Annotated in this window: 106 protein-coding genes, 9 tRNA genes, 3 rRNA genes and 1 other RNA gene (2 of these 119 running past the window's edge); 65 read left to right on the top strand and 54 right to left on the bottom strand. The window is 19.9% G+C overall.

Going from position 1 to position 115,343, the window contains the following annotated elements:
• The 4 genes from GJT89_RS00010 to murB form a co-directional block, all read left to right on the top strand.
• Positions 1–1,465 (top strand): 16S ribosomal RNA (locus GJT89_RS00010); it begins 177 nt to the left of the window's first position.
• Positions 1,466–1,627: 162 nt separating this feature from the next.
• Positions 1,628–4,562, top strand: a 23S ribosomal RNA gene (locus GJT89_RS00015).
• Positions 4,563–4,628: 66 nt separating this feature from the next.
• A 5S ribosomal RNA gene (gene rrf, locus GJT89_RS00020) occupies positions 4,629–4,744 on the top strand.
• Together the 16S, 23S and 5S rRNA genes form the textbook arrangement of a ribosomal RNA operon.
• Positions 4,745–4,775: 31 nt before the next feature.
• Positions 4,776–5,825, top strand: a complete 1,050-nt coding sequence (gene murB / locus GJT89_RS00025; RefSeq protein WP_168894524.1) for a UDP-N-acetylmuramate dehydrogenase — start codon at positions 4,776–4,778, stop codon at positions 5,823–5,825.
• 22 nt (positions 5,826–5,847) lie between these two features.
• On the opposite strand, the gene aroQ is transcribed toward murB, so the two are convergent.
• Complete coding sequence (gene aroQ / locus GJT89_RS00030) at positions 5,848–6,297, bottom strand: type II 3-dehydroquinate dehydratase (protein WP_168894525.1); 450 nt, start codon at positions 6,295–6,297, stop codon at positions 5,848–5,850.
• A gap of 204 nt (positions 6,298–6,501) precedes the next feature.
• Here aroQ and GJT89_RS00035 point away from each other — a divergent pair, with 204 nt between their 5' ends.
• The 3 genes from GJT89_RS00035 to mreD are packed head-to-tail and all read left to right on the top strand — an operon-like array spanning position 6,502 to position 8,890.
• Positions 6,502–7,545 carry a rod shape-determining protein gene (locus GJT89_RS00035; protein ID WP_168894526.1) on the top strand — a complete coding sequence of 348 codons (1,044 nt, stop codon included), beginning with the start codon at positions 6,502–6,504 and terminating at the stop codon, positions 7,543–7,545.
• A 25-nt stretch (positions 7,546–7,570) separates the two neighbouring features.
• Positions 7,571–8,386 carry a rod shape-determining protein MreC gene (gene mreC, locus GJT89_RS00040; RefSeq protein ID WP_168894527.1) on the top strand — a complete coding sequence of 272 codons (816 nt, stop codon included), beginning with the start codon at positions 7,571–7,573 and terminating at the stop codon, positions 8,384–8,386.
• Positions 8,387–8,392: 6 nt separating this feature from the next.
• Positions 8,393–8,890 carry a rod shape-determining protein MreD gene (gene mreD / locus GJT89_RS00045; protein ID WP_168894528.1) on the top strand — a complete coding sequence of 166 codons (498 nt, stop codon included), beginning with the start codon at positions 8,393–8,395 and terminating at the stop codon, positions 8,888–8,890.
• Between the two features lie 71 nt (positions 8,891–8,961).
• On the opposite strand, the gene GJT89_RS00050 is transcribed toward mreD, so the two are convergent.
• Positions 8,962–9,264, bottom strand: coding sequence for a TusE/DsrC/DsvC family sulfur relay protein (locus GJT89_RS00050; protein WP_168894529.1), 303 nt, complete (start codon positions 9,262–9,264; stop codon positions 8,962–8,964).
• A gap of 63 nt (positions 9,265–9,327) precedes the next feature.
• Positions 9,328–9,416 (bottom strand) — tRNA-Ser (locus GJT89_RS00055).
• A 92-nt stretch (positions 9,417–9,508) separates the two neighbouring features.
• Between GJT89_RS00055 and rsmI the strand changes: the two genes are divergently transcribed.
• Together rsmI and rnpB are read left to right on the top strand one after the other, a co-directional pair.
• On the top strand, positions 9,509–10,369 hold the full coding sequence (rsmI, locus tag GJT89_RS00060) for a 16S rRNA (cytidine(1402)-2'-O)-methyltransferase (RefSeq protein WP_168894530.1): 861 nt from the start codon (positions 9,509–9,511) through the stop codon (positions 10,367–10,369).
• A gap of 31 nt (positions 10,370–10,400) precedes the next feature.
• Positions 10,401–10,754, top strand: an RNA gene (gene rnpB / locus GJT89_RS00065) — RNase P RNA component class A.
• Between the two features lie 47 nt (positions 10,755–10,801).
• Here rnpB and folD read toward each other — a convergent pair.
• A complete protein-coding gene (gene folD / locus GJT89_RS00070; protein ID WP_168894531.1) occupies positions 10,802–11,650 on the bottom strand; it encodes a bifunctional methylenetetrahydrofolate dehydrogenase/methenyltetrahydrofolate cyclohydrolase FolD in 849 nt (282 codons plus the stop codon).
• A 98-nt stretch (positions 11,651–11,748) separates the two neighbouring features.
• Here folD and GJT89_RS00075 point away from each other — a divergent pair.
• Positions 11,749–11,822: transfer RNA gene (locus GJT89_RS00075), tRNA-Arg, on the top strand.
• A gap of 1,294 nt (positions 11,823–13,116) precedes the next feature.
• Here GJT89_RS00075 and GJT89_RS00080 read toward each other — a convergent pair.
• Positions 13,117–13,189: transfer RNA gene (locus GJT89_RS00080), tRNA-Lys, on the bottom strand.
• A 25-nt stretch (positions 13,190–13,214) separates the two neighbouring features.
• Positions 13,215–13,287: transfer RNA gene (locus GJT89_RS00085), tRNA-Val, on the bottom strand.
• A 136-nt stretch (positions 13,288–13,423) separates the two neighbouring features.
• Between GJT89_RS00085 and gltX the strand changes: the two genes are divergently transcribed.
• Complete coding sequence (gene gltX / locus GJT89_RS00090) at positions 13,424–14,833, top strand: glutamate--tRNA ligase (protein ID WP_168894532.1); 1,410 nt, start codon at positions 13,424–13,426, stop codon at positions 14,831–14,833.
• 66 nt (positions 14,834–14,899) lie between these two features.
• On the opposite strand, the gene hspQ is transcribed toward gltX, so the two are convergent.
• Positions 14,900–15,220 (bottom strand): heat shock protein HspQ, encoded by a 321-nt coding sequence (hspQ, locus tag GJT89_RS00095; RefSeq protein WP_168894533.1) that lies wholly within the window; start codon positions 15,218–15,220, stop codon positions 14,900–14,902.
• A 203-nt stretch (positions 15,221–15,423) separates the two neighbouring features.
• On the opposite strand from hspQ, the gene alr reads away from it, so the two are divergent.
• Positions 15,424–16,503 (top strand): alanine racemase, encoded by a 1,080-nt coding sequence (gene alr / locus GJT89_RS00100; protein WP_168894534.1) that lies wholly within the window; start codon positions 15,424–15,426, stop codon positions 16,501–16,503.
• A gap of 38 nt (positions 16,504–16,541) precedes the next feature.
• Here alr and metG read toward each other — a convergent pair whose 3' ends face one another.
• From metG to ftsY, 6 genes are all read right to left on the bottom strand, one after another.
• Positions 16,542–18,170: a methionine--tRNA ligase gene (gene metG / locus GJT89_RS00105; protein WP_168894535.1), complete on the bottom strand. Its 1,629-nt coding sequence runs from the start codon at positions 18,168–18,170 to the stop codon at positions 16,542–16,544.
• 87 nt (positions 18,171–18,257) lie between these two features.
• Positions 18,258–18,782, bottom strand: coding sequence for a metal-dependent hydrolase (locus GJT89_RS00110; RefSeq protein WP_168894536.1), 525 nt, complete (start codon positions 18,780–18,782; stop codon positions 18,258–18,260).
• A gap of 22 nt (positions 18,783–18,804) precedes the next feature.
• Positions 18,805–20,745, bottom strand: coding sequence for an exoribonuclease II (locus GJT89_RS00115; RefSeq protein ID WP_168894537.1), 1,941 nt, complete (start codon positions 20,743–20,745; stop codon positions 18,805–18,807).
• Positions 20,746–20,790: 45 nt separating this feature from the next.
• The gene (ssb, locus tag GJT89_RS00120) at positions 20,791–21,318 is read right to left on the bottom strand and encodes a single-stranded DNA-binding protein (protein ID WP_168894538.1); all 528 of its coding nucleotides are present in this window, start codon (positions 21,316–21,318) and stop codon (positions 20,791–20,793) included.
• Between the two features lie 112 nt (positions 21,319–21,430).
• On the bottom strand, positions 21,431–22,309 hold the full coding sequence (rpoH, locus tag GJT89_RS00125; RefSeq protein WP_168894539.1) for an RNA polymerase sigma factor RpoH: 879 nt from the start codon (positions 22,307–22,309) through the stop codon (positions 21,431–21,433).
• Between the two features lie 69 nt (positions 22,310–22,378).
• On the bottom strand, positions 22,379–23,341 hold the full coding sequence (ftsY, locus tag GJT89_RS00130) for a signal recognition particle-docking protein FtsY (RefSeq protein WP_168894905.1): 963 nt from the start codon (positions 23,339–23,341) through the stop codon (positions 22,379–22,381).
• Between the two features lie 127 nt (positions 23,342–23,468).
• Here ftsY and rsmD point away from each other — a divergent pair, with 127 nt between their 5' ends.
• The gene (rsmD, locus tag GJT89_RS00135) at positions 23,469–24,044 is read left to right on the top strand and encodes a 16S rRNA (guanine(966)-N(2))-methyltransferase RsmD (protein WP_168894540.1); all 576 of its coding nucleotides are present in this window, start codon (positions 23,469–23,471) and stop codon (positions 24,042–24,044) included.
• A 13-nt stretch (positions 24,045–24,057) separates the two neighbouring features.
• On the opposite strand, the gene GJT89_RS00140 is transcribed toward rsmD, so the two are convergent.
• Complete coding sequence (locus GJT89_RS00140) at positions 24,058–24,309, bottom strand: sulfurtransferase TusA family protein (RefSeq protein WP_168894541.1); 252 nt, start codon at positions 24,307–24,309, stop codon at positions 24,058–24,060.
• 110 nt (positions 24,310–24,419) lie between these two features.
• Here GJT89_RS00140 and recA point away from each other — a divergent pair, with 110 nt between their 5' ends.
• The 5 genes from recA (at position 24,420) to GJT89_RS00165 (ending at position 28,639) form a co-directional block, all read left to right on the top strand.
• Complete coding sequence (gene recA / locus GJT89_RS00145) at positions 24,420–25,424, top strand: recombinase RecA (RefSeq protein ID WP_168894542.1); 1,005 nt, start codon at positions 24,420–24,422, stop codon at positions 25,422–25,424.
• 63 nt (positions 25,425–25,487) lie between these two features.
• A complete protein-coding gene (gene alaS, locus GJT89_RS00150) occupies positions 25,488–28,085 on the top strand; it encodes an alanine--tRNA ligase (protein WP_168894543.1) in 2,598 nt (865 codons plus the stop codon).
• A gap of 95 nt (positions 28,086–28,180) precedes the next feature.
• The gene (csrA, locus tag GJT89_RS00155) at positions 28,181–28,381 is read left to right on the top strand and encodes a carbon storage regulator CsrA (RefSeq protein ID WP_168894544.1); all 201 of its coding nucleotides are present in this window, start codon (positions 28,181–28,183) and stop codon (positions 28,379–28,381) included.
• A gap of 83 nt (positions 28,382–28,464) precedes the next feature.
• A tRNA-Ser gene (locus GJT89_RS00160) sits at positions 28,465–28,552 on the top strand.
• 14 nt (positions 28,553–28,566) lie between these two features.
• Positions 28,567–28,639: transfer RNA gene (locus GJT89_RS00165), tRNA-Arg, on the top strand.
• A 61-nt stretch (positions 28,640–28,700) separates the two neighbouring features.
• Here the strand turns inward: GJT89_RS00165 and dapD are convergent.
• The 8 genes from dapD to hisS form a co-directional block, all read right to left on the bottom strand.
• A complete protein-coding gene (gene dapD / locus GJT89_RS00170) occupies positions 28,701–29,528 on the bottom strand; it encodes a 2,3,4,5-tetrahydropyridine-2,6-dicarboxylate N-succinyltransferase (RefSeq protein WP_168894545.1) in 828 nt (275 codons plus the stop codon).
• Positions 29,529–29,627: 99 nt separating this feature from the next.
• Positions 29,628–31,715 (bottom strand): NAD-dependent DNA ligase LigA, encoded by a 2,088-nt coding sequence (gene ligA / locus GJT89_RS00175; RefSeq protein WP_168894546.1) that lies wholly within the window; start codon positions 31,713–31,715, stop codon positions 29,628–29,630.
• The gene (gene cysS, locus GJT89_RS00180; RefSeq protein ID WP_168894547.1) at positions 31,684–33,093 is read right to left on the bottom strand and encodes a cysteine--tRNA ligase; all 1,410 of its coding nucleotides are present in this window, start codon (positions 33,091–33,093) and stop codon (positions 31,684–31,686) included. Before cysS ends, ligA begins: the two co-directional genes overlap by 32 nt.
• A 47-nt stretch (positions 33,094–33,140) precedes the next feature.
• Entirely contained in the window at positions 33,141–34,532 is a 1,392-nt protein-coding gene (gene dnaB / locus GJT89_RS00185) for a replicative DNA helicase (protein WP_168894548.1), read from the bottom strand.
• 67 nt (positions 34,533–34,599) lie between these two features.
• The gene (gene dusA, locus GJT89_RS00190; protein WP_168894549.1) at positions 34,600–35,586 is read right to left on the bottom strand and encodes a tRNA dihydrouridine(20/20a) synthase DusA; all 987 of its coding nucleotides are present in this window, start codon (positions 35,584–35,586) and stop codon (positions 34,600–34,602) included.
• 86 nt (positions 35,587–35,672) lie between these two features.
• Positions 35,673–37,025, bottom strand: coding sequence for a ribosome biogenesis GTPase Der (gene der, locus GJT89_RS00195; protein WP_168894550.1), 1,353 nt, complete (start codon positions 37,023–37,025; stop codon positions 35,673–35,675).
• A gap of 20 nt (positions 37,026–37,045) precedes the next feature.
• Positions 37,046–38,233 (bottom strand): outer membrane protein assembly factor BamB family protein, encoded by a 1,188-nt coding sequence (locus GJT89_RS00200; protein ID WP_168894551.1) that lies wholly within the window; start codon positions 38,231–38,233, stop codon positions 37,046–37,048.
• 97 nt (positions 38,234–38,330) lie between these two features.
• Complete coding sequence (hisS, locus tag GJT89_RS00205) at positions 38,331–39,617, bottom strand: histidine--tRNA ligase (RefSeq protein ID WP_168894552.1); 1,287 nt, start codon at positions 39,615–39,617, stop codon at positions 38,331–38,333.
• A gap of 221 nt (positions 39,618–39,838) precedes the next feature.
• Between hisS and tadA the strand changes: the two genes are divergently transcribed.
• The 3 genes from tadA (at position 39,839) to GJT89_RS00220 (ending at position 42,195) form a co-directional block, all read left to right on the top strand.
• Complete coding sequence (gene tadA, locus GJT89_RS00210) at positions 39,839–40,354, top strand: tRNA adenosine(34) deaminase TadA (RefSeq protein WP_168894553.1); 516 nt, start codon at positions 39,839–39,841, stop codon at positions 40,352–40,354.
• Positions 40,329–41,570 (top strand): serine hydroxymethyltransferase, encoded by a 1,242-nt coding sequence (locus GJT89_RS00215; protein WP_168894906.1) that lies wholly within the window; start codon positions 40,329–40,331, stop codon positions 41,568–41,570. The genes tadA and GJT89_RS00215 overlap by 26 nt, the downstream gene beginning before the upstream one ends.
• A gap of 64 nt (positions 41,571–41,634) precedes the next feature.
• On the top strand, positions 41,635–42,195 hold the full coding sequence (locus GJT89_RS00220) for a DJ-1/PfpI family protein (RefSeq protein WP_168894554.1): 561 nt from the start codon (positions 41,635–41,637) through the stop codon (positions 42,193–42,195).
• Between the two features lie 58 nt (positions 42,196–42,253).
• Here the strand turns inward: GJT89_RS00220 and nusB are convergent, their stop codons facing one another.
• The 3 genes from nusB to ribD are packed head-to-tail and all read right to left on the bottom strand — an operon-like array spanning position 42,254 to position 44,292.
• Positions 42,254–42,673 carry a transcription antitermination factor NusB gene (gene nusB, locus GJT89_RS00225; RefSeq protein ID WP_168894555.1) on the bottom strand — a complete coding sequence of 140 codons (420 nt, stop codon included), beginning with the start codon at positions 42,671–42,673 and terminating at the stop codon, positions 42,254–42,256.
• Positions 42,670–43,167 carry a 6,7-dimethyl-8-ribityllumazine synthase gene (gene ribH, locus GJT89_RS00230; RefSeq protein WP_168894556.1) on the bottom strand — a complete coding sequence of 166 codons (498 nt, stop codon included), beginning with the start codon at positions 43,165–43,167 and terminating at the stop codon, positions 42,670–42,672. Before ribH ends, nusB begins: the two co-directional genes overlap by 4 nt.
• A 36-nt stretch (positions 43,168–43,203) precedes the next feature.
• A complete protein-coding gene (ribD, locus tag GJT89_RS00235) occupies positions 43,204–44,292 on the bottom strand; it encodes a bifunctional diaminohydroxyphosphoribosylaminopyrimidine deaminase/5-amino-6-(5-phosphoribosylamino)uracil reductase RibD (protein ID WP_246223069.1) in 1,089 nt (362 codons plus the stop codon).
• 260 nt (positions 44,293–44,552) lie between these two features.
• On the opposite strand from ribD, the gene leuA reads away from it, so the two are divergent.
• The 6 genes from leuA to dapA all read left to right on the top strand — a co-directional run bounded on the left by leuA (position 44,553) and on the right by dapA (position 50,923).
• Positions 44,553–46,091: a 2-isopropylmalate synthase gene (leuA, locus tag GJT89_RS00240; RefSeq protein WP_168894558.1), complete on the top strand. Its 1,539-nt coding sequence runs from the start codon at positions 44,553–44,555 to the stop codon at positions 46,089–46,091.
• Between the two features lie 25 nt (positions 46,092–46,116).
• A complete protein-coding gene (gene leuB / locus GJT89_RS00245; RefSeq protein WP_168894559.1) occupies positions 46,117–47,208 on the top strand; it encodes a 3-isopropylmalate dehydrogenase in 1,092 nt (363 codons plus the stop codon).
• Positions 47,209–47,217: 9 nt separating this feature from the next.
• Positions 47,218–48,618: a 3-isopropylmalate dehydratase large subunit gene (gene leuC / locus GJT89_RS00250; RefSeq protein ID WP_168894560.1), complete on the top strand. Its 1,401-nt coding sequence runs from the start codon at positions 47,218–47,220 to the stop codon at positions 48,616–48,618.
• A 14-nt stretch (positions 48,619–48,632) separates the two neighbouring features.
• A complete protein-coding gene (leuD, locus tag GJT89_RS00255) occupies positions 48,633–49,232 on the top strand; it encodes a 3-isopropylmalate dehydratase small subunit (protein WP_168894561.1) in 600 nt (199 codons plus the stop codon).
• Between the two features lie 20 nt (positions 49,233–49,252).
• Positions 49,253–49,921 (top strand): adenylate kinase family protein, encoded by a 669-nt coding sequence (locus tag GJT89_RS00260; protein ID WP_168894562.1) that lies wholly within the window; start codon positions 49,253–49,255, stop codon positions 49,919–49,921.
• A 123-nt stretch (positions 49,922–50,044) separates the two neighbouring features.
• Positions 50,045–50,923, top strand: a complete 879-nt coding sequence (gene dapA / locus GJT89_RS00265; RefSeq protein ID WP_168894563.1) for a 4-hydroxy-tetrahydrodipicolinate synthase — start codon at positions 50,045–50,047, stop codon at positions 50,921–50,923.
• On the opposite strand, the gene glyS is transcribed toward dapA, so the two are convergent.
• Together glyS and glyQ are read right to left on the bottom strand one after the other, a co-directional pair.
• Positions 50,915–52,984 (bottom strand): glycine--tRNA ligase subunit beta, encoded by a 2,070-nt coding sequence (gene glyS / locus GJT89_RS00270; RefSeq protein ID WP_168894564.1) that lies wholly within the window; start codon positions 52,982–52,984, stop codon positions 50,915–50,917. The two genes, dapA and glyS, sit on opposite strands and share 9 nt — an antisense overlap.
• Positions 52,985–53,013: 29 nt before the next feature.
• Positions 53,014–53,892, bottom strand: a complete 879-nt coding sequence (gene glyQ / locus GJT89_RS00275; protein WP_168894565.1) for a glycine--tRNA ligase subunit alpha — start codon at positions 53,890–53,892, stop codon at positions 53,014–53,016.
• A gap of 206 nt (positions 53,893–54,098) precedes the next feature.
• On the opposite strand from glyQ, the gene GJT89_RS00280 reads away from it, so the two are divergent.
• From GJT89_RS00280 to rplY, 3 genes are read left to right on the top strand one after another with little or no spacing between them, the layout of a single operon-like run.
• Positions 54,099–55,037: a cation diffusion facilitator family transporter gene (locus tag GJT89_RS00280; RefSeq protein WP_168894566.1), complete on the top strand. Its 939-nt coding sequence runs from the start codon at positions 54,099–54,101 to the stop codon at positions 55,035–55,037.
• A 43-nt stretch (positions 55,038–55,080) separates the two neighbouring features.
• Positions 55,081–56,043: a 6-phosphofructokinase gene (gene pfkA / locus GJT89_RS00285; RefSeq protein ID WP_168894567.1), complete on the top strand. Its 963-nt coding sequence runs from the start codon at positions 55,081–55,083 to the stop codon at positions 56,041–56,043.
• A 33-nt stretch (positions 56,044–56,076) separates the two neighbouring features.
• Positions 56,077–56,364, top strand: a complete 288-nt coding sequence (gene rplY, locus GJT89_RS00290; protein WP_168894568.1) for a 50S ribosomal protein L25 — start codon at positions 56,077–56,079, stop codon at positions 56,362–56,364.
• A 43-nt stretch (positions 56,365–56,407) separates the two neighbouring features.
• Here the strand turns inward: rplY and dapB are convergent, their stop codons facing one another.
• Genes dapB through ileS form a run of 3 tightly spaced genes read right to left on the bottom strand, consistent with a single transcriptional unit; the run spans position 56,408 to position 60,445 of the window.
• On the bottom strand, positions 56,408–57,181 hold the full coding sequence (gene dapB / locus GJT89_RS00295) for a 4-hydroxy-tetrahydrodipicolinate reductase (protein WP_168894569.1): 774 nt from the start codon (positions 57,179–57,181) through the stop codon (positions 56,408–56,410).
• Between the two features lie 23 nt (positions 57,182–57,204).
• Positions 57,205–57,684, bottom strand: a complete 480-nt coding sequence (gene lspA, locus GJT89_RS00300; RefSeq protein WP_168894570.1) for a signal peptidase II — start codon at positions 57,682–57,684, stop codon at positions 57,205–57,207.
• Positions 57,659–60,445: an isoleucine--tRNA ligase gene (gene ileS, locus GJT89_RS00305; RefSeq protein ID WP_168894571.1), complete on the bottom strand. Its 2,787-nt coding sequence runs from the start codon at positions 60,443–60,445 to the stop codon at positions 57,659–57,661. Before ileS ends, lspA begins: the two co-directional genes overlap by 26 nt.
• 215 nt (positions 60,446–60,660) lie before the next feature.
• On the opposite strand from ileS, the gene rpsT reads away from it, so the two are divergent.
• The 3 genes from rpsT to gpmA are packed head-to-tail and all read left to right on the top strand — an operon-like array spanning position 60,661 to position 62,033.
• Positions 60,661–60,924: a 30S ribosomal protein S20 gene (rpsT, locus tag GJT89_RS00310; protein WP_168894572.1), complete on the top strand. Its 264-nt coding sequence runs from the start codon at positions 60,661–60,663 to the stop codon at positions 60,922–60,924.
• 28 nt (positions 60,925–60,952) lie between these two features.
• A complete protein-coding gene (erpA, locus tag GJT89_RS00315) occupies positions 60,953–61,294 on the top strand; it encodes an iron-sulfur cluster insertion protein ErpA (protein WP_168894573.1) in 342 nt (113 codons plus the stop codon).
• Between the two features lie 37 nt (positions 61,295–61,331).
• Positions 61,332–62,033, top strand: coding sequence for a 2,3-diphosphoglycerate-dependent phosphoglycerate mutase (gene gpmA, locus GJT89_RS00320; protein WP_168894574.1), 702 nt, complete (start codon positions 61,332–61,334; stop codon positions 62,031–62,033).
• Positions 62,034–62,040: 7 nt separating this feature from the next.
• On the opposite strand, the gene pta is transcribed toward gpmA, so the two are convergent.
• Positions 62,041–64,173, bottom strand: coding sequence for a phosphate acetyltransferase (gene pta / locus GJT89_RS00325; protein ID WP_168894575.1), 2,133 nt, complete (start codon positions 64,171–64,173; stop codon positions 62,041–62,043).
• Positions 64,174–64,220: 47 nt separating this feature from the next.
• On the bottom strand, positions 64,221–65,426 hold the full coding sequence (locus GJT89_RS00330; RefSeq protein ID WP_168894576.1) for an acetate kinase: 1,206 nt from the start codon (positions 65,424–65,426) through the stop codon (positions 64,221–64,223).
• Positions 65,427–65,595: 169 nt separating this feature from the next.
• Here GJT89_RS00330 and GJT89_RS00335 point away from each other — a divergent pair.
• Together GJT89_RS00335 and GJT89_RS00340 are read left to right on the top strand one after the other, a co-directional pair.
• Positions 65,596–65,667 (top strand) — tRNA-Cys (locus GJT89_RS00335).
• 21 nt (positions 65,668–65,688) lie between these two features.
• A tRNA-Leu gene (locus GJT89_RS00340) sits at positions 65,689–65,774 on the top strand.
• 12 nt (positions 65,775–65,786) lie between these two features.
• On the opposite strand, the gene GJT89_RS00345 is transcribed toward GJT89_RS00340, so the two are convergent.
• Together GJT89_RS00345 and truA are read right to left on the bottom strand one after the other, a co-directional pair.
• Positions 65,787–66,245 (bottom strand): CvpA family protein, encoded by a 459-nt coding sequence (locus tag GJT89_RS00345; protein WP_168894577.1) that lies wholly within the window; start codon positions 66,243–66,245, stop codon positions 65,787–65,789.
• 205 nt (positions 66,246–66,450) lie between these two features.
• The gene (gene truA / locus GJT89_RS00350; RefSeq protein ID WP_168894907.1) at positions 66,451–67,278 is read right to left on the bottom strand and encodes a tRNA pseudouridine(38-40) synthase TruA; all 828 of its coding nucleotides are present in this window, start codon (positions 67,276–67,278) and stop codon (positions 66,451–66,453) included.
• Between the two features lie 168 nt (positions 67,279–67,446).
• On the opposite strand from truA, the gene GJT89_RS00355 reads away from it, so the two are divergent.
• From GJT89_RS00355 to lipA, 3 genes are read left to right on the top strand one after another with little or no spacing between them, the layout of a single operon-like run.
• Positions 67,447–68,661: a serine hydrolase gene (locus GJT89_RS00355; protein WP_168894578.1), complete on the top strand. Its 1,215-nt coding sequence runs from the start codon at positions 67,447–67,449 to the stop codon at positions 68,659–68,661.
• Positions 68,662–68,685: 24 nt separating this feature from the next.
• Positions 68,686–69,315, top strand: a complete 630-nt coding sequence (gene lipB, locus GJT89_RS00360) for a lipoyl(octanoyl) transferase LipB (protein WP_168894579.1) — start codon at positions 68,686–68,688, stop codon at positions 69,313–69,315.
• A gap of 47 nt (positions 69,316–69,362) precedes the next feature.
• A complete protein-coding gene (gene lipA / locus GJT89_RS00365; protein ID WP_343034351.1) occupies positions 69,363–70,265 on the top strand; it encodes a lipoyl synthase in 903 nt (300 codons plus the stop codon).
• A 159-nt stretch (positions 70,266–70,424) separates the two neighbouring features.
• Here the strand turns inward: lipA and cspE are convergent, their stop codons facing one another.
• Positions 70,425–70,634, bottom strand: a complete 210-nt coding sequence (gene cspE, locus GJT89_RS00370) for a transcription antiterminator/RNA stability regulator CspE (RefSeq protein ID WP_168820769.1) — start codon at positions 70,632–70,634, stop codon at positions 70,425–70,427.
• Positions 70,635–70,844: 210 nt separating this feature from the next.
• On the opposite strand from cspE, the gene GJT89_RS00375 reads away from it, so the two are divergent.
• The 3 genes from GJT89_RS00375 (at position 70,845) to GJT89_RS00385 (ending at position 74,702) form a co-directional block, all read left to right on the top strand.
• Complete coding sequence (locus GJT89_RS00375) at positions 70,845–71,624, top strand: enoyl-ACP reductase FabI (RefSeq protein WP_168894581.1); 780 nt, start codon at positions 70,845–70,847, stop codon at positions 71,622–71,624.
• 116 nt (positions 71,625–71,740) lie between these two features.
• Complete coding sequence (locus tag GJT89_RS00380) at positions 71,741–73,282, top strand: Re/Si-specific NAD(P)(+) transhydrogenase subunit alpha (RefSeq protein ID WP_168894582.1); 1,542 nt, start codon at positions 71,741–71,743, stop codon at positions 73,280–73,282.
• Positions 73,283–73,295: 13 nt separating this feature from the next.
• On the top strand, positions 73,296–74,702 hold the full coding sequence (locus GJT89_RS00385; RefSeq protein WP_168894583.1) for an NAD(P)(+) transhydrogenase (Re/Si-specific) subunit beta: 1,407 nt from the start codon (positions 73,296–73,298) through the stop codon (positions 74,700–74,702).
• A gap of 78 nt (positions 74,703–74,780) precedes the next feature.
• Here the strand turns inward: GJT89_RS00385 and fnr are convergent, their stop codons facing one another.
• A complete protein-coding gene (gene fnr, locus GJT89_RS00390; protein WP_168894584.1) occupies positions 74,781–75,518 on the bottom strand; it encodes a fumarate/nitrate reduction transcriptional regulator Fnr in 738 nt (245 codons plus the stop codon).
• A gap of 131 nt (positions 75,519–75,649) precedes the next feature.
• Positions 75,650–78,100, bottom strand: a complete 2,451-nt coding sequence (locus GJT89_RS00395) for an Rne/Rng family ribonuclease (protein ID WP_168894585.1) — start codon at positions 78,098–78,100, stop codon at positions 75,650–75,652.
• Between the two features lie 382 nt (positions 78,101–78,482).
• Between GJT89_RS00395 and GJT89_RS00400 the strand changes: the two genes are divergently transcribed.
• From GJT89_RS00400 to GJT89_RS00450, 11 genes are all read left to right on the top strand, one after another.
• Positions 78,483–79,415 (top strand): RluA family pseudouridine synthase, encoded by a 933-nt coding sequence (locus GJT89_RS00400; protein ID WP_168894586.1) that lies wholly within the window; start codon positions 78,483–78,485, stop codon positions 79,413–79,415.
• A 108-nt stretch (positions 79,416–79,523) separates the two neighbouring features.
• A complete protein-coding gene (rpmF, locus tag GJT89_RS00405; protein WP_168894587.1) occupies positions 79,524–79,706 on the top strand; it encodes a 50S ribosomal protein L32 in 183 nt (60 codons plus the stop codon).
• 24 nt (positions 79,707–79,730) lie between these two features.
• Positions 79,731–80,213 (top strand): ACP S-malonyltransferase, encoded by a 483-nt coding sequence (locus tag GJT89_RS00410; protein WP_168894588.1) that lies wholly within the window; start codon positions 79,731–79,733, stop codon positions 80,211–80,213.
• Complete coding sequence (locus tag GJT89_RS00415) at positions 80,213–80,725, top strand: ACP S-malonyltransferase (RefSeq protein ID WP_168894589.1); 513 nt, start codon at positions 80,213–80,215, stop codon at positions 80,723–80,725. Before GJT89_RS00410 ends, GJT89_RS00415 begins: the two co-directional genes overlap by 1 nt.
• A gap of 16 nt (positions 80,726–80,741) precedes the next feature.
• Positions 80,742–81,482: a 3-oxoacyl-ACP reductase FabG gene (gene fabG / locus GJT89_RS00420; RefSeq protein ID WP_168894908.1), complete on the top strand. Its 741-nt coding sequence runs from the start codon at positions 80,742–80,744 to the stop codon at positions 81,480–81,482.
• Between the two features lie 24 nt (positions 81,483–81,506).
• Entirely contained in the window at positions 81,507–81,755 is a 249-nt protein-coding gene (gene acpP / locus GJT89_RS00425; RefSeq protein ID WP_168894590.1) for an acyl carrier protein, read from the top strand.
• Positions 81,756–81,827: 72 nt separating this feature from the next.
• The gene (fabF, locus tag GJT89_RS00430; protein WP_168894591.1) at positions 81,828–83,069 is read left to right on the top strand and encodes a beta-ketoacyl-ACP synthase II; all 1,242 of its coding nucleotides are present in this window, start codon (positions 81,828–81,830) and stop codon (positions 83,067–83,069) included.
• 158 nt (positions 83,070–83,227) lie between these two features.
• Positions 83,228–83,857, top strand: coding sequence for a dTMP kinase (gene tmk / locus GJT89_RS00435; RefSeq protein ID WP_168894592.1), 630 nt, complete (start codon positions 83,228–83,230; stop codon positions 83,855–83,857).
• A 2-nt stretch (positions 83,858–83,859) separates the two neighbouring features.
• Positions 83,860–84,861 carry a DNA polymerase III subunit delta' C-terminal domain-containing protein gene (locus tag GJT89_RS00440; protein ID WP_168894593.1) on the top strand — a complete coding sequence of 334 codons (1,002 nt, stop codon included), beginning with the start codon at positions 83,860–83,862 and terminating at the stop codon, positions 84,859–84,861.
• A 34-nt stretch (positions 84,862–84,895) separates the two neighbouring features.
• Positions 84,896–86,362, top strand: coding sequence for a PTS glucose transporter subunit IIBC (gene ptsG, locus GJT89_RS00445; RefSeq protein ID WP_168894594.1), 1,467 nt, complete (start codon positions 84,896–84,898; stop codon positions 86,360–86,362).
• A 25-nt stretch (positions 86,363–86,387) separates the two neighbouring features.
• A complete protein-coding gene (locus GJT89_RS00450; RefSeq protein ID WP_168894595.1) occupies positions 86,388–86,738 on the top strand; it encodes an HIT domain-containing protein in 351 nt (116 codons plus the stop codon).
• 109 nt (positions 86,739–86,847) lie between these two features.
• Here GJT89_RS00450 and gap read toward each other — a convergent pair whose 3' ends face one another.
• The 7 genes from gap to GJT89_RS00485 all read right to left on the bottom strand — a co-directional run bounded on the left by gap (position 86,848) and on the right by GJT89_RS00485 (position 94,743).
• Positions 86,848–87,849 (bottom strand): type I glyceraldehyde-3-phosphate dehydrogenase, encoded by a 1,002-nt coding sequence (gene gap, locus GJT89_RS00455; RefSeq protein WP_168894596.1) that lies wholly within the window; start codon positions 87,847–87,849, stop codon positions 86,848–86,850.
• Between the two features lie 45 nt (positions 87,850–87,894).
• Positions 87,895–89,706, bottom strand: coding sequence for a signal peptide peptidase SppA (sppA, locus tag GJT89_RS00460; protein ID WP_168894597.1), 1,812 nt, complete (start codon positions 89,704–89,706; stop codon positions 87,895–87,897).
• A gap of 29 nt (positions 89,707–89,735) precedes the next feature.
• Positions 89,736–90,545, bottom strand: coding sequence for an exodeoxyribonuclease III (gene xthA, locus GJT89_RS00465; protein WP_168894598.1), 810 nt, complete (start codon positions 90,543–90,545; stop codon positions 89,736–89,738).
• Between the two features lie 69 nt (positions 90,546–90,614).
• On the bottom strand, positions 90,615–92,087 hold the full coding sequence (cls, locus tag GJT89_RS00470) for a cardiolipin synthase (protein ID WP_168894599.1): 1,473 nt from the start codon (positions 92,085–92,087) through the stop codon (positions 90,615–90,617).
• Between the two features lie 53 nt (positions 92,088–92,140).
• Positions 92,141–93,172 carry a redox-regulated ATPase YchF gene (gene ychF, locus GJT89_RS00475; protein WP_168894600.1) on the bottom strand — a complete coding sequence of 344 codons (1,032 nt, stop codon included), beginning with the start codon at positions 93,170–93,172 and terminating at the stop codon, positions 92,141–92,143.
• Positions 93,172–93,771 (bottom strand): aminoacyl-tRNA hydrolase, encoded by a 600-nt coding sequence (pth, locus tag GJT89_RS00480; protein WP_168894601.1) that lies wholly within the window; start codon positions 93,769–93,771, stop codon positions 93,172–93,174. The genes ychF and pth overlap by 1 nt, the downstream gene beginning before the upstream one ends.
• A gap of 21 nt (positions 93,772–93,792) precedes the next feature.
• On the bottom strand, positions 93,793–94,743 hold the full coding sequence (locus GJT89_RS00485; RefSeq protein WP_168894602.1) for a ribose-phosphate pyrophosphokinase: 951 nt from the start codon (positions 94,741–94,743) through the stop codon (positions 93,793–93,795).
• Between the two features lie 186 nt (positions 94,744–94,929).
• Between GJT89_RS00485 and prfA the strand changes: the two genes are divergently transcribed.
• The 10 genes from prfA to tyrS all read left to right on the top strand — a co-directional run bounded on the left by prfA (position 94,930) and on the right by tyrS (position 104,724).
• On the top strand, positions 94,930–96,012 hold the full coding sequence (prfA, locus tag GJT89_RS00490; protein WP_168894603.1) for a peptide chain release factor 1: 1,083 nt from the start codon (positions 94,930–94,932) through the stop codon (positions 96,010–96,012).
• Positions 96,009–96,851, top strand: coding sequence for a peptide chain release factor N(5)-glutamine methyltransferase (gene prmC / locus GJT89_RS00495; RefSeq protein ID WP_168894604.1), 843 nt, complete (start codon positions 96,009–96,011; stop codon positions 96,849–96,851). Before prfA ends, prmC begins: the two co-directional genes overlap by 4 nt.
• Positions 96,852–97,005: 154 nt before the next feature.
• Entirely contained in the window at positions 97,006–98,274 is a 1,269-nt protein-coding gene (gene thrS / locus GJT89_RS00500; protein WP_168894605.1) for a threonine--tRNA ligase, read from the top strand.
• A gap of 11 nt (positions 98,275–98,285) precedes the next feature.
• The gene (gene infC, locus GJT89_RS00505) at positions 98,286–98,825 is read left to right on the top strand and encodes a translation initiation factor IF-3 (RefSeq protein WP_168894909.1); all 540 of its coding nucleotides are present in this window, start codon (positions 98,286–98,288) and stop codon (positions 98,823–98,825) included.
• A gap of 49 nt (positions 98,826–98,874) precedes the next feature.
• Positions 98,875–99,072 carry a 50S ribosomal protein L35 gene (gene rpmI / locus GJT89_RS00510; protein WP_168894606.1) on the top strand — a complete coding sequence of 66 codons (198 nt, stop codon included), beginning with the start codon at positions 98,875–98,877 and terminating at the stop codon, positions 99,070–99,072.
• A gap of 48 nt (positions 99,073–99,120) precedes the next feature.
• Positions 99,121–99,468, top strand: a complete 348-nt coding sequence (rplT, locus tag GJT89_RS00515) for a 50S ribosomal protein L20 (RefSeq protein ID WP_168894607.1) — start codon at positions 99,121–99,123, stop codon at positions 99,466–99,468.
• Positions 99,469–99,528: 60 nt separating this feature from the next.
• Positions 99,529–100,527, top strand: a complete 999-nt coding sequence (gene pheS, locus GJT89_RS00520) for a phenylalanine--tRNA ligase subunit alpha (RefSeq protein WP_168894608.1) — start codon at positions 99,529–99,531, stop codon at positions 100,525–100,527.
• Positions 100,524–102,653 (top strand): phenylalanine--tRNA ligase subunit beta, encoded by a 2,130-nt coding sequence (gene pheT / locus GJT89_RS00525; protein ID WP_168894609.1) that lies wholly within the window; start codon positions 100,524–100,526, stop codon positions 102,651–102,653. Before pheS ends, pheT begins: the two co-directional genes overlap by 4 nt.
• A 141-nt stretch (positions 102,654–102,794) precedes the next feature.
• The gene (locus GJT89_RS00530) at positions 102,795–103,415 is read left to right on the top strand and encodes a riboflavin synthase (RefSeq protein WP_168894610.1); all 621 of its coding nucleotides are present in this window, start codon (positions 102,795–102,797) and stop codon (positions 103,413–103,415) included.
• Between the two features lie 19 nt (positions 103,416–103,434).
• Positions 103,435–104,724 carry a tyrosine--tRNA ligase gene (tyrS, locus tag GJT89_RS00535; protein WP_168894611.1) on the top strand — a complete coding sequence of 430 codons (1,290 nt, stop codon included), beginning with the start codon at positions 103,435–103,437 and terminating at the stop codon, positions 104,722–104,724.
• A 24-nt stretch (positions 104,725–104,748) separates the two neighbouring features.
• Here tyrS and GJT89_RS00540 read toward each other — a convergent pair.
• Together GJT89_RS00540 and GJT89_RS00545 are read right to left on the bottom strand one after the other, a co-directional pair.
• Positions 104,749–104,821, bottom strand: a tRNA-Val gene (locus GJT89_RS00540).
• A gap of 50 nt (positions 104,822–104,871) precedes the next feature.
• Positions 104,872–106,221 (bottom strand): MATE family efflux transporter, encoded by a 1,350-nt coding sequence (locus GJT89_RS00545; RefSeq protein ID WP_168894612.1) that lies wholly within the window; start codon positions 106,219–106,221, stop codon positions 104,872–104,874.
• Positions 106,222–106,358: 137 nt separating this feature from the next.
• Here GJT89_RS00545 and grxD point away from each other — a divergent pair, with 137 nt between their 5' ends.
• On the top strand, positions 106,359–106,673 hold the full coding sequence (grxD, locus tag GJT89_RS00550; RefSeq protein WP_168894613.1) for a Grx4 family monothiol glutaredoxin: 315 nt from the start codon (positions 106,359–106,361) through the stop codon (positions 106,671–106,673).
• 15 nt (positions 106,674–106,688) lie between these two features.
• Here grxD and rnt read toward each other — a convergent pair whose 3' ends face one another.
• A complete protein-coding gene (rnt, locus tag GJT89_RS00555) occupies positions 106,689–107,330 on the bottom strand; it encodes a ribonuclease T (protein WP_168894614.1) in 642 nt (213 codons plus the stop codon).
• A 169-nt stretch (positions 107,331–107,499) separates the two neighbouring features.
• The gene (gene tsaB / locus GJT89_RS00560) at positions 107,500–108,180 is read right to left on the bottom strand and encodes a tRNA (adenosine(37)-N6)-threonylcarbamoyltransferase complex dimerization subunit type 1 TsaB (RefSeq protein WP_168894615.1); all 681 of its coding nucleotides are present in this window, start codon (positions 108,178–108,180) and stop codon (positions 107,500–107,502) included.
• A 233-nt stretch (positions 108,181–108,413) separates the two neighbouring features.
• On the opposite strand from tsaB, the gene hslV reads away from it, so the two are divergent.
• Together hslV and hslU are read left to right on the top strand one after the other, a co-directional pair.
• Entirely contained in the window at positions 108,414–108,941 is a 528-nt protein-coding gene (gene hslV / locus GJT89_RS00565; protein WP_168894616.1) for an ATP-dependent protease subunit HslV, read from the top strand.
• 27 nt (positions 108,942–108,968) lie between these two features.
• Positions 108,969–110,288, top strand: a complete 1,320-nt coding sequence (gene hslU / locus GJT89_RS00570; protein ID WP_168894617.1) for an ATP-dependent protease ATPase subunit HslU — start codon at positions 108,969–108,971, stop codon at positions 110,286–110,288.
• 95 nt (positions 110,289–110,383) lie between these two features.
• On the opposite strand, the gene hisIE is transcribed toward hslU, so the two are convergent.
• The 6 genes in view from hisIE to hisD are tightly spaced (at most 35 nt apart) and all read right to left on the bottom strand, a layout consistent with a single transcriptional unit that may run on beyond the window.
• Positions 110,384–111,001, bottom strand: coding sequence for a bifunctional phosphoribosyl-AMP cyclohydrolase/phosphoribosyl-ATP diphosphatase HisIE (gene hisIE / locus GJT89_RS00575; RefSeq protein ID WP_168894618.1), 618 nt, complete (start codon positions 110,999–111,001; stop codon positions 110,384–110,386).
• The gene (hisF, locus tag GJT89_RS00580) at positions 110,995–111,774 is read right to left on the bottom strand and encodes an imidazole glycerol phosphate synthase subunit HisF (protein WP_168894619.1); all 780 of its coding nucleotides are present in this window, start codon (positions 111,772–111,774) and stop codon (positions 110,995–110,997) included. Before hisF ends, hisIE begins: the two co-directional genes overlap by 7 nt.
• Positions 111,756–112,496 carry a 1-(5-phosphoribosyl)-5-[(5-phosphoribosylamino)methylideneamino]imidazole-4-carboxamide isomerase gene (locus tag GJT89_RS00585; RefSeq protein ID WP_168894620.1) on the bottom strand — a complete coding sequence of 247 codons (741 nt, stop codon included), beginning with the start codon at positions 112,494–112,496 and terminating at the stop codon, positions 111,756–111,758. The genes hisF and GJT89_RS00585 overlap by 19 nt, the downstream gene beginning before the upstream one ends.
• Before the next feature lie 9 nt (positions 112,497–112,505).
• A complete protein-coding gene (hisH, locus tag GJT89_RS00590; RefSeq protein WP_168894621.1) occupies positions 112,506–113,096 on the bottom strand; it encodes an imidazole glycerol phosphate synthase subunit HisH in 591 nt (196 codons plus the stop codon).
• Positions 113,093–114,160, bottom strand: coding sequence for a bifunctional histidinol-phosphatase/imidazoleglycerol-phosphate dehydratase HisB (gene hisB / locus GJT89_RS00595; RefSeq protein ID WP_168894622.1), 1,068 nt, complete (start codon positions 114,158–114,160; stop codon positions 113,093–113,095). The genes hisH and hisB overlap by 4 nt, the downstream gene beginning before the upstream one ends.
• A gap of 35 nt (positions 114,161–114,195) precedes the next feature.
• Positions 114,196–115,343, bottom strand: partial view of a histidinol dehydrogenase gene (gene hisD / locus GJT89_RS02270; RefSeq protein WP_211080459.1) — the 3' end only. It continues 1,258 nt past the right edge of the window; only the last 1,148 of its 2,406 coding nucleotides appear in the window; its start codon lies off the right edge, out of view; its stop codon occupies positions 114,196–114,198.

Raw genomic sequence — 115,343 nt, forward strand, 5'->3', positions numbered from 1 at the left:
TTGTCGGCGAGCGGCGGACGGGTGAGTAATATCTGGGGATCTGCCTTTTGGAAAGGGATAACTATTGGAAACGATAGCTAATACCGTATAATGTCGTTGAGACCAAAGTGGGGGATTTTATATTTTTTATAAAACCTCATGCCATTAGATGAACCCAGACGGGATTAGCTAGTAGGTAGGGTAAAGGCCTACCTAGGCTACAATCTCTAGCTGGTCTGAGAGGATGATCAGCCACACTGGAACTGAGACACGGTCCAGACTCCTACGGGAGGCAGCAGTGGGGAATATTGCACAATGGGCGAAAGCCTGATGCAGCTATGCCGCGTGTATGAAGAAGGCCTTCGGGTTGTAAAGTACTTTCAACAAGAAAGAAAAAATAAAATCTAATATATTTTATTCTTGACGTTACTTGGAAAAGAAGCACCGGCTAACTCCGTGCCAGCAGCCGCGGTAATACGGAGGGTGCTAGCGTTAATCGGAATTACTGGGCGTAAAGAGCACGTAGGCGGTTAATTAAGTCAGATGTGAAATCCCTAAGCTTAACTTAGGAACTGCATTTGAAACTAATTAACTTGAGTTTCGTAGAGGGGGGTAGAATTCCAGGTGTAGCGGTGAAATGCGTAGATATCTGGAGGAATACCAGTGGCGAAGGCGACCCCCTGGACGAATACTGACGCTCAGGTGCGAAAGCATGGGGAGCAAACAGGATTAGATACCCTGGTAGTCCATGCTGTAAACGATGTCGACTTGAAGGTTGTAAGCTTGACTTGTAACTTTCGTAGCTAACGCGTTAAGTCGACCGCCTGGGGAGTACGACCGCAAGGTTAAAACTCAAATGAATTGACGGGGGCCCGCACAAGCGGTGGAGCATGTGGTTTAATTCGATGCAACGCGAAAAACCTTACCTGGTCTTGACATCCATGGAATTTAATAGAGATATTTAAGTGCCTTCGGGAACCATGAGACAGGTGCTGCATGGCTGTCGTCAGCTCGTGTTGTGAAATGTTGGGTTAAGTCCCGCAACGAGCGCAACCCTTGTCCTTTGTTGCCATCAGTTTAGCTGGGAACTCAAAGGAAACTGCCGGTGATAAACCGGAGGAAGGTGAGGACGACGTCAAGTCATCATGGCCCTTACGACCAGGGCTACACACGTGCTACAATGGTATATACAAAGGGAAGCATCCTCGTAAGAGTAAGCGGATCTCACAAAATATATCTTAGTTCGGATTGGAGTCTGCAACTCGACTCTATGAAGTCGGAATCGCTAGTAATCGTAGATCAGAACGCTACGGTGAATACGTTCCCGGGCCTTGTACACACCGCCCGTCACACCATGGGAGTGGGTTGTAAAAGAAGTAAATTGCTTAACCATTTTTGGAGGGCGTTTACCACTTTGTGATTCATAACTGGGGTGAAGTCGTAACAAGGTAACCGTAGGGGAACCTGTGGTTGGATCACCTCCTTTACTATAAGTAAGTACACTCTAAAAAAGAGTGCCCTTAAAAGTTTTTTAAATTTTAATAAATTTATTGTTCTTTTAAAATTAGATAATTATCTTTTAAAAAAATTTTAGTATTTATTTTTCTAAGTTAATATTAAATTTTTTATAAACGATTGTGGGTTGTAAGGTTAAGTAAATAAGCGTATATGATGGATGCCTTGGCAGTCAGAGGCGATGAAGGACGTGCTAATCTGCGAAAAGCATCGATAAGTTGATTCGAAACGTTATTAGTCGATGATATCCGAATGGGGAAACCTAATATATTTAACTATATATTATCATTATTTGAATACATAGGATAATGAAGCAAACCAGGAGAACTGAAACATCTAAGTATCCTGAGGAAAAGAAATCAATAGAGATTTTCTTAGTAGTGGCGAGCGAAAAGGAAATAGTCCAGAAACATACATATTTATTGTATTAGCAGAAATATCTGGAAAGATATACGATACAGAGTGATAGTCCCGTATGTTAAAATATAATAATTATAGTTTCAAAGAGTAGAACGAGACACGTGAAATCTTGTTTGAATATAGGGGGATCATCCTCTAAGACTAAATACTACTGACTGACCGATAGTGAACTAGTACCGTGAGGGAAAGGTGAAAAGAACCCCGGTTAGGGGAGTGAAATAGAACCTGAAATCATATACGTACAAGCAGTAGGAGCATTTTGTAAAATGTGACTGCGTACCTTTTGTATAATGGGTCAGCGAGTTATATTTTGTAGCAAGGTTAACTGTATAAGGAAGCCGTAGGGAAACCGAGTCTTAAAAGGGCGTTTAGTTGCAAGATATAGACCCGAAACCCGGTGATCTAACCATGAGCAGGTTGAAGGTTTGGTAATTCTTACTGGAGGACCGAACCGACTAATGTTGAAAAATTAGCGGATGACTTGTGGTTAGGGGTGAAAGACCAATCAAACCGGGAGATAGCTGGTTCTCCCCGAAAGCTATTTAGGTAGCGCCTCGTGTAATTCATATTCGGGGGTAGAGCTCTGTTTCGGTTAGGGAGTCTTCCAGACTTACCAATCCGATGCAAACTTCAAATACCGAATAATGTTATCACGGGAGACACACAGCGGGTGCTAACGTCCGTTGTGGAGAGGGAAACAACCCAGATCGCCAGCTAAGGTCCCTAAGTTATAATTAAGTGGGAAACGAAGTGGGAAGGCATAAACAGCTAGGATGTTGGCTTAGAAGCAGCCATCATTTAAAGAAAGCGTAATAGCTCACTAGTCTAGTCATCCTGCGCGGAAGATATAACGGGGCTAAATTATACACCGAAGCTGCGACAATAAGTGATTTATTTATTTATTGGGTAGGGGAGCGTTCTGTAAATTGTTGAAGATAAATTGTAAAGTTTATTGGAGAGATCAGAAGTGCGAATGCTGACATGAGTAACGATAAAATAGGTGAAAAACCTATTCGCCGAAAGACTAAGGGTTCCTATCCAACGTTAATCGAGGTAGGGTAAGTCGATCCCTAAGACGAGGCTGAAAAGCGTAGTCGATGGATAACAGGTTAATATTCCTGTACTTGGTATTATTTGCGAAGGGGGGACGGAGAAGGTTAGATTAGCCAAGTGATGGTTATCTTGGTTTAAGCGTGTAGATGAATTATTTAGGAAAATCCGAATAATTATTAACATTGAGACGTAATGACGAAATACTTTATTGTACAAAGTAATTGATACCCTGCTTACAAGAAAAGCCTCTAAGCTATAAATAATATTGAATCGTACTCTAAACCGACACAGGTGGTCAGGTAGAGAATACTAAGGCGCTTGAGAGAACTCGGGTGAAGGAACTAGGCAAAATAGTGCCGTAACTTCGGGAGAAGGCACGCTGATTGTAGGTGAAGAAATTTACTTTTAGAGCTGAAATCAGTCTAAGATAATAGCTGACTGCAACTGTTTATTAAAAACACAGCACTGTGCAAACACGTAAGTGGAAGTATACGGTGTGACGCCTGCCCGGTGCCGGAAGGTTAATTGAAGGAGTTATTATTTATAAGAAGCTCTTGATCGAAGCCCCGGTAAACGGCGGCCGTAACTATAACGGTCCTAAGGTAGCGAAATTCCTTGTCGGGTAAGTTCCGACCTGCACGAATGGCGTAATGATGGTCAGACTGTCTCCACCCGAGACTCAGTGAAATTGAATTTGCTGTGAAGATGCAGTATACCCGCGGCAAGACGGAAAGACCCCGTGAACCTTTACTATAGCTTGATATTGAATAATTAATATTAATGTGTAGGATAGGTGGGAGACTATGAAATATTAACGCCAGTTAATATTGAGTCGACCTTGAAATACCACCCTTTAATATTTATTATTCTAACCTAAACCCGTTATCCGGGTTAGAGACAGTGTCTGGTGGGTAGTTTGACTGGGGCGGTCTCCTCCTAAAGAGTAACGGAGGAGTACTAAGGTCAGCTAATCACGGTCGGAAATCGTGAGGTTAGTACAAAGGCAAAAGCTGGCTTAACTGTAAGAATGACAATTCGAACAGATGCGAAAGCAGGTCTTAGTGATCCGGTGGTTTCTATATGACAGGGCCATCGCTCAACGGATAAAAGGTACTCCGGGGATAACAGGCTAATACCGCCCAAGAGTTCATATCGACGGCGGTGTTTGGCACCTCGATGTCGGCTCATCACATCCTGGGGCTGTAGTAGGTCCCAAGGGTATGGCTGTTCGCCATTTAAAGTGGTACGCGAGCTGGGTTTAGAACGTCGTGAGACAGTTCGGTCCCTATCTGTCGTGGGCGTTGGAAGATTGAAAGGATTTGCTCCTAGTACGAGAGGACCGGAGTGAACGTATCTCTGGTGTTCGGGTTGTCATGCCAATGGCATTGCCCGGTAGCTAAATACGGAAAAGATAAGCGCTGAAAGCATATAAGTGCGAAACTTACCTTAAGATTAATCTTCCCTGAATTTTTATTAATTATTTATAAAAATTCCTTAAGGGACGTTAAAGACTATGACGTTGATAGGCTGGATGTGTAAGCATAGTAATATGTTAAGCTAACCAGTACTAATAAACACCCGTGAGTCTTAACCTTACAACACCAGAATCGTTTAGATTTCAATATTAACTAAATTTAATAAATACTTTTAATAAAGAAAGTCCTGGTATAAATAACGCAATGGTACCACCTGAATCCATTCCGAACTCAGAAGTGAAACATTGTAGTGCCGATGGTAGTGTAAGGTCTCCTTATGTAAGAGTAGGAAAATACTAGGACTTTTTTATTTTTAAATAAAAAATAATAAAAATGATATGTAATTATCCATTAAATAATTTTAATACTTTTAATATAAAAAATTATGCTATTAAAATTATAATAGTTAATAACTTAAAAAAATTATGTAAAATATGGCAAAAATATAAAAAAAAAAATTTACCATGTTTAATTTTAGGTAAAGGAAGTAATGTTTTATTTTTAAATGATTTTTATGGTATTGTTATCATTAATAAAATAAAAGGTATTTATATAAGTGAACTTCCAAAATATTGGAATTTACATATAAATTCCGGAGAAAATTGGCATGAATTAGTAAAATATACTATAGAAAATAAAATTTATGGTTTAGAAAATTTAGCATTAATACCTGGAAGTGTAGGTTCAGCTCCAATACAAAATATTGGTGCTTATGGTGCTAGTATAAAAGATTTTTGTCAATATGTAGATATTATTAATCCTATTAATAAGAAAATATACAGAATAAATAAAAAAGAATGCAAATTTCAATATCGAGATAGTATATTTAAATATGATATTTATAAGAAGAATTATGTTATTATTTCAATAGGGTTATTATTATCTAAAAAATGGATTCCTAATTTAAACTATAAAGATTTAAAAAAATTAAAAAAAAATAATACTAATCCTAATCCTCAAAAAATTTTTAATTATATTTGTAATATTCGAAAAAAAAAAATTCCTAATCCTAAAATTTATGGTAATGCAGGAAGTTTTTTTAAAAATCCATTTATATCTCTTAAACTAGGATTAAAACTACTAAAAATATATCCTCAAATTCCTATTTCTATAGAAAAAAGTAAATTAAAATTATCTGCAGGATGGTTAATTGATCAATGTAAATTTAAAGGATATATAAGAAAAGGAGTTATGGTTCATTCAAAACAATCATTAATAATTTTAAATAAATCTAATAATGCAACAGGTATGGATATACTTAAATTAGCAATTAAAATATATAATGCTGTAGGAATTAAATTTAACATTTGGTTAGAACCAGAAGTAAAAATTATAAATAGTTATGGAGAAGTTCATCCATCTATTTTTTTTAAAAAAAATTAAAAATATATAAGAAAAATACTTATCAACCAAGTAATCTTTTTATTATCATCTTTAATGATAAAATATAACCATAAGTACCTAATCCAATAATAATTCCACTAGAAATATCTGAAAAAAATGATCTTTTTCTAAAAGATTCCCTATTATATATATTTGTTATATGTAATTCTATAAAAGGAATATTAATTGCTAATAAAGTATCACGTAATGCTATACTAGTATGTGTAAAAGCTGCTGGATTAAAAATAATATAATCAAAAGAATTTTTATATTTTACTAAATAATTAATTAATTTATACTCTGCATTAGATTGAAAATGACTTAATTTACAACATTTTTTTTTTGCTTTTTTTTTTAAAACATCAATAACATTACTTAAAGAATGATATCCATATTTTTTAGGTTCTCTAATACCTAAAAGGTTTAAATTTGGACCATTTAATACTAAAATATGATAAATTTTTATATCCATTAATTTTTTTCTACAACTAATTAAAATTATTTATTACTATATATAATAATGTATCATGTTTTTTTTATTTATAACATAAATTTATTTAAATAACATTATATTTATTTTAAATATAATGTTACTATTTATTAATAGTAATTAGTATAATTAAATTACTTTTATTTAATTAAATTAACTATCACATATAAATCGGGTTTTTTTATTATGTTAAAAAAATTTCGGGGAATGTTTTCCAATGATTTATCTATAGATTTAGGCACAGCAAATACTTTAATTTATGTTAAAGGACAGGGAATTGTACTTAATGAACCATCCGTTGTTGCAATAAGACAAGATAAAGCAGGTTTTCCTAAAAGTGTAGCAGCTGTAGGTTATAATGCTAAAAAAATGTTAGGAAGAACTCCTGGAAATATTGCAGCTATTAGACCAATGAAAGATGGTGTTATAGCAGATTTTTCTATTACTGAAAAAATGTTGCAACATTTTATTAAACAAGTACACAGTAATAGTTTTATGCGTCCTAGTCCAAGAGTATTAGTTTGCGTTCCTGTAGGAGCTACTCAAGTTGAAAGAAGAGCTATTCGTGAATCAGCTCAAGGAGCTGGTGCAAGAGAAGTATTTTTAATAGAAGAACCGATGGCAGCAGCTATTGGAGCTGGTTTACCAGTTTCTGAAGCTACAGGTTCTATGGTTATAGATATAGGTGGAGGTACAACTGAAGTAGCTGTTATTTCTCTTAATGGAGTAGTATATTCTTCTTCTGTAAGAATAGGAGGAGATAAATTTGATGAAGCTATTATTAGTCATGTAAGACGAAATTATGGATCTTTAATTGGAGAAGCTACAGCTGAAAAAATTAAACATCAAATAGGTTCTGCTTATAATAACGAAGAAATATTAGAAATAGAAGTAAGAGGAAGAAATTTAGCTGAGGGAGTTCCAAGAAGTTTTAAATTAAATTCTAATGAAATATTAGAAGCACTTCAGGAACCTTTAACAGGAATAGTTAGTGCTGTCATGATTGCATTAGAACAATGTCCTCCTGAATTAGCTGCTGATATTGCAGAAAGAGGTATGGTTTTAACTGGTGGAGGTGCTTTATTAAAGAATTTTGATAAATTATTAATAGAAGAAACAGGAATAGCAGTTTCTATAGCAGAAGATCCATTAACTTGTGTTGCAAGAGGTGGAGGTAAAGCTTTAGATATGATTGACACACATGGAGGAGATTTATTCAGTGAAGAATAATTATAATTTTTAAGATGATATATTTATGAAATTAATTTTTGATAAAAAGCCTATTTTAATTATTAGAGTCATTATAGCAATGATAATTTCATTTATAATTATAACTACAGATTTATATTCTAATTATTTTGTAAATATGAGATATTTTATTGATAAAAAACTTAGTCCTATATATATTATTATAAATAAACCATATTATTTATATATAACTATATTAAGTTATTTTAAAAAAAATAATTTATTACAAAAACAAAATAGATGTTTATCTTATAAAATATTACAACAAAATATAAAATTATATGGTTTAAAAAAAATTCAATATGAAAATAATAATCTTAAAAAATTTTTTAAACTACCAATTTTAAAAGAAAAAAAAAATGTATTAGCAAAAATAATACCTATATATTTTCCTGTATATAAAAATAAAATTTTTATTAATAAAGGTTATAAAGATAAAATAAAACAAGGAACAATTGTTCTTAATGAAAAAGGTATAATAGGTCGAGTCATAACAGTTAGAAAAAAAAATAGTCAGGTTTTATTAATTTGTAATAAAAATATTTTTATACCAGTACAAGTGAAAAATAGTAATATTAAATTTATAATTAATGGTCACGGATGTACAAAAAGATTACAATCTGAATACATATCATCAGATATTATTATAAATAAAGGAGATATTTTAATTACTTCTGGATTAGACGAAGAATATCCTGCAGGATATCCTGTTGGGATAATAACAAAAATAATATTTGATAAAGAAAAAAATTTAAAAAAAGCATATATAAAATCATTTATACAAATCGAAAAAATAAAATACTTATTATTATTAATTAATTAAAAAAACATGAAAAATCATTTTTTAAAACTTTATATTTATTTAACGTTAATAATATCATTATTTTTACAAATAATATTTACTAATAATAGTAATATTATCTTACATATATCATTTTTATTACTTACTTTAATTTATTGGTTATTAGAATATCCATATATTATTAATATAACAACAGGATTTTTCCTAGGATTAACTATAGATTTATTTACAAATAATATTTTAGGAATTTACAGTTTAGTATTAAGTATATTGATATATTTTTTATCATCTAATTATAAATTAATTATAAATTTTAACATAATATACAAAATGTTATTTATAATATGTATTTTATATATCATACATATGATTATATATTTTTTAAATAGTGTTGAATTTAATTATTGGAATTTATTTTTACAAAGTATTTTTAATAGTTTAATTTGGATTATTATTTATTTTTGTTTTAAAAAAATTAGTTTTATGTACAAAAATTTTCCTAATAAAAGAAAAAATATTTTATAAAAAATATTTTTCTATTATTACAGTAAGTACTACATACTACATATAAAAAATATTTGTTTTTTTATTTATTATTATAAACAAATATTTTTTTGTGGTAATCCTGCAATATTAGATGCTTGTCTTATAGATCCTTTCGGAAATAGATTGAAAAGAAATATACTATCCCAATTTATATTTTCATATCTTTTTTTTAATACATTTATTAAAATACGTAAATTAGGAGTTGTATTAAATTTTATATATAAAAAACGTAATGTATATATAACTTTCCAATGATTAGAAGTCAATATTATATTTTCTTTATAAGCTATTTTAAGAGCAAAATTTTCATTCCATAAATAAAATTCTTTTTTTTTCTTCTTAGATATAAACATTATAAAACCATATCGAAACATAAATATTTTAAAATATTTATCTTATTTATTAATAATAATTTTAGGAGGAAGAGAGATTCGAACTCTCGAATAGTTGTTTATCTATTTCCGGTTTTCAAGACCGGTGCCTTCAACCACTCGGCCATTCCTCCATATTATATTTATAATTATATATTATATTGTGTATAATAATATATTTCATTAAAAATTTAAAGTAAATATTTTAAGATTAATTATTAAAAATATGAACAATAAAAATTTAAAATTAGGTAATTTATATATTATTTCTACACCAATAGGTAATTATAATGATATAAGTAATAGAGCTATAATAACTTTACGTAAAGTAAATTTAATATTAGCAGAAGATACAAGAAAAACAGGATTACTATTAAAAAATTTTAATATTAAAAATAAATTATATCCTTATTATGAATATAATGAAAAAAAGAATGCAAAGTTTTTTTTAGAAAAAATAAAAAATGGTTATAATATCGGATTAGTTTCAGATTCTGGTACTCCATTAATTAGTGACCCTGGATATAAAATTGTTCAATTATGCCGTCAAAAATATATAAATATTAAAATTATACCTATTCCTGGACCATGTGCAGCTATTTTAGCTTTATCAGTTTCAGGTTTAGCAACAGATAAGTTTTGCTATGAAGGATTTTTATCAAAAAAAACAAGTAAAAGAATAAAAAGATTAAATGAATTAAAATTTGAAAATAGAACTATAATTATTTATGAATCTAAACATAGAATATTAAAATGTTTATATGATATAGAAAATATTTTTGGAAAAAATAGATATATAATATTTGCTAAAGAATTAACAAAAAAATGGGAAAATATATATGGAAATAATATTTCAAATTTAATAAAATGGATAAAATTAGATATTAATAGATTAAAAGGAGAAATAGTATTAATTATAGAAGGATATAATTATAAAATTAATAAAAAAATTTCTTCTAAAATAATTCAGACATTCTTAATTTTAAAACAAGAATTATCAATAAAAAAAGCAATAAATATTACTTCAAAAATTTATTCTATAAAAAAAAATATATTATATAAATTTCTTATAAATAATAAGTATTAATATTAATAAGTATAATATATACTTAACTAATAAAGTTAATTAAAACAGTCGCTTTTATTATTTATTAATAAAATAAAAGAGGAAAGTCCGGACTCCATTGGGTTATAGTGCCAGATAATTACTGGGAAGTGTGAACTTACGAATAGTGCAACAGAAAAAATACCGCCAAAAATATATTTTGGTAAGGGTGAAAAGGTATGGTAAAAGCATACCGATATATTAGTAATAATATATGTCAATGTAAACTCCACTAGGAGCAAGGCTAAATAAGATTTGTATAAACCCGTACTATAAATCTGGGTAAGCTGCTTGAAATAATAAGTGATTATTATTCTAGATAAATGACTGTTCTTGACAGAATCCGGCTTAATAATTATCTTTATTAAGATATTATTTTAATAAAAACATAATTTTATTTATTATAAATAATAATTATGTTTTTTCATATGCATATAGAATATTTTGCATTAATGTTGCTACGGTAATAGGACCTATACCTCCAGGAACAGGAGTAATGTATGCTGCTCTTTTTTTTGCTTTATTAAAATCAATATCACCTGTAATTTTATTTTTATTAATTATATTGATACCTACATCGATTACAATAGCTCCTATTTTAATCCAATCACCTGGTATAAAATTAGGTTTTCCAACAGCAACTATTAATAAATCTGCATATTTTATATGATGTTTCAAATTTTTTGTATAACGATTAGTAATAGTTATAGTACATCCAGATAATAATAATTCCATAGCTGTAGGACGACCTACTATATTAGAAGCTCCTACAATAACAGTATTTAAACCATAAGTATTTATTTTATAAAATTTCAATAATTTTAATATTCCTAAAGAAGTACAAGGACGTAATAAAGGAGCTCTTTGACATAAGCGACCAATATTATATGGGTGAAAACCATCTATATCTTTTTTTGGTAATATTTTTTCTAATGTATTAATAGTATTAATTTTATTAGGTAATGGTAATTGAATTAAAATACCATCAATTTTTTTATTTTTATTTAAAATATCAATAATATTAAATAATTTTTTTTCACTTATATTTTTATTTAAATTATAATTATCATAAAAAAATCCTAATTTTTTACAAATTTCTAATTTATTTTTTATGTAAATTTTAGATGCCTGATTATTTCCAACTAAAATTACTCCTATACCTGGTTTTCTTTTTTTTTTAAATAAAATTTTATTCATTTTTTTTAAAATTTTAGAATATATTTCATCAGCAATAACATGGCCATTAATAATTTTAGCATTCATTTTAACATTACTCTTTTTATAATAAAAACATTAAATAAATTTATTTAAATTAATTTGAATGTATAATATAATAATGTTATTATACAAATATGTTTTTTGCGCTCTTAGCTCAGCAGGATAGAGCAATAGCCTTCTAAGCTATTTGTCACAGGTTCGAATCCTGTAGAGCGCAGAATATTATAACTTATTAATAATATTTTAGTTTGTTAACTTAATATATAAAAACTTTATTTAAGACTGTTATAAAATTTATTGGATTTAAAATAATAATAATAACTACTATACATATTAATTATTAATTAATAAATTAGAAATTTCTATATTAATATTTCTTTTTTTGTTATACATGCATAAGGACTAAAGTTGAGTGATAAATAAAATTTTTAATATTACCGAAAAATTTTGCTAAAGTAAATAATTTTAATAAATTTAAAAAAATTTTTAATACTCTTTTAGAAACATTAAATTCAAAATTTAATATAAATTAAAATTATTTTATTTATTTTTTACAATTTTATGTTTAATATTATTTTTAAGTAAAAAATATTATATTTTTTAAATTAATTTTTGTAATTTTAAATATTTAATTATAATAAACGTATTTTCTTAAACTAATTTAAATCTAAAATTAACTATCAAATACAGTACTAACTCCATCATAATAATTTATTTATAATATTTATATTTTTTAATGAAATTATAAATTATATCAGGATGACCATTTAAATGTTTAGTACAAGAATAAATTACTAAATCATATCATAAAAAATTTAATAGATTTTGTAAAAATGGATTAAGTAATATATTATTAATAATATTTGTTGTATTAATTTTTAAAATTTTATTTTAATAATTTAAAATATTAATTCTTTTTAATAAAAAATTACTAGGAATTTCTATAAAAACCAATTTTAATTTTTTTCTTTAAAATATTTAAGAAATATTTTTTAACTAATATAGTTATAAATTTAATTTTATATATTTTTTCTGTTAAACTTTTAAATAATTTATAATTATCATCATAATAATCATTATAATAAAAAATTAAATTTCCTAATTTTAATAGATAATAATAATGTTTTAATATTTAAATAAAAAAAACAAACAGACTACTATTATATACCACTATTAGTAAGTAATACATATCTTATTATTTCCTAATGATAAAATACTACTATTTTGTAGTATATCTCTTGTAAGATTACTCTTTCTTAAATAATTATATTTTCTTAATAGTTGATCAAAATTACTAAAATTATATGTACTAGTTTAGATATAAAGGAGAAATAATATTTCCATATTTTAAATTAATATTTAATTTATCGTGTATTAATGTTTTTTCTTTATAAGAAAATGTCATAATTATTTATAAATTAATTTTAATTATGATTTTAATATCTGTAATTTAACGAAATTTAAAATATCAATAATAAATATATAAAATAATATTATAGATATACTTATTTTGGGTCGTACAGGATTTGAACCTGTGACCAATTGATTAAAAGTCAACTGCTCTACCAACTGAGCTAACGACCCAAACTTTAAAATTTATAAAATTTACTGGGTGATGACGGATTTGAACCGGCGACCCCCTCCTTGTAAGGGAGGTACTCTCCCAACTGAGCTAATCACCCAAAACTTAGTTCTTATATGCTATATTTTTTAATACAAAAATGTCAATATTTTTTTTCAAAAAAATATTTAAAAAAATATAATTAGTATTATACTACTATAATATTAATTATATAAATAATATTAAATATAAATATAATGAAAATTAAAACAAGATTTGCTCCTAGTCCTACTGGTTATTTACATATAGGTAATATTCGTACTGCTTTATATTCATGGTTATTTTCTAAAAAAAATAAAGGTAATTTTGTATTACGAATTGAAAATACTGATTTAAAAAGATCAAAAGAATTTTTTGTTAAAAATATTCTTGAAATTTTAAAATGGTTAAATATTGATTGGGATGAAGGACCATATTTTCAAAATAAAAGAATAAATCGATATAATGATGTTATTAATTATATGTTAAAAAATGGAACTGCTTATAAATGTTACTGTTCTCAAAAAAAATTAGAAAAAAAAAGAAATGAACAAATTATAAATGGAGAAAAAATTAAATATGATAGAACATGTTATAATAGTATAAAAAAAAATAATAATAAATCCTATGCCGTAAGATTTCTTATACCTAATAATAATAAATATATTACATTTATAGATACAATAAGAGGAAAAATAATATTTAATAATAATGAATTAGAAGATTTTATTATTAAAAGAACAGATGGTATTCCTACTTACAATTTTTGTGTAGTGATAGATGATTGGGATATGAAAATTACTCATGTTATTAGAGGAGAAGAACATATTAATAATACTCCTAAACAAATACATATTATTAATGCTATTGGTGCTAATATACCTATATACACTCATGTATCTATAATTACTGATGATTTAGGAAAAAAAATTTCAAAAAGAAATCATAATGTAAATATTTCTGAATATAAAGAAAAAGGATATTTACCAGATGCTTTATTAAATTATATTTTACTTTTAGGTTGGTCTTATGGAAATAAAGAAATTTTTTCATTAGAAGAAATGAAAAAATTATTTAATTTAAAAAATCTTCATAAATCATCTAGTACTTTTAATATAAAAAAATTAAATTGGTTTAATAAACATTATTTAAGTAAATTATCTAAAAAAAATATGGTAATTTATTTAAAATTATTTTGTAAAAAACATAACATTAAAATTGATAATAATCCAAGTATAGAAGATTTATATAAATTTTTTAATAATAGATTAAATACATTAGATGAAATAAATAATTTATTTTATATTTTTTATAAACATATATATTATCAAAATAATTTTTTAATAAAAAAATACTTAAACTTAAATACTAAAATAATTTTAAATATTTTTTTAAAAAAATTTAATGACATTCAAATATGGTCTATAGATAATATAAATATCTTTTTAAAAAAAATTTCATCTAAATTAAATATTACTTTTCCAAAATTAGCGATGACTTTACGTCCAGCTATTACTGGTTTAATAAATACTCCTCCTATTAATAATATTATTTTTTTAATGGGTAAAAAAAAAATTATAAATCGTATAAAAAAATCAATAAATTTTATAGAAACAAATAAACAGTAAAATAATAAAATTTATTAAAAAAACAAATACTTAATTAAGTAAATTTATATAAAATTAAAATTAATATTAATTTCTTAATCTAGGTGTTATTAATTGTTTTTTTATTGAATTAGCTAATTCATCTAATGACGAATTTTCTGGGTAATCATTATCTAATGGTTCTCCTGATAATTGAGCTTCTGCTAAATAAGTATGTATAGGTTGTCCTGTATCATCTTCCATAACTACATGGTACCATGGTTTATTACGTAATGTTACACTTTCTGCTACTTCATCAATTTTAGGATCACGCAAAGAATATTCCGGATCAACATCAACTATAACTCCTAAAAAACCTAATAATTTATGTCTTACTTGTTGACCAAGACCAAATTTACTAGTAATCATTATTAATGATCCTTTATAAAAATATTACAATTTTATTATTTTAATTATATAATAAACTTTTTAAAAATTAAATATTAATTTTAATTAAAACATATAAAAGTATTATATAACTTTAAATTTTTTTTAAATAAAATAAATTATATATAATTTATTTTAAAATAAATATTTAAATACATTTTTAATAATTTATAGAGATTAAATTTATGACAACAAGACCTATTTTAGCTATTATAAATACTAATGCACTAAAAAATAATTTTAAAATAATAAAAAATATTGCATTTAAATCCAAAATTTGGTCTGTATTAAAATCAAATGCTTATGGTCATGGTATTAAAAATATTTTTCCAATTCTTAAAAAGAGTGATGGTTTTGCTGTATTAACATTAGAAGAAGCTATAATTTTACGAAAAAATGGTTGTAATAAACCTATTCTTTTATTAGAGGGTTTTTTTAGTAAAAAAGATTTATATTTCATATATAAATATCATTTAACTATTACAATACATAATAAATGGCAAATTAAAACATTAATTAAATATAAATCATATTATCCTCTTAATATATATATTAAAATTAACAGTGGTATGAATAGATTAGGATTTTTACCTAAAAATATTAATAATATAATTAATATTATAAAAAATAATATTAATGTTTATAAAATTACATTAATGACTCATTTTGCTGATGCTTCAAAAAATTCTCATTTTGTATACAAACAATTAAATATTATAAAAAAAAATATTTTTAATTATAATAATTTTACTTGTTCTTTTGCTAATTCTGCAGCTACATTATGGCACACTTATACACATTATGATTGGATAAGAATTGGCATTATTTTATATGGTGCTTCTCCTACTGGAAATTGGAAAGATATTTCAAAAAAAAAAATACAACCAGTAATGACTTTAAAAAGTAAAATAATATCTATTCAAAAAGTATCTTCAGGAGATACTATTGGTTATAATTGTAAATATTCTGTAAATACAAAACGTAAGATAGGTATTGTTGCATGTGGATATGCAGATGGATATCCTAGAAATATTACTAATAAAACTTTTGTTTTTATAAAAGGTATTAAAACAAAAATATTAGGTAATATATGTATGGATGTATTAGCTGTAGATTTAAAAAATATTCCTACAGCACAAATAGGAAATTCTGTAGAATTATGGGGAAATAATATAAAAATAGATAATGTAGCAAAATCTGCAAATACTATTGGACATGAATTAATGTGTTCATTATCTCCAAGAGTTCCTCGACTTCTTAAATAAAAATTTTTATTTTTAATAATATTAAATATATTAATAACTTATATTTTAAAATTTTTAATTTTTTTAATATTTATTCTAGTAAATAATGGTTGAAATTTATTAATTTTTCTATTTATTAAAGGATATTTTATCTCATATAAATATAATTTTTTTTTTAAAAAAAATTCAGTTTTTTTAGATAAAATAGGCATGATTGGTTTTATATAAGTCATTATAACACGAAACATATTAATACCCATAGAACAAATATCTTGAACATCTTTTTTCTTAGATTTTTTTTTAATAAGTAACCATGGTTTATGTTTATCTATGTAATAATTAGCTATGTCTGATAAAACTAAAATTTCTTTAATAACATGACTAAATTTACATTTAACTAAATAATTATGAATAATTTCTGATTTTTTTAAAAATTTTAAATAAAAAGATATATCAATTTTTTTAGATAAATTATTATCAAAATAGTTATTAATAAAATAAGCATTTCTAGATGCTATATTTACAATCTTATTCACAATATCTCCATTAATTTTATTTAAGAAATCAGAAAAATTAAAATCAATATCATTAATATTAGATGATAATTTAGAAGCATAATAATAACGTAAACTATCAGAATCTAAATTATTTAACCAATTTCTTGCTGTAATAAAATTACCTTTAGATTTTGACATTTTATGTCCATTTAATGTAACATGTCCGTGAACAAATAATTTATTAGGTTTTCTAAAATTACTTCCCTCTAACATAGCAGGCCAAAATAAACTATGAAAATAAATTATATCTTTACCTATAAAATGATATAATTTTGTTTTTGAATTTTTTTCCCACCATTCATAAAAATTTAATTTTTTATTTCTATTACACAAATTTTTAAAAGTACTTATATAACCAATTGGAGCATCTAACCATACATAAAAATATTTATTTACACATTTAGGAATTTTAAAACCAAAATATGGTCCATCTCTTGTAATATCCCATGATTTTAATCCTTTTATAAACCATTCTTGTATTTTATTTTTTATTATTTTATTTACAACACCAGAATTAATCCAATTTTTTAAAAAATTATTAAATTGTGGTAAATCAAAAAAATAATGTTTAGAATGACATAATGTAGGAGTTGTGTTAGATAAAACAGAAATTGGATTAATTAAACTAATAGATGAATGAATAGAACCACAATTTTCACAATTATCTCCATATTGATTAATAGAATTACAATTAGGACATTGTCCTTTAACAAATCTATCAGGTAAAAATGTATTATATACTGAATCATATAATTGTTGAATATTTTTTTTTTTTATAAAATTTTTTTTTTTTAAACGATTAAAAATTAATTTTGAGAAAAAAAAATTTTCATCACTATGAGTAGTATGGTAATTATCATAACTAATATTAAAATTCTTTAAATCTAAAACATGTTCATGATATATTTTATTAATCATTTTTTTTGGTTTAATTTTTAACTGTTTAGCTTTTAACATGATAGGAGTACCATGAGCATCATCAGCACAAATAAAATATATTTCATGACCATTCATACGATTATATCTAACCCAAATATCTGCTTGTATATGTTCTAACATATGACCAAGATGAATACTTCCATTAGCATACGGTAATGCACAAGTAACTAATATTTTTTTTTTAAGTAACATAATGTTATATTCTTATATTTATAAGAAAATTAATAAAGTTTTAAAATAATTAAAAAAAATTCTTAATATTAAAATAATATAAATATTTTACGAAACAAAAAATTTTATTATAAAATTATTACATACAGGATATAATAAATATAAAGAAAAAATCAAATATAAATAACAAAAAAGATCTTCTTTTATAATATTTTTAGTAATAAGTGGTAACTTATATTTTTTTTTATATGGCCATAACAAAGGAACTCCTAAAGGAGTTAATATATCTGCAATAATATGACTTAAATAACCTATAATTAAACCGAATTTAACATAAATCATATGATTAAAATGTAAATTTATAGAAAATATAATAAATCCAAAACTTATTACAGATAATAAACTATGTGTAAAACCTCTATGACCAAATATTTTATTTATTATATAAGAAAAAATTTTTATTTTACTTCCTATAATAGATTTAGGATTATCTATATCAGGTAATAAACATGTTATGATAGAAATAGGAATAATTCTCCACCAATCATCATGATACATTATTTTTGAAAAAATAAAATGTTGTACTAAAATACTACTAGCTATTGTAAATATTATATGTCCTTTAATAGTCATGTAATTTTGATCCAATAAAAAACTAAATTATTTTAACAATAATATTACTACTACTTATTTTTTTTATCATAACTTTTATTTTATCAGTGATTTTATATAATAATTTATTTTTAATAAATATCATACCTTTTTCTTGATTAATAATAATATTATTAATATATAATAATTTTTTAGGTATAAAAGCATATGCTCCATTTTCAATTAATCTTACTTTTATTCCAATAAATATAATATCAATAATTTCCGCTTGAAAAATTTTATTACGAATTTCTATATTTTTAAAATATTCTGAATATAAAAAATTAGATAAATCTTTTTTTACTTGTTTGTTTAAATAACGTTGATAATTCATATTTATATATATATCTTTTAAAGGTTTTTCGATATTACTTGTTTCACTTATAATAGATTTAATTAATCTATGATTTATAATATCTCCAAATTTCCGTATAGGAGATGTCCAAGTAGCATATCTTTTTAAACCTAAAGCAAAATGAGGACCAGGATTAATATTAAATAAAGTAATTAATTGATATTTTTTTATTTTATTTAAAATAAATTGTAAATTTAAATCATGTAATTTTTGATATACTGTTTTATATCCTTTTAAAGTTTTTAAAAAAGATGCATCATAATTTATATTATATTCATTTAATAATTTAATAATTTTATTAATTTTATTATTATTAAATCCATAATATGTATTATATATACCAAAACCTAAATTTTTATATAACATTTCAGCAGCACATATATTAGCAGCTATCATAATTTCTTCAATTATTTTATGAGCAATTCTCTTTTTTTCCATTAATATATTTATTATATTTCCTTTATTCCCAAAAATAAATTTATAATTTATATTATCAAAACATACAATATTTTTATAACTCCACTGTTTACGGAATAAATAAAATTTATGTAAAAAAACAATTTGTTTCTTTATTTCATCATTTTTTGGTTCCCATATTCCTATTTTTTCTAACCAATTTGAAACATTATAATAATTTAATTTAGCTTTTGATTTTATCCAACCTAAAAAAAAACTAGTTTTTTTAGATAAAAAACCTTTGTGATTAATAATCATTTTACAAATTAAAACAGGTCTAATTTTTTTTGGATTTAAAGAACATAAATTTTCTGATAATAATTTTGGTAATAAAGGTACTGTTAAACCAGGTAAATAATTTGTAAACATTCTTTGAGATGCAATTTTATCTATTTTACTATCTTTTTTAATATAAGCAGAAGGATCTGCAATAGCTACATATACTAATAATTCTTTTGAAGACTTTTCTTCTATATATATAGCATCATCTATATCTTTTGTATCATGATTATCTATTGTAATAAAACATAATTTAGTCAAATCTATTCTAGAAATATTTTTATCTAAAAATTTTATTTTTTGACATAAATTATTATTAGGAACATCAATTGGAAGATTATAATTTAATAATAAATTCCACCATGGAGTTAAAAAATTATTATCCTGAGTAATTAATTTTGTTATTTCTGCTATAAATATAGAATTTCCTTTTAAAGGATGATTAATAATTTTAGCTATTACTTTATCTCCATTTTTAAAAATATTTTTTATGTCATTTTTTATAATACATTTAATAAAATTATTATATAAAAATTTCTTTTCTGGAATAATATAAATATTATTATTTTTTTTTTTAACGATACCTTTAAAAACATTTATACTTGATTTTAATAATTTAACTGGTATAACTTGTAATTTATTATTATGATTATGGTCATATTTTATATCAGCTAATATATAATCTCCTAACATTAAATTTTTTAAATAAGAACAAGATATATGATATACATAATTTTTATGTGTTTCTAAAATTCCTAATTTTTTATTTAATACTTTTACAATACCTTTAATTAAAGGTATTTTTTTTGAAAATTTTTTTTTAAGTTCCAACAGTAATTTATTGTTATAAAACATGATATAAATTTAAATTTTACGGAAAATGGTTTTATTTTAAAATAATTAAAAAGGAATATCATCATCAAAATCTAAAACATCTTCATTTTTTTTTATTAATGATTCATTATTATTTTCTTTTTCTAATAAATCAGAAATTTTTGTTTTTTCATTCCATTTATTTTGATTTTCTTTATCATTTTTGTCTTTTTTTAAAATATTAATTTTATGATTATTTTGTCGTGAATTTCCTAATATTTGCATAGTACCTCCTATACTTACAATTATTTCAGTTATATAATTATCTTGTCCATTTTGATTTTGCCATTTACGAGTTTGTAAAAACCCTTCAATATATACCTGAGAACCTTTTTTTAAATATTGATGAGAAATTTCTGCTAATTTTCCAAATATTATTATACGATGCCATTCAGTTTTTTCTCTATTTTCTCCTGTATTTTTATCTCTCCAACTATCTGAAGTTGCGACCATAATATTAACAACTGGATTTCCATTAGGCATATAACGTATTTCAGGATCTTTACCTAGATAACCAATTATAATTACTTTATTAATACCTCTTTTACCAGCCATTACTTATTTCCTTATATTAATAAAATTTTAGTATTTTAATCTTGTTTTTATATATATTATTACATAAAAAAAATTAAAAAAATATTTATTATTAATAATATATGTTATTAAATTATTTTTTAAATAAATGTTTAATAATAGAACGTAATTTTTTCATCGCATTTTTTTCTAATTGTCTAATACGTTCAGCTGATATATCATAATAATTTGCTAATTCACGTAAAGTAGTTTTTTTTTGATTTTTATTTAACCATCTCATATTAATTATATGACGACTACGATGATCTAATTTTGAAATAGCTATATATAGTTTATTTGAAATATATTTACTCCAATTATTTTTTTCAATTATATTTGCGAAATTAGAATTATGATCTTTAAGAAAAAAAAGTGAATGAAAATTTATGTTTTTAAAATTATTTTTTAAATTAATATTATCGCTCATATCTTGAGCTGACATACGTAGTTCCATTTCACATACATCTTTAATAGATACTCCTAGTTCTTTAGCAACTATTTTAATTTCATCTTGATTAAACCAACCTAATCTTTGTTTAGCTTTTCTTAAATTAAAAAATAATTTTCTTTGAGCTTTTGTAGTTGCTATTTTTACTATTCTCCAATTACGTAATACATATTCATGTATTTCAGCTTTTATCCAATGAATAGCAAAAGATACTAAACGAACACCTATTTCAGGATTAAATCTACGTACAGCTTTCATTAAACCTATATTACCTTCTTGAATAATATCAGCTTGTTGTAAACCATATCCAGAATAATACTTAGCTACGTGAATTACAAATCTTAAATGTGATAAAATTAATTTTTTAGCTGATTTAAGATCTCCATCATAATATAATTTTTCAGATAATTCTTTTTCTTCTTTAGAGGTTAACATTGGATAATTATTAGTAGTATAAATATAAGAATTTAACGTTCCTATAGGAACAGAAATTCTTAATTTAGAGGTAAATATATTTTTATACATTAAATCCTCCAAAAATTAAAAGATTAAAAATATAATTTTAACCTAATATAAATTTAAAATTAATAATTATTAATTTTCTGGAAAAATTTCTTTTATGAAATTTTTTGCATTAAATAAATATAAATCAGTAATTTTTTCACCAGTACCAAAATATCTTATTGGAATATTAAATTCATCTGCTAAAGAAAAAATAACACCACCTTTTGCAGTACCATCAGTTTTAGTCATAATAATACCTGTTATTCCTATATTATTATTAAATACCTTAACTTGATTAATAGAATTTTGACCAATATTAGCATCTAAAACTAACATAGTTTCATTAAGAATTCCGTTATTTTTTTTTATTACACGAACAATTTTTTTTAGTTCTTCCATTAAAGAAATATTATTTTGTAATCTTCCTGATGTATCTGCAATTAAAATATCTACTTTATTTTTTTTAGCTTCAGATATTGCGTCATAAATAATAGCAGAACTATCTTTTCTTTTTATATTTTTTGTAAAAAAACTACTACTTTTATTACTCCAAGAAAATAATTGTTCATGAGCACCAGCTCTAAAAGTATCTCCAGATGCTAAAAAAACAGATTTTCCTTGTTTACGAAAAAAATATGCCAACTTACCAATTGTTGTAGTTTTTCCTGATCCATTTACACCAATGATTAATATCACAAAAAGTTTTTTTTGATTGTTAATAATTAATGGAACTTCCACAGGAAGTAAAATTTTTAACATTTCAATTTTAATATATTTATATAATTGAGAAGAATTTTGTAATTTATTTAATTTTGCATATTTTTTAGTTAAATTAATAATTTTATTAGTAGTTTTTATACTTACATCAGAAATAATTAATGTTTCTTTTAATTTAGAAAATAGTTTTTCATCAATAACATATTTTTTTTTAAAAAGATTAATAATCTCTGTACCAATATTTTTACTTGTTTTAAATAATTTTTTTTTTAAATAACTGAAAAATCCTACTTTTTTTTTTTGATTATTTATAATTAAATTCTCTCTTTTTATTATTTTTTATCAAAATTCTTACATTATATAGTAAAAAATACTTGATATAATTAAATTATATTGTTATTAAACTAATATATCAAAATAAACTTTTAAAGTAATTAATATTTTTAATTTTTTTATATAAATTATGAAAAAAAAATTTTTTCCCAATAATATTAATATTATTTCAGGTCAATTAAAAGGTAAAAAGATAAATGTAATTAACAATAAAATATTAAGACCTACAATGAATTTTATTCGTCATAATCTATTTAATTGGATAATGAATGATATATATATGTCAAAATGTTTAGATTGTTATGCAGGTACTGGTATTTTAAGTTTTGAATCTTTATCTAGAAATGCTCATTCAGCTACTTTATTAGAAAATAATAAAAAAATATTTAAAGAATTAAAAAAAAATATTTTTTTATTAAAAATAAAAAATATTTTTTTATTTTATAAAAATACTTTAAATTTTTTATCACAAAAATCAATTATACAATATGATCTTATCTTTATAGATCCTCCTTTTTGTAAAAATAATATTTTATTACAAAAAACTTGTATATTATTAGAAAAAAATAATTGGTTAAAAAATAATTCTAAAATTTTTATTCAATATAAATCAGAAAGTAAAACATTTTCCTTACCAAAAAATTGGATAATATATAGAAAAAAAAAATTTGGTATTGCTAGATATCTTTTATGTAAAAAAATTTAGTTATAAATAATATTTATAATTTTTTTATTAAAAATAAATATGGTATTTTACATATTTTCTTATAAATTATATTATAATTCATAAAATAACAAAAATATTTAATATCTAAATTAACCAATTTATCATTAGTAATTATTAATAAAGTTTCATTTTTTTTCATATTAAGTGTAATTTTTTTAATAGTTATAATTGTTTGTGGACACTGCAATCCTTGTATATTTAAAACAAAATTTGCTTTTTTATAAAGATTATTTTTTTTAAACATATTTAATATATTATTAATAATAAATTTATATTAATTATTATATTATAATTAAAAATTTTTTTACGAATATTATAATTAAATTTATTATTTAATAATTTAAGGTTTATATTATGAATTTAGAAAAAAAAAAAAAAATAGCTATTGAGAATGCTATTATACAGATAGAAAATCAGTTTGGCAAAGGTTCTATTATGCGTTTAGGTGATAATAGGACTATGGATATAGAATCAATATCTACAGGATCAATATCTTTAGATTTAGCTTTAGGTATTGGTGGACTACCTATAGGTAGAATAGTAGAAATATATGGTCCTGAATCATCTGGTAAAACAACTTTAACATTACAAATTATTGCTCAGGCACAAAAATTAGGAAAAGTATGTGTTTTTATTGATGCAGAACATGCATTAGATCCTATTTATGCTAAAAAATTAAATGTTAACATTAATAAATTACTATGTTCTCAACCAGATACAGGAGAACAAGCATTGGAACTATGTGATTCATTAGCAAAATCAGGAGTCGTGGATGTTATTGTTGTAGATTCTGTAGCTGCATTAACTCCAAAAGCTGAAATAGAAGGAGAAATAGGGGATTCACATATAGGATTAGCTGCAAGAATGATGAGTCAAGCTATGCGTAAATTAGCAAGTAATTTAAAACAATCAAATACATTATTAATTTTTATAAATCAAATAAGAATGAAAATTGGAGTTTTATTTGGAAATCCTGAAGTAACTACAGGAGGAAATGCATTAAAATTCTATGCTTCTGTAAGATTAGATATTAGAAAAATAGGTAATGTTAAACATGGAGATGATATTATAGGTAATGAGACTAGAGTAAAAGTAGTTAAAAATAAAGTTGCAGTACCTTTTAAACAAGCTGAATTTCAAATTATATATGAACAAGGTATAAATATTTATGGAGAATTATTAGATTTAGGAGTAAAAAATAAAATTATTGAAAAATGTGGATCATGGTATAGTTATAAAAATGAAAAAATTGGACAAGGGAAAATAAATGCTATAAATTTTTTAAAAAATAATAAAACTAAATCTGATAAAATTGAAAAAAAAATACGAGAAATTTGTTTTAAAAAAGAACATAAATAAAATTTTTTATTTTATAAATTATTTTTAAAATATTACTAAAAATCTTATAAAGATCTTTCATATATGAAAAATAAAATAAATGTAAGTGAAATGTTTTTAAATTTTTTTCATAAAAAAAAACATAAGATAATAGAAAGTAGTTCATTAATACCATATGATGATACATCATTATTATTTACAAATGCAGGAATGAATCAATTTAAAAAATATTTTTTAGGATATAAAAAATCTCCTTATTCTAGAATTACTACTATACAAAAATGTATACGTGTAGGTGGAAAACATAATGATTTAAAAAATGTGGGTTTCACTAACAGACATCATACATTTTTTGAAATGTTAGGTAATTTTAGTTTTGGAGATTATTTTAAAAAAGAAGCTATTATTTTTGCATGGGAATTATTAACTGATTCTAAATGGTTTAATTTAGAAAAAGAAAAAATATTTATAACAGTTTATTATAAAGATATAGAAACATATAATATTTGGCATAGAAATATTGGAATATCTAAAAAAAAAATATTTTTAATTAAAGATAAAAATAATACTGTTTTTAATTCCGATAATTTTTGGCAGATGTCTGAAACTGGTCCTTGTGGACCCTCTACAGAAATTTTTTATGATCTAGGTAAAAAATTTAAAGGAAATATCCATAATTCTGGAGAACGTTTTCTTGAAATATGGAATATCGTTTTTATTCAATTTAATAAAAATTTAGATGGTAAACTAATTCCTTTATCTATAAAATCAGTTGATACTGGAATGGGATTAGAACGTATTAGTAGTATATTAGAAGGGGTAAATTCTAATTATAAAATAAGTATATTTCAAAAAATTATTAAAAATACAGCTAATATACTTAAAATTGAAGATTTAGAAAATAATTCATTAAAAGTTATAGCTGATCATATTAGATCTTCTACTTATTTAATATCAGAAAATATTATACCAAATAATGAAAAAAGAGGATATGTTTTAAGAAAAATTATAAGAAGAGCTATTAATCATGGTAAAATTTTAGGAGAGAATAAATTATTTTTTTATAAATTAGTAAAAATATATATTAATAATATTGATAATATGAAAGAAAAAATATTTTTAAATAAAAAATATAATGTGATTAAAAATATTATAAAAAAAGAAGAAAAAAATTTTAATGAAATTATTAGTAAAGGGGAAAAATTATTATATTTAGAAATTAAAAAATTTAAAAATAAATATTTATCAGGAAAACAAATGTTTTATTTATATGATACCTTTGGTTTATCACCTGAATTAATAAAAAATATATGTATAAAAAAAAATATAAATATTAATGAAAAAGAATTTATTCAATATATGAATATACAACGTGAAAAATCAAGAAAAGATAATATTTTTATAAAAAAAAATATATATTATAAAAATCAGGATTCAAAATTTAATGGATATGTTAATTTTTGTTCTTATAGTAAAATATTAAATATTTATCATAATAAAATTTTAATAGACAAAATAAATAAAGGAGATTCAGGAGAAATAATACTGGATATCACTCCTTTTTATGGAGAATCTGGAGGACAAATAGGAGATATAGGATATTTACAAAAAGATAAACAAAATATTTTTCAAGTAAATAAAACAAAAAAATTAGAAAATTTAATTATTCATAAAGGAAAAATGATATCAGGATCATTTAAAAAAAATGAAAATGTATATTCTAAAATAAATATAAAATATCGTATGATGTTAAGTAGAAATCATTCTGCAACACATTTATTACATGCTTGTTTACTCCAACTTTTTGGTAATATTATAAAACAAAAAGGATCTTTAATTACTGATAAATATTTAAGATTTGATTTTTTTTATAATTATAATTTAAAATTAAAAGATATTTTTAATATAGAAAAAATAGTTAATTATTATATATATAAAAATATACCTATAGAAATATATACTGAAAAAATAAAAGAAATAAAAAATAAAAATATGATAAGAACTGTTAATATTAAAAATATTTCAAAAGAATTATGTGGTGGAACACATGTATCTAAAACTCAAAAAATTGGTTTTTTTATAATTACAAAATTTTTAAATATTGCTAATGGAATAAAACGTATACATGCTATTACTCATGATATTGCATTAGAATATATACAAAAACAAAATGAAAATGTTAAATTTATTGCTAATTTATTTAAAATAAAAGAAAAAAATATAATTAAAAATATTTTATTATATAAAAAAAAATTTTATACATTACAAAATAATTTAAAAGAATTAGAAAAATATATTTCTTATCAAGAAGAAAAAAAATTATTAAAAAATAATATTTTAATAAACGATATTAATTTAATAATTAGTGGGATATATCATTTAAATCCAAAGATATTTAATTATATAATAAAAAATATTCTAAATAAATTTGAAAAAACAATAATAATATTATCTACTAAATGGGAAAAAAAAATATTTTTGATTATAAAAATTACTTTAAATATTAGTAATAATATAAATGCTATTGAAATTATAAAAAAAATTTTTGATAAAAATATTTGCAAAATAACTGGATGTGATAATATAGCACAAGCAAGTATTAATCTTAATAAAGATAAATATTATTTTTATTTATCTAAAATAAGAATATTTATTTTAAATAAAATAAATAAATTACATTAATATTAAACTTATTTTAATAATTTTAATAATTAATTAAAATATATAATTATAAAAAATAATATTTTTTATATATTACTTCTTTTAAGGAGAAAAGGATGCTTATTCTAACTCGCCGAGTAGGCGAAACACTTATGATAGGTGATGAAGTTATGGTAACAGTATTAGGAATAAAAGGAAATCAAGTTCGAATAGGTGTTAATGCTCCTAGAGAAATTTCTGTTCATCGTGAAGAAATATACCAACGTATACAAGCAGAAAAAGCGGAAAAAAATCAAAAAATAAGTTCATTAAAATAAAATTTTTAGAATTTTTCAAATTCTTAAAAATAATTAATTTGACATATTTTTTTTTAAAAGATAAAATATTCTTCTTTGTTGTTGGTGAGGTGGCCGAGTGGTTGAAGGCGCGCCCCTGCTAAGGGTGTATACAGTTATCCTGTATCGAGGGTTCGAATCTCTCTCTCACCGAAATTAATAAGAAAGCATCCGTAGCTCAGCGGATAGAGTACTCGGCTACGAACCGAATGGTCGGAGGTTCAAATCCTCCCGGATGCAAAATTTTATTAAAATAATTTAATAATAAAAATTTTTAGAAAAATTTTTTATTTTATTATTTTTAATATTCTTCGCGTAAGATGTTATTAATTTTAATTTTACTTAAAGTTTTTTTATCTACTCTTTTGACTATTATTGCACAATATAAATTATACTTACCATCTTTAGATGGTATAGTTCCTGGTACTACTACTGAATAACTAGGAATAGATCCATAATGAATTAATCCTGTTTCTCTATTATAAATTTTAGTACTTTTACCTATATATACTCCCATAGAAATTACTGATCCTTTTTTTATAATTACACCTTCCACTATTTCTGATCTTGCTCCTATAAAACAATTATTTTCTATAATAGTAGGATTAGATTGTATAGGTTCTAAAACACCTCCTATACCAACTCCTCCAGAAATATGAACATTATTTCCTATTTGTGCACAAGAACCTATTGTAGACCAAGTATCAATCATAGTTCCCTGACCTATAAAAGATCCTATATTAATAAAAGAAGGCATTAATACTGTATTTTTAGAAACAAAAGATCCATATCTTACTACAGTAGGAGGAACAACACGACATTCTAATATTTTAAAATTTTTTTTTTGAAAATTTTTATCAAATTTTAAAGGAATTTTATCATAAAAATTATTATAAGATCCTTCCAACAAAAAATTTTTATTAATTTTAAAATATAATAATATTGCTTTTTTAATCCATTGATTAGTTATCCATTTGTCTTGTATTTTTTCAGAAACTCTAATTAAACCTTTATCTAATAATTTAATTACTTTATTAATATTAAAAATTATTTTTTCATTTTTTAAAAAATTATTTTTTTTTTTATAATCCAAAAAATAATTTTCTATTATGTTTTCTAGATTTTTCATATAATTTTTTTAATTAAAAAAATTTTTTGTTATGTATATTTACAGAAACAATATCATTAATTTTAAATTTAAACAAATTATAATATTTTTAAATAAAAATTATTTACTATTTTTTAATAGATAAATTAATTTTTTTTCGTCTATAATTTTAATATTTAACTTATACGCTTTTTTTAATTTGGAACTTGCATTTTGTCCTAAAATTAGGATATTAGTTTTTTTATTAATATTTAAATTAATATTTGCACCTAATTTTTTTAATTTATTTATAAGATTTATTCTTGTTATAAAAAAAAATTTACCAGTAATAGATATATTTTTTTTTAAAAAATAATTTTTTTTTATATTTTTTTTAACATAAATAATATTTATTTTTTTTAATAAATTTTGAATAATATTTATATTATCTTTATTTTTAATAAAATTATATATATTTAATGATGTTTTAATACCAATTCCTGTAATATTACTTAATTCAATTAAATTAGTATTTAAAAATTTTTTTAATGTATAAAAAAATTGTGATAAACTAAGTGATGTAACTATTCCCACTTCTGGTATACCTAAAGAAAAAATAAATTTATCAAAAGATATTTGTTGTTTTCTTTGTAAATTTTGTACTATTTTATTAGTAGATTTAATTCCTAAATTATTTACTTTTTTTAAAATAAAATTATTTAAATTCATTAAATCTATAACATTTTTTATTAAATTATTATCTACTAATTTATCGATTAATTTATTTCCTATAAAACTAATATTCATAACATCTCTCGAAACAAAATGCTTTAAATATGCTTTCAATTGTGATTTACAAGATAATCCTGTATTACAATATAAAATATTATTTTCTTTTTTTTTTAGAATAGAGTTACAACTAGGACAATTTTTAGGTATTATAATATTTTTTATAAGATTAAAAGATTTTTTTTCATTTATTACATTTATTATTTTAGGTATAACATCTCCACATCTTTGAACAATTATAGTTTTTCCTATTTTTAAATTTAATTTTTTAATTTCATTAATATTATATAATGTTGCAGAACTGATATTAACTCCTGTAATATTAACTGTTTTAAATTTAGCAATTGGTATAATAATACCTGTACGTCCAACTTGAAAAATAATTTTTTGTAATAATGTTTTTTTTTCTTGTGGAGGAAATTTATATGCTATAGCCCATTTAGGAGCATGATTAGTACTTCCAATAATTTCTTGTATTTTTATATTATTTATTTTAATAACGATACCATCAATATTATAAGGTAGTAAATTTCTTTTTCTTTCAAAAATTTTATAAAATTCTTCAATTTCCAAATGATTAGAACAAATTTTTTTATATTTAGATACAGGAAACCCATATAATTTTAAATTATCTAATATTTCTTCTTGATTTAAAAATTTTTGTTCATTAATAAAACCTATTCCATAACTAAAAAAACTTAATAAATACATCATTTTATTATTTTTTTTATTTATTTTTAAAATACCTAAAGTTGCACTACGTGTATTACTAAATAATTTATGTTTTGATATTATTTTTTGATTTAATATATCAAAATTTTTTTTAGTTATAAATATTTCTCCTCTAACTTCAAATAATTTCGGAAAATGTTTTTTTTTCAAAAAATGAGGTATATTATTAATTCGAAATACTTTTTTTGTAATATCTTCTCCTATAATTCCATTACCTCTTGTTGCTCCTTTTATTAAAAAACCATTTTTATATAATAAATTAACAGCTATTCCATCATATTTTAATTCACAACAGAAATTTAATTTATTAATAATTTTTTTTAATGGACATAAAAATTTTTTTAATAAATTTTTTATATGAAAAACGTTATTTAATGATAACATCGGTTTTTTATGACGTATTTTTTGAAAAAATATTGATGATAAAGGTACACCAACTAATTGAGTTGGTGAATACTTATTTTTAAAATAGGGAAATAATTTCTCTAATTTTTTTAATTTTAATACTAAATTATCATATTGATAATCCAGAATATTTGAGTTATTTAATATATAATAACTATAATTATAGTTGGTAATTATTTTATGTAATTTAAGTATTTTTTTTTTATAAATGAAAATTTTATGTATTTTATATAAAATGTTTATTAATTTAATAATATAAAATTTAAAAATTTTATTTAATTTTTTTTTTCCATATAGTACCATTATTTGTATCTTCTAAAAGAATATTTTTATTTTTTAATTTATTTCTTATGTAATCTGCTTTTTTCCATAAATGATTATTACGAGCAATATTACGTTGTTTAATTAATTTTTCAATTTCATATCTATTATAATAATCATTTAAATTACCATTATTTTTTAAATAATCTTTAGGATTATAAAATAATAATCCTAAAATATTACCTAATTTTTTTAATTTTAATATAAAATAGTTAGCTATTAAATATTTTTTATTATTATTAGCAATATTAATTTTATGTGATATTTTAAATAATATACTATAAGCTCTAGGAGTATTAAAATCGTCATTCATAGCATTATAAAATTGATTTTCTAATGAAAAAAAATTAGTTTCTATATTTTTATAATTATATCTATAACTAATATTATACATAGAAATATACAATTTTTGTATAGCTAGTTCTGCTTGTTTTAATTTATCTTCACTATATATTATTGGACTACGATAATGAGTAATTGTTAAAAAATATCTAATAATTTCTTTATTATATTTTAATAATATATCTTTTATTTTAAAAGTATTATTTAAAGATTTAGACATTTTTTTATTTTTAGTAATTATCATCCCTGTATGAATCCAATAATTAACATAAAATGATTTATTAATACAAGAAGATTGTGCTAATTCATTCTCATGATGTGGAAAAATTAAATCATTTCCTCCACCATGTATATCAAAAAAATTACCTAAATATTTATGACTTAAAGTAGAACATTCTATATGCCAACCAGGCCTACCATACCCCCAAGGGGATATCCATCCTATATCTGATTTACAAGTTAATTTCCATAAAACAAAATCTTTATAGTTATTTTTAATAAAAATATTTTTAATTTTTTTATTTAATTTTAATAAATTTATTTTTTGTTTTGATAATATTCCATAATTTAAATATTTTTTAATAGAAAACATAATATCACCATTTTTAGCTATATAAGCACTATTATTAATTAATAAAATATTTATTATTTTTATAATATCATTAATGTGATCAGTTACTTTAGGTTCAAAATCTGGAATTAAGATATTTAATTTATTAAAATCTTGAGAAATTTTATTAATTATTTTTTTTGTAATATTATTAATATTTTGTTTTTTTTTCTTAGCTATATCTATGATTTTATCATCAATATCAGTAATATTTCTTACATATTTTGTTTTATAACCTAAGAATTTTAAATATCTAATAATAATATCGAATATAATAAATGTTCTTGCATGACCAATATGACAAATATCATATGGAGTTACACCACATACATAAATTTTTACTATTTTTTTATTTATAGGATAAAATTTTTTTTTTTTTTTACTTAATGTATTAAAAATTTTTAACATTTATTTTCTCACAATAATATTATATAAAAAATTTTACTAAATATTTTTTAAATATTTCTTTTATCATAATAACTAGAATAGTTATCAAAACGTGCAATTTGATTATTAAAAATTAATTTTATAGTTCCAATAGGACCATTTCTTTGTTTACCTATAATAATTTCAGCAATCCTATGTAAATTAGTGTTTTCATTATATACTTCATCTCTATAAATAAACATAATCAAATCAGCATCTTGTTCTATAGAACCAGATTCTCTTAAATCAGAATTCATAGGACGTTTATCAGATCTTTGTTCTAAAGATCTATTTAATTGAGATAAAGCTACTACAGGAACATGTAATTCTTTAGCTAGAGCTTTTAAAGAACGAGAAATTTCAGATATTTCTAATGTTCTATTAAAAGATAAATTAGGAACTTTAATTAATTGTAAATAATCTATCATTATTAAACATAATCCATTATGTTCTCTAAATATTCTCCTTGAACGTAATCTAATTTCTGTTGGTGTTAATTCAGAAGAATCATCAATATATATATTTTTTTTTTTTAATAAAATACCCATAGTAGTAGAAATTTTTTTCCAATCATCATCATTTAATTGCCCTGTTCTAATTTTACTTTGATGTACTCTAGAAAGAGATGCTAACATACGAATCATAATTTGATCACAAGGCATTTCTAAACTAAAAATTAATACAGGTTTATTTTGAGATATAGCTGTATATTCACAAATATTCATGGCAAGAGTTGATTTACCCATCGATGGACGTGCAGCAATTATAATAAGATCTGATTTTTGTAATCCTGCTGTTTTTTTATTTAATTCATGATAACCAGTATCTATACCTGTAACACCATTTTTAGGTGTTTTATAAAAAGATTCAATTTTAGATATTGTAACTTCTAAAATTTCTTCCAAATTTTTTGGTTTAGTATCTTTATTTAAACGTTTTTCTGCAATTTTAAATACACTAGATTCTGCAAAGTTTAATAAATCTTCACTAGTTCTTCCATTAGGATAATATCCTGCTTCTGCTATTTTATTTGCAGTAGATATTATTTCTCTAATAATAGCACGTTCATGAACAATATCTACGTAAGCACCTATATTAGATATACTTGGAATATTTTTTGATAATTCAGCTAAATATGCAAATCCTCCTATTTTATTTAGTTTATTTTTATTTTCTAAAGATTCAGAAAGTGTAATTAAATCAATAGGTTTTCCTAATTCTATTAAATAATACATTTCAGTAAAAATAATTTTATGTGATAAAATAAAAAAATCTTCTGTTATTATTTTTTCTATAATATTTTCCCATTGATTATTATCTAACATTAATCCTCCTAATATTGATTGTTCTGCTTCTAAAGAATAAGGAGGTATTTTTATTTTTTCAATTTGTAAATCTTTTTTTAATTTAAATTGTTTCATTAAATTATTTTTATACCATATTTAAATATAATTTTTTAATTTTATAAAATAATCTAAATAAAACATATTATTTTATTTTTATAAAAGATAATGCATTGGTTAAAACTTCCATTTTTTTAGAGTTAAGATAATTTTTTTTATTAAAAATAAATTTTTTAAATTTATGTAATCCATTAATACCTCGAAAAATATTTAATAAAGGAGTAATAATAGTTATCAAAGAAATCTTATTATTTAATTGTTTTTCTATATATGGAAACATTTCTTTTACTATTATTAAAGGATTTTGTGTAATAAATTTATTTTTACAATTATAAATATAATTATCTATTTTTGTTAAAATTATAGGATTTTTATAAACTTCACGACCAATCATAACTCCATCAACATATTTTAAATGTTTTTTAATATTTAATAAATTTTTAATTTCACCATTAATAGATATTTTTGTATTTGGAAATTCTTTTTTAATTTTATAAACAATTTTATAATTTAATTTTGGAATTATTAAATTTTTTTTAGTATTAATTTTATTGTACAGTAATGCTTTTCTGGCATGAATAATAAATCTTTGACAACCACTTTTTATAAGTAAATTAATAAAATCACATAAAAATGTATAACTACTACTATTATTAATACCAATTCTCATTTTAATTGTAATTGGTATTGAAACACTATCACTCATAGATTTTATACAATTTGATACTATATGTGGATATTCCATTAAACATGCACCAAAATTTCCTTTTTGAGATTTCAAAGAAGGACATCCTAAATTAAAATTAATTTCCTTATAACCTATTTTTTCTGCTTTTTTACAATATAAAGATAATAATTTTGGTTGATTACCAGCTAATTGTAATACTATATTATTTACATTATAATTTTCTAATAAAATTTTTTCATTATTTTTAATTTTATTAATATGTATCATTTCAGTATATAAAAGTGATTTTTTAGTTAATTGACGATAAAAATATCTACAATATTTATTTGTTTTTTTTAACATAGGAGCTACTTCAAATCTAAAATATGGAATATTTTTTTTCATGTTTATAATTAATTATATATAATATATAAAATAAGTATAAAAAAATTTTCTTTATTTATATAAATATTATTTTTAATACAGAAAATTTAATTATATGGATTTTTATTTTCTTGAAATTTTAAAATTATGATATTTCCTATACATTTTAATTTTTTATAGAAAAAATTTAATAAATAACGTTTATAGTTTTTGTTTAACTTTGTAACTTGACTACCATGTATTTTAAATATTAAAGGATTTTTTTTAATTTGACTTATATATTTTAATTTTATACGTCTTCCATTATATATTGGAGGTAGCACTAAATTAGTTGCTAAATATAAAATTTTCATAAGTTTTGAAGTATTATAAATTTTATTAGAAATATTATATATTTTATATATTATATTATAAATATAATTTATATTTTTAAGAAATTTAGCTGATATAGAAATAACAGGAAAAATATTAAATTTTACTTTTATAAGTTTTTTTAAATTATTAATATCATTTAATGTAATTAAATCTGATTTATTAATAATTAGAATTATAGATTTACCTTTAGAAATAATATTTTGTATTATCGATATATCTTTATTACAAAAAATTTTTTTTTCTCCATTAATAATATATAATATAATATCAGATTTTTTCATTGATTTATAAGATTCTAGAATTGAAAGCTTTTCTATTTTATTTTTAATTTGATTATTTTTTTTTATACCTGCTGTATCAATTAAAATAATATTTTTATGTATATTACTAAAATTATCAATTGGAATTGAAATACTTTCTCTTGTTGTTCCGGGAACATTACTAGTAACCATTCTTTTTTCATTAATAATATTATTAACTAAAGTAGATTTACCTACATTAGGTAGTCCTATAATAGCTAATTTTATTTTATTATTTTTTTTCTCCTTATGAAAAATTGATTCATTTATATAATGTTTATATATATAAATTTTTTTTATATATAAAAGTAATATTTTTTTTAATTTTACAATATCAATTTTTTTAATAAAATTAATTATATAAAAATCAATACCTAATAAGTAAAATTCTTGATCTAAAAAAACTTTATTTTTTATATTTAATAATATAATTATTTTTGTACCATATTTTCTTATTTTGTTAATAATTTGGTAATCTATAGTATTAAGCTTATTTCCTTTTATTATTAATAAAATTAAATCTGATTCTTGGATTGATTTTGATATTTGTTCTTTAATTAAAAAATCATTTTGATCATTTTTTTTGTTATAATTAGAATAACTTATTGTATCAACACAAATAAATTTAAAATTTTTAATTTTTGCATTATCATATTTTTTATCTATTGTAAAACCTGATATTTTATTAACTAAAGCAGTATATTTTTTTGTTAAAATATTATATAAAAAAGATTTTCCTACATTATTACCACCTAAAATAGAAATAATAGGATATTTAAATATCATTTTTTTATCTCTTAATTTAATTATATTATTTCAATTCTATATAAATAAATCTTATTATATATAGTTTGTATAATTAATTTATTTTTTATTAAAAAAATAAACCTAATTTTATATTTATCAATTTTTTTTTCTCCAACAAAATTACCTAATCTATAATTTATCCAATAAATAAATCCTTTTTTATTTGTAAAAAAAATATATTTTTTATAAAAAAATAAATTATCTATTGAATTTTTTTGAAATTTATTTTGTTTCCAAATTAAATTACCATTATTTGCATTTAATGCATAAATTTCATTTTTAGAAGTTATTAAATAAATAATATTTTTATATATAATAAAATTTTTATGAGTAAAATATATTTTTTTCCAAATAATTTTTCCTGTACTTAAATCTAAAGCTACAAAATTTCCATTATAAGAGGATGCATAAACAATACCATTATATATAATAGGTTTTATATCAATATCATTAATATTAATAAAATCATCTTTATTATTAAATCTTAATAAATGTTGTTCCCAGACTAATGATCCATTAGTAATTATACGAGAACTAATTATACCATTATCACTTCCTATTATAACATTATTAAAAAAAATTACCGGAGTAGAAACACCTTTAATAGAAAATTTATTTGAATGACCTAAATTTACCGTCCATAAAATTTGTCCGTTATTTTTATTTAATCCTTGTAAAATATTATCTATATTATTTACTAATAAAATATCATTTTTAATAACAAAACTAGATAATATTTCATTAAAAACTTTTTGTTTCCAAATTATAGATTTATTTTTAATATTAAAAGCAAAAATTTCACCTTTTTTATTGCCTAAATATAAACAATTATTAGATATAATAGGTCCACTAGTGAAAAGATTATATTTACAATATGAAAAAATACAAAAATTTTTTATTAAATTAAAACTCCAAATAATTTTTCCTGTTTTTATACTTATACAATAGATTGTTCCATTTTCATTAGCTATATATAATAAGTTATTTTTATATATAGGATATAATTTTGTATAATTAATATTATTATTTTTTATTTTTTGTTTCCAAATTAATTTTAATTTTATTGTATCTAATTTAGATATTTGATATTTTTTTTTGTTAAAAAAGTAATTTTTTTTATATATACAAGATATAAAAGAAAAAGTAGAAAAAATAAATATTAAAATTATAAATTTTGATAACTTCATGTTTTACTCGTTATTTTAATTAAAAAAACAGTATTTAGTAACAAAAAATTTTATTCATGACATAATGAATATTATTATAAATATAACAAACTTTAATTTAAATATTTTTAAAAATTTTTTCTAATTTTAATATTAATTTATTTTCTGGTATAGTTACTTGTTTTTTAGAATATAAATTTTTAATTATAATTGAATTATTATTTATTTCTTTTAAACCTATTATAATTACAAAATGGGATTTATATTTAATTGCCTGAATAATTTGTTTTTTTAAATTTTTAAAAAGATAACTAGTTAATATTCTTAATTTTGGAAAATTTTTTCTAATTAATTCTCCAATAATTAAAATTTTTTTTAAAGTATAACTATTTTCCATTGGAATTAAGAAAATATCTATTAAAAAATCTGTATCTAATTTTATAGACTCAGTATTTTTGATTAATAAAATTAAACGTTCCATTCCAATAGCACATCCAACTCCGTTTTTATCTCTGTTAAAACTCATTTTATTAATTAATTTATCATATCTACCACCTCCACATATAGTTTTAGAAGTACCTAAATTATTAGTTTTCCATTCAAATACTATATCATTATAATAATCTAATCCTCTAACTAAATAATTATTTATAGTGAATTTTATATTCATAAAATTTAATATTTCACATAATTTTCTAAATGTATCTATACTTTTTTCATTAAGAAAATTTTTTAATTTAGGAGCATAATTTAATAATTTTTGAATATTTTTATTTTTAGCATCTAATATTCTTAATGGATTTCTATATATTTTTTGTTGATAACTAAAATCTAAAAATTTTAAATTTTTTTTAAAAAAGAATATTAATTCTGTTATATATTTTTGTCTATCTATTATAGAACCAATAGAATTAATTTCTAGAAAAATATTATTTGTAATATTTAATTTTTTCCATAAATTATTTGTTAAAATAATTATTTCAGCATCTATATAAGGAGATTTTAATCCAATTATTTCTATACCAATTTGATTAAATTGTCTATATCGTCCTTTTTGAGGTCTTTCATATCTAAACATTGGTCCATTATACCAAAAACGTCTATTGTTATAAAAAATATTATTTTCTATTATAGAACGTAGAAATCCTGTAGTTCCTTCTGGACGTAAAGTTAACGAATCTTTATTTTTATCAAATAAATTATACATTTCTTTTTCTATAATATCTGTGGATTCTCCAATAGTTTTCTTAAATAATTTACTTTTTTCTAAAATAGGTAATTTAATTTCTTGATAACCATAATTTTTTAAAGTATTTTTAATAATATTCTCAATATTTTCCCATAATAAAGTATCTGGAAATAAACAATCATGCATACCGTGAACAGCAGTAATTTTTTTTATCACTATAAAATACTCTTTTAATATAAATACTAATTTAAATTAAATTTTAAGTTATATTAATATTATTTAGTAAAATTTAATATATTTTAAAACATGAAATGAGAAAATAAATATTTTTATTTATTTTAATTTTTTATTTTTATAACTATAATAATGAATAAATATAATATATTATATTTATAATATATTAAAATATTAATATAATTGTATATAAAATTTATATAATGAATAATGATATTTATTGGATGAAATATACTTTAAAAGTAGCTATTTTAGCTAAAAACGCTGGAGAAATACCAGTTGGTGCTATTATTATTAAAAATAATAAAATTATTTCTTACGGTTATAATAATTCAATAAAAAAAAATGATCCTACAGCACATGCTGAAATAATAGCTTTAAGAAAAGCAGGAAAGTTTTTAAAAAATTATAGGTTATTAAATACAACTATGTATGTAACATTAGAACCATGTTTAATGTGTTTTGGAGCCATAATTATTAGTAGAATTACTCGTCTAGTATTTAGTTCATATAATAAAAAATATAATGGAAAAAATTATAAACTAGGATCTTTTATAAATTTATTAAAAATTTATGATATTAATCATAAACTAAAAATTAGTTCTGGTATTTTAATTAACAAATCTACAAATATTATAAAAAATTTTTTTAATAAAAAAAGAAAAAACAATTTTTTAACAAAAAGGTTTATTAATTTTGAAAAAAAATTTAAAACATGATATAGAATTATTTAATTTAATAAATAAAGAAAAAATAAGACAAGAAGAAAATATTGAGTTAATAGCTTCTGAAAATTATGCATCTTTTAATACTATGTATGCACAAGGATCTCAATTAACTAATAAATATGCAGAAGGATATCCTAATAATAGGTATTATGGTGGGTGTAAATATATAGATAAAATAGAAAAATTAGCTATAAATAGAGCTAAAAAATTATTTAATGCAGATTATGTAAATGTACAACCACATTCAGGATCTCAAGCTAATTTTGCTGTATATTTAGCTTTATTAAATCCTGGAGATATTATTATGGGATTAAAAAATTCACATGGAGGACATTTAACACATGGATCTAAAGTAAATTTTTCAGGGAAAATTTATAAAAATATATCTTATAAAATTAATAAAGAGGGAATAATTGATTATGATTATTTATTATTTTTAGCAAAAAAATATAAACCAAAAATTATTGTTGGAGGATTTTCTTCATATTCTAGAATATGTGATTGGGAGAAAATGAGAAACATTGCTGATTTAGTAGGATCATATTTTTTAGTAGATATTTCACATATTATTGGATTAATTATTGCAAAAATATATCCAAATCCATTATTTTATGCACATGTAGTAACAAGCACAACACATAAAACATTATCAGGTCCTAGAGGAGGTATTATTTTATCTACAAAAAAAAATAAACATCTATTTAAAAAATTTGATAAAGCAGTATTTCCAGGTATACAAGGAGGACCATTAATGCATGTAATAGCTGCTAAAGCAGTAGCATTTAAAGAAGCATTAACACCAAAATTTATTACATATCAAAAACAAGTATTAAAAAATGCAAAATTAATGGTAAAAATATTTAAAAAATATAACTATAAAATAGTATCAAATAATACAGATAGTCACTTATTTATAATAGATTTAACAAATAAAAAAATAACTGGTATAGAAGCAGAAAAATTATTAGAAAAATATAATATTATAGTAAATAAAAATAGTATTCCTGATGATATAAATCCTCCTAATATTACTTCTGGGATAAGAATAGGAACTCCTGCAATTACAAAAAGAGGTTTTAAAGAGAAAGAAATATTATTATTATCTAATTATATAATTAATATTATAAATAAAAAAAATATATATATTAAAAACATAAAAGATAATATAATTAAATTATGTAAATTATTTCCTGTATATAAAAAATAAAATTTTATTTTATCAAAAATATTTTTTATATTTTAAAATTTATTTTTAAATAAGGTATATTTTTATGACAAAAAATTATTCTGTTTTTCTTTGTGTTACAGACGGGGTAGAAGATATAGAAACAGTTTCTTCTATAGATATATTAACTAGAAGTAATATCAATGTTATATTAGTAAGTACAAATAATAAATACAAAATATCATGTGCACATGGTACTAATATTATAAGTAATATTTTTTTAAAAGAATTAAAAGATGATTTAAATATAAAAGCAATTTTACTTCCTGGTGGTTTAAAAGCATCAAAACATTTTAGTAAAAATCTTCTTTTATTAAAATATTTAAAAAAATTTAAAAAAACTAAAAGAATAATTGGTGCAATATGTGCATCTCCTGCAATAGTTATTGCTTCTAATAATATTTTTCCTACAGCAAAAATGACTGGATATTTAAATTTTAAATCTTTAATACCAAAATATCAATGGTCAAAATATCCAATTTTTTGGGATGATAAACATAAATTATTAACAGCTCAAAGTGTTAAATATGCTATTGAATTTAATTTAAAATTAGTAAAAATTATTTTAGGAGAAAAAATTTCTTTAAAAATTGAAAGAGAATTATAATTATTTTTTTAAATTTAATTTAAAAAAATTAATTTAAAATTATAATATAAAAAATATTTTAAATTCTTAATTTATTTGCTATTTTATCTAATACACCATTAATAAATTTATAACTATTATCAACTCCACCAAAACTTTTTGCTAAATAAATACTCTCATTTATAACAACTTTATATGGTACATCTAAACGATTTATTAATTCATATAATGATATACGTAAAATTGCTTTTTCAATTTGTCCTAATTCAAATAATTTACGAGATAAAAATGGTTTCATTACATTATCTAAATAAATACTATTAACTATTACACCATTAATTAAATCATTAAAATAATCAATATCAATATTTTTAATATCTTGTATAGACTCATTTAAAAAATAATATTGTATATCATGAAAATTATTCTTTGATAATTGCCAAGAATATATAGCCTGTAAAGCATACTTTCTTGCTTGATATCTATCTGTAAATTTCACTTAATTTCCTTTATATTTTTATTTAATAATTTTATTGATTTAAATATATTAATCATTTCTAATAAAGTTAAAGCAGCTTCAGTACCTCTATTTCCTATTTTTATTCCAGATCTTTCTATTGCTTGTTCAATATTATTTGTTGTTAAAATACTAAAAGAAACTGGAATATTATTTTTAACTGATAAATTAGATATTTGGAAACAAACTTCTTTTGATAAATATTTAAAATGAGGTGTTTTACCTTTTATAATAGTTCCAATAGCTATTATACCATCATAAAATTTTTTTTGTATTAATAATTGAATTACTGATGCTATTTCATAGCTTCCAGGTACCCAACATATAGTTATATTTTTTTTTTGTACCATTCCTATTCTTTGTAGGGTATCTATAGTAGCACATAATAAATTTTTATTTATAAATGTATTAAATCTTGATACAACAATAGCTATTGTTGCATTAGATGCCATAATATTTTCATCTATTATTTTCATAGTTATAATATCCTTTATATTTTTTATATTTAAAAATTATTTTACAGGTCTTAATATTAATTTTAAGTCTGGTCCTATTCTTTTTATTTTTGTAAAATAAAAATTTGGTACATCAATAATATTTACATATTTTTTAATATTACATAAATTTAATGCAATATTTCCAAATAATTTTGGTGTTAAATATAAAATTAACTCATCTATTAAATTATAATTAATTAAAAATCCTGATAAAATACTACCAGCTTCAATTAAAATATTATTAATACCCTTTTTTCCTAATATTTTAAATAAGTTTTTTAAATTAAAATAACCATTTATTTTAGGAATAATAATTTGTTTTACGTAATTAGGCCATTTTTCTAAAGTATATTTAGATTTTATTAAAAATATTTTTCCTGGATTAATTATAATATTATCATTAGGTTTTATTTTATTTAATCTATCTAAAATAATACGAATAGGTTGTCTTAAAAATTTTTTAGGATAAATTTTTTTAATATGATAATTTAATTTACTCCATTTAACTAATAAAGTAGAATTATCTTGTAGAACAGTTTTACTTGTACTTAAAATAGCTGAATTTTTTGCTCTTAATTCCTGTACATCTTTTCTAGCAATTTTTGATGATATCCATTTACTATTACCATTAAATAATGCAATTTTACCATCTAAAGAAGATGCCAGTTTTAATTGTATCCAAGGAATACCCTTATTCATTCTATTAAAAAAACCTTTATTAATAGATTTAGCTTCTTGAGATAAAATATTTTTTGTAATTAGAATTCCTTTTAATTGTAATAATTTTAAACTTTTACCATTAATTTTAGGATTAGGATCTTTAGTTGCTACTACTATACGTTTTATTTGAGCATTAATTAATGCATGACAACAAGAAGGTGTTAAATTTGAATAATTACAAGGTTCTAACGTTAGATAAACCGTTGATCCTTTAGTATTTTTTCCAGCCATCCTTAACGCATTAATTTCTGCATGAGATTCTCCTGTTCTAAAATGATATCCTTGACCTATAATTTTTTTATTTTTTACAATAATACAACCTACATTAGGATTAGGAGTAGTAGTAAAAATACCTAATTTAGCTAATTTAATTGCACGTAACATATAAAATTTATCTATTAAATACATAATAAACCTTAAAATATAAATTAAAATAATAATTTTTTAATAAAATATTTTAATAATTATAAATTTTAATTTTAATTTTGATAATTTCATATTATAAATATTATTAACATAAAATTAAATAAAAATTTACAAAAATTAATTAATTATTAATATTACTATATATAAAAATAATTTTTTAAAATTGTAAAATATTACAAATAAATTATTTAATAAAATTTTTAAGAGATGATATTTATATGAAAAAAAAAATTATTCTTTTTGATACTACATTACGTGATGGAGAACAATCATTAACATTTAATTTAAATACTAAAGAAAAAATAAAAATCGCAATAGCATTAGAAAATATGGGTATTGATATTATTGAAGTAGGTTTTCCTATTTCTTCTCCAAAAGATTATAAAACGTCTAAAAAAATATCACAAATTATAAAAAATAGTAAATTATGTGGTTTAGCACGATGTAAAGAAAAAGATATAGATATGGTATATAAATCTTTAAAAAAAGCTAAAAATTTTAGAATTCATATTTTTTTAGCAACTTCTCCCATACATATTATTACAAAATTAAAAACAAATTTAAATGAAGTTATAGAAAAAATAGTATTTATGATAAAATATGCTCGTAAATATACTGATGATATTGAATTTTCTTGCGAAGATGCTAGTAGAACTCCCATTAATAATTTATGTCTAATTGTAAAAAAAGCAATTAAAGCTGGAGCTACAACTATTAATATTCCAGATACAGTAGGTTATACTTTTCCTCAAGAATATTACAATATTATTTCTACTTTAAAAAATAAAGTAGATAATATCGATAAATGTATTCTTTCAGTACATACTCATAATGATTTAGGAATGGCCGTAGGAAATGCAATTACAGCTATAAATGCAGGTGCTAAACAAATAGAAGGAACAATTAATGGAATAGGAGAAAGAGCTGGAAATTGTGCTTTAGAAGAAGTCATTATGGCATTATATACAAGAAAAAAAAATATGAATTATTATAATAATATTAATTATAATAAAATATATATTACAAGTAAAATAGTAAGTGAAATTTGTGATATTCCTTTATCTATAAATAAAGCTATTGTAGGAAAAAATGCTTTTTCCCATTCTTCTGGAATTCATCAAGATGGTATGATAAAAAATAAAAAAACATATGAAATTTTAGATCCAAAAATTATTGGTTTAAAAAAAACTGAATTTAATTTAACAGCAAAATCAGGTAGAGCAGCTGTAAAATATCACATGGAATTAATGGGATATAAAAAATATGAATATGATATTAATAAATTATATAATAATTTTATTAAATTAGCTGATAAAAAAAGACAAATATTTAATTATGATTTAGAATCATTAGCTTTTAATAATAAAGTAGATAATTATGTTGAATTTTATTCATTAATATATTTTAATATACAATCAAATTCTAATATATCTATTGCAACTATACAATTAAAATGTGGTAAATTAATTGAATTAAAAGCAGCAACCGGATTAGGTCCTATAGATGCAATATATAAAGCTATAATGAAGATTATAAATTATGATATAAAATTAATTAAATATAAATTAATTACTAAAAATAATATTAAAAAATTAATAGGACAAGTTAATATTAAATTAAAATATAGAGAAAAAATTTTTAATGGAATTGGTTTATCTAAAAATATAATAAAAGCTTTTATTATTGCATTAATTAATAGTGTTAATAACATTTGGAGATTTCAACAAATAAAAAAAAATATATTAAAACAGAAATAAATTTTAAAATTATTGAGGAATTACTATGTCTAATATATTTACAATAGCTGTTTTACCAGGAGATGGTATTGGACCAGAAGTAATGAAACAAACAATAAAAATATTAGAAAAAATTGAAAAATATTTAAATACAAAAATTGTAATCAATGAATATGCTGTTGGTGGTAAAGCTATTAATAAATATGGTAATCCTTTACCTAAAAAAACGTTACATGGTTGTGAAAATTCTAATGCTATTTTATTTGGATCTGTTGGAGGACCAGAATGGGATCATTTATCTTTAAATAAAAGACCAGAAAAAGGTGCATTATTGAAATTAAGAAAACATTTTAATTTATTTGCTAATATACGTCCTACATTTTTTTATAAAAATTTAAATTCTTTAAGTCCTATAAAAGAAAAAATTTTAAATAAAGGATTTGATATTATTTGTATTCGAGAATTAACTGGTGGAATATATTTTGGTTTACCTAATGGAAGAAAAGGAAAAGGAATTAATGAATATGCATTTGATACAGAAATTTATTCAAGATTTGAAATAGAAAGAATAGCACATATTGCTTTTAATATAGCTTTAAAAAGAAAAAAAAAAATTTGTTCTGTTGATAAAGCAAATGTGTTAAATACTTCCATATTATGGAGAGAAGTTATAGTAAATATGTCTAAACAATATCCATTAGTAAAATTAGAACATATGTATATTGATAATATTGTTATGCAATTAATGAAAAAACCTTCACAATTTGATATAATATTATGTCCGAATCTTTTTGGTGATATAATTTCTGATCAATGTGCTATGATTACAGGATCAGTAGGTAATCTACCTTCAGCTAGTTTTAATCAAAATTTTTTTGGATTATATGAACCTGCAGGTGGTTCTGCACCTGATATCGCTGGAAAAAATATAGCTAATCCTATTGCACAAATTTTATCACTATCAATGTTACTTGAATATTCTTTAAAAGATAAATATTCATCTCAAAAAATTAAGAATGCTATAAAAAAAACATTAGATCTAGGTTATAGAACTAAAGATTTATTAACTAATAGTATAAATGAAAAAATTGTTACAACAGATGATATGGGAACATTAATTATGGAATCTATTATATAGGATATAAATATGGGAAAAACATTATATGAAAAAATTTATAATAGACATATTATTTTAAATATAAGAAATAATACAAATCTATTATATATTGATAGACATTTTATACATGAAGTTACTTCACCACAAGCTTTCCAAAGTTTAAAAAATAAAAATAGAAAAGTTTATAAACCAAATAAAACATTTGCTACTATGGATCATAATGTATCAACTAAAATTAGAGATATTAAAGCATCGGGAAATATAGCACAAAAACAAATGGAGATACTTATACAAAACTGTAATGATTTTAAGATAAGACTATATGATATTTATCATCCTTTACAAGGAATAGTACATGTTATAGGTCCTGAACAAGGAATTACATTACCTGGTATGATTATTGTGTGTGGTGATTCACATACTTCTACCCATGGAGCTTTTGGTTCATTAGCTTTTGGAATAGGAACTACAGAAGTAGAACATGTTTTAGCAACACAAACTTTAAAACAAAATATTTCTAAAAACATGTTAATAAATATTAATGGAAGTATACCAAATAATATTACTGCTAAAGATATCATCTTATCAATAATAAAAAAAATAGGTATTAGTGGGGGTAATGGATATGTTATTGAATTTTCTGGAAATGTAATAAAAGAACTTAGTATGGAATCAAGAATGACAATCTGTAATATGTCTATTGAAATGGGAGCTAAATCAGGATTAATTGCACCTGATAACACTACTTTTTCATATTTAAAAAATAAAAAATTTTCACCTAAAAATAAATTATGGATACAAGCAGTAAAATATTGGAAAACTTTATATAGTGATGTAAATGCTAAATTTGATAAAATAATAAATATTAATATTTCAAATTTATCTCCTCAAATTACTTGGGGTACTAATCCAGAACAATCAATTAGTATAAATGAATATATACCTTTAATAAATTCTTATAAAGATAAAAATAAGAAAAAATTAGCAATTAAGGCTTTAAATTATATGAATTTATATGAAGGTAAAAAATTAATTAATTTAAAAATTAATAAAGTTTTTATTGGTTCTTGTACAAATTCTAGAATCGAAGATTTAAGATTAGCTGCTAAAATAGTTTTTGGTAAAAAAGTTTTTTCTAATGTTACAGCTATAGTAGTTCCCGGTTCTAATTTAGTCAAAAAACAAGCTGAACAAGAAGGATTAGATAAAATTTTTAAAAATTCTGGTTTTGAATGGAGATATCCTGGTTGTTCAATGTGTTTAGCAATGAATAATGATAAATTAAAACCTGGTGAAAGATGTGCTTCCACAAGTAATCGAAATTTCGAAGGACGTCAAGGAAAAAATAGTAGAACACATTTAGTTAGTCCTATTATGGCTGCAATAGCAGCTATATATGGTTGTTTTGTAGATATAAATAAAATTTTATAAAAAAATAAAAAATTATGAAAAAAAAATTTCAATATAATGGTATTATTGCACCATTAAATATTTCAAATATTGATACAGATGTTATTATACCTAAACAATTTTTACAAAAAAATGATAAAAAAGGATTTGGCAAATATCTTTTTAATGATTGGAGATATTTAGATAGTAATAATAAAATAATTAATCCAAGTTTTATTTTAAATAAAAAAGAATTCCAAAATTCAAAAATTTTACTAACTAAAGAAAATTTTGGTTGTGGATCTTCAAGAGAACATGCTCCATGGTCTTTATTAGATTTTGGTTTTCATACTATTATTGCATCTAGTTATGCAGATATATTTTATAGTAATGCAATTAATAATAAATTATTGTTAATAACTTTAGAAAAAGTAATAATTAATAAATTATTTTGTATTGTAAATAAATATCCTGGAATTAGTTGTAATATTAATTTAATTTCTAAAAAAATTAAAATAAATAATAAATTTTTTAGCTTTAATCTTAATAAAGAAATAATCAATTTTATTGTAAATGATTTAGATCAAATAGATTTAACTATGAAACATTCTAAAAAAATTTACATGTTTGAAAAAACATATTTTAATTTTTTTTAAAAATATAAGAAATTTATAAAATGCGTATAATTTTATTAGGACCTCCTGGAGTAGGTAAAGGAACTTATGCTAGATTTATATCTGAAAAATATAATTTACCTAATATTTCTATAGGAAATATATTAAGAAATTTTATTTTAAATAATAAAAATTCTTATTTAACTTCTAAAATAAAAAAATTCATTAATCAAGGAAAAATGGTTACTGATTCAGTTATAATTAAAATAATTAAAAAAAGATTACAAAATATAGATTGTAAACAAGGATTTTTATTAGATGGATTTCCTAGAAATATTTTACAAGCAAATATTTTAATAAAAGAAAGTATAAAAATTAATATTATTATTGAATTCTATATACCAAAAAATCAAATTATAAAAAGAATTTTAGGTAGAAAAATACATGAACCTTCAGGAAGAATATATCATAAGATATTAAATCCTCCAAAAATTAAAAATAGAGATGATATAACAGGAGAAAAATTAATAACTAGAATAGACGATAATATTATTACAATTAATAATCGTTTAAAAGAATATTTAATACAAACTAAACCATTAATTTATTTTTATAAAAAAAAATTATTTAAAAAAAATTTTTTTTATAAAAAAATAAATAATATGTCATCTATTTTAAATGTACAAAAAAAAATAAATAATTTTTTAAATTTAATTAAAGAAAATAAATAAAAAAAATTTAATTTTAATTAATTAAATTAATAATTAAATATTTATAAACATAATAATTTGTTTATTTATTTTAAATTTGTTATTATAAATAAATAATAAATATGAAAATGGGTTATGATCTAAATGTTCACCGGAAATATTGTAGCACTTATAACTCCAATGGATATTAAAGGTAACATTTGTAAAATAAGTTTAAAAAAACTTATTCAATATCATATTAATAGTGGTACAAAAGCAATTGTTGTCGTAGGAACAACAGGTGAATCAGCTACTTTAACATATAATGAACATATTAAGGTAATAATGTATGCATTAGATTATTCAGAAAATAAAATACCTATTATTGCTGGTACTGGATTTAATGCTACATCTAAAAGTATAGCAATGATTTCTATTCTTGAAAATTCTGGTATTATAGGATGTTTAAATGTTACGCCATATTATAATCGTCCAACACAAGAAGGTTTATATCAGCATTTTAAAAAAATTGCAAATAATACTAAATTACCACAATTATTATATAATGTTCCAATCAGAACTGGATGTGATTTGTTACCAGAAACAATTTATAAATTATCCAAAATTAAAAATATAGTGGGTATAAAAGAAGCTACAGGAGATTTGTCAAGAATAAATAAGATTAAAAATCTTATTAAAAAGAAGTTTTTTTTAATTAGTGGAGATGATAAAACTTCTTTTGAATTTATGCAATTAGGTGGAGATGGGGTTATATCAGTTACTGCAAATATTGCAGCTAAAATAATGAAGAAATTTTGTGACTATATAAAAGAAAAAAAATTTGATAAAGCAAAAAAAATTAATCAAGATTTAATTAAATTACATAATCAATTATTTATTGAATCTAATCCTATACCCGTAAAATGGGTTGCAAAAGAAATGGGATTAATAAATAATGATACAATGAGATTACCAATGACTCCACTTACTAAGTGTAATAAAAAAATTATTAAAATAACATTAAAAGAATTGAATTTAATATAAATTTTCAAGATTAGTTATTATTAACAAATATTTTTTTATATTATATAATATTGTAATTCTATTACTTTTAATTATTTTATTTTTATGATTAATTATTACTTTTTTAAAAAAAGTATCTATAGGATAATAAAGTTCTGATAAAATTAATAATATATTATAATATTGATAATTTTTAATTTGAAATTTTAAAATTTTAGATAATTTTTTGATATAATTGACTAAGATAATTTCTTCTTTTATCTTTAGTAAAGAATAATTAATTTGATAATTATAGTTAACGTATTTTTTATTTTTTAATAAAATTTTATTAATTCTTTTATTAATAAAAATTAATAAAATACTTTGTTTTTTTTCTACTTTAAAAAATTTATCTAAAGCTTTTATTTTATAATCTAAAATAATTAATTCATTAATTTTATAATTTAAAACAGAATAAATAATTTTTTTATTATAACCTAATGATAAATACCAGCTTTTACATCTGTTTTTTATAAAATTTATTATTTTTTCTAATACTTGTTTTTTATTATTAAAATTTTTTTTATATAAAAATAAACTCAAATAAATTAATTTATTTAAATTAATTTGTAATTTATTTTCTATAATAATACGTATAACATTTAATGTTATTATTTTTAAAGCAAAAGGATCTTTATTACCCGTTGGTAATAATGAAATACTAGCAATTCCTACTAAAGTATCTATTTTATCTGAAATAAATAAAATACAAGAAATAATATTTTTAGTAATTAAATAATTTTTTTGATATTTATATAATTCTTTAATAGCTTTTATTACATTTTTATTTTCTTGATTATATTTTGCATAATACATTCCTATAATACCTTGTAATTCAGGAAATTCATAAACCATTTGTGTCGCTAAATCACATTTAAATAATTTACTAGCTCTAACACAATATTTTATATTAACATTAAATATTTTTGCTAAATATTTAGATATTTGTTCTATACGAAGAGTTTTTTCAAATAAATTACCTAAACTTTTTTGAAAAATAATATTTTTTAATTTATTTAAATATACTTCTAATTTTATTTTTAAGTCATTTTCAAAAAAAAATTTAACATCTTTAAATTTTGATTTAAGAATTTGTTCATGACTATTTATAATCATTTTATAATTATTTGTTTCAATATTTATTAATACAATAAAATTAGATAATAAATGATTATTTTTATCATATAAAGGAATATATTTTTGACATTTTTCCATAACATATACTAATATTTCAGATGGTAAAAATAAAAATTTTTTATTAAATTTTCCTAATAATAAAATTGGCCATTCAACCATAGAAGTTAATTCTTCTAAAAAAATATTAGTTATCTTTGTATAACTATTTAAATTATTTGTGATTTTTTTAATTTTATTAATAATGATATTTTTACGCTTAATAAAATCAACTACTACTTTACCTTGTTCAAATAATAATTTTTCATAATCTAATGCATTTTTTAAGATTATTTTTTTTTTACACATAAATCTATGTCCTAAAATTATATTATTAGATTTAATATTTAATATATTTTTTCTAATATTTTTTTTATCTAAAACAAATACTAAATTTCTAATGGGTCTAATAAATTTAAAAATATCTTTATCCCAATACATAAAATTAGGAATAGAAGAAATTTTTTTTAAAGAATTTATAACCATTTTTGTTAATAAATTTTTAATATGTAATCCTTTTATTATTTTTTTATAAAAAACATAATTTTTTTTATAAAAAATATTTTTTATATCATGTATTTTTTGTTTTTTTATCCAAAATTGCACTTTATCAATTAAAAAAATATTTTTTTCATTAGAAATATAAGGACCTTTAATAATTTTAATAAAATTTTCTTGTATAACATTTAAATGAAATATTTGTATAGCAATTCTTCTTGAAGTTGCAAAACATTTTAGAATTTTATATTTAAAATTATTTTTTTTTAATTCATTTTCAAAATTTTTTTTAATTATTTTAGATATTTTTAATAAATAGATAGAAGGTATATCTTCTATTCCTATTTCTAGTAATAATGTATTTTTATTCATAATAATTATATTACCTAATTAATAATTTCTTATTTTATATAATTGTAATATTTTGTTACAATTAATTTTGTCATATTATGTAATTTTAAAATATATCTTTGTCTTTCCGTATGTGATAAAAAATGTCTTGATTCTAATAAATTAAAACAATGAGATGCTTTTAAAAGTTTATCATATGCTGGTAATATTAATGGTAATTTTAATTTTAATAAATAATTTATCTCTTTTTCGTAATGTTTAAAAGAATAAATAAGAAAATTTATATCTGCATATTTAAAATTATAAATAGATTGTTCTATTTCATTTTGTTTAAAAATATCACCGTAAGTAGTATAAGAACTTTTATTCTCACTCCAAATTAAATCAAATATATTTTTTACATTTTGTAAATGCATACTTAACCTTTCTAAACCATAAGTAATTTCTCCAGTTATAGGATTACATATTAAGCCACCCATTTTTTGAAAATATGTAAATTGAGTTATTTCCATTCCATTTAACCATATTTCCCATCCAATACCATAAGCACCTAAAGTAGGATTTTCCCAATTATCATTTATAAAACGAATATCATTATTTTGTAAATCTAATTTTAATTTTTCTAAAGATTTTAAATATAATTTTTGAATATTACTAGGAGGAGGTTTTATTATTACTTGGAATTGATAATATTGTTGTAATCTATTAGAACTTTTTCCATATCTCCCGTCTGCTGGTCGTCTTGATAATTGTATGTAAGCAATTTTTATAGGTTTTTTACCTATTGTATATAAACATGTCATAGGATGTGATGTTGCGGCACCAACCTCTGTATCAATAGGTTGAATTATATTACAACCTTGTTTTGACCAAAAATTTTGTAAAATAAATATCATTCCTTGAAATGTTTTTTCATTTAATTTTTTCATTTAATTTTTCATTTTTTTAAAATTAATTTAAAATTTAAATAATAATTTAATTATTATATATAATTTTTTATAAAAAAATATAAATTAAAATTTAACATATTTTTTATAGAATAAAAATTAATGTTAAAGTAATCTATTATTCTTAAAGTTTAAAAAATATTTATTTATAGTAAATTATAAAATTTTAATAGGAATAAAGTATAAATATGAGTAATATTTCTCAAAAAATATCTTTTAAAAAAAGTGAAAATGAATATAATAAATTAATAACAAAAGCAACAAATTTAGCAATATTATTATCTTTAACATTATTAATTTTAAAATTAATAGCTTGGTGGCAAACAAAATCGGTAAGTATGTTAGCTGCTTGTATGGATTCTTTAGTAGATATTATGTCTTCAACAATTAATTTATTAATTATATATTATTCTTTACAACCAGCGGATTTAGAACATACATTTGGTCATGGAAAAGCAGAATCATTATCTGCATTGGCACAAAGTATATTTATTTGTATAACAGCTATTTTTTTATTTTTAAATAGTTTAAAATATATATCTCATCCTGCAGAATTATATTATCCAATTATAGGTATATTAGTTATAATTATTTCATTTTTTTTAACTTTAATTTTAGTTATTTTTCAAAAAAAAGTAATTAAAAAAACAAACAGTCAAGCAACTCATGCTGACATGATTCATTATGAATCAGATATTTTAATTAATAGTGCTATTTTATTTGCTTTAATTTTAAATTTTTTTAATATTAAACAAGCTGATTCAATAATAGCATTAATTATAAGTTTATTTATTTTTTTTAATTCTTTTAAAGTAGGATATAAAGCAATACAATCTTTGTTAGATAAATCATTACCAGATAATGAAAAAAAAATAATAATAGATATAATAACTTCTTGGCCTAAAGTTATGGGTGCACATCAATTAAAAACAAGACAATCTGGTCCTACTCGTTTTATACAACTTCATTTAGTTTTAGAAGATAATTTACCTTTATTAGAATCGCATTCAATTTCAAAAAAAATAGAGAATGCTTTAAATAAAAAATTTCCTTACTCAGATATAATTATTCATCAAGATCCATATTCTATTGTATCTAAAAAGTATAAAGGATTTTTTAAAAAATAATTAAAATTCATATAATAATTATATATTATTGAGGTAATATAATATGATTCAGAAAATTGGTGTTCTTACTAGTGGAGGAGATTCTCCAGGAATGAATGCTGCTATAAGAGGTGTTGTTAGAACAGCAATAGTAAATAATATCGAAGTTTTTGGTATATGTAATGGTTACTTAGGTTTATATAATAATAATATTATAAAATTAAATAGACATAGTGTTTCTGATATTATAAATAGAGGAGGAACTTTTTTAGGTTCAGCTCGTTTTCCTAAATTTAAAGATAAAAAAATACGTTCTATTGCTATAAATAATATGAAAAAACACGGTATTAACGCATTAGTTGTAATAGGAGGTGATGGAACATATATGGGGGCTAAATTATTAACAGAAATGGGATTTCCATGTATAGGGATTCCAGGTACTATTGATAATGATGTAGTAGGAACTGATTATAGTATAGGTTATTTTACAGCTTTAGAAACTATTGTACAAGCTATTGATAGATTAAGAGATACATCTACTTCACATCAAAGAATATCTATTGTAGAAATTATGGGAAGAAAATGTGGTGATTTAACTTTATCAGCAGCAATTGCTGGAGGTTGTGAATTTTTTGTTCTACCAGAAATTAATTATAATAAAAATGATTTAGTAAAAGAAATAAAATTAGGTATAGCTAGAGGGAAAAAACATGCAATAGTATTGATTACAGAATTTATTTGTGATATTAATAAATTAGCTAAATATATTGAAACTAGAATTAAACGTGAAACTAGAACTACAGTTTTAGGACATATACAAAGAGGTGGTTCTCCAGTTGCATTTGATCGTATTTTAGCATCTCGTATGGGTAATTATTCTGTTGAATTATTATTTAAAGGTTATGGAGGTAGATGTATAGGAGTACAAAATGATAAAATGGTTCACCATGATATTATTGATGCTATTTTAAACATGAAAAAAATTTTTAAGAAAGATTTATTAGATACAGCTAAAAAATTATTTTAATATAAAATTAATAAATTATAAATAGAGATATATATGAATAATATTCACTTCTTTAAAAGAATAAATACAGGAAAAAAATTTAGTAGAAAATTACGAATTAATAATAAGTTTCCAGCTATTATTTATGGTAAAAAAATGAAAGAAATACCAATTTTTATTAATAATAGTGAAATAATAAATATTAATTTTAAAAATTTTTTTGAAAAAAAATTTAAATTAATAAATGAAAAGAATGAAATTTTTAAAGTAAAAATTATGGATATTCAATATCATCCTTATAAAACTACTAAAATTTATCACATAGATTTTTTATTTATTTAATAAGAAATTTTAATTATTAAATCATTTTTTTTAAATAAGAAAATTATATTTCTAATATATCTTGCATATTATATATACCTTTTTGTTTATTACTTATCCAAATAGCTGCTTGTATAGCTCCTTTAGCAAAGGATATTCTATTTGATGCTTTATGTGTTAGTTCTATTTGTTCTCCTATAAAAGAAAATAAAATATTATGTTCACCATATAAATCAGCTGCTCTAATAGAATGAAAATTAATTTTTTTTATAACATTATTTTTTTTTAAAACATGTAATATAATATCTTTTATAGATAACGCAGTACCAGATGGTAAATCTACTTTATTTTTATGATGTTTTTCGATTATATCTATATCTAGATCTTTTTGTTTATTTTTACAAAAAATTTCAGTTATATTTTCTATTATTTTAAATAAAATATTAATTCCCTGACTAAAATTAGAAGATAAAACAACCGCTATTTTTTTTGATATTTCTTTTATTATTATTTTTTGTTCGTTATTAAAACCAGTTGTTCCAATAACAATTTTTTTATTATATTTTTTACATATATTAATATTTTTTATTGTAGAATATGGATTTGTAAAATCTATTAAAACATCAAATTTATTAATAATATTCATTATATTATAATCTATTTTTATAAAATTTGATTTATATAAAATTTTATTTAATAAATTTAATTTTGTTTTTTTTTCTAAAAGACAACTTAATAAAATATTATTTTGTTCTTCATTATTTAAAACTTTTAATATACTTTGTCCCATACGTCCATTAATACCCGATATTGCTAAACGAATCTGATTATTTTTCATAATAAAAAACCTATTATATTATTTTATTGTGATATGTAATAATTAATCATTAAAATAAATATACCAATAAATATTAAAATATCTGCAATATTAAAAATTGGCAAATGATAACTATAAATATGTAAATCTATAAAATCTATTACAAAACCATAATTAATCCTATTAATTATATTACCTAATAATCCACTAATTATAAAATTATAAGATAATGAATTATCTTTATATCTTATACAAAAAAAAATTATAATTAAAATAATAATATTTATTATTAAAAAAATATTATTAAAATAATTATTTTTAAAAAGACCTAAAATTATTCCATAATTTTGTAAATAAATAAAATTTAAATAAGATTTAACATAATAACAATTATATAATTTTATATTATTAATAATATAATTTTTACTAATAATATCTATTGTAACTAATATAATTATATTAAATATATTTAATAAATTAATTTTTTTAAGAAAATTATCAAATAAATAAACGTTTTTCACCATTTCCTAATGTATTTAATTTACAACGATCACAAATATCATCAAAAATATTTTTAGTATAATACCAACATCGTTTACATTTTGAATATTTAGATTTTATAACTTTAAATTTTTTTATTAATTTTATACTAAATTTTTCTGCATATTTAAAATATCTAATTTTAGATACTAGTAATAAAAAACGTAATTCTTTACCTAATAAAATTAATTTTTTATAAATATCATGATTTACATACACAGTAATATCAGCTTCTAAAGAACTTTTTATAATTTTTTTATTTCTAGCATATTCAATAATTTTATTTATTTCATTTTTAAAAATAAAAATATCATTCCAATAATCATTATTCATTAAAGATTTTGATGATAAATAAAATAATTTAGAATACCATTCTTCTGTAAAAATATATTTTTTTCTTAATCCAGGTATATAATTCCAAATTTCATGTGCTGTAAAAGAAAGTATCGGAGATATCCATCTAACTAATGATTCAATAATCATATATAGACTTGTTTGACAACTTAATCTTTCTATACTCTTTTTTTTAAATGTATATTGTCTATCTTTAATAAGATCTAAATATATAGAACCTAAATCTATAGAACAAAATTGCATAATTTCTTGAATAACATTTTGTATGTTATAATTTTTATAAAAATAAATAATTTTTTTTTGAACCATTTTAGTTTTATGGATAATCCATTTATCTAAAATTAACATTTGTTCTTCTTTTATTATATCTTTTACAGGTATAAAATCATATAAGTTAGATAATAAAAATCTTGCTGTATTACGAATACGTCTATAAATTTCTGTAATTCTTTGTAAGATATTTTTAGAAATACTTACTTCATTATAATAATCTGTAGATGCTACCCATAATCTTAGAATATCACTACCTAAAATATTAACTATATTTTGTGGTTTAATAATATTTCCTAAAGATTTAGACATTTTTTTCCCTTTATCATCTACGGTAAATCCATGACTAATAACTTTTTTATAAGGAGAAATTTTATCTATAGCTGCAGAAATAATTAAAGAAGAAATAAACCATCCTCTATATTGATCTGTTCCTTCTAAATATATATCAACTTGTTTTTTATATAATCCATTTATTTTTTTTATAATAACATTATAACTAGATCCAGAATCAAACCAAACATCTAAAATATCAGTAACTTTTTCATAAAAGATAGCATCTTTACCTAAAAATTTTTTAATATCTAAATCCCACCATTCTTGTATTCCTTTTTTTTCTACCATACATGCTATTTTTTTTATAAATTCTATAGAATTAATATGTATTTTTTGTGTTTTTTTATTAATAAATAAAGGAATTGGAATACCCCAAGTCCTTTGTCTAGATATACACCAATCAGGTCGTTTTTCTAACATATTAAACATTCTATTAAATCCCCAATCAGGAATCCATTTTACTTTTTTTATTAATTTTTTTGTTAATTCTCTAATATTATTTTGATCCATACTAATAAACCATTGTGGTGTAGAAATATAAATTATTGGTATTTTATGACGCCAGCAATATGGATATTGATGTGTATAATCTTCTAATAAAAATAATGAATTTTTTTTTTCTAAAATTATTTTAATTATTTTTTCTGAAAAAAAAATATTTTTTCCATCTAATTCAGGATGTATATTTTTTATAAAAAATCCTTTTTTATCAATAATATTTTTATCTAAACATTTTATATTTTTTTTATTGCATATATTATAATCTTCTAATCCATGATTAGGAGCCATATGTACAATACCTGTTCCAGATTTTTCTGAAACATTATTACTAGTAATTATATACGAAATATTATTATTAATAGGATTTTTTGCTTTAATATTATTTTTAATAAAATTTTTACCTTTTATTTCTCCTATAATTTCCCAATTTTTAATTTTAGCTTTTAACATAATTGTGCTAACTAAATTTTTTGCTATTATAATAATATTTTCATCAATTTTAATAAATTGATAATAAATTTTAGGATTTAAAGCAAGAGCTTTATTAGCTGGTATAGTCCAAGGTGTAGTTGTCCATATTAAAAATGAAATATTATAATTTTTAATTTCTTTATTTAAAATTTTATCTAAAAATTTTGTATTAATAATTTTAAATTTAATATAAAAAGTTAGTGATGTTTTATTAATATAATCAACTTCAGCTTCAGCTAAAGAAGAAAGACATTTTGTACACCAATATACAGGTTTTTTCCCTTTATATATATGTTTATTTTTTATCATTTGTCCTAAAGTACGAATAATATTTGCTTCAGTTTTAAAATCCATAGTTAAATATGAATTTTCCCAATCAGCAATTATTCCTAATCTAATAAAATCTTTTTTTTGTTGAATAATTTGTTTTAAAGCATAATTTCTACACTCAATTCTAAATTGTCTTTTAGAAATTTTTTTATTTTTTAATATTTCTTCTACTTTTTGTTCTATAGGTAATCCATGACAATCCCAACCAGGTATAAATATAGTATAATATCCATCCATGTTTTTAGATTTAATAATAATATCTTTTAAAATTTTATTAAAAGCATGTCCAATATGGATATTTCCATTAGCGTATGGAGGACCATCATGCAAAATAAATTTTTTTTTATTTTTTTTACTATTTAATATTAATTTATATAAATTATCTTTTTTCCATTGTTTTAATATAATTAATTCATTTATTACCAAATTAGCTTTCATTGGAAATTTTGTTTTTGGTAAATTTAAATCAAATTGATTTTTCATTCTAATCATCTTTAAATATTTTATATTTTAAAAATTATGTTTTAATATTATTTATATTAATTAATAAATAATATAAATTTTTATTTAATAAAAAAATTAATAAATACAAAATTAATTTTATTTATATAAAGATATTATATATAATACTATATTATGTAAATATATAATTTTTATAAAATGTTAATAAATAAATTAGAAATTTAAAGGTTTTTTATATGGCAAATACAAAATCATCTAAAAAAAGAATTTTAAAATCTGAAAAAAAAAGAAAATATAATATTAATTATCGTTCTATGTTACGTACTTTTATTAAAAAAGTTAATAATGCTATATCTAATAAAAATATAAAATTATCCCAGAAAATATTTAAAATAACACAATCTATTTTAGATAGACAAGTACAAAAAGGGTTAATTCATAAAAATAAAGCATCTCGTTATAAATCTAAATTATATAACAAAATTATGAATATTACTTAATTATTATTAATTTTTATATATTAAAATAATGAAAAATAAATTAATTAATGAACCGATAATTTTAACTAAAAGAGCTTTAAAAAAAATAAAAAAATTATTTTATAATAATAAAAATGTTAATTTTAGAATATTTATTATAGGAGGAGGATGTAGTGGATTTAAATATGATTTTATGTTAGATAAAAAAATAAAAAAAAATGATATTATCACAAATACATTAGGAATAAATATTGTAATAGATAAAATAAGTATTCAATATTTATACGGGAGTGTAATTGATTATATTGAAAATATTGAAGAATCTAAATTCATTATTAAAAATTTACGTATGAAAAATACATGTAGTTGTGGTTCTTCATTTGATATTTAATATAAAAATATAGATTTTAAAAAAAGGATAAAAATTTATGTCTAATACAAAATTAGTATTATTACGTCATGGACAAAGTGAGTGGAATAAAAAAAATTTATTTACTGGTTGGCGTGATATTAAATTATCAAAAGAGGGAAAAATTGAAGCAATACAAGCAGGAAAAATGTTAAATAACTTTAATTTTAAATTTGATTATGCTTATACTTCTGTATTAAAAAGAGCAATATATACTTTATGGTTTGTTTTAAAAGAATTAAACCAATTATGGATTCCTGTAAAAAAAACATGGAGATTAAATGAAAGACATTATGGATCTTTACAAGGAATGAATAAAAAACAAATTTTAAAAAAATTTGGAAAAGAACAAGTTCAAAAATGGCGTCGTAGTTTTACTACTCAACCACCATTATTATCAATAGATGATCCTAAATGGGAAAGATTTGATTCTAAATATGCAAAATTAGATGATTATCAATTACCTTTATCAGAAAGTTTATCTACGACTTTAAAAAGAGTAATTTATATATGGAAAAATGATATATCACCTAAAATTATAAATGGAGAACGTATTCTTATTGTTGCACATGGAAATTCATTAAGAGCTCTAGTTAAATATATAGAAAATATCAATGATAAAGATATTGTAAATTTAAATATACCTACTGGTAGTCCTATTATTTTCGAATTTAATAATCAATTAAAATTTCAAAAAAAATATTATTTAAATGATATATAAATTATATTTAATTTCTTAATTTAGTTTGTATAACTGTTGCTGCTATTGTATAGATTATGTCTTCTACTGAAGAACCTCTTGATAAATCATTAATTGGCTGATTAATACCTTGTAATATAGGTCCTATAGAAACAGTATCAGATGTTCTTTGTACAGCTTTATAAGTAGTATTTCCAGTATTAAGATCTGGAAAAATAATAATATTAGCATTACCAGCAACTAAAGAATATGGTGCTTTATGTTTTCCAATTTTTTCTATTACAGCAGCATCATATTGTAATGGACCATCTATCATTAATGTAGGAAATTTATTTTTTACTAGTTCAGTTGCTTTACGTACTTTTTCTACTTCTATACCTTTACTAGAATTACCTGTAGCATATGAAATCATTGCTATTTTAGGAGAAGTTATATTAAATATTTTACTAGTTTCCCAAGATTGTATTGCAATTTCTGCTAATTGTTTATAATTAGGATTAGGATTAATAGCACAATCACCATATATTAATATATTTTTAGGTAATAACATTATAAATATTGATGAGATTATAGAAAATCTTGGTAAATTTTTAATAATTTGTAATGCAGGTTTAATAGTATTAGCAGTTGTAGTATTAGCTCCAGAAACTATACCATCAACTTCTTTTTGTTTTAACATCATAGCAGATAAAACCATATTATCTTTTAATAATTTTATTGCTTCTACTTCATTTAATGATTTATGTTTTCTTATATACATTAATTTTTCTATATAATTATTCCTAATAGAATCAGGATCAATAATATTAATATTAGTTAAATTTAGATTATATATTTTAGCTATTTTATAAATTTTATCTTTTTTACCTAAAAGAATACAATTAACAATATTTTTTTGAGAACATATTGAAGCAGCTTGAAGAATACGTATTTCATCACCTTCTGGTAATAAAATAGTTTTTTTTAATTTACTGGCTTTTTCTATTAAATTATATTTAAAAATATATGGAGATATATAAAATTTATAATTTTTATTTTTTTTTAAAAAAAATTTTTCTGGAATATATGGTGAAATATATTTAATAATATTAAATATTAATTTATTATCATATATAGGAAAGGAATATTTGTAAATATTTTGTAATTTTGAATATATATCATAGATGTTATTTTTTATATATAAAATAGTTATTTTATTAATTTTAGCAAGTTTTATAATTTTTGAAAAAAAATAATTGGTATTATTAACTAATGTAATATCAGTAAATAATATACTATTACAAAAAATATTTTTAGATATTATATTATAAATTTTTTTTATACTTTCTATATCATTTATAGAAATGATAAATAAAGATTTATTAAAAAAATTTTTTTTTATAAAAAAAAATTTATTAAAGAACAAAATATATTTAATCCTATTATATACAATATTAATTGTACTACATTTTAAATAATTACAAATATATTTTAAATTAATTCCAAATATAAAATTTTTTAACCATGGAATACATACTATATTATCATTTAATGATATCAATGTATTATGAATAATTTTTTTATTTTTTAATTTATTTTCTTTAAATATATTTAAATTATAAAAAAAAGGATTATAATTTTGATCATCATATACTTCTTTAATAAAAAAAGAAATTTTTTTTATATTGTAATTAAATAAATTATTTTTAAATAAAATATTAATTTTAGATTTAATTTTTTTTAAAGTCTCATTTTTTAAAAATATAGATGTAATAAATATTATTTCTGGATTAAAAATATTTGCTATATCACAATTTAATTTAAATAAAAATTGTTCTATATATATAGAATGCATACCTTCTATAAAAAAAATATCTGTATTATTTATATTTTGAAAATAATTTTTAATTATATCATTTATAATATTGTTATATTTAATAGTATTATTAAATAAATTAATATCATTTATTTTTAAAGAATTTATTAATTTAATATTAGGATAATATTTTTTTAAAATAGAATTAGTATGGTTAAAATTATATTTTTCTATTTGAGAAATTGGTTTAAAAAATTTACATTTTAATTTTTTATTTTGTATATTATTTAATAATCCTAAGTTTATACTAGTAAAAAAATGTTCATCTATATTTAGAGGTATAGACATAATTACTTTTTTTAGCATAATTGTTTACCTTTTTTCATTTTATAAATTTTATTAAATTAATCTTGTTAATTATTAATAATTTTAAATGTATCTTGTGCAATCATAAGTTCTTCATTTGTAGGTATAACTAGTATTGGAATACTATTTACAGTATTAATTAAACCAGATTTACCATGTATCATTTTATTATTTAATTTTTTATCAAGAAAAATATTTAAAATTTTTAATTTTTTTATTGTTTTTTCTCTTATTAAAATACTATTTTCTCCTATTCCTCCTGTAAAAATAATTGCATTAATTTTTTTTTTTATTAAAATACTATAAGAAGCTATATATTTAGATAAATAATGTATAAATATTTTAATAGCTTTTTTTATTTCTAGATTTTTTAAATAATTTTCTTCAAGATATCTAAAATCACTGGTTATATTTGTTAAACCTAACATACCTGATTTTTCAGTTAAAATTTTATAAATTTTATCTATATTAATAGATAATTGTTTATTCATATAAAAAATAATTGCAGGATCAATATTACCACATCTTGTCCCCATTACTAAACCTTCTAAAGGAGTTAACCCCATAGAAGTATCAATACTTTTACCATTATTTATAACAGTTACAGAAGACCCATTACCTAAATGACATGAAATACAATTAAATATATTAAAAGGTATATTTAACATTTTAGCAGCTATCATAGATACATATTTATGACTTGTACCGTGAGCTCCATAACGACGTATTTTATATTTTTTATAAAGTTTTATAGGTAAAGCATATAAAAACGATGTTTCAGGTATTGTCTGATGAAAAGCTGTGTCAAATACAGCAACTTGCTTATTTTTTAATTTAGGTAAAAGTTTTATTATTTCTTTAATACCTATTAACTGAATAGGATTATGTAAAGGAGCAAAAATTGATGCTTTTTCTATTGCTTTAATAACTTTTTGATTAATTATTACAGAATGTGTAAATTTTTCTCCTCCATGAACTATACGATGACCTACTGCTATTATATTATTATATAATAATGTATTTTTTTTTAAAACTTTTTCTACTAAATAATTCAATACTATTTTATGATTAGTTTTTTTATTAAATTTTACTTTTTTTTTAATATTTTTAGTATTCCATTTAATATAAGAATTCTTATTTTGAAAACATTCAGCTAAACCATAAAATAATACTTCTTTTTTTAAAGGGTTTATAATTGAAAATTTTAAAGAAGAACTACCACAATTAATAACAAATACTAATTTTTTTAACATATATTTTCCTAAAAAAGTATTATATAATTATTAATGTATTATTTTATTATATATAAAAAATAATATATATATATATTATTTTTTAATATAATATATATTATTTTTTGGGATTAAAAATAAAAATAATATATACATAATTTTTAATATAAGTTATTATAAATAATAATATGGCGCATTGGCAGAATGGTTTATGCAGAGGATTGCAAATCCTTTTATTTCGGTTCAACTCCGGAATGCGCCTTTTTAAATATTTAAGAATTTTGCCCAGATGGTGGAATTGGTAGACACAAGGGACTTAAAATCCCTCGGCATGTTATTGCTGTGCGGGTTCAATTCCCGCTCTGGGTATAAAATATATTACTAAAAATATTTATACTTTTGTAAAATATTATGAAAATAAATAAATACTAATGGTTTTTGTTTAATCAAAATATCATTATATAAATCTTTATCAAAATTATTTAAAGAATATAAAAAAAATAAAATAATAAAACATCCTTTACAAAATCCAAAAAATAATCCTAATATTTTATTAAATATATTTAAATTATAATATTTTATTTTTTTATTTACATAATTATTAATTATATACCCTAATGATAAAGATAATATAAATGATATAAGGAATAAAAAAATTTTTTTAAAATACAAATTATTAATTATTGTATTTTTTATATAAAATAAATGATAAAAATATTTTTTAGATAAATAAAACGATATAAACCAAATTAATATCGTTAATATTTCTTTTATAAAACCTCTAAAAAAACTAAATAATGAAGATAATATTATTATTAATATAAATAAATAATCAATCATAAACATATTTTTTTTTATATTTAAAATTATAATTAAGTTATTTTATCTTTTTAATGTTCAAAAGAATATAAAAATTTTTAATATTCAAATAATTTTATTTTTTTTAAATAAGAATTTTATTTTAGAATAAAATTCTATATTTTTATATATTTTTATTTTAAAATAATAAAAAATATTATTTTATTTAAAAAAATAATATTAATAATTAAATTAATTTTTTTAAAAAAATATATGAATTCCAATTAAAATAAGGAATACAAAAATGTTTTGGATATTCAACTTCTACTAAAAATAATCCATCTGGTTTAACTGTTGCAGCAGCTTTAGTTCTATCTTTAGTTTTAATTAATTCTAATATCCAATTTTCTTCTTTTTTCCCTAGTCCTATTTCTAATAAATTACCTACAATATTTCTAACCATATGATATAAAAAAGCATTTGCTTTTATATCAATTAAAATATAGTTGCCATATTTTTTAATATTACAATTAATAATTTTACGAAAAGAAGATATATTTTGTTTATTACTAGATTTAAAAGAAGTAAAATCATGTTCTCCTAATAGATATTTTATTGCATTTTTCATTTTTATAATATTTAAATTATATTTGTATGAAGTAACTAAACCATTTAAAACAGCTGATCTATATGAATTATTATATATAATATAAAAATACCTACGTGATAATGCACTAAATCTTGCATGAAATTCTTTTTTTACTGATATTAACCAATTTATAACTATGTCTTTTGGTAAAAGACTATTAATCCCTAAAATCCAAGATTTTTTTTTTCTAAAAATATTTGTTTCAAAATGAATAACTTGTCCTAAACTATGAACACCTATATCAGTTCTACCCGCACAAATAATTTTTACATTATGATTAGCAATTTTTGAAATAGCATTTTCAACACATTCTTGTATAGTTTTTTGATAATATATTTTTTGTTTTTGCCATCCATAATAATTTTTACCATTATATTCAACTCCTAATGCAAACTTATATTTTTTTTGAGATTCAATTTTTATCATTATTTTATTTATACCTACATATTTTTTCAAAATTTTATTTTACTAAAATTTTAGTTACATTTTTTTTAAAATTATATAAAATAACATTTTTAATAAACATTATTTAATCATTTTTGATAATCTTAATTATAAAAAATATAATATATACTTATATATGAGTAAAATATAATGAAAATACGTAAAAAAATTAACAAAAAAATTAATCAAATTACAAAATTAATTATTACCATACTTACAATATATTCTACAATAATATATGCTCATGAAAATATATTCAATATTTTACCGCAACCAAGTATTGGTGCTAAATCATATATTTTAATAGATTATAATACAGGAGTTATTTTAACAGAAAAAAATAGTGATGAATTTCATAAACCAGCTAGTCTTGCAAAAATTATGACTAGTTATGTAATCTCTCAAGCTATATCAAAAGGAAATATACATCGTCATGATGATGTTGTTGTTAGTAAGAATTCTTGGGCAACAGGTAATGAAGAATTTAATGGATCTTCATTAATGTTTCTACAAATTGGAGATCATATTTCTGTAGAAAATTTAATAAAAGGAATTATTTTACAATCAGGAAATGATGCTTGTGTAGCTATAGCAGAATATATATCTGGAAATCAAGAAAAATTTGTAAATTTAATGAATTTTTATGCAAAAAAAATAGGATTAAAAAATACTTGTTTTAAAAATGTTCATGGATTAGATGAATCTGGACAATATACTACAGCAAAAGATATGGCTATTATGGGAAAAGTATTAATTCGTGATTTTCCTTATGAATATTCTATTTATAAACAAAAAAGTTTTACTTTTAATCATATTTTTCAAAAAAATCGTAATTTATTATTATGGGATAATACTTTAAATGTAGATGGTATTAAAACAGGGCATACTGAAAATGCTGGCTATAATATTATAGCTTCTGCCACAAAAAATAACATGAGATTAATTGTTGTTATTTTAGGTGATAAAACAGAACAAGATAGAAGGAAAAATAGTAAAAAATTATTAAATTGGGGTTTTGAAACTTTTCGTACAATTAATCCTATAAAAAAAAATCAAAAAATTGCATCTATCCCTATTTTATATGGAAAATATAGTTCTGTAAGAGTAGGAATTAAAAATAATGTTTATTTAACAATTCTTAAAAATCAGGAAAAAAAAATAAAAATTTTATATCATATTAAAAATAATAAAATATTAGCTCCAATATACAAAAATCAAGTATTAGGTAGTATGACTTTTATAATTAATAATCATATAATTGGAAAATATTCATTAGTTTCTTTAGAAAATGTTTCAAAAGGAAATATTTTTATTTGTTTACTAGATTATATAAGATTATTAATAAGTAAATGGATTCATCAATAAAAATAATTTTTAATAGTTATTATTATGTATAAAAAAAATTTTATCATACGAAATTTAGGAATAGAACCTTGGTATATAACCTATAAGAAAATGAATAATTTTAATTTAAAAAGATATGATAATACATTAGATGAAATATGGTTAGTTGAACATACTCCTGTTTTTACTCAAGGTAAAACATATAATATTTCAGATATTTTATATTATTATCATGATATACCAATATTTAATACTGATAGAGGAGGTAAAATTACTTATCATGCTCCAGGACAACAAATTATGTATATTTTAATTAATTTAAAAAGAAGAAAAATAAATATTAAAAATTTAATATTTATTTTAGAAGAAACAGTAAAAAATATTTTATCATATTTTAAAATTATTCCTGATACTTATCATTTTAATCCTGGTGTATATATTAATAATGAAAAAATAGCATCTATAGGAATTAAAATTTCAAAAGGATGTTCTACACATGGTATAGCATTTAATATAAATATGGATTTATTACCTTTTAAATACATTAAACCATGTGGCTTCAAAAAATTAAAAATGACTCAATTAAAAAATTTTATTCCAAATATAAAAATATTTAAAATTAAAAAATTATTAATAAAAGAATTTATTTTATTAATAAATAATTGTAGTAATTAATTTTAACTAAAATAGTTTTTTTAAAAAATTTTTACTTATAATATTAAATTATTTACTTTAAAATAATTCTTTATAATTATATGAAACAAAAATTTTTAAAAAAACCTGATTGGATAAAAATTAAATTTCCATTAAATAATAATAAAATTCAAAAAATTAAATCTATTTTAAAAAAAAACAAATTATATTCAGTTTGTGAAGAAGCATCTTGTCCTAATTTAATAAAATGTTTTGGAAAAGGACAAGTAACATTTATGATTTTGGGAAACATATGTACTCGAAATTGTCCATATTGTAATGTAATTCATGGTAGACCTATAACAAAATATAATAAAAATGAAGCATCTAATTTAGCAAATACTATTTCAAAATTAAATCTCAAATATGTTGTTATTACTTCTGTAAGTCGTGATGATTTACATGATGGAGGTGCTAAACAATTTGTTAATTGTATAAAAAAAATACGTGAAAAAAATTTTGATATTAAAATAGAAATTTTAGTACCAGATTTTAGAAATTGTATTGAAAAAGCTTTAAATATATTTAAGTATTCATTACCTGATGTTTTTAATCATAATATAGAAACAGTAAAAAATTTATATTATAAAATAAGACCTTTTGGTAAATATAAAAAGTCTTTAATATTATTAAAAAAGTTCAAAAATTTATTTCCAAAAATTATAACTAAATCTGGTCTAATGGTTGGACTAGGAGAAACAAATACAGAATTATATGATACTATATCAGATTTAAAATTTAATGGAGTTGATATTTTAACTATTGGACAATATTTACAACCTAGCAAAAAACATTTACCTGTATGTAAATATTATAGTTTACAAGAATTTATTAAAATTAAAGAAGAAGCTATAAAAATAGGTTTTAAAAAAGTAATGTGTGGCCCTTTTATACGTTCTTCTTATAATGCACAAAAAAATTATTTTAATTAAAATAATTTTATATAAAAAATTGCCTCTGAAAAAAAATAATTTTTATAAAATTATTTAAAATATTATTTTAAATTTAATTATAAATAGTTAAATATAAAAATTTTTAATCTTATCAGAGGCAAATATATATTAAACCTTTTTTTTGCTAATTAAATTAATTTAAAGTGCAACAACATTAGCAGCAGAAGGTCCTTTGGCTCCGTTAGTAATTTCAAATTCGACTCTTTGGCCTTCGGTTAATGTTTTAAAACCACTACTTTGAATTGCAGAAAAATGTACAAAAACATCCTTACTACCATCTTCAGGAGTAATGAAACCAAAGCCTTTAGATTCATTAAACCACTTAACGTTACCTTTAATCTTGGACATCAATTATTACCTTTACATAAAAATAGACACTAAAATTGTGTCATTTAAAAGTACATCAATTAATAGTTCATTTGTCTAGTGAAACAAATCAAAAAAGTGAGAAATATCGAATTTTTAAATATTTTTTAAGAAACTTATCTCAAATATTTATTATTTTTTCAAATTTATTAAATTTTATTGATAAAATAAATATTTTTTAAGATAAAATTTATGAATTTATTATTTGGTAAAAAAATATTAATTACTGGAATTTTAAATAAAAAATCTATTGCATATGGTATAGCCCAAGTTATGTATAAAAATAAAGCAAATTTAATTTTTACATATCAAGAAAAAAAAAATAAAAATAAAATAGAAAAATTAGTAAAAAAAATGACAAAATATCCAATTATAAAATGTAATGTATCAAAAGATAAAGATATTAAATTTTTATTTTTAAAAATATCTAAAATATGGAATAAATTTGATGGTTTTGTTTATGCTATAGCATTTGCATCTTTTAACACATTAAAAAATAATTTTATTAAAAATATTTCTCGTACAGAATTTCAAATATCTCATGATATTAGTTCTTATAGTTTATTAGGTATGATAAAAAAATGTTTACATTTACTTAATAGTAAATCTTCAATAATAGTTTTAACTTATTTAGGTGCACAAAAATTCATACCAAATTATAATATTATGGGATTAGCAAAAGCTTCATTAGAAGCTAATATTCGTTATATTGCATGTAATATTGGAAATAAAAATATAAGAATTAATGGTATTTCTCCTGCACCAATAAAAACTATTGCATCTTCAAAAATAAAAAATATTAATAATATAATAAAATTATATAAAAAAAATAGTCCTTTATCAGAAAAAATTACTATTAATCATATAGGTAATGTAGCTACTTTTTTAGCCTCCGATTTATCATTAGGAATTACAGGAGAAATAATTAATTTAGACTCTGGTTTTAGTATACAAATAATTGGAAATAATTAATAATTATAAATTATATTAATTTGATAAATATTTTAATAAATGATAATTTTAAAATTTAGTTAATATTAAATTTAATTTCGTATAAAATTATATATTTTTATAAAAAAGGATTAATTATGATAATTGGAGTATTAAAAGAAAAATATTTTAAAGAAAAAAGAATAGCAATAACACCTTCAAATATTAAAAAATTAATAAAATTAGGTTTTGAAGTATATATTGAAAAAGGAGCAGGAGATCTTTCTTATTTTAAAGATGAAGATTTTAAAAATGAAGGTGCAAAAATAGTAAATAATACAAAAATTTGGGAAGCAAATATAATAATTAAAATTCATCCACTTGATGAAAAAGAAAGTCAATTAATTAAAAAAAATAGTATATTAATTAGTTTTATTTGGCCTTATAAAAATAGTAAATTATTAAATATTTTAGCATTAAAAAATATAACTACAATTGCAATGGATACTGTTCCTAGAATTTCAAGAGCTCAATCTTTAGATGCTTTAAGTTCAATGAATAATTTAATTGGATATAGAAGTATTATAGAATCAGCATATTTATTAGGAAGGACTTTAAACGGTCAAATAACTGCTGCAGGAAAAGTTCTTCCTGCAAAAGTAATGGTAATTGGAGCAGGAGTAGCTGGTTTATCTGCTATTGGTACAGCAAAAAGTTTAGGAGCAATAGTTGTTGCTTTTGATAAAAAAAAAGAAGTGAAAGAACAAATTCATAGTATGGGTGCTGAATTTTTAGAATTAAAAAGTGAACAAGATAATAATGATGTTCATGAATATAAAACTATTTCATCAAAAAATAAAATACAATTAGAACAAGAATCTTTTAATAGTATAGTAAGTAAAACAGATATTATTATTACATCTGCAATTATTCCAAATAAAAAATCTCCTATTTTAATTACAAAAAAAATGATTGAAAAAATGAAACCAGGTAGTATTATTTTTGATCTTGCTATTGAAAATGGAGGTAATTGTGAATTAACACAGAAAAATAAAATGATTATAACTAATAATAATATTAAAATTTTAGGTTACACAAATTTACCAAGTAAATTATCATCACAAGCTTCTCAATTATATAGTACAAATATTATAAATTTATTAGATTTATTATCTAGAAATAATTTTGGAAAAATTAATATTAATTTAAAAGATGAAATTATTAGAAATATGACTATTATTTATAATAATAAAATTATTTGGCCTGCACCTATATCTTCTAAAAAAAAAAATGTAGAAAAAATAAATAATTTTATAAATATAAAAAAAAATTTAACTAAAAAAAAAAATACATATTTTTTAATGAATAAATATTTCTTATATACTTTAGGATTATTTTTTCTTTATTATATAACTAAATATATCCCTAGTGAAATTATTCCTCATTTTATAATTTTTTTATTATCTTGTATAATAGGATATTATGTAGTATGGAATGTAAGTCATAAATTACACACACCTTTAATGTCTGTAACAAATGCTATTTCTGGTATTATTGTTATTGGTTCTATATTACAAATTAGTAGTGATTATTTTACTATAATTATAATAGCTTTTTTTGGAATTTTATTGTCTAGTATCAATATTTTCGGAGGATTAACTATTACTCAACGTATGTTAAAAATGTTTAATAAAAATTAAGGAGAATATATAAATGTCTGATAGGTCATTAATTTTTACATATACTATATCAGCAATATTATTTATATTAAGTATTGCAAATCTTTCTAAACAAGAAACTTCTAGAAAAGGTAATTTGTTTGCCATTATTGGTATGATTATTGCTATTATTATAGCTATATTAAAATCAAAAATTAATAATATTGGTTATGTAATAACAGCAATTATTTGTGGAGCAATTATAGGAATTAATATATCTAAAAAAATTGATATGACTAAAATGCCTCAATTAATTGCAATATTACATAGTTTTGTTGGATTAACTGCAGTTCTTGTTGGTTTTAATAATTATTTATTATTGATATATAATAATATTATATTTAATAATAATAATAATATGCAATTAGTAGAAATATTTATTAGTATTTTTATAGGTTCAGTTACTTTAATAGGATCTATTATTGCTTTTAATAAATTATCTGGATTTATACAATCAAAAACTTTCAATATAAAATATAAAAATCAAATACATATTTTTTTATTATTAATATCATTTATATTAATGATTATTTTTTTAAAAATACATAATATTAAATTACAAATTTTATCCTTAGGATTAATGTTTTTAGTCTCATTATTATTTGGGTTTCATTTAATTATGAGTATTGGTGGAGCTGATATGCCTGTAGTTATATCTATGTTAAATTCTTATTCAGGATGGGCAGCTGCTTCTTCAGGATTTATGTTAACTAATGATTTATTAATTATAACCGGAGCTTTAGTAGGTTCTTCAGGAGCTATACTTTCATATTTAATGTGTAAAGGAATGAATAGATCTTTTCTTAATGTTTTACTTGGTGGAGGAGTAAAAAAAAATTTTGAACAAAATAATGATATTATTATTAATAAAAATACACAAGATTATAAAAATATATCTATTGGTAACACAGTAGAAATATTAAAAAGTTCTAATAGTGTTATTATTGTTCCTGGTTATGGATTAGCAGTATCTCAAGCACAATATCCACTTTCTACCATGATAAAAAAATTAGGTTCATTACATATTAATGTTAGATTTGCTATTCATCCAGTAGCAGGACGTTTACCTGGTCACATGAATGTTTTATTGGCAGAAGCTAATATTCCATATAATTTAGTATTAGAAATGGAAGAAATTAATAAAGATTTTACCGATACAGATACAGTATTAATAATTGGAGCTAATGATACAGTAAATCCATCTGCTCAAGAAGATGTTGATAGTCCAATATCTGGAATGCCTATATTAGAAGTATGGAAAGCTAACAATGTAATTATTTTAAAAAGAAGTATGAATAAGGGATATTCAGGAATTACTAATCCTTTATTCTATAAAGATAATAGTTATATGTTATTTGGTGATGCTAAAGATACAATAAACAAAATGTTAGAGATAATGTAAGAAAAAAGTTTACTCGTTGTATAAATTTAAATTAAATACTTGAGTAAACTTTATAAAAATTTAATAAATATAAAATTATTAATTAATTAATTTAATTAATTTTAAATAATTATTAATAATTATATGTTTTCCATGTATAATTAACATTTTACTTTTTTTAAATTTATTTAAAATACGACTAATTGTTTCTACTGTAAGTCCTAAATAATTACCAATATCACTTCTATTCATAGATAAATTAAATTCTTTTGGTGAATATCCTCTTATTTTAAATTTTTTAGATAAATCATATATAAATGTAGCTAATTTAATTTCTGCATTTTTTTTTAATAAAAGTGATATGAAATAATATCCTATTTTTATTTCTTTACTCATTAAATTAATAATTTTTTCCCCGAAAGAAGGTATTTTAAAAAAAATACTATTTAATAGTGATATAGGAATTTCACATAACATAGACGTTTCTAATGCTTTCGTAAAATTATGATAAATACCATTATTAATGGTATCTAATCCAATTAGATCACTTGTTAAATAAAATCTAATTATTTGTTCAGTTCCTTTTTTAGTAAAATTATAACTTTTTATAGTTCCTGATTTTACAGTAAATAAAGAATGCATTCTATCTTTAGATCGAAATAATATTTCTCCTTTTTTTATTAATTTTTTTCTTTTAATTATTTTAATAATTTTTTGAAATTCTAACTTATAAAGTTTATAAAAGATACATAATTTATGTGTAGAACAATTTTTACAATCAATAATATAATTTTTCAAATCTATATTTTTTATATTATATTTTTTTTCCAGAATCATTTTTTTACTCTCTTAAATATTAAAATAAAAAAAGATTATTATGAGTTAAAATATAATTAATTATTGAATAATTTTAAATTTTATTAATCGTATAAAAAATTTTGTTAATTATTTTACAAAATATTAAAATATTACAATCTTTTAATAGGAGAAGTAGCATATCTTTTTGCTGCATGTGCACCAGCACCTTTATTTTTATTTAAATTAATTGAATGATTAATTAATTTATTATTATAACAATTTGTAAAAGTATTTTGTATTTTTTTATTGCTCGATGATAGATAATACTTATACATTTTTTTTTTTGTTAATAAATAATTATTTTTTATTTTTATTTTAGATTGATGTTTACTTACAATATTAGAGATAATTGTGTTTTTTTTTAAAATGATATTTTTATGAGTATGTAATCTAATTTTATCTAGTACTATTTTATTAATTTTTATATGATTTTTAAATTTATCTAATTTTATTTTATTTTCTATAGATATAGAAATTTTAGATAAATTAATTTTTTTATTATCTATATTATCTACATTATGAATATTTTTTATATTTAAAATTTTTTTTAATCTAATATTATTTAAATTATGATTATTATTTTTATTATTAAGTAATAAATTATTATCTATTTTTTTTTGATTTTTTTCTATTTTTTTTAATCTAAAAATAGGAATAATTTTATCTTTATTAAAAAATATAATCTTATTTATTTTATTAAATTTTTTATTTACATAATTTTTTGGATAAGAAAAAAAAATTTTATTATAATAATTTAATATAACTTTATTTATAAAAAATTTTTTTTTAAAAAAAAATTTAATTATTTTTTTTATGTAAAAAAATTTTTCCCAGAAATTTTTTAAAAAACTAAAAAATTTGTACTTATTTATATTAATAAAATTAAATAATTTATTTATTTTTAAAAAAAAATAATTTCTTCTTTTTATTATTTTTTTATCATAAATACCAAAATTGTTATTTTTAACATTATGTTTTATTAAATTATTTTGAATAAATCTATTATTAAAATAATAATTATTATGTTTACTTAAATTTAGTTCATTAAGTTTACTTATAAAAGAATGAATAATTTTATTATCTTCACCATGTTGAATACGTAACACATAATAATTTGGTGTATTAAGTTTAGTATTAGGAATAATAAATATTCTAATTTTCCTATTTTCCATTGTATTAACTGCATCTTTTTTTTCATTTAATAAATAAAATGCTATTTGAATCGGTACTATTGCATATACTTCTTTTGTATTTTTTTTAAATGATTCTTCTTCTATTAATCTTAAAATAGATAAAGATAAAGATCTATTATCTCTTATAGTTCTATTACCTAAACATCTAGGACACAAATAATAACTAGATTCATTTAAAGAAGAACATAATCTTTGACGAGACATTTCTAATAAACCAAATTTTGAAATATGACCTATTTTTATTTTAGCTCGATCTTTACGTATTTTATATAGTAATCTTTTTTCTACAATTTTTTGATTTTTTAAAAAAGACATGTCTATAAAATCTATTACAATTAATCCACCTATATCTCTTAAACGTAATTGTCTAATAATTTCATCTGTAGCTTCTAAATTAATATTTAGTGCAGTTTCTTCTATATCAATTCCCTTAGTTGCTTTTGATGAATTTACATCAATCGATGTTAAAGCTTCAGTTGTATCTATAACAATAGAACCTCCTGAAGAAAGACATACCTTTCTTTGAAAAACTGTTTCTATTTGTGATTCTATTTGATAATAATGAAATAAAGGAATAATATTTTTATGCAATTTAATTTTATGATTTAAATCAAATCTTCCTAAGATATTAATATGTTTTTTTGCTAATTTTAATATTTTAGGATCATCAATTAAAATTTCATTTATATCTTGACATAAATTATCTCTTAAAGATCTAACAATTAAATTACTTTCTTCATGTATTAAAAATGGAGCTAACTTATTTTTAGCTTTTTTTTTTATTTTTTTCCAATGTTGTAATCTAAATTTTAAATCTGAAGTAAGTAATTTAATATTTTTACCTAATCCTGCTGTACGAATTATTAGACTCATATTATGAGGTAAATGTAATAATGATAAAATTTTTTTTAATTTTTTTCGATCTTCTCCAATAATTTTTTTAGATATTCCACTAGAATTTGATTTATTTGGCATTAAAATTAAATAACTTCCTATTAAATTAATAAATGTTGTTAATGATGCTCCTTTATCTCCTCTTTCTTCTTTATTTATTTGTACAATAATTTCTTTCCCAATTGGTAAAAAATCTTTAATATTTGTTTTATTATATATATTTTTATTATAATAATTAGGTAAATATTCTTCTGTAATTTCTTTTATTGGTAAAAAACCATGTTTATTTACTCCGTAATCTATAAAAATTGCTTCTAAACTTGGTTCAATACGTACAACTTTTCCTTTATATATATTAGATCTTTTTTTTTTATGATTAATATTTTCTATATTTAAATCATATAATTTTTGTCCATTTACTAGAGCAACACGTAATTCTTCATGTTGAGTAGCATTTATTAACATTCTTTTCATAATAACTTACTCATATATTTTTTATAAACTAATTAATATATATTAAATTTTAAAAACGGTATAATAAAAAATTGTATTTAATATTTTATGAATTATTTTTTATTGAAATTATTAATTATTAAAAAATAGTAAAATTATATTATAATTTTTTATAAATAATTAAAATTATTAAAATATGTTTTATAATAATTAATTATACTTTAATTTATTTATTAAAATTTTAATAAAATTATTTACTAGAGATAAATATTAACATAAAATTTTATTTTTAATAATAATTTTCTTTTAAATATATAATATATTATTATCTTTTATAAAAATTTTTAATTATATTAATAAAATTATTAATTTAATTTATAATAGTATGTATAAAATAATAAAAATGAAATTTATAACTGTTCCTTCAAATATTGATAAACAAAGAATAGATAATTTTATAATTAATAAATTTAAAAATGTTCCTAAAAGTATGATTTATCGTATGTTAAGACAGGGTAAAATAAAAGTTAATAAAAAAAAAATTTTACCAAATTTTAAAATAAAATCTCAAGATATAATCAAAATTCCTTTTATATATATTAATAAAATTAATCCTATTAAACATAATTTAAGTTTAGAAAAAAAAATATTTTTTAAAAAAACTATAATTTTTGAAGATAAATATATTTTAGCTATAAATAAACCTTCTGGTATTGCTGTTCATGGAGGTAGTGGTATCAATTATGGAATTATTGAAAATTTTCGATTTTTATTTAAAAAAAATTTTTTTTTAGAACTTGTTCATAGAATAGACAAAGAAACTTCTGGAGTCTTAATGATGGCTAAAAAAAGATCAGTACTAAAAATATTACAAAAACAATTGAGAGAAAAAAAAATAACTAAAAATTATATTGCTTTAGTTAAAGGTAATTTTTTTAAAAAAAAATATCATTATATTAAAAGTTATTTATTAAAAAATAATTTTAATAAAAAAATTAAAGTACAAATAAATAATAATATAGGAAAATATTCAGAAACAAAATTTAAAATTATTAAAAATTATAAAGATATGATGTTAGTAAAAATAAAACCATTAACAGGTAGAACACATCAAATTAGAGTACATATGTCCCATATAGGTCATCCTATACTTTTTGATCAACGTTATGGTGACCAAATTTTTAATGAAAAATTAAAAACAATCTTTAATTTAAATAGATTATTTTTACATGCTAAAAATATTAAATTTATACATCCTATAAATAATAAAAAAATTAATATATATGCTCCTTTAAGTAAAGAATTAAATAATTGTTTATCAAAAATAAATTATTAATATATATATTGCATATATAATAAAAAATATCTAGAATATAATTAATTTTAACATAATTTAATTAAATATATAAAAAATTTTACAATAAAAAGGTATTTAAAAATAAATATGGCTGTACAAAAACATAAAAAATCTAGATCTAAGCGTGGTATGAGACGTTCTCATGATAAATTATATAGTAATAAAATTTTATTAATTGATAAAAAAACTGGTAAAAAACATTTATATCATCATATAGATGATGATGGTTTTTATAGAGGTAAACAAATTATTATTAAAAATAATAATTAATATTATTTTAATAATATAAAAATTATGAATTTTCTTAATAAAAAAAATATTATAAATTATAAAAAATATGCTGCAATTTTTCCTGGACAAGGAATACAATTTATAGGTATGTTATCTTCTTTATATAATAATTATGAAATTATAAAAAAAACTTTTAATTATGCTTCTGAAATTCTTGAATATGATTTATGGAATTTAATTCAATATGGTTCATTAAAAAAATTAAATAAAACTTATCATACACAACCAGCAATTTTAACATCATCTATAGCTATATATAAATTATGGTTACAAAAAAATAATAATATATTATTACCTAATATAGTTATGGGTTATAGTTTAGGAGAATATACTGCAATGGTTTGCAGTAATATTATTAATTTTTCTGATGCTATTAAAATAGTAAGATTTAGAGGTAAATTAATGCATAAGTTATCATCTAATCTAAAAGATTATAATAAAAATGGATATTATATGCAAACAATTATTGGAATAAAAAAAAAATAGTGGAAAATATTTGTACAAAAATTTCTATTAAAAATAATTTTGTATCAATATCTAATTATAATTCATATAATAATATTACTATTAGTGGTAATAAATTAGCTATAATTGAAGCTATAAAAATATTTAGATTCTTAGGAGCACATATTATACCTATAAATATAGGTGTACCTTCACATTGTTTATTAATGAAACCTATAGTATATGAATTTAAAAAATTTTTAAATAAAATTATTATTCACAAACCAAAAATTATATTTATTAATAATATTAACTGTAAATATGAAAAATCACCTAAAAAAATTAAAAATTATTTGGTCAAGCAATTATATTCTACTGTAAATTGGGTAGGATGTATAAATTTTCTAAAAAAAAAAAATATATCTAACATAATAGAATTTACTCCTAAAAAAATATTTCAAAAAATATCTAAACCAATTTTAAAAAATTTTAATATAAATTCAATTTATGATTCAAAATCATTTCTAACAACATTAAAAAAATATAAAATTTAATCTTATAAAAATGAATATTAACCTTAAAGGTAGGATAGCTTTAGTTACTGGTGCAAGTAAAGGTATAGGATATAATATAGCCAATACATTAGCTATGTATGGAGCTTATGTTATTGGTACATCTACTAATTTTAATGGGATAAAAATAATAAATCATTATTTAGGTAAAAATGGTATTGGTTTAATTCTTAATTTAAAAAATAATTCTCCATATATTATTAATAATCTTATTAGATATATCATTAAAAATTTTAAAAGTTTAGATATATTAATTAATAATTCTGGAATAATATATGATAAACTTGTATTAAATATGAAAGATTATCAATGGAATAATGTTTTAAAAGTTAATTTAACTTCTGTTTTTAGAATATGTAGAGAAGTTATTTATTATATGCTAAAAAAATCATTTGGTCGTATAATTAATATTAGTTCTGTAATAGGTACTATTGGTGGTATAGGACAAGCTAATTATGCAGCAACTAAAGCAGGCATTATAGGATTTAGTAAATCTTTAGCTTTAGAAGTAGCACATAAAGGTATTACTGTAAATATTATATCTCCTGGTTATGTAAAAACTGATATGATATTAAAACTAAAAAAAAAATATCGTGATAATATAAAATTAAAAATTCCATCTAAACGTTTAGGTAATCCTCAAGAAATAGCTGATGCTGTAATTTTTTTAGTTTCTGAAAAAGCATCATATATAACAGGAGAAACATTACATATTAATGGTGGTCTATATATGAAATAATTTTTTATTTTACTAGGAAATATAATGAATAAAAATAATTCTATTATTAAAAGAGTTAAAAAAGTTATTGCTAATGTTTTAGAAATTAAAGAAAAAAATATTAAAAATGATACTTCTTTTAAAGATTTAAATGTTGATTCTCTTGAAACTATTGAAATTATAATGTCATTAGAAGAAGAATTTAATATTGAAATTTCAGATGAAGATACTGAAAAAATTACTTCTATTCAAGAAGTAATTAATTATATTAATAATTATGAAAATCAAAATTAATTTAAAAAATAAAATATTTAATTTTTTTATTTTAATAAAATATTATATATTTTTTATATAGATAAAAATTTAATGTATAAACGTAGAGTAGTAATTACTGGTATTGGTATGATTACTCCTATAGGTAATTCAATAAAATCTAATTGGTGTAATCTTATAAATGGAAATAGTGGTATAAATTTAATTAATACTTTTAATATTAATAAATATAAAACTAAAATTGCCGGTCTTATAAAAAATTTTAGATATAAAAATTATTTTATAAATAAAAAAAAAAAGAATATTGATTTATTTATACAATATGGATTAGTTGCTTGTAAAGAAGCTATTAAAAATTCTGGCATAATATTTAAGAAAAATTATAATCCAAGATTTGGTGTTTCTGTTGGTTCAGGATTGGGTGGTATCAATTTAATTGAAAAAAATTCCTATATTTTAAATAAAAAAGGTTTAAAAAAAATAAGTCCTTTTTTTTTCCCATCTACTATAATAAACATGATAACAGGAAATATTTCAATTGACTATAAATTAACTGGTCCAAGTTTATCAATTAGTACAGCCTGTAGTTCAGGAATTCATAATATTGGTATAGCTTTTAAGATAATATCTTATAATGATGCTGATATTATGATTGCTGGCGCATCAGAAAAAGCTGTTACTCCTTTAGGTTTAGGTGGTTTTTGTGCTATGAAAGTTTTATCTAAAAGAAATAATCAACCTAAAAAAGCAAGTAGACCATGGGATAAAGATAGAGATGGATTTGTAATTGGAGATGGAGCAGGTATATTAATTTTAGAAGAATATAATCATGCAAAAAAAAGAAATGCAAATATTTTTGCTGAATTAATTGGATTTGGAATGAGTAATGATGCATATCATATAACTTCTCCTCCTTTAAATGGTAAAGGAGCTCAGTTATCTATGTTAAATGCATTAAAAGATGCAAATATTAATCCTGAAAAAATTCAATATATAAATGCACATGGCACATCTACTATATTAGGAGATATAGCAGAAGCAAATGCTATTAAAATAGTTTTCAAACATAACTATTCTAAATTATTTGTCAGTTCTACTAAATCTATTACTGGACATTTATTAGGTGCTGCAGGAGCAATTGAATCTATTTATTCTATTTTATCATTAAAAAATCAAATAGTTCCACCGACAATTAATTTAGATCATCCTGATAAAGATTTAAATTTAGATTTTGTACCTCATTTTTCTCGTAATGTAAATAATATGAAATATGTACTATGTAATTCTTTTGGTTTTGGAGGTACTAATGCGTCATTAATTTTTAAAAAAATATAATATATTATTAAAAATAAAATTTTAAATAATAAAAGATATTTAACATTTTCAATAATATTTGAATAATTAATAATATATATATATTATATATAATTAATTTTTATTTAAAAAATATTTAAATATAATACTATTTTTGTAGTAAAATTTTAATAAAAAAAATGAAAAATAATAAATTTATTGTAGTAGAGGGTATTGATGGATCTGGAAAAACAACAATTTGTAATTATATAGTAAAATTATTAAAAAATTTTAATATTACAAATATTATATTAACTCATGAACCTGGAGGTACTCCTATTGCAGAAAAATTAAGAAATATTATAAAATTTGAAAAAAAAGAAAATTTTTCTTATAAAACAGAATTATTATTAATATATGCTTCTAGATTACAATTATTAAATAATATTATAAGACCTAATATTAATACACATTGGATATTATCTGATAGATATGATTTATCTTCTTATGCTTATCAAATTGGAGGAAGAAAACTAAATAAAAATTATATAATTTTTTTACAAAATTTTATTAAAAATAACATAAAACCTGATATTGTTATTTATTTAGATGTAAATCCTATAATAGCTTTAAAAAGAATTAAATTTAAAAAAAAAGATAGAATTGAAAATGAATCTATAGATTTTTTTTCTAGAGTTCGTAATTATTATTTAAAAATAGTAAAAGAAAATAAATTCATTAGAATAGTTAATGCGAATAATAATTTAAAAAGTGTTAAATTATTAGTTAAAAAAATAATTATAAAATTAATAAAATCTACAGAAATATAAAAATGAATAAACTTCCTTATCCTTGGTTAGATTTTTTCTATAAAAAAATAATTTATCAATTTTTAAGCAAGACAAATTATAATACTTATACTTTTTGTTCAATAAATGGTTTAGGTACTATTTATTTAGTATATGAATTAATCAAATGGATTTTTTGTATAAATAAAAAAGATTTATATAGTTGTTGTATTTGTCATCATTGTTTATTAATAAAAGAAAATAATTATCCAGACTTACATATTATTAAATGTGATAAAAATCAAACAAGTATTAGTATAGAATCAATTAGAGATTTAATAAAAAATATTTATAATTCTCCTTATCAAGATAAAGGTAAAATTATATGGTTTCCTTATGCAAAACAGTTAAATATATCATCTAGTAATGCTATTTTAAAAATTTTAGAAGAACCTCCTATAAATACTTGGTTTTTTTTACAATGTAATAATAAATATGAAATATTATCTACAATATATAGTAGATGTCAATTTTGGTATATATACCCTCCTAGTGAAAAATTAGGTATATTTTGGTTAAAAAATAAATTTAAAAATAAAATAATTTTTAAAAAAAAATATATAAAAACAGCATTACGATTATGTAATCATGCTCCAATTTATGCATATAAATTATTAAACAATATAATATGGAACGATAGAAAAACTTTATATAATATTTTTATCTCTTCTTTAGAAGAAGATATAATGAAATTATTATATATATTAAATAATAAAAATATTTTATTATATCTAAATTGGATATATCTAATTTTATTAGATACAATAAAATTACATCTTAAAATAAAAAAAAAATATTTTTATAATTTAGATCAAATTATTTTTATAAATAAAATATCTAATTTAATTTTTATAGATAAAATTTTATTAATGATAAAAAAAATATTATATTATCGTAATATTTTAATAAAAATTAATATAATTAATCATGAATTAGTATTAATTAATTTATTATTATCTTTAGAAAAAATTTATAAAAATAAATAATATTTTTCAAATGTAATTAAATTAAGGTTTCAAAATGTTTAAAAATACATTTTCTAATATGCAAAAAATTGGTAAATCTTTAATGTTACCTGTATCAGTATTACCTATAGCTGGTATATTATTAGGTATAGGATCAGCTCATTTCCATTGGTTGCCTCAAATTATTTCTAATATTATGGAAAAAACAGGTAGTTCTGTATTTACAAATATGCCATTAATATTTGCTATTGGTATAGCTTTAGGATTTACTAAAAATAATGGTACATCTGCATTAGCAGCAGTTGTTTCTTATGGTATTTTAACAAAAACTGTTGAAGTAGTAATTCCTATTTTATTACATAATAAAATTACACAAGAAATAATAATGCAAAAACATCTTTCTGATACGGGAATTTTAGGAGGTATTATTGCTGGTTCTATTGCTGCTTATATGTTTAATCATTTTCATAAAATTCAATTAGTTGAGTATCTTGGTTTTTTTTCTGGAATACGTTTTGTTCCTATTATTTCTGGATTAATATCTATTTTTATAGGTTTATTATTATCTTTAATATGGATACCTATTGGTAAATTAATACAAAATTTTTCATATTGGGCCGTTTATCAAAATCCAATATTTGCATTTGGTATTTATGGCATAATAGAAAGAACATTATTACCTTTTGGTTTACATCATATATGGAATGTACCATTTCAAATGGAAATTGGTTCATTTGTTAATACGGTAACTAAATTAACATACCATGGTGATATTGCAAGATACATAGCTGGAGATCCGTCTGCAGGTAAGTTAGCAGGAGGTTTTTTATTTAAAATGTATGGATTACCAGGAGCTGCCATTGCAATATGGCATACAGCAAAAAAAGAAAATAAGAAAAAAATTGGTAGTTTAATGTTATCTGCAGCATTAACATCATTTTTTACAGGAATTACTGAACCTATAGAATTTTCATTTATGTATACAGCACCTCTATTATATATTATTCATATTATTTTATCTGGATTATCTTTCCCTATTTGTATTGTATTAGGTATGAGAAATGGAACTAGTTTTTCTCATGGTTTAATAGATTTTATTATTTTAAGTGGTAATGGAAGTAAAATATGGTTATTTCCTATTATAGGTATTATTTATACTATTATTTATTATAGTATATTTAAAATATTAATAAAAAAATTGAATTTACAAACTCCTGGTAGAGAAAAAATAAAAAACGATATATACGAAGATAATAATCTATTATCAAAAAATTATATTAAAAAATTAGTAAATGCTTTTGGAGGAATTAATAATATTACTAATTTAGATGCTTGTATTACCAGATTACGTATAAGTGTTGTAAATACAAATAAAGTTGATAAAAAAACAATAAAATTACTAGGATCTTCTGCTGTTTTTATTTCAGGTAATGGAATTCAAGCTATATTTGGAACTAAATCTGATAATATAAAAACAGAAATGGAAGATTTTATAAAAAGAAATAAAATAAATAAAAATTAAGATAAATTACTATAAAATAAATTTTATGAAGAATAAAAAAAATATATTTCAAAAAATTTTATCTAGAAAAATTACTACTGATATTATTTATCAAGACAATTTAGTGACTGCTTTTAATGATATAAATCCTCAGTCTCCAATTCATATTTTAATTATACCTAATATTTTTATAAATACTCTTAATGATATTAAAAAAAATGATGAATTAATATTAGGAAGAATGTTATTTGTTGCATCTAAAATAGCAAAAAAAAAAAATATTTCTGAAAAAGGATATAGAATTGTAATTAATTGTAATAAACATGGATGTCAAACAATATTTTATTTACATATGCACTTATTAGGTGGAAGACAAGGTATAAAAAATTTTTTTTAAGAAATATTTAAAAAAATTAAATAATATTTTGTAACTAATAATTTTTATTATGCTATGTATTAATAAATTTATATTAAATACATAGCAGTAATTTTTTTAAAAGTTATTTTTATTTAAAAATATGTAATATTAAATTTAATATTTTTGCAGAATATCCTGTTTCATTATCATACCAAGAAATTAATTTAAAAAAATTATTATCAATATTAATACTTGCTTTTTTATCAAATATAGATGTTAATAATGATCCATTAAAATCACTTGATACAACATCATCTTCTGTATAACCAATAATATTTTTCATATAATTATTTGATGCAAATTTAACAACTTCATAAATATTTTCTAATGTAGTTTTTTTTAAAACTTTAACTGTAAAATCTACTACAGAAACATTAGCTACAGGTACTCGTAAGGAAATACCTGTTAATTTATTATTTAATTCTGGTAAAACTATACCAACAGCATTTGCTGCTCCAGTACTTGAAGGAATAATATTTTGATAAGCTCCTCTACCACCTCTCCAGTCTTTTTTAGAAGGACTATCTACAGTTTTTTGTGTAGAAGTTACTGCATGAATAGTTGTCATTAATCCATTTTCAATAATATAATTATCATTAATAATTTTAGCTAAAGGAGCCAAACAATTAGTAGTACATGAAGCATTAGAAATAATTTTTTCTCCTTTATAATTATTTAAATTAACTCCACTTACATACATAGGAATAGAATTATCTTTAGGAGGTGCTGTAATAATAACTTTTTTTGCACCGGCAAAAATATGTTTATTAACAAGTTTTTTTGTTAAAAAAATACCAGTAGATTCTACTACAACATCAATATCTAAATCACCCCATTTTAATTTACTAGGATCTGATTCAGAAAAAATTTGTATAGTATCTTTATTATTTATAATTAAATTATTATTTTTAACTTTAATTTTTCCATTAAAATGTCCGTGTGTAGAATCATATTTTATCATATAAGCCATATAATTTATTTCTAATAAATCATTAATTGCTATAATTTTTACTTTAGTATTTTTTTGAGCAATACGAAAAAAAATACGACCTATTCTACCAAATCCATTAATAGCAATTCTAATAGACATTTAATTATCTCCTAAAAATAAAAATATAATAAAATTTTTTATATTTTATATAAAATATAAAGAATATGTTTCTTTTAAACTATAATTTTTATCATTAAATGATAAAAAATTTTCTTTAAAGAAATTTTTTATGTAAATATTAATAATATTAGATAAAATATAACTATGTGATTGAATAACAAAATTTAATAAATTAAAAGTCTGGACATTTTCCCATTGTAATTTAACATGTTTAATTTTTGTTAATTGAGATATTTTTAATACTGCATAATCAAAATCACCTAATGCATCAACTAAACCATGTTTAATAGCATCTTTTCCTGTAAAAATTATACCATTGGCTATTTTTTTAACTTCTTCTATAGGTTTATTTCTTCTCTGAGAAACTAGATTAATAAATTTTTCATAGCCATTTTGTATATTTAATTTAAGCATTCTTTTTGCTACATATGGCATTTTTTTACTCATAACGATACTAAATCTATCTGATATATTCACTCCATCTTTATTTATACCTAATTTTTCTAAAATTCCACTAAAATCAGTCACAAGACTAAAAATACCTATAGAACCAGTTATAGTTGTAGGATCACTAATGATATAATCACCTGCTGTAGAAATCCAATATGCTCCTGATGTAGCCATACCACCCATTAAAACTACTATTGGTTTATGAGCTTTTCTTAATAACTTTAGTTCATTATAAATATCCTGAGCAGCCATTATATCTCCTCCAGGACTATTAACTTTTAATATTAATCCTTTAATATTTGGATTTTTATAGACTTTATGTATTTCACCACTAATTATATTACTTGTATTTTTACCGTACTGCATTAATCCATCTACAGTTATAACTGCAATATTACCATTATTTTCTTCTATATTATTTAATTTATATATATTTATATAGTCATTAAGACTAATTTTATTATATGTTTCTTTTGTTTTATTCCATCCAAATTTTTTAATCATTTCTATTTCAAATTCAGAATTAGTATTAAGTTTATCTATCAGTCCATTTTTTAATGCAAATAAAGCTAAATCTCCATGATATTTTTCTAAAGATAGTAAAAAATTTTTATCAGATGGAAAAATTTTTTCTGGTTCTATATTTCTATTATTAGAAATAGTTGTTAAATAATCATTCCATAAATCGTTAAGTAATTTTTGCATGATTATTTTATTATGATTAGACATATTATTTCTTAATAAAGGTTCTAAAGCTGATTTATATTCTCCTATTTTAAATATATTAGGTTTTATTTTTAATCTTTCTAACATATTTTTATAGTAAAAATTACCTGTTTCAAAACCATGTAATTTTACATAACCAAAAGGAGACATAATAATTTTATTAGAAAAACTAGCTAAATAATATTGATTTTGATCATATATATCTGCAATTGCATATATTTTTTTACCTGATTTTTTAAAATCATTTAAATATTTTCCAATATAACGTAATGTAGACATATCATGAATATTAAAATTATTTAACTTTAATACAATTCCAGAAATATTTTTATTTTTTTTTGCATGATTAATAGATTTAACTATATCTAATATAGAATAATTTTTTTTTTTTTGTATATATTTATTAAATAAATTAAATAAGAAACTATTTTTATATACAGTATCATTATTAATATTTTCTTCAAAATTAATTTCTAATACTTGATTATTTTTTTTATATGTTTTATTAATGATTTTATTATGTTTTATATTATGTATGTAATAAAATATTATAGAAACTAATAATATAAAAATTATATTTATAATTAGTATTCTAGTAAAATTAATCAATGACCATAAAGAACAACAAAAAAATTTTATTAAACTAAAAAATTTAATCATTTTTCACCTATTAAAAAAATATAAATTTATTAATTAATTTTAAAATTTACCCAAATAGGAACATGATCTGAAGGTTTAATTAAATTACGAATAGAATAATCCATATTAGAATTAATATAATATTTAATTAATGACTTAGTTATTAAAATATTATCAATTCTTAATCCTTTATTCATAATATATCCTTTATTTCTATAATCAAACCAAGAAAATTTATTCTTTGTTAAAGGATGTTTTAAACGCCAAATATCAAATAATCCCCAATCAAGTAGTTGATAAATACAAAATCTTTCTTCTGGTAAAAAAGAACATTTTCCTTGTTCTAACCATTTTTTACGATTTTTTTCTCCTATACCAATATCTAAATCAGTAATACTCACATTAATATCACCTATAACTATAATATGATTATTTGGATTTAAATTTTTTTTAATATAAAGATATAAATTATTAAAAAATTTCATTTTATATTTAAATTTTATAATATTTTTTTTACTATCTCCTTGAGGAAAGTAACAATTTATTATTTTTATATTACCAATAGAACTATTTAAATCAATCATTATTAATCTTTTTTGGTCATCATCATTATTTTTTAAAAATCCTTTTTTTATATTAATTGGTTTAATCTTACTTAATAAACAAACACCGTTATATTTTTGTTGACCGTATGTAAAAATATTATAACCTAATTTAGATAATTTTTTTTTAGGAAAATGGTCATTATTAACTTTTATTTCTTGTAAACCAATAATATCAGGATTATAAATTTTTATAATTAATTTTAATTGATGTATATGAGCTCTTAATCCATTAATATTAAATGAGATAATTTTCATAATAATTTAAGTTTCTTAAAATTACTATTTTATATAGTATATTTTTTATAAGTAAAATATTTATCATTTTTATAATATATATTTAAATAAAAAACACAATTTTTCTATTAATTTATGCCAATATGGTCTTTTTATCCATAAATTATATTCTAATTTTTTAGATTTTGAAATATATTTATTTTGTGTAAGTAAAAGTGAATTATTAAAAATAATATCGTATATAATTAAATTAATTTCGAAATTTAAATATAAACTTCGTATATCAAAATTTACAGTACCTATAAAACTAATTTTTTTATCTATAATAATACTTTTTGTATGCAAAAAACCTTTTTTTAGTTGATAAATTTTCACACCAAATTTTAATAGTTTATAAAAAAAGAATTTATTAGCCCAATAAATTAAAATTGAATCATTATATTTTGGTATAATAATTTTTACATTTACTCCTCTTTTAGCAGCAATATAAATTGCTAATAATAAATTATTACTTGGAATAAAGTATGGAGTTGTTATAATTAAACTTTTTTTACATAAATATATTGCTGTAATTAAAGAATGATGTATAATTTGTGTTGATAATTTTAATCCAGAAAAAACAACTTGTATTTTATTAATATTATTTTTTTTTATATTTTTATATTTAAATAAATTTTTTTTTAGTTGTTTAATAGATAAAATATTTTTACCTGTTTCAATTTTCCAATCATATGAATAAATAATACTTATTGTATTAACTATTGGTCCTTTTATACGAATCATTAAATCAATTAAATTTCCTATTTTAATATCTTTTTTAAAAAATTTAACATCTATCATATTCATACTACCAACATAAGCAATTTTATCATCAATTAAAACTATTTTTTTATGTTGTCTTAAATCTATACGATAAAAAAAAAATTTAAAAATTGTAATTTTTAATGATTTAACAATAAAAATACCTGTTACTTTTAACATAATATTATACCAAGAACTATAAAAAAATTTTCTACTTCCAATAAAATCTAACATAATATAACATTTGACCCCTCTTCTCGCTGCCATTATTATAGATTTTGAAAACTTATCAACTAATCCTCCTGGTATCCATATATAAAAAACAATATGTATACTATTTTTTGCCTTATTAATATCATTAATTAATAATTTAATTAATTTAAAAGATGAATTTATTAATTTGATTGAATTATTAGACATACCTAAAATATTTTGTTGGTTTTTACATAATTGAAATAATGATCTAATTTCTGAAATTGTATTTTTATTTTTATAATATAATTGATAATATTTTTGTAAATTTTTTAATAATTGGGTATAATGAAACCATATTTTTTTAGATTTTTTACATTTAAATTTTTTTTTAGAATAAATTTCTACAAAAATAAAATAAAAAATTATTCCAACAGTAGGGAAAATATATAAGGTAAGAAACCATAATATATAAAGATTTATGTCTTTATATCTTATAAAAATTCTAATTATAATATAAATTATTATAAATATATGAATATATAATAATATTTTATGTAAGAAATTCATAAAATTAATCATATTAAAATATAATGTTTTAAAACTTAAGTTTTTTAAATTTTTTATACTTTAAAAAGAAAATGTATAATATCTCCATCTAAAATAACATATTTTTTACCTTCTATTCTAATTTTACCTGCTAATTTGATTTGTGTTTCATTTTTATAAATTATATAATCTTTAAAATGAATTACTTTAACTCTTATAAAACCTTTTTGAATATCACTATGAATTTTTTTAGCAGCATTTAATGCTGTAGTCCCTTTTAAAATACTCCATGATTTTGTTTCTTTTATTCCTACAGTATAAAAAGTATGTAAGTTTAATAATTTAAAACTTAAAATTATTATTTTTTTTAAATTAATATTTTTTTTGAAAAAAATTAATTTTTTTTCTTTTTGAGGAATTTTTAAACATATTTTACAAACTAAATATTTTTTAATTAAAATATTAATTTTTTCTAAAAAAAATTTATTTTTAATTTTATTTATGCTTAGATTAGCTATAATCATCATAGGTTTTATTGTTAATAATTTTAAATTTTGTAAAAATTTTTTTTCTTTTAAATTTAAACTTAAAAAATTAAGTAATTTTCCTTTTTTTAAATAATTTAAACAAATTTTTAATAAATATTTCCATTTATAAAAATTTTTATTCAAGATATTATTTTTTAATTTATTTATTAAATTAATATCAAATTGAATAATTTCATTATTTATTATATTAATATCTTCTATAGGATCAAATGATAAGTTTATTATATTTTTATCATTAAAACAACGGACTACATGAAGAATAGCATCAACTTCTGATATATTATGTAAAAATTGATTACCTAATCCTTCTCCTTTAGAAGCTCCTTTTATTAATCCTGCAATATCTACAAAAGTTACTATAGATTGTATAATTTTTTTAGACTTAGCTAATTTAGCTAAATAAAATAATCTATCATCAGGTACAGTAACTACACTAGTATTTGGTTTTATTGTACAAAAAGGATAATTTAAAGCATCTACATTAGAATTAGTTAATATATTAAATAAAGTCGACTTACCTACGTTAGGTAAGCCTATAATACCACATTTTAATCCCATTATTTAACCTTATTATTTTTAGAATGTAAGTAATTAATAGCTTTATTATAATTTTTAGTTTTAATTAAAAGTATTAAAGCATTAATACTATTTTTAATAGCAAAATTAATTTTGTTTTTTTCTATTTCTGTAGGATAATTTAATACAAAATTATTTATTTCTGATTTATTATATGGACGTCCAATACCTATACGTAATCTATAAAAAGAATTACTATTAAAAATTTTAATAATATTATTTAATCCATTATGACCACCACTACTCCCTCCATATTTAAATTTTATTATTCCAGGTAAAAAATCTAATTCATCGTGAATAATCAAAATATTTTTAAAATAAATTTTATAAAAATTAATAATAGTAAATATTGATTTACCTGAATTATTTATAAAAGAATTAGGAATAAATAAAATTAGTTTATATCTTGCAATATAAATTTCACTAACATAACCATCGAATTTTTTTATTTTTTTAAATTTTACATTAAATTTTTTAGATAATTTAATAAGATAATCAGAACCTAAATTATGACGAGATCCAATAAATTTATTATTTATATTATTTCCTAATCCTATAATTATTTTAATATAAGTATTCAAATATTAACCTATTTATTATTTTTATTTAAACATTATAGAAATAGATTCTTCATTACTAATTCTTCTTATTGTTTCTGAAAGCATATGAGATAAAGATAATACTTTAATATTATTTAATTTTTGTATTTTTTCATTTAATGGAATACTATCACATACAATAAGTTTATCTATTACAGAACTAAAAATATTTTTAGCTGCATTACCAGAAAAAATAGCATGTGTAACATATGCTAAAACTTTTTTGGCTCCATTATTTTTTAATGCTTCAGCTGCTTTACATAAAGTTCCTCCTGTATCAATAATATCATCTATTAAAATACAATCACGTTTATTAACATCTCCAATAATATGCATAATTTCTGTTATATTATTATTAGTTCTTCTTTTATCTATTACTGCCATATCTATGGTTCCATTAAACAATTTTTTTGCCATTGCTCTTGCACGAACTACTCCACCAATATCAGGAGAAACTATTATTGGATTATTTAATTTATATTTTAATATATCCATTAAAAATATAGGACTAGCAAATATATTATCTACAGGAATATTAAAAAATCCTTGAATTTGTTCTGCATGTAAATCTACTGTTAGTATTCTATTTACTCCTACTTTAGATAAAAAATCAGCTATTACTTTAGCAGTAATTGGAACCCTAGCAGAACTAATTCTTCGATCTTGTCTAGCATAACCAAAATATGGAATAACTGCTGTTATTCTACCAGCTGATGCTCTTTTAAAAGCATCAATCATAATGATTAATTCAATTAAATTATCATTTGTAGGATTACAAGTTGATTGAATTATAAAAATATCATCTCCTCTTACATTTTCATTTATTTTAACAGATATTTCTCCATCACTAAAACGTCCTACAAATATTTTACCTAAATTAATATATAAATGATTAGCAATCTTAGTTGCTAATTTTATAACAGAATTTCCAGAAAATAATTTCATATTAGACACGAATTAACCACCTATTCTATAATTATAAAATTAATTTTTTTTTAATACTAAATTATAATAATATAAATAAATTTTTATATATAAATTATATATGTATATACAATATATTTTATATTAGAATACTAATAAAACATTATTTATAATATATAATATTATATTTGTGCTTAAAATACTAAAATAAATTTTATGAATCCTTATATTATTAAAAAACTTAATATATTACAAAAAAGATATAATTATATAATAAAAAAATTAAATAATTATAAACTATATAATGATTATAATTCTTTGCGTAATTTATCAACTGAACATGCAAAATTATCTAACATCATTAAATTATTTATCAAATGGAAAAAAATCAAATTAAATTTAAAAAATAGTAAATCACTATTAAATGATAAAGAAATATATTCTATAGTATTAGAAGATATAAAAAATATTAAAAATAAACAAAAAAAAATAGAAAAAAAAATAAAAAATTTTTTTATTTCTAAAAATGAAAAAGACAATCGTAATTGTTTTCTAGAAATAAAATCTGGTTCAGGAGGAAATGAAGCAGCAATATTTGTAAGTGATATTTCTAGAATGTATATTAGATATGCTGAATCTAAAAAATGGAAAGTAGAAATTATTCATATACATTATAGTGAACATGGAGGTTTTAAAGAAATTATTTTAAAAATTACTGGTATTGGAGTATATGGAAAATTAAAATTTGAATCAGGAGGACACAGAGTACAAAGAATACCAGAAACAGAATCACAGGGTAGAATACATACTTCTACTTGTATTATTGCTGTTATGCCAGAATTATTAAAAAAAGAAATTCCAGAAATAAATAGTCAAGATTTAAAAATTGATACATTTAGATCTTCTGGAGCAGGTGGACAACATGTAAATACAACAGATTCAGCTATTCGTATTACTCATATTCCAACAGGAATAGTAGTTGAATGTCAAGATGAAAGATCTCAACATAAAAATAAAGCTAAAGCTTTAGAAGTTTTAATAGCTAGAATTAATGCAATAGAAATTGCAAAAAAAAATAGACATCATGCACTAAAAAAAAAAATATTATTAGGTACAGGAGATCGTTCAGATAGGAATAGAACATATAATTTTATTCAAAAAAGAGTAACAGATCATCGTATTAATTTAACAATTTATAAATTAAATGAAATTTTGAATGGAAATTTAGATATATTAATAAATCCTATTATACAAAAATATAATACTAATAAATTATCAAATATAATAAAAAATAAATGATTATTAAAAAATGGTTAAAATATTCAGCTAATTTACTAAAAAAAAATAAGATATTATTATATCATCTAGAATCTGTAATTTTATTATCTTTTATTTTAAAAAAATCTAAATCATGGATTTATGGTTTTTGTGAAAGAAAAATAAATTATAAAAAATTAAAAATATTAAAAAATTTATTACAAAGAAGAATTAAAGGAGAACCTATAGCATATATATTAGGTTTTTGTGAATTTTGGTCATTAAAAATTTATGTTTCTCCTTGTGTTTTAATACCTCGTAAAGATACTGAAATCTTAGTAAATATTATTTTACAAAAAATTGATGATAATACTAAAAAAATATTGGAATTAGGTACTGGTAGCGGTGCAATTGCTATTGCAATTGCTTTTGAATTTAATTTTTTAAATATTATCGCTATTGATATTTGTAAAAATATACTTAATGTAGCAAAACATAATGCTAAAAAATTAAATATTTATAATATTACTTTTTTAAAAAGTAATTGGTTCAGTAAATTAAAAAATAAAAAATTTGATATTATTTTTAGTAATCCTCCATATATAAGTATTGACAAATATTTTTTTTTAGAAAAAGAACTAAAATTTGAACCTTTTACATCATTAATTTCTCTTAAAAAAGGGACAGAAGATTTAAATTATATTATTTCAAAATCTTTAAAATATTTAAATAATTATGGTTGGTTAATATTAGAACATGGATATAAACAAGGATATATTATAAAAAAAATGTTTCAAATAAAAAATTTTAAAAATATTAATCAATATACCGATATACAAGGATATAATAGAGTTATATGTGGACAAAAAATTATAAATTAAAAAATTTTAAAAATTTAATTATTATAAAAATTTTTTTAGTAATTAAGTATATTTTATACTAAATAAGAAATAATAAATATTATTCTAGTATTTTATATATATTTTATAAAAAAATTTTGTTATTATTAAGTAATAATTTTATTATAAAAAAAAAATGCAACAAAATTATAATTTAAAAAAAATAGATAAAAAATTAGATTTATTTAATAAAAATAAATTATTAGAAAAGGATCATAGGTCTATAGGGAAAAAATTAGATTTATATCATTTTCAAAATGAATCTCCGGGAATGGTTTTTTGGCATAATAATGGTTATATTATTTTTCGTGAATTAGAAAAATTTTTACGTTTAAAATTAAATCAATATAATTATATAGAAGTAAAAACTCCTTTAATAACTGATATTTCTATATGGGAAAATACAGGACATTGGAAAATTTATAAAAAAGCAATTTTTACTACTTATTCCGAAAATAGAAAATATTGTATTAAGCCTATGAACTGTCCTGGACATATACAAATTTTTCAACAAAAATTAAAATCATATAGAGATTTACCATTAAGAATTGCAGAATTTGGTATTTGTCATAGAAATGAATCATCAGGATCTCTACATGGTTTAATGAGATTAAGAAATTTTACTCAAGATGATGCACATATATTTTGTACAAAAAATCAAGTTATACAAGAAATAGAAAATTGTATTAATATGATGTATGATATTTATCGTGTTTTTGGTTTTAAAAAATTTTTAATTAGATTATCAACAAGACCTTTAAATAAAATTGGTAATGATAAACTTTGGGATCAAACAGAAAATGATTTATCTTATATTTTAAAAAAATTAAATATTAATTTTGAATATAAAATAGGTGAAGGAGCATTTTATGGTCCTAAAATAGAATTTTCTTTTTTTGATTGTTTAAATAGAGAATGGCAATGTGGTACAATTCAATTAGACTTTACATTACCACAATGCTTAAATTTATTTTATATTAATGAGAAAAATATACATGATACTCCAATTATCATACATCGTGCTATTTTAGGTTCAATAGAAAGATTTATAGGCATTCTTCTTGAAGAATTCTCTGGTTATTTACCTATTTGGTTAGCACCCATTCAAATAATAATATTAAATATTAGTGAAAAACATAATGATTATGTTTTAAAAATATTTAAAATAATTAAAAAAAATAATATTCGTGTAGAATATGATATAAAAAATCAAAAAATATCATTTAAAATTAGACAATATACTATTCAACATATTCCTTATATTTTTATATGTGGAGATCAAGAAATTAAAAATAATACAATTTCTGTTAGAAATTGTTTTGGTAAAAATTTGGGATTTATGAACATTCATGATATTATTAACAAAATAAAAAAAGAAATTATTAATTATAGTTTAAAAAATTAAGGAGATAAAATATTAAAAGTGGAAAAAAAATATTACAATTATTACGACCTAATAAAATAAATAAAAATATTAGAAGTAAAATTGTAAGATTAATAGGATTAAAAGGAGAACAAATTGGGATAATTAACTTAAAAGAAGCTTTAAAAAAAGCAGAAAATACTGGATTTGATTTAGTTGAAATTAGTCCTAATTCTATGCCTCCTGTATGTCGTATAATGGATTATGGTAAATTTTTATATGAAAAAAATAAAATTTCTAAGGAGCAAAAAAAAAAACAAAAAATAATACATTTAAAAGAAGTTAAATTTCGTTCTGGAACAGATATAGGAGATTATCAAGTTAAATTACGTAATTTAATCCGTTTTTTAAAAAAAGGAGATAAGATAAAAGTAACCTTAAGATTTAGAGGTAGAGAAATGCTACATACTAAACTTGGTTTTTTTATGTTAAATCGTATAAAAAAAGATTTAGAAAATTTAGCAATAGTTGAATCTTTCCCTAAAAAGGTCGAAGGTAGACAAATTACAATGATATTAATTCCAAAAAAATAAAAATTAATAAAAAATAAATTTTTATTAAAAATTATTTAAGGTTAAAAATATGATAAAAATTAAAACAGTACGAAGTGTTTCAAAAAGATTTAAAAAAACTAGTACTGGAAAATTTAAACATAAACAATCTCATTTAAGACATTTGTTAACTAAAAAAAGTAAAAAAAATAAAAGATTATTAAGACAAAAAAAAATAGTTAAAAAAGGAGATACATATTCATTAAAAACTTGTCTTCCTTATTTATAATAATAAAGAAGAAATAAATTTTTTGAATAAAATATTAGGAGTTTTTACATGGTAAGAATTAAACGTGGTGTTACTTCAAAAGCTAGACATAAAAAAATTTTAAAACAAGCAAAAGGTTATTATGGATCTAAATCTAGGACTTATCGTTCTGCTTTTCAGGCAATTATTAAATCGGGACAATATTCTTATAGAGATAGAAAACAAAAAAAAAGAAAATTTAGGCAATTATGGATTATGCAAATTAATGCAGCTGTAAGAAAAAGAAAAATTTCTTATAGTAATTTTATATATAATTTAAAAAAACATAATATTAATATAAACAGAAAAATTTTAGCTAATATGGCAATATCTAATAACGTATCTTTTAATAAATTAATAAAATATTCAATTAATTAAATAATTTTTTTATTAAATTTTTATATTTTTATTTTTTAGTATATTAATGAGAATATTTCTATGAAATTTGATGATGATTTAATAATCAATGCTAAAAAAGAAATTTGTGAAACAAAAGATATTATTAATTTAAATAAATTAAAAATTAAATATTTAGGTAAAAAAGGTTATATATCTTCTCAATTTTTACTCATAAAAAAATTAAATAAAAAAGAAAAAATTAGTAAAAGTATCATTATTAATTATCAAAAAAAAATAATTAAAGAAATAATACAAAAACGTAAAAAAGAGATAGAATTTAAAATAAATAGTAAACAATATTTATCACAGGAAATAGATATATCATTACCAGGCAAATCTATCAAAATGGGTTCTGAACATCCTTTAAGTTATATTATTAAAAAAATCGAAAATTTTTTTATAAAAATAGGATTTCAAATAGTTATAGGTCTTGAAATAGAAGATAGCTTTCATAATTTTGATGCATTAAATATTCCTAAAAATCATCCAGCACGAACAAAAAAAGATACATTTTGGTTAGATAAAAATATATTGTTACGAACACAAACTTCTAATGTACAAATTAGAATAATGAAAGAAAAAAAACTTCCTATACGTATATTAACTGCTGGAAAAGTTTATCGAAACGATTGCGATAGTAACCATACACCAATGTTTCATCAAATAGAAGGTTTATATATTAATAATAACGTAAATTTTGTGGATTTAAAAGGAATTTTATCTTTATTTTTAAATTTTTTTTTCGGGAAAAAATGTAAAATACGTTTTAGACCTTCATATTTTCCTTTTACAGAACCTTCTTTAGAAATAGATGTTTTAAATAAAAATAAAAAATGGATTGAAGTTTTAGGAGCTGGTATGGTACATCCTAATGTATTAAAAAATGTTAATATAAATTCATCTAAATATTGTGGATATGCTTTTGGTATAGGAGTAGAAAGATTAACTATGCTATATTATAATATAAGTGATATTCGTTTATTTTATAAGAATGATTTACGTTTTCTTAAACAATTTAAATTAAATAATTTTATATGATTAAACTTAGTGAATTATGGTTACGGGAATGGTTAAAAAATGATGAAGATATTAATATCTTATCTCAAAAATTAACAAAATTAGGTTTTGAAGTAGAAAAGATTGAACCTATTTATACTAATAAAAATTATGATAATATTTTACATATAAATATCCCATTTAATAGACCTGATTGTTTAAGTATATTAGGTTTATCAAGAGATTTATCTACCTTATCAAATAATAAATTTTTTATTAACACTTTTTATAATAGTTTAATAAAAAAGACTAAAGAATATAAAATAAATATTTTTTTTGATAACAATATAAAAAACAAATTATATAAATATAATTATTGTATAATTAAGAATATTGATTTAAAAAAAAAAAATTATATTATTATTAATGATAGATTATATAAATCAGGTTTTTATATACATAAAAATCCATTATTAAATATTCGTAATTATATATTTTTAGAATTAGGTTATCCTATTCAATTATATGATTTAAATAAAATTAAAGGAAATATTTATATAATTAATAATGCAAAAAATAAATTTAATTTTATTGATACTAAAAATCAAAAAATTAATTTTATTAATAATAAAAATAATGATTTTTTAATTATTAAAGATAATAATAAAATATTGTCTATACCAGGAATAACTCAGAATAAAGAAATAAGAGTAGAATTAAATACAAAAAATATTTTAATAGAATGTTTATTTTTAAATAAAGTATATATTAATTTACTTTTAAAAAAGTATCATGCTTATGATAATATTTTTAATATGTATAAAAGATATCTAGATCCATTAATTACAAAAAAAGTAATAAAAAGAACAGTAAATTTAATATCAGAAATATTTGGAGGAAAAATAGGTAATATATATTCATTTAACATAAATAATATTAATTACATTCCTAAAAAAATAATATTATCATTTGATAAAATAAAAAAAATTTTAGGTTTTAATATTAATAAAAAAAATATTGATAATATTTTAGTTAAACTCGATTTCCTTATTTTAAAAGAAAAAGTTAATTGTTATATTATAAAAATACCTAGTTGGCGTAATGATATAAATATAGAAGAAGATATAATAGAAGAAATTATACGTATATATGGATATAATAAAGTTCCTAGTAAAGTAAAAATATATTTAAATAAAAATGATATTTTAAAAAATAATAAATTTACATTAAAAAATAATAAGATTAGTATAAAAAAAATTAAAAATATATTAATTAATAGAGGATATTACGAAGTAATTAATTATAGTTTTATTAATCCTAATATACAATCTATGTTGTATCCTAAAATAGATTCTATTAAAATTAAAAATCCCATTACTAAAGAAGTATCTGTAATGCGTAATTCATTATCATATGGTTTAATAAATAATATTATTTATAATCAAAATAGACAACAAAAAAATTTACGTTTTTTTGAATATGGTTTATGTTTTTATAAAAATTTTAAAAAAAAATTAGGTATATCACAAAAATTTATATTATCTGGAATAGTTAATGGTAATATACAAGAAGATTATTGGAATGAAAAAAATAGAATAATAAATTTTTATGACTTAAAAGGTGATTTAGAATCTATTTTTAATTTTTTTACCAAACAAAATAAAATTGAATTTCATAAACAATGTAATATAACAATTTTACATCCTTATATAAATGCATCAATCTATTTTAATAATATATATATTGGATATATCGGTATGTTACATCCTAGATTTATCAGTTATTTTAATATAGAAAATAAAAATACTTTTTTCTTTGAATTATTTTTTAATAAAATTATTATTAATAATATTTTTTTTATAAAAAAAAATATTAATTTTCCAATTAATCGTAGAGATATTTCTTTTTTTATTAATAAAAATATCTATTTTATAGATATTTTAAATGAATTAAATTTATTGAATTTAAAAGAAATAATAAAAATAAATATTTTTGATGTATATCAGAGCAAAAATATTCCTATAGGATATAAAAGTATTACTTTAAGTTTATTTATTCAAAATAAAAATTATACTTTAAATGAAAAAGAAATAAATTTTGTTTTACATAAATGTATTTTAACATTACAACAAAAATTTCAAATCTTATTAAGAAATCAGATTATCTAATATAATTTAAAAAAATTTTAAATTATTTTAATAAATAAAAATTTATTTTAATTTAAATTAATAAATTTAATGTTCTTTATTATAAAAAGAATGATTATTTGTTAATATATAGTTAATAAAATATTAAAAGTTAATTAAAAAATGTTTACAGGAATCATTAAATCTATAGGACAAATTAAAAATATAATTTATAAAAAAAATTTATATTTTATATATGTACAAATAAAAAAAAAATTTAGAAAAAATTTAAAAATAGGACAATCAATTTCTAATAATGGTTGTTGTTTAACAATTATTAATTTATATAAAAATATAATTGTTTTTAACATATTAAAACAAACGTTTAATATAACTACTTTTAAAAAAATTAAAATAGGTGATTATTTAAATCTTGAAAAACCTATAACAATAAATAATTTTATTGGAGGACATTTAGTTTTAGGACATATTACTAATATAGCTAAAATTATTAATATTAAAAATTATAATTTTTCTAAAATTTTATGGATTAAACCAAATAATATTTTTCAGATGAATTATATTTTTAAAAAAGGATCAATATGTATTGATGGTATTAGTCTAACTATAGATAAAAAATTAAAAAACAAATTTAGTGTAAATATAATTCCAGAAACATTATTAAGAACCACATTATCAAATAAAAAAATTAATGATTATGTAAATATTGAAATTGATTTATATGCTTATATTATAGTTAAAACAGTAAAAAAAATACATAAAAATAATATTAAATATATTTAATAAAATTAAAGGAATATGGATGTTTATAAACAAAAAAAAAATAAATATTCTAAAAATATTAGAAAATCGTAATATTTTATACCAAGTAACTAATAGAAATAATTTATATAATATTTTAAATGAAAAGAATATTAATCTTTATTGTGGTTTTGATTTAACAGCAGATAGTTTACATATAGGTCATCTAATACAATTAATTACACTTCAATATTTTCAAAAATTAGGACATAAACCAATTATTTTATTAGGAGGAGCTACGAGTTTAATTGGTGATCCTAGTTTTAAATTTAAAACAAGAAAAAATAATTCAATAGATCTTATAAATAAATGGTTTCAAAAAATTAGTTTACAATTAACAAATTTTTTAGATTTTAATTGTGGAAAATATAGTGCAAGTATAATTAATAATTATGAATGGTTTCATAAAATGAATATTTTATTTTTTTTAAAAAAAATAGGAAAACATTTTTATGTTAATCATATGATGAATAAAGATGCAATAAAAAAAAGAATGAAAAATAATAACATAGAAGGTGGTATATCTTTTAAAGAATTTTCTTATAATTTATTACAATCCTATGATTTTGCTTATTTAAATAAAAATTTTAATGTTATACTACAAATTGGTGGATCTGATCAATGGGGACATATTGTTTCTGGTATTGATCTTGTGAAAAAAATTAATAAAAAAAAAGTTTTTGGCTTAACAACAAAATTAATTGTTAAAAATGATGGAACAAAGTTTGGAAAAACAGAAAATAAAACTATTTGGTTAGATTCTAAAAAAACTAGTCCATATAAATTTTTTCAATTTTGGTTAAATATACCAGATTCTACAGTATTTAATTTTTTATATATGTTCACTAATTATGAAATTAATTTTATTAATTCTTTCAAACAAAAAAATCAGAAAATTAAAAAAGATAGTCTACAATATTTATTAGCTGAATATATGACAAAAATAGTTCATGGTGAAAAAAAATTAAATATATCAAAAAAAATCACTAATTTACTTTTTAATACAAATATAAATAATTTATCAGAAAAAGAATTTTATACATTACTAAATAATATTGATAATCTTTATTTAGAAAACAAAAAATTTGATTTATCAACAATTTTAGTTCTAAGTAAATTTGTATCATCTCGTACTCAAGCATTTACTATACTAAAATCACGTGCAATATATATTAATAATGAAAATATATTAGATAATTCATTTATATTTACAGAATATCATAAAAAATTTAATCATTTTACTTTATTACGAAAAGGGAAAAAAAATTTTTGTTTAATTTATTGGAAATAAAAAATAATATAACTATGATTTTTATGCGTTCTAGAGGAATTGAACCTCTGACTTTCACTATGTCATAGTGACACTCTAACCCCTGAGTTAAGAACGCATATATTATAAATAAAATCTTCAACATTACATATAATATATGTATTTATTTTAATAGTCAATTTTTTGTATTTTTATAATACGTAATATAACTAAAAATGATGAAACTGTTAACCCAATTATAAACCCGATCCAAAAACCAGCAGGTCCCATAGGGGGAGATACAATAAAATTAGTAATAGATAAAAAATAACCAATAGGTAAGCTTATTACCCAATAGGAAAAAAAAGTAATTAAAAAAATAGATTTAGTATCTTTATATCCTTTTAATATACCACATCCAATAACTTGAATAGAATCTAAAATTTGATAAATAGATGCTAATAAAATTAAATGTGAAGATAAATTTATAATATTTTTACTATGATTATAAAAAGAAGCTATTTTATTTTTAAAAATAATACTTATAAAAAAAATAAAAAAAGATATTATTATTCCTATAGTTTGTGAAATCCAACTAATAAGTTTTGCTTTTTCTTTATAACCTAAACCAAGATAAAATCCAATTATTATAGTTGTAGAAATACTTAAAGATAAAGGAATAACAAAAATAAATGAACTAAAATTTAAAGCTATTTGATAACTAATAATACTTTCTATTTCCATATTAGAATATATTAATAAAAAAACAACACTAAATAATGTTATTTCAAAAAAAATAGATAATCCAATAGGAATACCTAATTTTAGTAATTTCATTAGTATTTTAATATTAGGTTTATTAAATAAACTAAAATATTTAATATTATAAAAGAGTTTAGATTTTGACATACATACTATAGTAAGAAAAAACATTATCCAATATATAAAAACAATAGATATACTACATCCAATTCCTCCAAATTTTGGTATATAACCTAAACCATATATAAAAATATAATTTATAGGTATATATAAAATTACACCTAACCAATTAATTAACATATCTGGTATAATAAATGATAAACTTATACATTGAAACCTTAATACTTGTAATAATAAATATCCGGGTATACTCCAGGAAATAATTTTTAAATAAATTTTTGTTTTTAAAATTATAAATTTATTTTTAGATAAAAATGATATTAAAAAACCAATTTTATAAAAAATTAATATCATAATACAAGATATTATTATTACTAATAAATATGATTGTTTTATATAATTTGTTATATTTTTTCTTTTATTAGATCCATTAATTTTAGTAATAATAGGAATTAAAGGTAATAAAATACCCTGACTAAATAATATTATTGGTAATGATATTGATGTACCCATAGCTACAATAGCCATATCTATATTACTATAATATCCAGACATAATATTATTTATAATACTTATTAAAATACATGCTATTTGTGTTAAAATAATTGGTATTGTAAGATTAAATAATTTTTTTATTTCAATTAAATATTTTTGCACATATATCCTTTTTTATTTTTAATATTTATTGAATTTTACATAATATTATATATATATAAATATATTTTTAAAAAAATTTGAAATTATTTAATATAATTAATATAATTAAATTAATTTAATAAAATTAAGGAAATTTTATGCAAATCTTAAAAAAGATCAAAGAACAAATTAAAAATAATCCTATTATTTTATATATGAAAGGAAATCCAAATAATCCTAAATGTGGTTTTTCAAATAAAGCTGTAAAAATTATTATGTTTTATAAAATAAAATTTTATTATGTTGATGTTTTAAAAAATCCTGATATTAGAAATTTTTTACCAAAATATGCTAATTGGCCTACATTTCCCCAATTATGGGTAAATAATGAACTAATAGGAGGATATGATATTATATATTCATTACATAATACAAAAAAATTAAAAATAATTTTAAACTATAAAAAAAAATAATTGATCTTGTATATTCTAAAATAAAAATTTTGGAGGCCATCCTCCTATTTCTTTCCATTTATTAACTAATTTACAAAATAATTTAGCAGTACGGTTAGTATCATATAAAGCTGAATGTGCTTGATTGTTATCAAAGGAAATTCCCATAGCATGACATGATTTAGCTAAAACAGTTTGTCCTAAAATTAAACCACTCATTGAAGCAGTATCAAATGTAACAAAAGAATGAAATGGATTATAATTTTCCATTTTTGTACGTTTTACAGCTTCCATAATAAAACTATGATCAAAATTAGCATTATGAGCTACTAAAACTGCTTTTTTACATTTATTTTTTTTTATATCTTGAGATATTTTTGAAAAAATAATTTTTAAAGCTTTATTTTCAGTTATAGCACCTCTTAAAGAGGTATTAATATTTATCCCATTAAAAGCTAATGCTTCATGAGATATATGAGATCCATTAAAAGGTAAAATATGAAAATGTAACATTTCATTTTTTTCTAACCAACCATTATTCATTTTTAATGTTATTATACTAATTTCTAATATAGCATGATATTTTGAATTAAATCCTGAAGTTTCAATATCAATTACAACAGGATAAAATCCTCTAAATCTAGAAGATAAAAGATTTAATTTTGATAACTTATTCATTTTTAAAATTTTTAAAATATATTTATATTAATTTTATATACATAAATAAATTATACTTTTATATAAAAAATTACAAGTAAAAATTACTATATATATTTTATTCATTAAATAAAATTTTGTAATAAAAAATTATTCTATATTATTTAATAATAATTTTATTAATTTAAATTTAAAAAATATTTTTAATATAATTAATTTTATAATATTTTTTTATTTTTTTTTTATTTAATAAAATATTATTAACAATATCAATCATTACTTCTGATGAAGTAAATAAATTTTTAATAAAATATATTTTTAAATTTTTATTTAATATTTTTTTTATATTAATTTTTATATTTTTATCAATATTAGAAATTAATACCCATATTCCTTTTAGTATCAAAATTTTTTTTATAAAATCATCATAATGTAATAAACATTCACTATTTTTACCAATCCATAATCCTTTTAAATTTTTTTTATATAAAGCAAAATACATATAATTTTTATTATATTTTATTACAGTTATAATATTTGTAATTCCAGTTAATTTCCAAGATTTTTCAGCAATAATCATTAAATGAGATAAACCTATTTTAGGTATATTAAGTGCATAAGATATACTATCTATTATTGCTATACCTATTCTTAAACTTGTAAAATTTCCAGGACCTAAATTACATCCTAACAAATCTAAATCAGTTAAAAATAAATTATTTTTTTTTAAAATATGATGAATTAAGTGTAATATATATTTAATATGTGAAAAAGGACAAAATTTTATTTCATTATAAATAATATTTTTATTTTTTAAAGTAATAAAACAATATTCAGTAGATGTATCAATAATTAAAATATTTTTATACATAAGATTTTATTATTAATTAAATATAAATTTATTGTTTAAAATTCAAATTATGTTATAATTTTACTGTTTTTGGTAAAATTAAAACTATTTTTTATAAAAAAATTATTATTTTAAATAATATTATTATATCATATAATAATTATTAATGTAATTAAGTTAAATTTTATTAAAAATATTAAAATATTTATAATGTTATGAGATATAAAAATAATAATTGAGGATAATGTAAACTCATGACAACAATAGTTAGTGTAAGAAAAAATGGAAATGTAGTTATCGGTGGTGATGGACAAGCAACTTTAGGTCATATTATAATGAAAGGAAACGTAAAAAAAATTCGTAAATTATACAATGATACAGTAATTGCTGGTTTTGCTGGTGGTACTGCGGATGCTTTTACACTTTTTGAATTATTTGAACAAAAATTAGAAATATATCAAGGAAATTTAATAAAATCTGCAGTAGAATTAGCAAAAGATTGGAGAACAGATCGTATTTTACGTAAGTTAGAAGCATTATTAGTAATTGCAGATAAAGTTACTTCTTTAATCATTACAGGGAGTGGAGATGTAATTCAACCTGAAAATAATATAGTTACTATTGGTTCTGGTGGTCCATATGCACAAGCCTCTGCACGTGCTTTATTTGAAAATACTAATTTAAGTGCATATGAAATAGTAAAAAAATCTTTAAATATTGCAGGAGATATTTGTATATACACTAATCATAATTTTACAATTGAAGAATTGCCATCTAATTAATATATAAGCATGAGGAAAATGCTAATTATGTCTGAAATGACTCCAAAAGAAATAGTTAATGAATTAAATAAATTTATCATTGGTCAAGAAAATGCAAAAAAAGCCGTAGCTATTGCGTTGAGAAATCGTTGGAGACGCATGCAACTTGATGAAAATTTAAGACAAGAAGTAACTCCTAAAAATATATTAATGATAGGACCTACAGGAGTAGGTAAAACTGAAATTGCTCGTCGTTTAGCAAAATTAGCTAATGCACCTTTTATAAAGGTAGAAGCAACTAAATTTACTGAAATTGGTTATGTAGGAAAAGAAGTAGATTCAATTATTAGAGATTTAACTGATGTTGCGATAAAAATGATACGTATAAAAGAATTTAAAAAAAATTGTAATAAAGCAAGAAAAATGGCTGAAGAGAGAATTATTAATGCATTAATACCTAATAAAAATAATTGGGATCAAGATGATAATATTAAATCTATTCGTGAAAAATTAAAAATTAAATTAAAACAAGGATTATTAGATAATCAAGAAATTGAAATTAATATATCAAGTTCTCCTATGGGAATTGAAATTATGGCACCTCCAGGTATGGAAGAAATGACAAGCCAATTACAATCACTATTTCAAAATTTAGGAGGTAATAAACAAAAAAAACGTAAATTAAAAATTAAAAATGCTATTAGATTACTTTTAGAAGAAGAAGCGAATAAATTAATTAATAACGAAAATATTAAACAAAAAGCTATAGAATCAGTTGAACAAAATGGTATTGTATTTTTGGATGAAATAGATAAAATTTGTAGAAGAAATAATAATATATCTTCAGAAGTTTCACGAGAAGGAGTACAACGTGATTTATTACCATTAGTAGAAGGATGTACAGTTTCAACAAAACATGGAATGGTTAAAACAGATCATATTTTATTTATTGCATCAGGATCATTTCAAATATCTAAACCTTCTGATTTAATTCCTGAATTACAAGGTAGATTACCTATAAGAGTGGAATTAAAAGCTCTTACTAGTAATGATTTTGAAAGAATTCTTATAGAACCAAATGCTTCTATCACAGTGCAATATAAAGCATTATTAGCAACTGAAAAAATAAATATTATTTTTACTGAAGATGGTATTAAAAGAATAGCTGAATCTGCTTGGAAGGTAAATGAAACAACAGAAAATATAGGAGCAAGAAGATTACATACTATTCTTGAACATTTAATGTCAGATATATCTTACGATATTGATAAATATAATAATAAATCGATTACTATTGATAAAATTTATGTAAGTAAACACCTAGATTCGCTAATTATAAATGAAGATATTAGCAGATATATTTTATAAAAATATTAATTATTATATTTAAATAATGAATACTAATCATTTACATTTAGTGATTATATTTTTATATTAAATAATCTTAAATAATTAAAATAATATTAACTATTTCTTTTTTTTAGAATTTCTATAATATTATTTAAATTAATATTTTTAAATTTTAAAAGTATAATTAAATGGTATATTAAATCTGCTGTTTCTTCAATAAAATCTGTTTTATTATCATAATTTGCAGCTATAATAGTTTCTATAGCTTCTTCTCCTACTTTTTGTGAGATTCTTTTTAAACCACTTTGATATAATTTATAAGTATATGAAAAAGGTTTCATATTATTCTTTTCTTTTTTTTTATCTAGATATTTTTCTAATAAATATAAAAAAGTAAAATTTGATGTAATTTTTTTAAAACAACTATATTCATTTAAATGACATGTTTTATTAATTGATTCTACTAAAATGAGTAATGTATCTTTGTCACAATCTGTAGTAATATTTTTTAAAATTAAAAAATTACCTGTTGTTTCTCCTTTTGTCCATATTTTTTTTTTAGTTCGAGAAAAAAATGTAACTTTTTTTGTATTTAAAGTTATTTTTAAAGATTCTTTATTCATATAAGCATGCATAAGAATTTGTCCAGAAATTTTATGTTGTATAATAGTAGGTATTAATCCATTAGTTTTTATCCAATTTAAATTATCTACAAAATTTTTTTTTAACATATTCTTACCTCTATATTTTTTTTGTATAAAAATTGTTTTAATACTTGAATATTAATAATATTTTTATGAAAAACTGATGCTGCTAAAGCACCATCTACATTAATTTTTTTATTAAAAACATTATAAAAATCTTTTTTAGAACCTGCTCCTCCAGAAGCAATTAAAGGAATTTTACAAATTTTTCTTATTTTTTTTAATTGTTTTAAATCGTAACCATTACATAACCCATCTTGATTCATCATATTCAATACTATTTCACCTGCTCCCAAATCTTGTACTTTTTTAATCCATTCAATTGTTTCCCAATTAGTTATTTTAGTATATTTTATATTACCAGTATATTTATAAACATAATATTTTTTTGTTACACTATTATAAAAAGAATCAACACCTACTACAACACATTGTGTACCAAAATATTTTGATAATTTTGTAATTAAAGAAGGATTATTTAATGCAGGAGAATTTATAGATATTTTTTCAGCTCCTAAATGTAATATTTGTGCAGCATCACTTATTGATTGTATTCCTCCTGCTACACAAAAAGGTATATTAATTAAATTAGCTATTTGAGATATCCATTTTTTATTAACTAATCTATTATCAATTGATGCTGTAATATCATAAAATATTAATTCATCTGCTCCTTCTTTATCATATTTAGAAGCTAATAACAAAATATCTCCTATAATTTGATGATTCTTAAATTGTTTACCTTTTACTACTTTATTTTGATAAACATCTAAACAAGGAATTATTCTTTTTGCCAACATAAATTAGCCTCTTTGAAAGAAAATATTTTTTCTAAAAAAGCTCTTCCAATAATTATATCTTTTACTCCACTTTTTTTTAAATTTTTAATATCTTTTAAAGTAGAAACACCTCCTGATGCTTGAAAAAATATTTCTGGATATTTTTTTACAATTTCAGTATAAAGATTTATATTTGGTCCTAATAATGTACCATCTTTAGAAATATCTGTACATAAAACATATTTTAAACCTATATTTAAAAATTGTTCTATAATATCTTCAAAAATAATATTACTTTTATTTTGCCATCCATTAATAAAAACTATTTTTTTATAATTCTTATCAAATTTAATATCCAATGCTAAAATTAAAGAATATGGATTATATAATTTAAACCATTTTTTAACATTATTAAGATTTTTTATGATTGAAGAACCTAATATAACTTGTGCATTAGGTATTAAATTGAAAACAAAATCTATATCTGTTTGAGTTCTAATACCTCCTCCTATTTGTATAGAAATAAAATTAATTTTAGATAATTCTTTTAATAAAAATATTTGCTTTTTACTAGGATCTTTTGCTCCATCTAAATCTATTAGATGTATTTTTTTAGCTCCTTGTTTCAAATATTTTTTAATATAAAAAAAAGGTTTATGTAAATATTTACGTTTAATATTAAACTTACCCTGATGTAATCTAACAACTTGTCCTTTTATTAAATCAATAGCTGGAATAATCATTTTTTTATTTTATATTTTTAAAAAATTTTTAATTAATTGAATACCATTATTTCCTGATCTTTCTGGATGAAATTGCACTCCAAAAAAGTTATCTTTTTGTATAGCAGAACTAAATAAATTTTCGTAATTTGTTTCAGCTATAGTATAATTATTTAAATGAATATTATAACTATGAGAAAAATAGAAATAAGATCCTGTATATATATTATGAAATAATGGAGATTTTTTTGTAATATTTACTTTGTTCCATCCCATATGAGGAATAGGAACATTTTTATTATTCATTAAATATGTTGAATAATCTAAAATTCCTAAAGTATTTATTCCTTCATTTTCTTCACTATGTTTACCTAAAATTTGCATTCCTAAACATATTCCTAAAATATCTTTTTTACAATTTTTAATTAATTTTAATAAATTATCATTTTTTAATTTTTTTATTGCAGAATATGCTGAACCTACTCCTGGTAAAAAAATTTTATCAGCATTCAAAATTAAATTTTTATCATTTGTAATTTTAGATCTAAATCCTATTTTTTCAATAGTAGATTGTAAAGAATAAAAATTACCGCAAGATGTATCTAAAATAACAATATTCAATTTAATACTCCTTTTGAACTGGGAATAATATTATTTACAATTTTTATTGCTTGTTTTAAAGTACATCCGAATGCTTTAAATAAACTTTCAATTTTATGATGATCATTTTCTCCATCAACTTTTAAATATATATTACATGACATAGAATATGATAAAGAATAAAAAAAATGTTTAACCATTTCAGTACTTAAATCACCAATTTTTTGATATTTAAATTTAGCATAATATTGTAAATATGGTCTACCTGATAAATCTAGTGCACATTTTGCTAGTGATTCATCCATTGGTAATAAAAATCCAAACCTATTAATTCCTTTTTTATTACCAATAGCTTTTGATAAAGCTTTTCCTAATGAAATTGCAATATCTTCTATTGTATGATGATCATCAACTTTTAAATCTCCTTTACTAAAAATATTTAAAATAAATCCTCCATGTATTGCTATTTGTTCTAACATATGATTTAAAAAATTAATTCCTGTATTAATTACACTTTTCCCTTTTTTATCTAAAAACAATTCTACATATATTTTTGTTTCTTTTGTTACTCTTTTTATTATAGCATATCTTTTAGATGGTGTTAGTTTACTTAAAATATTTAACCAATTACATTTTTTTTTATTATATAAAATACCATTAATACCAATATTATTTGCTAATTCTAAATCTGTTAAACGATCACCTATAACATAACTATTTTTTTTATCTAAATTATTATTTAAATAAAATTTTAACATTGTTGTATTTGGTTTTCTGCATATACAATTATTATATGAAAAATGTGGACATATAAAAATATCTTCAAATTTTATATCTTGAGATTTAAAAATATTAAGCATAAAATTATGTGGTATATTAAAATTTTCATGAGGAAAAGATTTAGTACCTAAACCGTCTTGGTTTGTAATAATTACAAATAAATAAGATAATTTTTTTAATTTTGATAAAACAGTAATAACATTTTTTTCAAAAAAAAGTTTATTTATGTGATCAATTTGATAATTATTTTTAGGTTCAGATATTAATGTACCATCTCTATCTATAAAAAGTATTTTTTTTAACATATATAAAATTCTATTTATAATGATAATTAATTATTTTAACAAGATAATTTTTTTAATTCAAAAATTAATTTTTTACATTCATTAAATGTTCCGATTGTAATTCTTAAACAATTTTTTAATCTATTTTCATGATTTTGATTTCTAACAATTATTTTATTTTTATATAATTCTTTAAAAACATAATGAGAATTAAAAAATTTTATTAAAACAAAATTTGTTTCACTATAAAATATTTTTTTTATAATTTTATAATGTTTTAAATTATTAATTAACCATTTTTTATTATCAATAATTTTTTTTACATTATTTTTCATAATAATTAAATTTTTAGGATATAGAGCTTGTATAGCTATATCTATTACAGGATCAGGTATTGGATAAGGAGCAATAACTTTTTGTAAAATATTAATAATTTTACTATTAGTTAGTATAAAACCACAACGTAAACCAGCTAATCCAAAAGCTTTTGATAAAGTTCTTAATATAATTAAATTATGATATTTATCTATTAAATTAACTAAAGTTTTATTTATACAAAATTCAATATACGCTTCATCAATTACAATAATTATTTTATTTTTAACTAACTTTAAGAGTTTTATTATATTATTTTTATTTATACAATTACCTGTAGGATTATTAGGATGACAAATAAATATTATTTTAATATTATAAAGATTTTTTTTAATAAAATTAACATTTAATTCCCAATTATTTAAACTATTGATCATAATATATTTAATATTAAGTATTTCAGCATTAACACGATACATATCATATGTTGGGGGACAAAATAAAATTTTTTCTTTTACAGGATTACAAAATGTACGCATAATTATATCTATACCTTCATCAGCTCCTCTAGTAACTAAAATATTTTTATAATTTAAATTTGCATATTTACTATAAAGATTAATCAGTTTACTAGATTGTGGTTCTGGATATTTATTAAATGTTTTTTTATTTAAAGAAAAAAGAGAAATAATAGGAGATTCATTTGCATTTAATAAAATTGTATTATTATTATTAATATTATTATGTAATAATCTTGCTGATTGGTATGGTTTAAGACTAAAAATATTTTTTCTAACTATATTATTTATATTAATTTTTTTTGTATTTAATAAATTTTTATTAATAAAATTTTTTCTTATAGTAATAGCATTACTATGACCTAATAAAT

Origin of the sequence: Enterobacteriaceae endosymbiont of Donacia versicolorea, from assembly GCF_012570965.1 — a bacterium.
Classification (GTDB): domain Bacteria; phylum Pseudomonadota; class Gammaproteobacteria; order Enterobacterales; family Enterobacteriaceae.

Bases quoted from the DNA above. Each gene is read 5' to 3' on its own strand.
- murB (WP_168894524.1), top strand. From the start codon at position 4,776: ATGATATGTAATTATCCATTAAATAATTTTAATACTTTTAATATAAAA.
- aroQ (WP_168894525.1), bottom strand. From the start codon at position 6,297: ATGGATATAAAAATTTATCATATTTTAGTATTAAATGGTCCAAATTTA.
- GJT89_RS00035 (WP_168894526.1), top strand. From the start codon at position 6,502: ATGTTAAAAAAATTTCGGGGAATGTTTTCCAATGATTTATCTATAGAT.
- mreC (WP_168894527.1), top strand. From the start codon at position 7,571: ATGAAATTAATTTTTGATAAAAAGCCTATTTTAATTATTAGAGTCATT.
- mreD (WP_168894528.1), top strand. From the start codon at position 8,393: ATGAAAAATCATTTTTTAAAACTTTATATTTATTTAACGTTAATAATA.
- GJT89_RS00050 (WP_168894529.1), bottom strand. From the start codon at position 9,264: ATGTTTATATCTAAGAAGAAAAAAAAAGAATTTTATTTATGGAATGAA.
- rsmI (WP_168894530.1), top strand. From the start codon at position 9,509: ATGAACAATAAAAATTTAAAATTAGGTAATTTATATATTATTTCTACA.
- folD (WP_168894531.1), bottom strand. From the start codon at position 11,650: ATGAATGCTAAAATTATTAATGGCCATGTTATTGCTGATGAAATATAT.
- gltX (WP_168894532.1), top strand. From the start codon at position 13,424: ATGAAAATTAAAACAAGATTTGCTCCTAGTCCTACTGGTTATTTACAT.
- hspQ (WP_168894533.1), bottom strand. From the start codon at position 15,220: ATGATTACTAGTAAATTTGGTCTTGGTCAACAAGTAAGACATAAATTA.
- alr (WP_168894534.1), top strand. From the start codon at position 15,424: ATGACAACAAGACCTATTTTAGCTATTATAAATACTAATGCACTAAAA.
- metG (WP_168894535.1), bottom strand. From the start codon at position 18,170: ATGTTACTTAAAAAAAAAATATTAGTTACTTGTGCATTACCGTATGCT.
- GJT89_RS00110 (WP_168894536.1), bottom strand. From the start codon at position 18,782: ATGACTATTAAAGGACATATAATATTTACAATAGCTAGTAGTATTTTA.
- GJT89_RS00115 (WP_168894537.1), bottom strand. From the start codon at position 20,745: ATGTTTTATAACAATAAATTACTGTTGGAACTTAAAAAAAAATTTTCA.
- ssb (WP_168894538.1), bottom strand. From the start codon at position 21,318: ATGGCTGGTAAAAGAGGTATTAATAAAGTAATTATAATTGGTTATCTA.
- rpoH (WP_168894539.1), bottom strand. From the start codon at position 22,309: ATGTATAAAAATATATTTACCTCTAAATTAAGAATTTCTGTTCCTATA.
- rsmD (WP_168894540.1), top strand. From the start codon at position 23,469: ATGAAAAAAAAATTTTTTCCCAATAATATTAATATTATTTCAGGTCAA.
- GJT89_RS00140 (WP_168894541.1), bottom strand. From the start codon at position 24,309: ATGTTTAAAAAAAATAATCTTTATAAAAAAGCAAATTTTGTTTTAAAT.
- recA (WP_168894542.1), top strand. From the start codon at position 24,420: ATGAATTTAGAAAAAAAAAAAAAAATAGCTATTGAGAATGCTATTATA.
- alaS (WP_168894543.1), top strand. From the start codon at position 25,488: ATGAAAAATAAAATAAATGTAAGTGAAATGTTTTTAAATTTTTTTCAT.
- csrA (WP_168894544.1), top strand. From the start codon at position 28,181: ATGCTTATTCTAACTCGCCGAGTAGGCGAAACACTTATGATAGGTGAT.
- dapD (WP_168894545.1), bottom strand. From the start codon at position 29,528: ATGAAAAATCTAGAAAACATAATAGAAAATTATTTTTTGGATTATAAA.
- ligA (WP_168894546.1), bottom strand. From the start codon at position 31,715: ATGGTACTATATGGAAAAAAAAAATTAAATAAAATTTTTAAATTTTAT.
- cysS (WP_168894547.1), bottom strand. From the start codon at position 33,093: ATGTTAAAAATTTTTAATACATTAAGTAAAAAAAAAAAAAAATTTTAT.
- dnaB (WP_168894548.1), bottom strand. From the start codon at position 34,532: ATGAAACAATTTAAATTAAAAAAAGATTTACAAATTGAAAAAATAAAA.
- dusA (WP_168894549.1), bottom strand. From the start codon at position 35,586: ATGAAAAAAAATATTCCATATTTTAGATTTGAAGTAGCTCCTATGTTA.
- der (WP_168894550.1), bottom strand. From the start codon at position 37,025: ATGATATTTAAATATCCTATTATTTCTATTTTAGGTGGTAATAATGTA.
- GJT89_RS00200 (WP_168894551.1), bottom strand. From the start codon at position 38,233: ATGAAGTTATCAAAATTTATAATTTTAATATTTATTTTTTCTACTTTT.
- tadA (WP_168894553.1), top strand. From the start codon at position 39,839: ATGAATAATGATATTTATTGGATGAAATATACTTTAAAAGTAGCTATT.
- GJT89_RS00220 (WP_168894554.1), top strand. From the start codon at position 41,635: ATGACAAAAAATTATTCTGTTTTTCTTTGTGTTACAGACGGGGTAGAA.
- ribH (WP_168894556.1), bottom strand. From the start codon at position 43,167: ATGAAAATAATAGATGAAAATATTATGGCATCTAATGCAACAATAGCT.
- ribD (WP_246223069.1), bottom strand. From the start codon at position 44,292: ATGTTACGTGCAATTAAATTAGCTAAATTAGGTATTTTTACTACTACT.
- leuA (WP_168894558.1), top strand. From the start codon at position 44,553: ATGAAAAAAAAAATTATTCTTTTTGATACTACATTACGTGATGGAGAA.
- leuB (WP_168894559.1), top strand. From the start codon at position 46,117: ATGTCTAATATATTTACAATAGCTGTTTTACCAGGAGATGGTATTGGA.
- leuC (WP_168894560.1), top strand. From the start codon at position 47,218: ATGGGAAAAACATTATATGAAAAAATTTATAATAGACATATTATTTTA.
- leuD (WP_168894561.1), top strand. From the start codon at position 48,633: ATGAAAAAAAAATTTCAATATAATGGTATTATTGCACCATTAAATATT.
- GJT89_RS00260 (WP_168894562.1), top strand. From the start codon at position 49,253: ATGCGTATAATTTTATTAGGACCTCCTGGAGTAGGTAAAGGAACTTAT.
- dapA (WP_168894563.1), top strand. From the start codon at position 50,045: ATGTTCACCGGAAATATTGTAGCACTTATAACTCCAATGGATATTAAA.
- glyS (WP_168894564.1), bottom strand. From the start codon at position 52,984: ATGAATAAAAATACATTATTACTAGAAATAGGAATAGAAGATATACCT.
- glyQ (WP_168894565.1), bottom strand. From the start codon at position 53,892: ATGAAAAAATTAAATGAAAAAACATTTCAAGGAATGATATTTATTTTA.
- GJT89_RS00280 (WP_168894566.1), top strand. From the start codon at position 54,099: ATGAGTAATATTTCTCAAAAAATATCTTTTAAAAAAAGTGAAAATGAA.
- pfkA (WP_168894567.1), top strand. From the start codon at position 55,081: ATGATTCAGAAAATTGGTGTTCTTACTAGTGGAGGAGATTCTCCAGGA.
- rplY (WP_168894568.1), top strand. From the start codon at position 56,077: ATGAATAATATTCACTTCTTTAAAAGAATAAATACAGGAAAAAAATTT.
- dapB (WP_168894569.1), bottom strand. From the start codon at position 57,181: ATGAAAAATAATCAGATTCGTTTAGCAATATCGGGTATTAATGGACGT.
- lspA (WP_168894570.1), bottom strand. From the start codon at position 57,684: ATGGTGAAAAACGTTTATTTATTTGATAATTTTCTTAAAAAAATTAAT.
- ileS (WP_168894571.1), bottom strand. From the start codon at position 60,445: ATGAAAAATCAATTTGATTTAAATTTACCAAAAACAAAATTTCCAATG.
- rpsT (WP_168894572.1), top strand. From the start codon at position 60,661: ATGGCAAATACAAAATCATCTAAAAAAAGAATTTTAAAATCTGAAAAA.
- erpA (WP_168894573.1), top strand. From the start codon at position 60,953: ATGAAAAATAAATTAATTAATGAACCGATAATTTTAACTAAAAGAGCT.
- gpmA (WP_168894574.1), top strand. From the start codon at position 61,332: ATGTCTAATACAAAATTAGTATTATTACGTCATGGACAAAGTGAGTGG.
- pta (WP_168894575.1), bottom strand. From the start codon at position 64,173: ATGCTAAAAAAAGTAATTATGTCTATACCTCTAAATATAGATGAACAT.
- GJT89_RS00330 (WP_168894576.1), bottom strand. From the start codon at position 65,426: ATGTTAAAAAAATTAGTATTTGTTATTAATTGTGGTAGTTCTTCTTTA.
- GJT89_RS00345 (WP_168894577.1), bottom strand. From the start codon at position 66,245: ATGATTGATTATTTATTTATATTAATAATAATATTATCTTCATTATTT.
- truA (WP_168894907.1), bottom strand. From the start codon at position 67,278: ATGATAAAAATTGAATCTCAAAAAAAATATAAGTTTGCATTAGGAGTT.
- GJT89_RS00355 (WP_168894578.1), top strand. From the start codon at position 67,447: ATGAAAATACGTAAAAAAATTAACAAAAAAATTAATCAAATTACAAAA.
- lipB (WP_168894579.1), top strand. From the start codon at position 68,686: ATGTATAAAAAAAATTTTATCATACGAAATTTAGGAATAGAACCTTGG.
- cspE (WP_168820769.1), bottom strand. From the start codon at position 70,634: ATGTCCAAGATTAAAGGTAACGTTAAGTGGTTTAATGAATCTAAAGGC.
- GJT89_RS00375 (WP_168894581.1), top strand. From the start codon at position 70,845: ATGAATTTATTATTTGGTAAAAAAATATTAATTACTGGAATTTTAAAT.
- GJT89_RS00380 (WP_168894582.1), top strand. From the start codon at position 71,741: ATGATAATTGGAGTATTAAAAGAAAAATATTTTAAAGAAAAAAGAATA.
- GJT89_RS00385 (WP_168894583.1), top strand. From the start codon at position 73,296: ATGTCTGATAGGTCATTAATTTTTACATATACTATATCAGCAATATTA.
- fnr (WP_168894584.1), bottom strand. From the start codon at position 75,518: ATGATTCTGGAAAAAAAATATAATATAAAAAATATAGATTTGAAAAAT.
- GJT89_RS00395 (WP_168894585.1), bottom strand. From the start codon at position 78,100: ATGAAAAGAATGTTAATAAATGCTACTCAACATGAAGAATTACGTGTT.
- GJT89_RS00400 (WP_168894586.1), top strand. From the start codon at position 78,483: ATGAAATTTATAACTGTTCCTTCAAATATTGATAAACAAAGAATAGAT.
- rpmF (WP_168894587.1), top strand. From the start codon at position 79,524: ATGGCTGTACAAAAACATAAAAAATCTAGATCTAAGCGTGGTATGAGA.
- GJT89_RS00410 (WP_168894588.1), top strand. From the start codon at position 79,731: ATGAATTTTCTTAATAAAAAAAATATTATAAATTATAAAAAATATGCT.
- acpP (WP_168894590.1), top strand. From the start codon at position 81,507: ATGAATAAAAATAATTCTATTATTAAAAGAGTTAAAAAAGTTATTGCT.
- fabF (WP_168894591.1), top strand. From the start codon at position 81,828: ATGTATAAACGTAGAGTAGTAATTACTGGTATTGGTATGATTACTCCT.
- tmk (WP_168894592.1), top strand. From the start codon at position 83,228: ATGAAAAATAATAAATTTATTGTAGTAGAGGGTATTGATGGATCTGGA.
- GJT89_RS00440 (WP_168894593.1), top strand. From the start codon at position 83,860: ATGAATAAACTTCCTTATCCTTGGTTAGATTTTTTCTATAAAAAAATA.
- ptsG (WP_168894594.1), top strand. From the start codon at position 84,896: ATGTTTAAAAATACATTTTCTAATATGCAAAAAATTGGTAAATCTTTA.
- GJT89_RS00450 (WP_168894595.1), top strand. From the start codon at position 86,388: ATGAAGAATAAAAAAAATATATTTCAAAAAATTTTATCTAGAAAAATT.
- gap (WP_168894596.1), bottom strand. From the start codon at position 87,849: ATGTCTATTAGAATTGCTATTAATGGATTTGGTAGAATAGGTCGTATT.
- sppA (WP_168894597.1), bottom strand. From the start codon at position 89,706: ATGATTAAATTTTTTAGTTTAATAAAATTTTTTTGTTGTTCTTTATGG.
- xthA (WP_168894598.1), bottom strand. From the start codon at position 90,545: ATGAAAATTATCTCATTTAATATTAATGGATTAAGAGCTCATATACAT.
- cls (WP_168894599.1), bottom strand. From the start codon at position 92,087: ATGAATTTCTTACATAAAATATTATTATATATTCATATATTTATAATA.
- ychF (WP_168894600.1), bottom strand. From the start codon at position 93,172: ATGGGATTAAAATGTGGTATTATAGGCTTACCTAACGTAGGTAAGTCG.
- prfA (WP_168894603.1), top strand. From the start codon at position 94,930: ATGAATCCTTATATTATTAAAAAACTTAATATATTACAAAAAAGATAT.
- prmC (WP_168894604.1), top strand. From the start codon at position 96,009: ATGATTATTAAAAAATGGTTAAAATATTCAGCTAATTTACTAAAAAAA.
- thrS (WP_168894605.1), top strand. From the start codon at position 97,006: ATGCAACAAAATTATAATTTAAAAAAAATAGATAAAAAATTAGATTTA.
- rpmI (WP_168894606.1), top strand. From the start codon at position 98,875: ATGATAAAAATTAAAACAGTACGAAGTGTTTCAAAAAGATTTAAAAAA.
- rplT (WP_168894607.1), top strand. From the start codon at position 99,121: ATGGTAAGAATTAAACGTGGTGTTACTTCAAAAGCTAGACATAAAAAA.
- pheS (WP_168894608.1), top strand. From the start codon at position 99,529: ATGAAATTTGATGATGATTTAATAATCAATGCTAAAAAAGAAATTTGT.
- pheT (WP_168894609.1), top strand. From the start codon at position 100,524: ATGATTAAACTTAGTGAATTATGGTTACGGGAATGGTTAAAAAATGAT.
- GJT89_RS00530 (WP_168894610.1), top strand. From the start codon at position 102,795: ATGTTTACAGGAATCATTAAATCTATAGGACAAATTAAAAATATAATT.
- tyrS (WP_168894611.1), top strand. From the start codon at position 103,435: ATGTTTATAAACAAAAAAAAAATAAATATTCTAAAAATATTAGAAAAT.
- grxD (WP_168894613.1), top strand. From the start codon at position 106,359: ATGCAAATCTTAAAAAAGATCAAAGAACAAATTAAAAATAATCCTATT.
- rnt (WP_168894614.1), bottom strand. From the start codon at position 107,330: ATGAATAAGTTATCAAAATTAAATCTTTTATCTTCTAGATTTAGAGGA.
- tsaB (WP_168894615.1), bottom strand. From the start codon at position 108,180: ATGTATAAAAATATTTTAATTATTGATACATCTACTGAATATTGTTTT.
- hslV (WP_168894616.1), top strand. From the start codon at position 108,414: ATGACAACAATAGTTAGTGTAAGAAAAAATGGAAATGTAGTTATCGGT.
- hslU (WP_168894617.1), top strand. From the start codon at position 108,969: ATGTCTGAAATGACTCCAAAAGAAATAGTTAATGAATTAAATAAATTT.
- hisIE (WP_168894618.1), bottom strand. From the start codon at position 111,001: ATGTTAAAAAAAAATTTTGTAGATAATTTAAATTGGATAAAAACTAAT.
- hisF (WP_168894619.1), bottom strand. From the start codon at position 111,774: ATGTTGGCAAAAAGAATAATTCCTTGTTTAGATGTTTATCAAAATAAA.
- GJT89_RS00585 (WP_168894620.1), bottom strand. From the start codon at position 112,496: ATGATTATTCCAGCTATTGATTTAATAAAAGGACAAGTTGTTAGATTA.
- hisB (WP_168894622.1), bottom strand. From the start codon at position 114,160: ATGTTAAAAAAAATACTTTTTATAGATAGAGATGGTACATTAATATCT.